This is a genomic window from Psychrobacter sp. CX21, from assembly GCF_057396255.1.
This window is the reverse complement of sequence record NZ_JBXYJG010000006.1, coordinates 57,672-141,504: the sequence shown is the minus strand read 5'-3', so window position 1 is coordinate 141,504 and position 83,833 is coordinate 57,672. Positions and strand designations below refer to the sequence as shown.

Here is an 83,833-nt window from a genome sequence, read left to right as displayed (position 1 = left end):
AAAAAAAGAGGACACACCCATGGCAAAGGCCAAGTTTGAAAGAAATAAGCCGCACGTTAACGTAGGAACCATTGGACACGTTGACCACGGTAAAACCACACTAACCGCAGCAATCGCAACCGTAGCAGCCAAAACATCAGGCGGCGACGCAAAAGACTACGCAGCGATTGACTCAGCACCAGAAGAAAAAGCACGTGGTATCACAATCAACACCTCACACATCGAATACGACACCGAAGCACGTCACTACGCACACGTAGACTGCCCAGGTCACGCAGACTATGTGAAAAACATGATTACTGGTGCCGCACAGATGGATGGCGCAATTCTAGTCGTATCAGCGACAGATGGCCCAATGCCACAAACACGTGAGCACATCCTACTATCACGTCAGGTAGGCGTACCATACATCATCGTATTCATGAACAAATGTGACATGGTAGATGACGAAGAACTACTAGAGCTCGTAGAAATGGAAGTACGTGAATTACTATCAGACTATGACTTCCCAGGTGATGACACCCCAATCATCAAAGGATCAGCGCTAGAAGCCCTAAACGGCAATGACGGTCCATATGGCGAACCTGCAGTAATCGAACTACTAGAAGTACTAGATACATATATCCCAGAGCCAGAGCGTGACATCGATAAAGCATTCCTAATGCCAATCGAAGACGTGTTCTCAATCTCAGGACGCGGTACCGTAGTAACAGGCCGTGTAGAATCAGGTATCATCAAAGTAGGCGATGAAATCGAAATCGTAGGTATTAGAGACACTCAAAAAACCACCTGTACAGGTGTAGAGATGTTCCGTAAGCTACTAGACGAAGGTCGTGCTGGTGAAAACTGTGGTGTACTACTACGTGGTACAAAGCGTGAAGACGTACAGCGTGGCCAAGTACTAGCAGCGCCTGGATCTATCACACCGCATACAGACTTTGATGCCGAAGTATATGTACTATCAAAAGAAGAAGGTGGCCGTCATACACCATTCCTAAATGGTTACCGTCCACAGTTCTACTTCCGTACTACAGACGTAACAGGTGAAATCATTCTACAAGACGGTACTGAAATGGTAATGCCTGGCGATAACGTTGAGATGAGCGTGAAGCTAATCTTTCCAATCGCAATGGATAAAGGCTTACGTTTCGCAATTCGCGAAGGTGGCCGTACTGTAGGTGCTGGTGTTGTTGCTAACGTTAAGGACTAATGATATTGGTTGAACGTTGCTAGGTCAGCTGCTGTTATTTAGTAGCAATAGTAATAGTAGTAGTAGCCAAGCACTAAGCTAAAAAGACTGTCTCTTTGAGATGGTCTTTTTTTTGTCTAAATTTTTCAATAGGTTGAGCTCCCTTTTATGAGTTAGTATATTAGTAATCACAAGTAGTCCAAACCGCTATAAATTTTGATATACAATGCTAAAAAGTGAAATTCTAATACAACTATTATGAGTTTGTTAGGCTTTGAAAGTTGACTTAATTACAAGGCTTGCATTCCCTAAAAAAGATTGTATAATAGGCAACCTTAACTAAAGGCGATTGGCTCAATTGGTAGAGCATCGGTTTCCAAAACCGAGGGTTGGGGGTTCGAGTCCCTCATCGCCTGCCACACTTAAAATACTGTCTGAGCTTTAAAAAGCACCTTTCTTTCACCTATACAATTAGACGGCTAGTATTATCCGTCTGCGTCGTAAGGCAAGTCAATTATGAGCAATCTACGAGATAATTTAAAAGACAAGTTATCTGACGCGAAGCGGGGCGCTCATAAAACGTTAGATGGTAAACTGCCAACTAACACCGTGAATAAAGCCAGTGCAGTGGAAGTTGCAAAGACCCGTTCGCCGAAAGATATGGCACTATGGACGCTTGCATTTATAGCATTAATCAGCGCAACTCTAGTTATTTATAAACTGCCTGGTATTTGGCAGCCTGCTAATGACATTTGGGTGCGGGTCGGTATAACGGCATCATTAATTGTATTCGCGTTTATCTGCCTAGCTTTGACTAACCAAGGTCGTAGTTTTAAGGTCTTATTAAAAGATGCAAGTATAGAATTACGCCGTGTTACGTGGCCAACTAAAAGTGAAACTATCCAATATACGTGGCAGACTTTACTTGTTATTGGCATAGTTGCCGTTATCGTTTGGTTATTAGATAACTTCTTTAATTGGCTGGTTGGTATTTTTATTGGCTAAATTAATTTAGACAGATGTATTACAAGTTATATCGTCAATAGGTATACAGCTAACATTAAATAGCAAATATAAACACACATTTTTGGCTGAGCTTATAAATAAACTTAAGTTACTCGGCTTGTTTTTATTCAGCAACGTCTGATTAACGTCAATGGAGAACTTTATGCGCTGGTATATCGTCCAAGCATTTTCAGGATATGAAAAGCAAGTCCAACGCTATTTGACGGATCGTATTAATCGTAGTGAGTTCGCTGATAAATTCGGTGAGGTATTAGTGCCTACCGAAGAAGTCGTTGAAATGAAAGACGGCAAAAAGCGTAAAAGTGAGCGCAAGTTCTTTCCAGGCTATGTATTAGTAGAAATGGAAATGAATGATGATACTTGGCATATTGTCAATGATTGTCCTCGCATAACTGGTTTTATCGGGGGTACACCTGAGAATCCAGCGCCAATCACTAAGGTTGAAGCGGATCGTATATTAAACCGCTTGAAGCAAACTGAAGAAGCACCGCGTCCGAAAACATTATTCGAGCCAGGTGAAGAAGTTCTGGTCATTGATGGTCCATTCACAGACTTCAAAGGTTTGGTAGAAAAAGTAGATTACGAAAAATCCAAATTACAGTTAACAGTAAACGTATTTAACAGACCAACTCAGGTCGAATTAGAGTTTAGTAAAGTTGAAAAAATAAGCTAATTTGCTAAAAGCATTCAACTAAACTAAATATAATACCCACCGGGGAGCTGAAAGCTTAGCGTTGATATTTTAATTCTGTAAATCTTTAGAACTTTAAAATAGCTTCGATAAGTAATAAGCGTTATCACCCGTAAAGGAGAAAACTCATGGCTAAGAAGATTGATGGTTACATCAAACTACAAGTGCCTGCTGGTAAAGCAAATCCTTCACCACCGATTGGTCCTGCACTGGGTCAAAAAGGTGTGAACATCATGGCATTTTGTAAAGAGTTCAATGCAGCGACAGCTAGCATGGAACCAGGTTTACCGATTCCTACAGAGATTACAGTTTACGCCGATAAATCTTTCACTTTTATCATGAAGTCACCACCTGCTGCATTCTTGCTGCGTAAAGCTGCTGGTATTGCCAAAGGTTCTGGTGTTCCAAACATGACCAAAGTAGGTAAAGTAACTCGCGCACAGCTTGAAGAAATTGTTCAAACTAAGAATGCTGATTTAACTGCCGCCGATATGGATGCTGCTGTACGTACTATTGCTGGTACTGCGCGTTCAATGGGTATCGAAGTGGAGGGTGTGTAAATGAGTAAGCTTACAAAACGTCAAAAACAAATCGCTGAGCGTGTTGAAAACGAAAAGTTATACACACTTGAAGAAGCGGTGACAATTTTAAATGAATTACCACCTTTGAAGTTTAAAGAGTCTGTAGATATTGCTATCAACTTAGGCGTAGATCCACGTAAATCTGATCAAGTTGTACGCGGTGCTACTAACTTACCTGCGGGTACTGGTAAAACTAAGCGTGTCGCTGTGTTTGCTCAGGGTGCTGCTGCAGAAGCTGCAAAAGAAGCTGGTGCGGACGTAGTTGGTATGGAAGATCTTGCAGAACAAGTTAAATCAGGCAATCTAGACTTTGATGTTGTTATTGCTGCGCCTGACGCAATGCGTGTGGTTGGTCAATTAGGTACAATTTTAGGTCCACGTGGCTTAATGCCTAACCCTAAAGTTGGAACTGTAACCCCTAATGTTGCAGAAGCCGTCACCAATGCTAAAGCAGGTCAGGCAACTTACCGTGTTGATAAAGCGGGTATTATCCATACCACTATCGGTCAGGTTGGTTTCACTGTTGATCAGATTGAACAAAACGTTAAAGCGTTGTTGTCTGATATTCGCCGTGCTAAACCAGCTACCTCTAAAGGTATATTTATTAAGAAGATTACGTTATCAAGCACTATGGGTCCTGGTATCACCTTAGATCCAGTACCATACCGTTTGATTAAATAAGTATTCTTCATAGTCACTAATTTAAGTAAGTTTTTTAGAGTACTAATTCAATTTACTTTATAAAGGTTACTTGATAGGTTTACTCTATAAAGATTGTTCAAAAAATTACTAACAAAATTTTAAAATTAGGTCAGCTTAGCCAAAGCTATGCTGTCTAAGACCGTAGGTAGGTTGTTCAATAGAATTCTTAATAATTATTGAACGCTGTTAATTGATATTTATGCTGTGTATTTATTGTACAGCTAGATATTGGCCTACGCAGACGGTGACCAATATTGATTGAAAATGGAAATTTAGAGGGTACTAACCTCTAGTTTCTCTTCATTCTGATAAAGGTGCCGTATTCGCGTTATTTAAGCGCTTATGTATAATTAAGCTTACTTAAATAACAGAAACGTCAATTCAGTATCGCTTGTCGATATTGATGAGATTAAGGAGTCAACTCATGGCATTAACGCTAGAACAGAAACAAAAAGTTGTGGCTGAAGTGTCTGAAGTTGCTGCAAATGCTTATTCAGCAGTTGCTGCCGATTATCATGGACTTGAAGTATCTCAGTTAACTGAGTTACGTAACCAAGCTCGTGAGAAAGGCGTTGTACTTAAAGTTGTTAAAAATACGCTTGCTAAGCGTGCTTTTGAAGGTACAGATTTTGAGTGCATGTCAGATAAGATGGTCGGCCCATTGTTACTGGCTTTTTCTACTGAAGATTTAGGTTCTGCTGCTCGTGTTATTAACGAGTTTGCAAAAGAAAATGACGCTTTAGAAGCTAAGCTTGTATCAGTCGGTGGCGAATTGTTTGGTCCTGAGGAGCTTGAGCGCGTAGCTAAGCTTCCAACACGTGACGAAGCACTATCTATTTTGATGGCAACGATGAAAGCACCAGTAACCAAACTTGCTCAAACTTTGAACGAAGTTCCAAGCAAATTTGTACGCACTGTTGCAGCAGTAAAAGACACGAAAGAAGCCGCTTAGCTTATATTAGTAAGTTAATAAGCTGTTTTCGGTCTACACAATATGATGATTATCGCTTATATGTGTAACACATATTGTTACGACCATAATTAATCAATTTAAAATTTATCAGAAACTGGAGAAATCCCATGGCACTATCTAAAGATGACGTGTTAAACGCAATCGCTGAAATGTCAGTAATGGATATCGTTGAGCTAATTAACGATATGGAAGAGAAATTTGGCGTAACTGCTGCTGCCGCTGTTGCTGCTGCACCAGCTGCTGCTGCTGAAGGTGGCGCTGCTGCTGCTGAAAAAGACGAGTTCGATGTAGTATTAGCAAGCTTTGGTGAGAAGAAAGTTGCTGTTATTAAAGCAGTTCGTGAAGCTACTGGCCTTGGTCTTAAAGAAGCTAAAGAACTAGTTGAAGGCGCTCCTGCTCCAATTAAAGAAGGCGCTAACAAAGTTGAAGCTGAAGAGCTTAAGAAAAAGCTTGAAGAAGCGGGTGCTTCTGTAGAACTTAAATAATAGATTTTAATCTATATTAAAGTTTGATTGAATAGGCTAATGGTCTAGTCAATCATAAAGCCAACAATGTGATAAGCATTGTTGGCTTTTTAGTTATGCATGACTTTTAGAAGGAATGAATTATATTGCAAAGCAATTATAAATGATGTATAATTCCGCACTTGACCTTTTGTATTAGCCTAAATGGTTGGCAAGCGTCACGCTAATTTTTATATCTATATCTGCTTAACAAACGTTTAGCGATTAATACATACTAAGGGACAGACAATTTGTATGTTTATGACATCTTTAGCTTCTATCCTTTTAACTTAACCTAGGTACGTCTGTACTTGGGATTTTTTTGCATCTATTGTATGTATCTTAAACCCTAAATTATGAATATAACTCCCTGATTTTACTTATAAATCAGACATCACTCTTAGCTATAAATTTTTTGTAATGGGTTTGGCAGCGTTGACACTTATATAACAAGTATGAACGTTATGATAGTAATGTACAACAGACATTTATCACAGGTCAATCCCACTGTTTCAATTTGATGATTGCGGTCCAAACTATTGATTTGATAAATCATTTCATAGTAATAGCTTGAACCCAATCGTATTTATTCTACTGTCTACTGTAAGGACTCTCGATGGCATATTCCTATACTGAAAAAAAACGTATTCGCAAAAGTTTTGCCGAGTTGCCACATGTCATGGATATTCCCTATCTATTGGCAATTCAAGTGGATTCCTATGAGCAATTTTTGCAGGAAAATAAAAAGCCAAAAGTGCGCGAAAATACAGGTTTACAAGCTGCATTTTCATCTATTTTCCCAATCGAAAGTAATTCCAACAACGCAGAACTACAATTTGTTGAATACTATCTAGGTGCCCCTGAGTTTGATGAGCGTGAGTGTATTTCTCGCGGCTCTACTTTTGCAGCACCTCTACGTGTAAAAATCCGTTTGGTTATTAAAGATAAAGATAGCAAAGACAAAAACAGTAAAGCGGCGATTAAAGACATTCGCGAACAAAATGTATACATGGGTGAAATCCCATTAATGACCAATAACGGTACTTTTATCATTAACGGTACTGAGCGTGTCATTGTATCTCAGCTACATCGTTCACCTGGTGTGTTCTTCGATCATGATAAAGGTAAATCACATTCAAGTGGTAAGGTGTTATATAACGCTCGTATCATTCCTTATCGTGGGTCTTGGTTAGACTTTGAATTTGACGCAAAAGACTTAGTATTCGCTCGTATTGACCGTCGCCGTAAGTTGTTGGGTACGATTATTCTTCGTGCTCTTGGCATGGAAACTAATGAGATCTTAGATACTTTCTTTGATAAAGTTTCTGTTTATAAAGGTGAGGAGCAGTTCGAAATTGATTTAGTGCCAGATCGTCTGCGTGGCGAAATGGCGCAATTTGATATTGTGTCGCCAGATGGTGAGGTATTGGTTGAGCAAGGTAAGCGCATCAACGCGCGCCGCATTCGCCAAATTGAAAAATCAGGCATGGAAAAGTTAGCGGTACCTGATGAGTATCTGTACGAACGCGTACTCGCTGAAGATATTGTTGTTAATGACGAGGTTATTGCTAAAGCCAATACGTTAATTGATCATGAATTATTGGTCAAATTAAGTGGTTTTGAAGCCAGTGATTCAATCAAAGAATTTAAGATTCTATTCACTAATGATATCGATCATGGAACCTACATCGCTGATACGCTTCGTGCAGATACGACAGGAAGTCGTGAAGAAGCGCTTATCGAAATCTATAAAGTGATGCGCCCAGGCGAGCCACCAACCATCGATACTGCTGAAAAATTATTTGAAAGCATGTTCTTTAATGCAGATCGTTATGATTTATCTAACGTTGGCCGCATGAAGTTTAACCGCCGTTTGGGTCGTGATTTTGAAAACACAGATGATTCAGATGTTAAACGTGAGCAAAGCGTTCTGACTAAAGAAGACATCATCGATGTTTTGAAAGAGCTTATTAATATTCGTAACGGTATTGGTGAAGTCGATGATATCGACCATTTAGGTAACCGCCGCATTCGTTCTGTGGGCGAAATGGCTGAAAACCAATTCCGTGTGGGTTTAGTACGTGTTGAACGTGCCGTCAAAGAGCGTTTAAGCTCAGCTGAGTCTGACAACTTGTCACCACAAGACTTAATTAACTCCAAACCTGTAGCAGCTGCGGTTAAAGAATTCTTTGGCTCGAGTCAGTTATCGCAGTTTATGGATCAAAATAACCCGTTATCAGAAGTGACGCACAAACGCCGTATTTCGGCTTTAGGCCCAGGCGGTTTAACCCGTGAGCGTGCAGGCTTTGAGGTTCGAGATGTTCACAATACTCACTACGGTCGTGTGTGCCCAATCGAAACACCAGAAGGTCCAAATATTGGTTTGATTAACTCGTTAGCGACATTCGCTAAGACCAACGAGTTTGGTTTCTTAGAAACGCCTTATCGTAAGGTTGTAGATGGTAAAGTAACCGACGACATCGAATATTTATCTGCAATTGAAGAAGCAGGTACGGTTATTGCACAGGCAGACTCTGAGCTTGATGACAATGGTGAGCTTGCCGAAGATATGGTCATGGTACGTAGTGGCGGTGAATCAGTTCGTATGCCAAGTGATAAAGTGACGCATATGGACGTATCACCAAGTCAAGTAGTGTCAGTTGCTGCAAGTTTGATTCCATTTCTTGAGCACGATGATGCTAACCGTGCATTGATGGGTTCAAACATGCAACGCCAAGCGGTACCTACTTTAAGTGCTGATAAGCCATTAGTCGGTACTGGTATGGAGCGTCATGTTGCCCGTGATTCGGGTGTATGTGTGATTGCCAAACGTGGTGGTGTTATTGAAGACGTTGATGCATCACGTATCGTTGTGCGTGTGAATGAAGACGAAATCCAAGCGGGTGAAGCGGGTATTGATATTTATAACCTAATCAAATACACACGTTCTAACCAGAATACATGTATTAACCAGCGTATCATTGTAAACCAAGGTGATGAAATTGCAGGTGGTGATATTTTAGCCGATGGTCCGTCAACGGATTTAGGCGAGTTGGCATTAGGTCAGAACATGCGTGTGGCGTTTATGCCATGGAATGGTTATAACTTCGAGGATTCGATTTTATTATCTGAACGTGTGGTCAAAGAAGACCGTTTCACAACTGTTCACATTCAAGAATTAACCTGTGTGGCGCGTGATACTAAGCTTGGTACTGAAGAAATTACTGCTGATATTCCAAACGTTGGCGAAGCTGCCTTATCTAGTTTAGATGAGTCTGGTATCGTCTATATCGGTGCCGAAGTTGATGCGGGTGATATCCTAGTGGGTAAAGTAACCCCAAAAGGTGAAACCCAGCTTACGCCAGAAGAGAAACTACTGAGAGCTATTTTTGGTGAGAAAGCGGCAGATGTGAAAGATACCTCTTTACGTGTGCCAACGTCCACCAAAGGTACCGTCATTGACGTGCAAGTCTTTACGCGCGATGGCGTTGATAAAGACGAGCGTGCCAAAGCGATTGAGAAGTCACAACTTGATAATTATCGTAAGGATTTAAAAGAAGAATTACGTATTTTTGAAGAAGCTGCGCGTAGTCGTATTGTCAATTTGTTAGATAATCAGTCTATCAGTGGTGGTGCTGGTCTAAAATCTGGTACTAATTTGTCTACTAAAGAGTTGTCAGACATGACGCTTGAGACTTTGCTTGATATACAGCCAGTAGAAGAAGAAATTGCTGAACGTATGACTCAAATCCAAGAGTTCTTGGTTGATAAGCAAAAAGACATCGATACTAAGTTTGCTGAGAAAAAGCGTAAGCTAACAGCAGGTGATGATCTACAGCATGGTGTTCAAAAAATCGTTAAAGTATATCTGGCAGTTAAGCGCCGTATCCAGCCTGGTGATAAAATGGCTGGTCGTCATGGTAACAAGGGTGTTGTGTCTCGTATTATGCCAGTTGAAGACATGCCTTACGATGAGAATGGTAACCCAGTTGATATCGTATTGAACCCGCTAGGTGTCCCATCGCGTATGAACATCGGTCAGGTACTTGAGACTCACTTGGGTATGGCGGCTAAAGGTCTTGGTGATAAGATAAATGGCATGGTAAAGGCTCAAGCAGCGGTTGCTGAACTACGTGATTTCTTAGATAAGATTTATAATAAAGTAGGCGGCGAGCAGGTTGATCTTGACAGCTTGACTGACGATGATGTTATGGCGCTTGCACAAAACTTACGCGGCGGTGTACCTATGGGTACCGCTGTATTTGATGGCGCTCGTGAAGTTCAAATTGATGAGCTGCTAGAGCTTGCAGGCTATTCAAAATCTGGTCAGCAAACTTTATATGATGGTCGCACAGGGGTTAAGTTTGACCGCCCTGTTACCGTTGGCTATATGTATATGTTGAAACTGAACCACTTAGTTGACGATAAGATGCATGCCCGTTCTACCGGCTCTTATTCTTTAGTAACCCAGCAGCCCCTAGGTGGTAAAGCTCAATTTGGTGGTCAGCGCTTCGGAGAGATGGAAGTGTGGGCGCTAGAAGCTTACGGCGCAACCTATACGTTGCAAGAGATGCTAACAGTGAAATCGGATGATGTTGAAGGTCGTACACGTATGTATAAGAACATCGTTGATGGTGAGCAGTACATGGATCCAGGTATGCCTGAATCGTTCAACGTACTGACCAAAGAGATTAAGTCACTGGGTATCAATATTGAGTTAAAAGAAAGTAACTAAAACCTTACTTTAAACCTTTAGCTCAATCAGATTCATTGCCTTCAAATGGTAGTTGGTGTCAGTAAATATACAAATACATATGACCCAACTATCATGAACACTTATAACGGAGAAGCAACTTGAAAGATTTACTCGATATTATGAAAAGCCCTGCCGACAATGGCAAACGTGAATTTGATAGCATTCAAATATCATTGGCTGCTCCTGAGACTGTCAAATCATGGTCACATGGTGAAGTTAAAAAGCCTGAAACCATCAACTATCGTACCTTCAAACCTGAGCGCGACGGTTTGTTCTGTGCTAAAATTTTTGGACCTGTAAAGGATTTCGAATGTTTATGTGGTAAATATAAGCGTCGTAAATTCCAAGGTGTCATTTGTGAAAAATGTGGCGTAGAAGTAACGACTGCCAAAGTACGCCGAGATCGTATGGGTCACATTGATTTAGCAAGCCCAGTTGCGCACATTTGGTTCTTAAAATCTTTACCAAGCCGTATTGGTTTGTTACTTGATATGACCTTGCGTGATATCGAGCGTGTATTGTATTTTGAAAGCTATGTCGTGACTGAACCTGGTATGACTTCTCTAGAGAAGTACCAATTACTAGATGATGAAGACTATTACAAAGCCCTAGAAGAATTTGGTGATGAATTTACCGCCAAAATGGGCGCAGAAGCGGTTCAAGATTTATTAAAAGATATCGATATTGATTTAGAAATTGATGATCTACGCGAAGAAATCCCAAATACGGGTTCTGAGACGAAGCTTAAAAAGATGTCTAAGCGCTTAAAATTATTAGAAGCTTTCCGTGATTCTAATAATAAGCCTGAGTGGATGGTAATGAGTATCTTACCGGTACTTCCACCAGATTTGCGTCCTCTAGTTCCCCTAGAAGGTGGCCGTTTTGCGACCTCAGATCTAAATGATTTATATCGCCGCGTTATTAACCGTAACAACCGTTTAAAGCGTCTCTTAGAGCTCAATGCGCCTGACATTATCGTACGTAATGAAAAACGTATGCTACAAGAGTCAGTTGATGCGCTATTAGATAACGGTCGTCGTGGCCGTGCTATCACAGGTAGTAATAAGCGTCCGTTGAAGTCACTTGCCGATATGATAAAAGGTAAGCAAGGTCGTTTCCGCCAAAACTTATTGGGTAAACGTGTTGACTACTCTGGCCGTTCGGTGATTGTTGTTGGTCCAACGCTACGTTTACATCAGTGTGGTTTACCTAAGAAAATGGCCCTTGAGTTATTTAAGCCATTTACTTACTCAAAATTGTTATCACATGGTATGGCGACAACCATCAAACAAGCTAAGAAGATGGTAGAGCGCGAAGAGCCGCAAGTTTGGGATATGCTGGCCATGGTTATTCGTGAGCATCCAGTTATGCTAAACCGTGCTCCAACACTGCACAGACTTGGTCTTCAGGCGTTTGAACCGGTATTGATTGAAGGTAAGGCCATTCAGCTTCACCCACTAGTTTGTACCGCATTTAACGCCGACTTTGATGGTGACCAAATGGCGGTTCATGTACCATTAACACTTGAAGCCCAGCTTGAGTGTCGTACGCTGATGATGTCGACGAATAACATTTTATCACCTGCTAACGGTGATCCTATTATCGTTCCGTCACAAGACGTGGTCTTAGGTCTTTACTATATTAGTCGTTCGTCTATTAATGCTAAAGGCGAGGGCATGATATTTGCCACCGTTAACGAAGCATTGCGTGCCATTGGTTCAAATGATCTACACGTTAATGCTAAAATTAAAGTACGTGTGACTGAGACGGTAATTGATGATGACGGTAACGAGACTGAAACCACGTCACTTAAAGACACGGTTGCAGGTCGTCTTTTAATTTGGAACATCATGCCTAAAGGTATGAAGTTTGAAGAATGTAATGTTGAGATGACCAAGAAAAACATCTCTAAACTGATGAACTCTTGCTATCGTACTCGCGGCGTAAAAAACAGTGTAATTTTCGCTGACCAATTGATGTACTTAGGTTTTGCACAAGCAACACTATCAGGTGTATCAATCGGTATCGAAGATATGGTTATTCCGCCTAAGAAGAAGGAATTAATCGACGCAGCAGATGCTGAAGTTCGTGAAATTGAACAACAGTTCGAGCAAGGTTTTGTTACCGCAGGTGAGCGTTATAACAAAGTCGTCGATATCTGGTCGCGTACCAATGATAAAGTCGCTAAAGCGATGATGGACAACCTAGCTACTGACAAAGTTATCAATGCCGAAGGTGATGAGGAAGAGCAAAAATCTTTCAACTCCATCTTTATCATGTCAGACTCTGGTGCTCGTGGTAGTGCGGCACAGATTCGTCAGTTAGCCGGTATGCGTGGTTTGATGGCTAAGCCAGATGGATCAATCATTGAGACACCTATTAAAGCCAACTTCCGTGAAGGTCTGTCAGTACTACAGTACTTTATTTCGACTCACGGTGCTCGTAAAGGTTTGGCCGATACCGCGCTTAAGACAGCAAACTCAGGTTACTTAACGCGTCGTCTGGTTGACGTTGCGCAAGATTTAGTAATTACTGGTGATGACTGTGGTACAGATAAAGGCGTACGTATGACGCCACATATCCAAGGCGGCGAAATCATTGAGAAACTAGGCGATCGTGTATTAGGTCGCGTCGTGGCTCAGGATGTGGTTAGCCGTGATGATGAAGTACTATTAGCAGCAGGTACGCTTATCGATGAGCATGGCGTTCAAGTTATTGATGGTAATGGTATCGATGTGGTATGGGTACGCTCTGTTATTACTTGTGATGTACCCCATGGCGTTTGTGCTCAGTGTTATGGCCGTGACCTTGCACGTGGTCACAAAGTGAATATTGGTGAGTCTGTGGGTGTTATGGCAGCGCAATCAATTGGTGAGCCAGGTACTCAGTTAACCATGCGTACGTTCCACGTTGGTGGAGCAGCAAGCTCGACATCTGTTGATAATAGTGTTTCTGTAAGAAACTCAGGTTCTGTTCGTTTCCATAACATGAAAACAGTTGAACATGCTGATGGTCACCTCGTTATTGTTTCTCGTTCAGCTGAAATTGGTGTTGCTGATGACGTAGGTCGTGAACGCGAGCGTTATAAAGTCCCGTACGGTTCAAGCGTATTAGTTAAAGATGGTGACGATGTTGAAAGTGGGCAGTCAATCGCTAAATGGGATCCACATACGCATCCGATTATCACTGAATTCGCTGGTAAAGCACGCTTTAGTGACATCATTGATGGGTCAACGGCTACCGTCAAAATCGATGATGCTACTGGTATGAGCTCGTTTGAAATTCTTGGTGCTAAAGATCGTCCGTCTAATGCTAAAGATTTACGTCCAGCAATTATTCTAGACACCACCGAAGGAAAAGAGGTGGTTTACTTCTTACCTTCTGAAACGATTATTCGTGTGTCTGATGGCGAAGATGTGACTGCCGGTTCTGTACTAGGCCGTGTACCTCAAGCGACGTCTGGTACTAAAGATATTACAGGTGGTCTGCCACGTGTTGCTGACTTGTTTGAAGCACGTCGTCCTAAAGATCATGCCATCATGGCAGAGATGTCAGGTGTAGTGAGCTTCGGTACGGCGACTAAAGGTAAGAACCGCTTTATTATCACCAATGAAGATGGTGAGGCTCATGAAGAGTTGATTCCTAAATGGCGTCAGATTAACGTCTTTGAAAATGAGACGGTTGAGCGTGGTGAAGTCATTGCAGATGGTCCATTAAATCCGCATGACATCTTACGTCTGCAAGGTGAAACGGCATTGGCTAACTATATTGTTGATGAAGTACAAGATGTATATCGTCTGCAAGGGGTTAAGATCAACGATAAGCACATCGAAGTTATTATCCGTCAGATGTTGCGTAAAGTTGAGATTACCGATGCAGGTGATTCTAGCTACTTCAAAGGTGATCAGGTCGAATATGCTGATGTGAAAGCCACAAATGAGAAGCTACTTGCTGAAGATAAGTTCCCAGTTAAATTCCAGCGTCAACTATTGGGTATTACTAAAGCAAGCTTAGCGACTGAAAGCTTTATCTCAGCGGCATCGTTCCAAGAAACAACCCGTGTCTTAACTGCTGCTGCGGTTGAAGGTAAGGTTGATGAGTTACGCGGCTTGAAAGAAAACGTCGTTGTTGGACGCCTGATTCCAGCGGGTACTGGTCTTGCTTATCATGCAGCACGCAAAAAAGCCAAAGAAGGCCAGCCTGCTTATGATGTTGAAAGTGCATTAGATGCTGCATTCGATATAGAAGCGACCAATCCTTCTCAAGACTTCAAGAGCTTTGATGAAGCCTTCGCTCAAGAGTTAAGTCAAGATAAATAATTATATCGGTTCAGCTTATAAAATTATTTTGTAATAGAAAAGCCAGCGTAATGCTGGCTTTTTTTATGGTACATTAATGGCATAAGGTGAGTTCTATAGTCAAAGAACTTTTAAGTAGTCACAAGGCAACTGAGTGCAAGTACTACTAGGGTTGACTTAACGAGGTTAACACCGTGACTCTTTATAAGTTCGCCGACTATATATTAAAACTATACTCTGCGAATTATTAAATGGCTAGAATTATAAAACGAAAAAATGAGGACATGGTATGGCAGATAAGGGTAGAGTCGCTCGTTATCAAGCAGATCGAACCAATCAGAAATTTTATTTTTGCCGAATTGCATGCAAACAAGCTGGAGAAACAACGGACAAACAGCATTATCAAGCGCATTGCGAAACGGCTATTTTTCATTTACAAGGCGCATTATTGGCTTTATTACAAGAGTTGGCTCATTTTTATAATCTAGATACCAGCCATCCTACGGTTGAGTATATAGAGAATGAACTTGCGAATAAAACGCTTGTTTCACCAGAATTAAAACGTATAAAGATATCTTTAGAGACGGGCGTACTTGCAAATATAAATAAAGCGTTTGAACGATGTCAGTACGCACCAGAGCCAGATAGTAAAAGTATGGAGACCACCAACCGTGATCTTATTGTTAATGTTGTCACGTTATCTAATCAATGGCTACCAGATGAACAAACGATCCGAGAATGGCGTGGTCAATTTATGACACTCGTTGATGAGATGCGCGGAGGAATGATAGAGTATTAATAAGACTTTTCTAACAACTATCAACGTTATTAAGTCTGTCATATACATGAATTGAATTACAGACCTTTTAATTATGAACTCAGTATCACGCCTATAATCTTAATGACGTGAGATTAAGATTATAGGCTTAAAGAGACTTTAAAGTTTAGACATTAGAGTTGTTATATTGGAGTTATGATATTAGAGTGAAAATAATAGAAGTGATAACATTTTTTAGTCAAAGTTTAAGACTTCGCTTCACCTTCACGGCGCTGTTTGAGCTCTGATTTTGGTATCCAAGCCCAAGTCATTTCTACCGTGATTGGATCGCGTTCACTGCTTGACTCGCGATCATCAATAACACAGGGAATGACCATCTCTCCTTTATGGTTGTCTAAAATATACTGACGTTGCTCATCGGTTAACGTCGAAATGGCAGCAATTTGTCCTTTTTGTAAGGGGCGATAGAAGTTGACTTCATAAGACTTGACCAATAATATGCGATCAGAAGGTAGATTGATACCTAAGATAAAGCCTGTGGCGGTTTCTGCTAAGAGCGTCACTGCCACTGCATGCACAGAGCCGATGTGATTTTGCACGTGTTTATCATTATCTAGGCTCACCACAAGTTTATTAGGCGTCACACTTTCATAAACAATGCCAGTTGTACCGACATACGGTACAATGCGACTAAATGCCTGAGTTAATACGAACGATTGCGCAGATTTAGGCAATACGTGCACCGCTTTTAATATGGTGGTAAATGGATTGTGAACGTTGGGAACGGAAGATTCAGCATCATTATTATGGTTAGATAACTTTGATAAATCGATGGGACTGATCTGGGAGACGGTAGAAAGAGCATTTTGAGCAACTTTGGTAACCTGATTAATTATCTGTCCTAACTGGCTCATATATATCCTTAAATGTGTAAAATCATAGATTTAGTAAATAATGAGACATTATATCACCGTCAGTAGAATAAGTGAGTGACGCGCGTACGCACAGATTGATTATCTTATACATAGTTTGATTTAAAAACTCTTGTGAACACTAGGGGCTGTATAGTTTTGATTCATGGAACTGGCAGTGGCTATTTTTTAGTCAATATGCAGGGAAATTTTCGCAGCTTAGTTGTTCTAAGTTAGATAATTTCACAATATATTGGCAAAAAATAGCCCTGACCTGTAAGGCTGATGCTAAAATTGCCCCAAACGTTGTTGTAAACCTAGCTAAGGTCTAGACATTATCAGCGGTTTACGCCTAGTTTGGAACAATTTTAGCTATCAGCAGTCCTAATTAATCAATTCTATACAACCCCTAGTATAAAGTAGCTTAAGCGATACTTATAGACAGATAAAAATGTGATGTTAGATCCACAATAGTTGTTATATATTATTAGAATAAGACCTTTATGACACAGCCAAACCAACCGACTAATACAATTTTTACTGGCGTAGCTGGTACAGGTAAAACGCATCGTTTGTTACAAATTCAGCAACGCTATGACCAAGTTATAGACCATTCATGGGACGACTGGCGGTTGCAGCTCGTGAAGTCTTATAGCTGGTGTGATGTGGTGTGTGCGGTACTATTATTAGAAAATCGTATGATGACCGTCCCTGAAATGATGCGTCATGCATTGATTAGAGACAAAGCCCAAGCCAATGAGCGACATGATAATATTAATCAAACGTTATGGGTTCAGTTGAATCAGCATGCGCATCCAGAGTCCACGACGGTTAACTCAAGCAAACGCTCTGCTAATTACTACTTTGATAAAACCGAATCAAGTCAATGGTATCTACTAGATGAGATGACACCTATTCTTCAAAGTCGCTTAGAAGAACTCATCTCTCTTTATAACTCTGATGCGATCAAGCACCATATTCAAGATCATGTTGTTAGTCGCAGTTGTTTGGTGAGCTTTCATCAATCTTATGGATACGATGAGTTTGTAGAAGGGATACGACCTAGAATTAATCCTCAAACAGGTCAAATGCAGTACACCGTACAAGACGGTGCTTTTTTAGCATTATGTGCCAAAGCTCAAGCCGATCCACAAAATCGCTATGCGATGCTGATTGATGAGATTAATCGTGCGAATACGGCACAAGTGTTCGGTGAACTCATGAGCGTTATTGAACCTAGCAAACGTGCCGGCAGCGATACGCCAATGAGTGTGCGTCTAGCGTATTCGGGGCGTCAATTCACGGTACCTAGTAACGTGGATATATATGCAACAATGAATACCCAAGATATGTCTTTAGCAACCTTAGATATGGCGTTTCGTCGTCGTTTTGATTTTATAGAATGTCCGCCAGATAATAGCGTTGTTGGCGAGGTAGCAGATCAGTGGGGACAGGAAGTTGATTTAGCTAAAATGATGCAGGCTATCAATCAGCGATTAGCCTCTTTGATTGGTGTAGAGGCACAATTAGGTCAGTCTTATTTTATGAATATTAATGATGTACAGGGCTTAGCTACGCGGCTATATCGCCAAATCATTCCACAAATTATGCAGCATCTGAACCAGTCTGTCGCTGCGCATCAAATTCACGAGGTTCTCGGGCAGATATTATACGGTTACGAGTACACTCCTGTTGAGCAAAATAAACCACCAAGCTTATTTGAGTCAAATGATGAGTTGGCAACCTCTAGAATACAGTTAGCTGTAGAATTTGTAGATATAGCAAATAAAGAGGTATCTAGAACCCAAGAAGACGTTAACAACAATGATAGTGAGGTGCGCACAAAAAAGGCTTCACCCTACTTGATGGCGAATACATATACACGGTTTTACGAGTCTAGTTAGTTTTAGTAACTTGAACTTAGCTTATGATTTAAGTTTATAAATCAAGCTTATGAACCTAGCTAAACCGCTATTGTAAATACACTTCTATATTTCCACTTTATTTATAAAGGTATATAGATAATATTCAATGGTATTGCACGTTATTTAGCGCTATTTGACGCGAAACCAAGCTCTGTCAAAGGAATACAAAAGTAGTGTCCCAGCATCAAACAAATCAATGGTCTGATCCAGCGACGGCGAATGTAATGAGCTGTTTAGAGCATCAACACTTAAGTATTCATGATTTTCTATTACCTGAAGATTTTAATTATCTTATCGAAGAAGATTTGCCATGCTTTAATATTCAGGTTAAGCGCGGCCAGATAGTTTTAAGGGTTAGTCATTATTTGGCTTCAATTGTACTACCTAGCGGTACTGTTTTAGAAATCCTACCTAAAATCAGTGATATAAAAACGAATACAGGGACTCAATCAAATGTAAGCACTGAGAACCTAGCAGCAGTTCGAGAATCCAGAGCTTGGGTAGCGCAGATGCTAAAAGATATCGCATCCGACGATCTTGACGCTTCGCTAAACTCAAAGTCGATATCCTCGGCATCGCTTGCCCAAACTTCGGTTAGTTCTAACCGCTATCCGAAGACGATCCTAGATAGCCTATCTATACCCGCTACTTTTAATAAAAGCTTCAATGCTAAAAATAAAAGATCAAATGCTAATCACAAAGTGGCTAATAGTAATACTACACATGGCGATAAGCAGCCATGGCATATCGGCTTATTAAAAACGGCGGAGTTGTATATAGAAAAAGCGGCAAACTTTCTACCCAATCAGTATCAAACTCAAGTACAAAATAATCCGAAAGCGCAAGGCCGAATCAACCTAAAATCTCAACTAAGATTAAATTGGCACCGCCCGCATTATTTATATAGTGAACATTCTATATTTGAAACAGACGCGTTACTGCTTCAATTTCTGGCGACGGGCTGGCAGCAATTGCAAAGATTGCAAGGCGCTAATCCCTTAATAGATAAAATCTCACTACAAAGTAAACAATTAAACCAGTCTACTCATCAATTACAAAGCGAACCTAAACTCGCCAAACGGCTTTCGATACAATCAGCGACGTCTAAGGTTGTAAAACATCGCAATTTAAAACACGGCTCTTTAAAACATAGCGCTTTAAAACATCAGGCTCTAAAACGTCACAATGTATTGCCACCAAAACAATGGCAGCCTACTTACAATAAGCTGCTTAAACAAGCGACGCAATGGCGTAGTCAATTTTCATCAAAACAATATCACGTACTACTAGATGCCATTGATTGGTGCTGGTGGATTCTAAATAATACCGCTAAGTCTAGGAGTGGTCATGGGGTAAGTGACACCGCGTATATGCCGCAGCCCACGTTAATGATAAATATGAATCACGCTTTTGAACGGTGGGTATTAGGTAAAGTTGCTAATGACGTTAAGAATAATATGCCAACGTCAGAATTAATTATTCAGCCAAGCTTCAATTGGCTGACCGACAATGCGCTTGCAGAATCTAATCAACGTTTGAGTTTAAAACCAACTCAGCATCTGCATACAAATACTCCTCCCAATAAAGACATTGAGTGTCAACACAGTGCTGTTATTCAAAAATTAATACCAGATGCTTGTATTATTGACGCCACGGGGAGTATAACTCACGTAATTGACATAAAATATAAAAAGCTTACGCGTGTGAATGAGATAAGCGGCAGTGATTGGCAGCAATTATGGACCTATCAGCAATATTTAAGATGTCAAAATGCATGGCTAATTTATCCTACTACGGGCGGATTAAAAAATAATATAAAGGTCACTGCAAACTTATATCAAGATAAATTAAACGAAGATAACTCATACGAAGATAACTCATATAAAGATAACTCATATAAAGGTAACTGTTCAAAACAGAATAATAGATGCGAAATGCATGTTATACCGTTCAAAGTTAAAGAGGGGAGGTTGGGCTAGTTGAATCCTCACGTATATGGACTACGTACAACTTATATAAGGTTCTGTGAATATTCAACCATTAGGACGATAACCTTGATAATAAGATTTTGCAAAATTTTATAACGATCTATATATTTATTTAAAAAAGGTGTTGACAGAATGTTCTATTAATCCTATTATATGCACCTCGATAGCGATGACGCTGATGATTTAAACATTTAACGTCTTGTATTCGAATAAAAAGTAAAGCATCGGAGTGTGGCGCAGTTTGGTAGCGCATCTGGTTTGGGACCAGAGGGTCGTAGGTTCGAATCCTATCACTCCGACCACTTTTTACTAGAGCCTTACAGGCTTTTTTTTATGCTTTAAATAAGACACTATTCGTTTATAGCCTATTTTATAGTTATAATGAATATGGTCAGTACTATGAGCGCCTGTAGCTCAGTTGGATAGAGCATCTGCCTTCTAAGCAGGTGGTCGCAGGTTCGAATCCTGCCAGGCGCACCATTTTTGCCTGATAACCTTATAAAGCAAGTAGCTATTGCATAAGTACTAAATAGACTATGTATCGCGCTTAACTTCTTTATAACAGCAATACATCTATTATGGCGGATGTAGCTCAGTTGGTAGAGCCCCGGGTTGTGATCTCGGTTGTCGCGGGTTCAAGTCCCGTCATTCGCCCCATATTTTAAATAGTATTTATCCTATATTTATTGACTTTTTTATACTAATCTAGCCTATGCTACGATTGGTTTTTTTTTGGTCTATTGTTTCTCAATATAAGTCTATATTAATGTATAGATAGTAACGATATAGCTATTAAAATACTGCTGACAATCCCTATAACCTCTATAATATTGTTAAACCTCAAACGCTCATATTAAATTCATTTATACAGCCCCTATATTAATCTCTGCTATTGGATAATAGATATCTGAGCTTCCCCACTGGTTCAATTTTTTATACACAACAAAAATATGATGAATTGCCATAAAAAGAGCCATAAAGCTTTCAACTTAGAATCACCTCTTTTAAACCTCTGTGTACCTGTTATCATTAATGGTATTATGAAATAGATTTTATGACGCAATTTATTAAATTTAAAGACGATATGTAAGAGCTAATATTATGGCACGACCTTCCGTTACCGTAACTGCTACCAATACAAAATTAGCGAACAAACAGTCAAATGATTCTGCTGGTGAAAATTCTATGGATGCTAAATCTCAAGGTGAAACCGAGCATGAAACAGACTCTGCGACCAAACAAACGCCTAGAAAGCCTAACACCAAAGAGCAGTTGATAGATTTGTATCGTACGGAGCCTTTAAAACTATATACGACAGCGAATAGTAAAGATCTTTTGGTTATTGCTGAGGAGCGAGCAGCATTATATCGACGACAACAGCAGCGCAATGAGTTTTTTTACACCGCGCATACGTCGATTAGACCCACGTACATGGTTCAAATTTTAAAACCGCAATTTGATGAATATGAGCAGTATCAGATGGTACGTGTTCTAGACCAGCGCGGTATCTTAGACTTAGATAAGCTTGAGCTGACTTGGCAGCAAATCCATGTTGTGGATGATTTTATTGTAGATATCGTTCGACATATGCCCGCGCAAAAACCAGTCGGATGGCAACTTACATCCGCCAGTAAGAATCATTTAAAGCTGCCTACTGTTGGCCGTTTGCGAGATACTCTTACCATAGCTGATCAGGGCAGTTTGACCAGTTATGTAATGGGACATTTTGGGGTAATGAGCTATACGTATGATCGAGCTTATTATATTGGTCACGTTATGGGGTATTTATTTTGCTGTTATTATTTAGCCCATTTATCTATTGCATACGGCGTGACGCCATTGCCTGAGAAGACAGTAGCAGATTATGATTACGTCTCTTTAGAAACCCCAAAAATGGTTCGATTATTACAAGGTGTAGACGTGCACTGTAAGCGACGTATATATCAGTTGGCCGTACTATGCGCGCGGTTAAGCAGTTACAAGATTGATAAATATGCTGAAAAGCTATTAATTGCAGAAGTGAATGAGTTTGATAAAAAGCAGCAAATAACACATTTAGACATGCTATTAAATAATGGACTCATGCCTGATATGCCAGATATGATCGAAGACAAAATCTTCCCGGGTACTACTGGTGATAAATAAACCGCCAAAAGCTTCTAAAAATTAATCATTTTGTAGGATGAACAGATTATGATGGGCGTTCTATAAGGCATTTTACAACCTCTATTTTATAACACCTGTTTTATAATACATGTTTTATGACTACCATTGTATATCGGCTATTTTATAACCGCTATTTTCATATTAATACATTTATCTTATAACTGCATAAGATTCAGTTAGATCCATAAAGAGCGCATTATGCCAGCATATCACTACAAAGCCCTAGACACTGCTGGAAAAATTAAGAAAGGGGTAATGCAAGGAGACTCCTCACGTCAAGTTCGCCAAGAGCTTAGAACGCAGTCACTATTGCCGATAGAAGTGGATGCGGTGCAGACAGTTACTAATGATAAAGTGCGTCATCAAAAAAAGCTTTCAGCGTATGAGCTTGCATTAGTAACTCGGCAGTTATCGGTTCTTTTAGCAGCTGCTATTCCCCTTGAAGAAGCGTTAGGATCAGTGGCGAAGCAATCAGAAAAGCCTCATGTGAAGTCTGTCATCTTGTCTGTTCGTTCTTTTGTGTTAGAAGGGTATGGGTTGGCTGAAGCATTGGAACGTGTGTCTAATTTTCCAACGCTATATGTCGCGACAGTAGCAGCTGGCGAGCGCTCAGGTCATTTGGATTTGATATTAAAGCAATTGGCCGAATACACCGAAAATCGTTTTGCCCTGCAAAATAAGATTAAAGTAGCTATGATTTATCCTTTAATATTAATGGTCATTTCACTTGTTGTGGTTATTGGGCTGATGAGCTTCGTGGTACCAAAGATTGTTAAAGTATTTGAACAATCTGAACAAGCACTGCCTTTGATTACGCAAGTGGTGATGGGGTTATCAAATACGATTACACAGTGGTGGTGGCTTATCGCCATCGTCGGTGCCGTAGTAGCGTTATTGATACTTCGTTTTGCTAGAACTGAGACAGGGCAGCGGGGTATTGACAGGCTTGTACTAAAGCTACCAGTATTAGCACGGTTGACAAAAAGTCTTAATGCGGCTCGATTTGGCAGCACCTTATCCATCCTTGTGCGATCGGGTGTGCCTTTGATTGAAGCCTTGCAAATCAGCGCGGCTGTCACCACTAATACTTATATTACAGATACGATAAATCTGGCAGCTATAAAAGTGACAGAAGGCGCAAGTCTTTCGAGTCAATTAGAGAAGTCGCCTTATTTCCCTCCCATGATGATTCAAATGATTAAAAGTGGAGAAAATTCGGGAGAGCTTGAAAACATGTTAGGTCGGGCTGCGGATATGCAAGAAGCGGAGGCTACTAATTATATTAGCACTTTGCTGGCTCTGATTACCCCATTAATGCTAGTGTTTATGGGGGTAGTCGTCCTAATAATTGTTATGGCAGTTATGTTGCCTATCGTTAATATGAATGATTTAGCTTAAGGTATTAAGCTGGATTGGTTTAGCTTGATTGATTAGGATAGATTGGTTTAAGCAATTGGTTAAGCCTGATTGATTTGATTAAATTGGTTTGGCTTAAAAAAGACTTTAAATGACTTTATTTAATCAATAAATTATTATATTTAACTTTATTAACACTATATATATTCTACATATTAAATCTAATACATATTTTAAAGAAGACATTATGAAGCGAAGCAATCAATACATGTTACCCACCAAGTCTCAATCTGGCTTTACCCTTATTGAAATTATGGTCGTCATTGTTATCTTAGTTATCCTCGCGGGCATTGTTGTCCCTAGAGTCGTGGGCCAAAGTGATAAAGCACGTATAGGGACTACTAAAACCATATTAGCTACCGTATCGAACTCTTTGGATTCATATCGAGTGGATAACTCAAAATATCCGACGACTGCTCAAGGTTTGGAGGCGCTCATCACGCCGCCTGAGGATGCTAAGAATTATCCTGAAGGTGGGTACATTAAAGGTGACTATCCAACCGATGCTTGGGACAATGATCTTCAATATGTCTCACCTGGTTCAGAAGGACGAGTTTATGATTTATTCTCGTTAGGGGCAGATGGTAAGCAAGGAGGGGAAGGGGTGAACGCGGACATTTATGCCAAGCCATAATGTTTATTGCCTTTAATCCTATAACTGTTAACCCCTGTTTTAGGCCCCTTTATATCGATGGTAGTGGCTATGCGTTTTTGGTACATTATTGATGATTTATTGTTAATTAGTTATCTATAATTCCCTATTGCTTATGACATAGCAGGTGTATTCAATATAATCGATACCTGCTATTCGATAACTTCTAATCGGGACCTTTTTAATAAGGTTCACGTCATTGATATCCAAATTTAATAATTGCCTAAATACAATAATATCCGTTTGTATAAATTTTAAGATAAGTTGATGTGATGAGAGATTTCAATAAGGTTTATCGCAAATCTGATAATAATAACTTTAATAGAGCATCAGACAATACAGATGCTGATAAATTCACGGTGAGTGATAATCGCCAGCTTGTAAAAAATCAAGGTACAGTATCGCGTTTACAGCGTACCGGTATTATAGCGTCCTGTGCTATTGCCTTATTTACAGCGCCTCATATTATCGATTCATCGCCTGCTCACGCTGCCAGCTTGGGCGATCTTTTTGGAAGTGATTCAGCACAATCTGCTCAAAGTGATTTTTTGAATGTAAAAGATGCCTTTGATGTGAGTGCAGTGCAGCAAGGTGATAAGGTTTTAGTTAATCTTAATATCACACCTGGACACTACGTATATAAAGACAAGCTTGCATTAAAGCTACCTGATGGTGTGACCGCATCTGCATTTAAGTTCTCACAGCCTTCAACGACCGTCGATGACCCTACGTTTGGCAAAGTTGCTGTATTTAAACAGCCTTTGGTGACTGCGACGGCCTCATTAACGAACAACACTTCCTCAGCTATAAAACAAAATATTACCTTGAAGTGGCAAGGCTGTGCGGATGCTGGGCTGTGTTATCCACCGCAAAACCAATCAGTAAAGATTAATTTAAAAGCTGCTGCACCTTCGAACCTGACATCAACTCCAGCATCAAACTCATCATCAATTCCAGCGTCAATTCCAGCATCGACCTCAGCGTCATCGTCGCAAACCTCCTCGACAACACTTGCTTCTGAGTCCACTAGTAACTCAAAATCAACTGCTCCAAGTTCAGCGTCTTCAAAGTCATCTTCTGCCACAGCGGCGTCTGCCCAAACTGCAGCAGATAATAAGGCCCAAGCAAACTTAACTCAAAATACCGATATTGTAGCTAGCGACCCGATCAATAAGTCATCTATACCATACAATAGCGTTGGCATTGAAGATGACTCTGCTGTTAATGAGTCATCTGTTGATACTGCGCAAGGTGAAAATATTGATAGTCCTTATAATTTTGATAACAGTACAGCTGACACTATTTTAGGGGATACGAATAATACGAACGTTGCAAATAATATCACGACCAATTCAACGGTTGACGCTCAAAGCAACAACCAAAGTGCCAAGCTTTCAACAACAAATGAAGGATCATTATTTGGCGGTGAAAACGTAGTCAATCAAGATCCTTTTGGTTTAGCTAAGCATCCTTGGTTGGCTTTACTCCTTTTGTTCTTAGCAGGCTTAGGATTGGCATTCACACCCTGTGTGTTACCCATGCTGCCTATTGTGAGCAATATTGTGGCGCGTCAGCACACCCCAACTCCAAAAAGAGGCCTGATATTAAGTGGTAGTTATGCGTTAGGCGTTTCAGTTGCTTATGGTATTTTGGGAGCGATTATCGCAGTATTTGGTGAGCAGTTAGGTATTATAGGCTGGTTGCAAAACCCGACTATCCTATTAGCTTTTGCTGCCATATTTGTTCTACTCGCCTTATATATGCTTGATGTCATTAAAGTACCCGTTCCTAATGCCATTCGTAAGCGGACTCATGCCATCAGCCAGACAGGTGACAAGTATTTAGGAAGCACCGCAGGTAGCTTTGTTGCAGGTTTGTTGTCAGCTTTAGTGGTATCTCCTTGTGTGTCTGCGCCTTTATTTGGCGCCTTGTTGGCTGTATCTACCATCGGCAATCCGCTATTGGGTTTTGCAGCGTTATTTATGCTTGGATTTGGATTATCTGCGCCTCTCATGGTGCTCGGTGCTAGTCAAAGTAAGTTAATGCCCAAAGCTGGCGCGTGGATGAACTGGGTAAAACAAGGGTTTGCACTTTTACTGTTCGCTGTGGCCTTATTGCTTATCGAGCGAGTATTAATGTCACCAGTTATGTTAATGCTATGGGCCGTGTGGTTTGTGGTGGTGGCCGTATGGGCCTGGTATTGGGTTGGCCGCGGTATTATTATTACAAGAACATTGGGAATATTGATGGGTATATGGGCAACGTTATTGATGGTCGGTGCTGCTGCAGGCAGTAGTGATGTCTGGCAACCTTTGCGGGTATTTACTGCAACTAATGTACAAACAGCTTATAAGCCATCAACTGTTTCAGGTGTATTTATTGAAGCAGCCCAGCCAGTAACAGAGTTTGACCAAAATACATCTACCCCTTCAAGTTCTACAGGAGCTCCTATTAATACCGCTATCAATCAAGCTTCAGTGAGTTCAGAAGTAGGATCTGTCCCAAGTGTAGAATTAAACTATAATTCGGATATTCATATCACTTCAATTGATGAACTCATCAAAGTTGTCGAACAATATCCCAAGGTGTTGGTTGATGTCACTGCTGATTGGTGTATAGAATGCCGGATCATGGACAAAACATTGTTTACGAATAGACCTGCATTGATGAAAGAGTGGCAGTTTGTCAGATTAGACATTACTGAAACCAATGACGAGTCTGCACGCGTGCTATCTGAGCTGCGTTTGTTTGGCCCCCCTGCTTTAATGTATATCGTTGATGGAGAGCTTAAAGAACAACAAGTGGCTGAGGTTGGGCGTGAGGAGTTTGAACAAACGCTACGCCGTTTATAGTTTAAGCGCTTTGGTAGAGTGTTTATTAAAATGTTTGTTGTTATTTAAGTAAAATATCCTCTATGACTTCATGACTTCTAAAAAAATGATTATTTATGAGACTAATTAATCTATAATAGAGTCTATTATCAAATACGATATTTAACATATCCTTAATTTTATAAATTTCATTAGGAATAGGCATGTCTTTAAAACAGCCCATGGCGTCTAATTCAGGCTTTGAGTCTTCAAAATTAAAGCCACTTACTAGGCTTATTACTAGATCTATAACTGGGCCGATTGCGGCGGTGTGTTTGTCACCAGTTATTTTTATGTCTTCAATCCAAGCTGCTGAAACCGAAGATACTCCAAAGATGACGCCACTTAGCACCGATGCGTTTTATCAATGTACTAACCTAAAGCTGGAAGCCGCTAGACTGGCATGTTATGACAAAGCAATCATGGGAGATGTGACCACACGAGGGCGAGGTAAGCAAGCTTTAGATTTGGCTGAATCTGTGAAAGCCAGTATCAGTGATTTAAAACCAACGGCTGTGTATGCTGACGATGCCCAGTATGCTGATAGTGCACAATATACGCAAGATGCAACATCGACAGATGCAGGTGCACCAACGGCTTCAGGCAATGAAGCACTTTCAGCTGTGGGCTTAACGATTGATGATTTGGAGCCGTATACGCCGCTGAGTTTGGCCTATGATTTAGACAAAAATAGTGAGCTTGGCAATTGGACGATTAGACCTTATAGACCTAATTATTTATTGCCTGCTTTTGTGCATTATGATCCAAATCGTACGCCTACGACGCCAACACAAAGCCCAACAGATGAAGAGTTTGAAGAATACGGCAAACAATATGATGATTCACTAGAGTTAAAAGCACAAATATCGCTAAAAACTAAAATTGCAGAAGATATATTTGATACCAGTGCAGATGTATGGTTTGGGTATACTCAGCAAATGTATTGGCAGGTTTACAATGAAGACAACTCTCGCCCGTTTCGCGCGACAGACTATATGCCAGAAGTATTTATAACACAGCCTGTCAAAGCCAATTTACCTTTCAACGGCCGCTTGCGTATGTTAGGTGCTGGTGTTATTCATCATTCTAATGGTCAGTCTGATCCATGGTCACGCTCATGGAACCGTGTATATCTCATGAGTGGTGCTGAATGGGGAAAACTCAGTGTGATACCCAAAGTCTGGGCGCATATAAAAAATGATTCAGACTCAGATCCAAGTGATAATCCAGATATTGTTGATTACTATGGACACGGTGAAATTAGCGCACTATACAATATAGGGGATGGTGAAACGATAACGGCAACAGGTCGTTATAACTTTGATGATGAGAATGGAGCCATTCAACTCGGCTATTCTCGTCCACTTGCCAATGATATTCATGGATTTGTACAAATATTTCATGGGTATGGTGAGTCCATCATTGACTACAATGAAGAGACAACCGCCGTGGGTATTGGTATTTCTTTGAATGACTGGAAAGGTCTATAATTTTTACTTCATTACGCCAAATGTTCACACCCGCCTACTATCATCTAGGATTATGGCGGGTAGAGTTCATACAAAAAAGATGCTGCGTTTGTTTAATTAACGATGCGGATGTCATCACTCCACATAGCATAAACTCACGTTTTTTAAACTCTATTACTTTAGCTTCAAAATCAAATATCTTAACCCCAAATGCTTTGAATACAAATAAAGCCGTTTCTAATGACATTGCTGATACTCATATCACCTCTAACAACCATACTCTGATAGACATTCCCCTCAATAACCATTTTTCTAATAAAACTGTCCTCAGCGACACTATCATCAAAGACACTACTTCAAAAATCTGGAGGCGCCCTGCAACTTTATTGTGTCAAAATTGTCATGATGACATAGCGTGGTTGCCAGATGTAGCAACGATACCGATTGACCTGCAAGACAGTCATCAATCGGTTACACGTGAGAATCTCAATCATAAACAAGAGATCAATCGCATTCCCAAGTCCGAGCGCAATGACAAATCCAATGACAATCTCAATGACGATCTTAAAGACGATCACAGCGACAATCTTTCAAACTTGTCTACTTCTGAAAGTTTTAACCCAGCCACATTAAGTATACAATCAGCTGCGTTGCACCGTGGCTTTGTGCGGGCTGCGATGATTGCGTTTAAATATAAAGAAGAGTTGAGTGCGTTACCTGTATTGGTACATGCGCTAAGACAATTGCCACGTCCCAAAGGATGTTACAACGAAAATAGCCTCATAATCTCGGTACCTACAACCCCTAGCCGATTGCGTGATCGCGGCTTTGATCCTACCCAAATCCTTGCCTATCATTTATCAAAACATTGGGGTATACCTTTGTGGGATGGTATGAGCCGGGTTGATGATACAGTGCGTCAGCAAGGGTTAGAAAGACAGGAACGTAAGCAAAATATTCATCATGCCTTTAGACTCAATGAAGAACCTCCAGTAAAAAACCTATTAATTTTTGACGATGTCACGACGACAGGCACCACATTGTCCGAGTTGGCGGCGACCCTAATGAGACATGATAATCGCTCAAATTTACAGGCATATACTTTGACCTGTTAAAATAAAAGTGTATTTATAGTATAAATTAGTTATTATTAAGTTATTAAATTAAACTTAATGTTTTATAATGGTAAATAAGAGTTAATCAATTAGCTTTTATTATTCTTAATCTGAGCTTGCTACCATGATTAAAGACTACTTTAAAAGCTTGATCGTTAATTAGTTAGTGATTTTTATTCAACAGGTCTATATTGATAATTTTTATTGCAAGTAAGATTTTTATTATTAGTTTTTTTGATTTATTTGAGTTTAGACATTATTTTTATAGGAACGTAGGGTCAATGCAGCAGCCGAATACTCATCGTGGATTTACACTTGTCGAAATGATGATTGTGGTTGCCATATTAGGTATATTGGCGTTAATTGCCTATCCAAATTATCAGAATTATGTCATTAAAACTCAGCGTACCGATATGATGGGTGAGCTACAGAATATAGCAGCCACTATTGAATCGAAAAAAATTGCATTAGGTCGATACCAAGAGTTAACCTTTACTACCGTCAATAACAATCGCACTACCTATCCTTATACAGACAAAGCTCAATATGACTTGTCCATTGATAATCTTGAAACGGGTGAATGGGTATTAACGGCTAAGCCCATAGCCGGAACAAGAATGGCAAATGATGGCGTTTTAAGCATCGATCATACGGGCAAAAAATGTCATAAAAATTCATGTGGGTTTAATGATGAATGGCGCTAAGTTTATGCATTTGCGTATTATAAACTTCGAGACTTAAGTAAGACGTACTAAGTGAGCGGTGATTTGTAATAAGTGTTTAGCAATAATTTAAAAGTAATAGTTGAAAAGTAAAAATTTAAAAGTAATAAGGGCTCACTCATTATTGTTCAGTCATCGATAAAAAGTACTCAGTGAGGGTTTAACGTCGTACTCTAAGAGGTAAAGATGTCAATTAAACCAGTCAAAATGGTATTAAATACTCAGATAGGGTTTACACTCATTGAACTGATGATTACCCTTGCTTTACTTGCCATCATCGCCTCAATAGCCATACCAAGTTTTAGTAATCAAATAGCGCAAAAAAGAACTCAAAAAGCGGGTATGCAGATTGTTTCGATATTTAATGAAGCTCGATCGAGCGCTGCATTAGCAAACCGTCCCATAACCTTAAAGATAGATAGTTCTAATCAAAGTTTTGAGGTAGTTGTAGGGAATAAAGTTACCGCGCAGCAACAGCTTGAAGACAGAGTAAAGATTACCAGCAGCGCTGATAGTGAATTGACGGTTTATCCTAATGGGTCGATTGAAGGTGGCGATAACTACTTTAGAGTCTGTGATGCACAAGGTAGTGAAGTAGGCGGTTATAGTGTTTGGATAAATGCTCGCGGTGTTGCTAAATATGGTTCTGGTAAGATGTCTTCATCGACTAATAATATATTAAACCTATCATGCGAGTAGCCGCTATGATATTCAATCCATTATTAAAGCGTATCTTCATTTGGAGCTTTTAAATTTATGGACTAAAAATGGCTATATTTTCGCCAAATTGAGTCTAATTTCAAGCTAATATATCTTTATTATCTGCGAAATTATCCTTGTTTGACAAGAAATTTATCTCATTTTTAGCCACATAATCCAATTGAAGACACGTTCTAGATTTAATATTTACAATAAGCTATGAGTATTGAGCATAGGGTGGCTATAAGCTTTATGAATATAAATAAGAAACTGAAAATAATAAACCGGTTAAAGTGGTTTTATTGTTAAAGATAAGGAAGTCTCACATGATGTCAGCTGTACAGGGCAATGCTCACATCAGTCAACAAGGCGTTGGTCTTGTTGAAGTACTGGTCGCCTTATTGTTATTAGCAGTTGCAGCGTTAGGGTATACTGCCCTTCAAGCACGCTCGGTCGAATCTACAGATGAATCTCTTACGCGTACAGAGGCACAATTGATCCTGGGTAATCTTACAGAGCGTATTAGAGTAAATAGTACGAATAGCACCGTACTAGAAGAATATCAAAAGCTCATTAACAATGTGGGATCAATATCAGCTGTCGAATGTACGGCATCAAGCCCTTGTGATGCGCTGCAAACGGCTAAAAACGATGTTGCCGTATTGCAAGAGCAAGCAGATGCAAATGGCATTAGGCTTGGAATGATTACTTGTCCAGGCACCGCATCTAAAGGTAGCACCAAGTGTTTTATTGCAGCATGGAATGGCACAAGCCCTATATTAGCTATCTCAAACGAGGATAGCGACACCGCAACAGACGAAGGTGCTCAAGCCTGTTTGGACGCGCAAGGAGTTTATTTACCTAAAGCCGATTGTATATACATGGAGGCTTATTGATGGGTACGCATCATACTTCTAATCACCATGGCTTAACTCAACCTGCATATAATATAAAGTCGCAACATGGGTTTACCCTTATTGAGCTTATTATTGCTTTGTTAATCGGCCTTATTGTCGTTGCCGCCGCCTTCCAATTATTTACAGGAAGTATTAATAATCAGCGCATTCAATCGTCGGCCTCTGATGTTCAAGAAGCGGCTATTTTCAATTTAAACTATATGAAAAAAGAGATCGCTAAGGCAAACCTTGGCGCGCCGACACCGATGATGCAAGAAACACCTTGGTCAGGCGTGGTACTCACAGGGTCGATAAACTCTAATGTAACAAACAAAAATAATGAAGCACTATTGACTGGTAATATGCGCGGCATAACTATTGATGACAGCTTATTGACCCAAAGTCCAAGTACCAAAGCTAATACAGGATATAGCAATGTATCCCCAGCGATAAATAGTGATCAGCTGACTATTCAATATCAGGCGCCTTACGATGGTGTCGATTGTGAAGGCAACGCATATGAACAAAACGAAATGGTGATTGAGCGGTTCTTTACGCGATTGGACAATCAGTTGAATCTAGGAGAAACCTCCACAAACAATTTGGCTATCGTCTTAGCGTGTGATGCAGGTCGTTACAGTATAAATGATGGTTTTAATCCTGAGAATATAACCACAGACTCTATAACGATTACCGGCTTTGGTGATGCAGGCACAATATTAGTCAATCGTGTCGATTATTTTGGTATCAGATTTGGCGTATTGTCCCCAGAGGGGCTTGTGTATATACCTGTGTCAGACTACATGAAAAAAACCAATAACAACTACGACGTCGATGCTGCCATAGTTGCTATTCAAATGGGGGTTATAACGCGCGGGAATAATACAGTGAGTGGTGATACAAAAAACACATTTATTGTTAATGGCAAAGGTTTCACTATTGAGAATGGACAAAACTATATTCGCCGAGTATACGAAAGCGTGATTAGTCTGCGTAATAGTAGGAGTGAGTTATGAGGCGTACGTCATCATTAAGGGCTTTATATAAAGCGCCATCTAAAATGCCATTGGACGGCTCAGCCAAAACGCATTCTAATGATTACTTGAATCAAACCCAGCAACAAGGTGTGGCTTTGGTTGTGGTGTTAATGATCGTGCTGCTATTAGCGATAGCGGCAACAATAATGATTACCAGCTCTAGAACGTCGCTTGGCTTAACCACGACTGCCCAAGTCAATCAGTTATTATTTCAATCCTCTGATGTGCCTTTAGTTAAATTAAAAAGAATCTCTGAGAATAAGGATGAGCTTGAGAAGCTTACTGCTGAGGATCTAGCACCGATAAGATTTATGCAGCTTGAAGGGGAACAAAAGCTGTCAGAGTATGTTTTGTGTTATGAACCCACAGAACGTAATGCATTATACGCGGGTACCAGTGAGCACCGTATTATGTTAGACGGTAGAACCATAAATACCGATAAATACTGTAATTTAAACAATTCTGAATCTTATACTAGCCAAAGAGAAACCGTAGCAACGCAAGTGTCGCTATATCGAAAGTCAGCCGAATCAGAGTTAGAAGATGGTGTTGAAATTCCTCCATTTAGCGGGGTGAAAGAGGGTGGTGATCCTGCTAGCTATAACGGAGCTAATAATATTCAAATTCGAGCTGCTGTAACTTCTGTATTACCTGCCATGGCCGATAGTAAGCTAGATGTTAACGATTGTCTTAAGCTTGCAGTAGGTAATCTGGCTGGTGACAGTGCTGAGAATAATCAAATTAAATGCTTAAATGATACAAATGTACCCAAAAATATACAGATTCAAGATTTTAGTTATCAAAACGGTTACGAATAATAATATTAAAATAGGTTAAATTAATATTTAATTAAAATATACAATTATTATTTCAACTATTAGAGTTTGGCGTGAATAATAGACTTCGGCGTAAACAATGACAGCGTTAATAAAAAGACTAGGTACCAAAAGGCCCAAGATACATGAATAATTTTAAAGTTCTGCCCTTAACACTTGCAGTAGCTGCATCGCTAGCTGCTGTACCTAGTGTTACGTCGCAAGCTGCTAGTCAAGGTGATTTGGAAATTTATAAAGGCGGGCTGCCGACAGGTGAAATCGGCTCAAATTCAGGTGAACAAAGCTTACCATCAGGGAATGCTGCATTATTAATGTTAGACATGAGTTCGGTCGATGGTCAAGTCACGGTTGGCGAGTTTAACAAACGTAAAGAAAAAATGATCGAAACCATCAAGCATCTCATGACGGATACCAGTGCAGATAGAATTGATGAAAATACCTTAATCGGTCTGGGCGTCTACCCAAGCTCGTCTATTCAAAATAAAGGCCTAAGCGGAGATGGTATTACGGCAGGTATCTTTGTACCTGTAGGTCGTATCGGCCCTATAGGATCTGCGCATCGTAATAAGATCATACAGTTTGTTGAGCAATTGGGCAGTACGCCAACCCTTAGCCCTATGGCACCTGCATATGCAGAAGCAGGGGCGTATATGATGGGCACTACCACCAGCAAACTGAGTCTAGATACTAGTGATTCTGATACGCTAGATGATTATCCTGATGTTCAAATTTTTACCCGAGAATTAAGAAAAGACGATGATGACTGGGAATATTGTCCTCCAGAAAACCGCCAGTTAAATATTTATGAGAACAAAGATGCATCGGGTAAAGTAAAAGTTGCCCATGCAAGATTGGAGTGCCCTGAAACGCTGAATAATGGTGAGTCAGGATGGGTAGAAATAGATGAAGATAATGTAGCGAGTTGGAACTGGGCTTCAGGATTAGAAGATGATAGCGATAATGCGGCATCCGCAGCTGAAATTCAAAAGTTAGCGGATGAAGGTAAGAATCTCTACGACATCATTTGGAGAGGGAGGAAGCCTTGGCCAATCGATACCGTATATGATAGAAGCAAAATAAGTCCGGTAACGCTTAATTTAAGAGACTATCATTTTAAAGAAGATAAAGCATTTATAAATAGAAAAACAGAGGACAGTACCCCAAATGATAGAAGTTGGGGCGCACCTGATGGTTTCACCTATTATTATGATGCAACGGTGGAGCCTAAGTCAGCTTTAGTGCCTGAATTATTGTATCGTAAATACCGTACCCGCTTTAATTGGCAAGCGTTCAAAACAGAATGGCAGTATTGTGCCTTTGATAAAGCCGAAATGGTGAATTACATTTATTCGTCATATCGCTTTATGTGTAATGAAGAAGATTGGGTAACGGTTAACAGAAATAACGCGCAAGAGTATCCAGAAGTGAATTGGGGCAATACCCGACCTGCTGGTATAGATGGTATCGATATTACGAGCGATGGTGTTGATGAGAATTATTTCTACGACGCTATTTTAAACCCTTATAATGGTTGGCGTTATTATTATAAAGCAGGATATCTTGGCAATTATTATGCCCTGCCGCCTACTTTAAATAATAACTTTTCAAGTTCGGGTATTCGTAACTTACCACCAGAGGTGAGAAGATTTCAAAGTTATAAATATGATCAGCCCAACTATCGAATATGTACCCCAAATTATAACGCCCCAACGGGCGTAAATCCCTATCAGTCTAATCCTGATAACCGAGCAACAGAAGAAGTTTCAATTGTTCAAAATGCTGGGATATTTTTTCTAACTGCGGGTATTCCAAGCTCAGCTGCATTACCGCCACGCAATGAGATGAATAAGTCTTTGGGCTTATACCCTGAGGAAGATAATGCCACTGAGCAAGACAAACTGATTCAGTATGGGGTGGTTGATAGGCTTACTGGCGATCCTCAGTACAAATATGCATGTCAGACCAGTGGTTTGGATAATGGCAGCTCTATTTCTTATTGGGGCTGTATGGGCGCGTATTCTAGGCGCTTAAACTCTTCAAACAATCCAAGCTCTCGCGCTATTCAAACAGGCGTTCATTTAATTACTCCCCTTGATGTTAGCGTTGATCCCGATACCTGTAATGTGAGTGGGTCTGCGGCCTTAATAACAGGTGGGCCTCTAGATAATAATCGCAAAAATAGCCTCAAAAACTCATGCAAATTAGGATCTAGTGATTACGGCGGCGGCGGCTTCAATCAGACCACTACCAATACGGATGCGGCTAGCATTAAGCAATTTGCCAATCAGATAAAGACACAAATTAATGCGTTAGGCGGGGATGAATCGACGCAGTTTGGACTCGTACCCAGTGCGCCCATCGCCGTTCCAGGCAACAGCTTACGTCCTGGCGAGCTAATGAGTTATGGGTATTTGCCACTGGTCGCGCCAAATCCAGGATCGGGTAAGTCACAGTGGATTGGAAATTTACGTAAGTATAAGTCCACGGCAACAGGATACCAAGGTCAGTCTGGTTCAGGTCCGTTTTCAAATGGCTCTGGGGTCGCGGCGGCTAATACCATTCTCGCAGCGACATCAATAGACTATTGGGCGAACGAATCATACCGGTCTACAGATCAGGCAGGCGGCGTGTATGAAAATATCAAACCTGCCAGTAGCCAAGACTCTGCAAGTGCTAGAACAATCTATCTAAGCCGTGCAGATAAAGGGCCGCTTAACAAAATTAGCCCGCTTCGCGATGTGGGTAGCGAAAGTATTAATAAGGTGAAGTTGTTCTCATCATTAAGTGAGGCGCTCGATAGTAGAGATGTCGTTACACAGCGCCTTTTATTAAACTATATGGGTTATCCAATTAAGGATTACGACCCCAATGCAACAAAGAATGTAGACATATTAAACAGCGCAGATGGTGAAACCGCTGAAAAAGTGATGGGCGCAGTCATTCATTCAACCCCAGTCTCGTTTGTATCTTCCGCCAGTATTGGTGAAGATGGCGTTTATACTCCAGAAAAAGAGTATGTATTATTTGGAGCGATGGACAATGCGCTGCATATCGTCGACAACTCTAATGGTGAAGAGGTATTCTCCTTCTTCCCAAGAGAAGTCCTGACCAATAAAGGTCAATACAAAGGCATTACCTCAGAGCTGACGGGTACATTAGAAGATAACACTCCAAGTTTTGGTGTAGATGGCCCTTGGGCAGTATACACCTCGTATAAAGCCAAAGACAAAAAATTAAAAGCAGATAAGATTTATGCGTATGGTGGTGCAAGGTTAGGTGCTCAAGCATACTACGGTTTGGATTTAACAGATATTGATCAAGATAAAGCCCCCGAACAGCTGTTTACGATTACCAATACATGCGACTTTAACCGTTTGGGTTATACGTGGGCGAAGCCAGTGGTTACCAAAATTCGCTGGCAGGGTGCTCCAAAGTTGGTAGTGGTATTATCAGGTGGCTATGATACCGAATACGACAAGACCGACCAACAAAGAATTGATGAGTCAGGCTCTGGTACCTTTACCAATCAGCAAACACTTGGTAATGCTATTTATATCGTTGATGCGACGACGGGCGATCTGTTGATATCGGCCAGCAATACAGGTGAGAATGCAGGGGATACAACCGCCAATAATGCGGATGATAAATTCGTTACGGGAACCAACACCATAGCGGCGTTAAATAGCCATATGAAATATAGTATTCCTGGTGGCGTCAAAGTATTGGATAGGGACGCGGATGAACTTACCGATCATATCTATTTTGCAGATTTAAATGGTCAGGTATTTAGAATGGACATTAACAATAAAGTGTCTGATGCCAAGACGGCTTCTCGAGTCAGAGTGCAGCGTATTGCAGATTTGAATGCTAATGCTAACCAGCCAGGCCTAAGATTTTATGAAGCACCGACGGTGACCATACAAACCAATCGTAAAGGGACTAAGTTTGCGACCGTTAGTGTGGCCTCGGGAGACAGAAGTAATCCATTGGCGCAAAACCTATCAAATCATGTAGATACGTTATATACGCTGTATGATAAAGATGTGGCTCAATCAGGCGTGTTTAAAGACAGCTATAGTTTGAGCAGTACCATTACGGCAAGTAAACCCAACTTAGCCTTAGGTGTCCAGTCACTAGATGGTCTGGTCTTAAACTATAAGCCTAACGGAGCTTATAACTCATCAAGTTCAACTGGCAGCGCGTATCAAGACCACGATGGTTGGATGTCGCCGCTTACTCAGTACGGAAGTGGCTCTAGCCAAAGTAATATTGGTATTACCACAGACAGTATCAAAGCCATGGGGCCATTAGCGGCTATCGCTAATAGATTGTATGTCTCTGCGTACAATCCAAATGACGGACTTAAAAACACTCAAAACGCGTGTCTACCTGAAGTATTAGGAACCACTGAAATTCATCAATACTGCTTACCTTACGGTATTTGTAATATTAGCGGCAGCAGTAGCAATCAGTACCAGCGCTTTAGAGCGGGTAAAGGGATTATGATTCCCTCATTTGGTACAGGCTTTGAAGTAGGAAGTGAGGACACCATGTCGCGCAGTTTAATCGGTCAAGATACGCAGACCAATGTGTTTACTGAACTAAATAGTGACGGGGCCCCTGAGGTAAAATCTAGCTTCTCGTTCAAAGGCTCACTTAAGCCCTTGGCTTGGTTTGATTTACAATCAAAAATCGAGCGTAAAAAAGAAGGCCCAACCGTCAATCAATAACACCTTAGAATCTATACCCTCATAACGTTTTGGCATTATGTGCCTTAACTTTATGCGGTGGTATAGTCAGCGAACTACGAAACGGTTACGGCGTTACCTTTACGCCTATATGAGTAGTAATTGCACTCGGTTGCCTTGTAACCATTTTAGACTTCTTTAACTAGAGATGGGATATAAATTATGAGTGCTTACAACAAACGTACCTCAAGAGAGTTTGGCTTTACGCTTGTTGAGCTTATGATCGTTGTGGCTATATTGACGATTATAATGAGCATTGCCATACCCAGTTATCGAAAATATGTGCGAAATAATGTTGAGTATCAAGCACGTCAGCAGATCATGTTTATCTCTGATCAACTCTCAAGATGGAAGGCAAAGCGGTTAAGTTACGCAGGATTTGAGCCACGTGAGACGGTGAACGCTGATGGCAACTTGTATCTACCTAAGGACAGTAGTCCATCAGACTATAAATATAGAGTCGTTTATACAGCCAGTAGTCAAGAATGGCAAATACTGGCAACGCCCAATCCAAATGATCAATTGGTAAAACACTCACCGATTTATTATGCCGATAGTCTCGGCGGTGAATGTGCTTTGGTTTCAAGTAGCAATTTAAACGTTACTCAACTCTATGCAGCGGGTAAATCTTGTGATGATAACGGCGCATCGACTTGGTGATAAATAAAATTTCGAAAATATAACTGTATTTCTGTTTCATAACCGCTTGATATTGAAGCCAAATATTCATCGAAATAATTGTATGAATATTACTGAACGTTATTTTTATATTTAATTTTGTAAACTTGTTATTTTTGTATTAAAATACTCTCAAGTAGGTTTAAATTTATTATTAAGTTTAAGCTTATTTTCTAAAACTCTATATATCAATTGAGCTATATTTATAGCTAGTTAAATGTATATATCAAATCTAGGTAGTTGGTATTAAACTATCTATTAATATTACTCAAAGGAAACACTATGCAAAACCAAAAAGGTTTTACGTTAATCGAACTAATGACTGTAATTGCAATTATTGCGATTTTGGCATTGATTGCTTTACCTGCGTATCAAGATTATACACAACGTTCTGCTAATACTGCATGTTTAGCTGAAGCTCGCTCATATGTAGGTATTTCTATTGCTGATAAAGCAACAGGTAATGATCTAAGTCAATATAAAAATTCTGCATGCAAGGATGTAGATATTGCTAGCTTAAAGAGTGATACCCCAACTTTTGATGATTTTAAGGATGATATTACATTCACTCCACCACAACGGGGTAGTGAAGATAAGTTACGTAAAACGATATGTAGTGCTGAAAGTGGTAACTGTAAATTAGAAGATTAAGTCGTCGTAAGTCCCAAATGATTAGATGATTCGAATACCTAATCAAATGGGACCCAATAATGGTTAAGGTGTTATTTCAATATATACTTTAAACTATAAATATATATTAAATTCTTGAATATTAAGTTTTAACGATATAAAAAGCGACCATTTAGGTCGCTTTTTTAATTTAACGCTACGCTTTAAACACTGCTAGTAAATTATTACCGCTCTAGATACTGGATCTTACCTTCTACACCATCCCACTTTTCAGCGTCAGGTAATTGGTCTTTCATTTCGGTAATATTAGGCCATTCGTCTGCAAGCTCTGCATTAATTTCAATAAATTCTTCTTGACCCTTAGGCACTTCATCTTCAGAAAAAATAGCATTTGCTGGGCATTCAGGCTCACACAGGGCGCAGTCAATACATTCGTCAGGATGAATGACCAAAAAGTTCGGCCCTTCATAAAAACAGTCTACAGGGCAGACTTCAACACAATCGGTGTATTTGCAGCGAATGCAGTTATCAGTGACAACAAATGTCATAGCGAGCTACCTTTGTATATTGTATCTTGATAGAATCAAACGACCACTTTGGCATGCCCTGTTGTCATATGCATTAATGACGTAACAAAAAGGATATTTGGCTAAATGGGCTAACTATCAAGATGAGTTGGAAGAAGTGAATACCAGATATCTACTAATATCTACTATCAGATATCTACTAAAATATAATTAGGTCGCTATTTTACCTTGTAACGCACTATTTCACAAATTATGATAAATCCGCTTTTACATCTTGTTTCAACTTATATATTAAATCCAGTGCTTGTTTAGGCGACAGCTCATCGGGCTCAATATCATTTAGAGTATTAAGTAATGCTTTAGCCTTTGCATTTAAAAGGGGCGGGGCAGTCTCATGGTTAGTCGCTTTATCAGCTTTATTGTCCGTCTTATTTAGCGATTCTATTGTATTTGAAAACGAATCAACGTGTTCATTGACATCAAAGTTAGGATTCTCATTACTGTTATTAGCTTCATTTGCATAAGCTTTATCTAATTTAGCATGAGAGTTAAGCTCAGTGTCGCCACGCTTAATGCCGTCACTACCACCACTACATAGGTTTGGCGAATTAGCCGATTGCTCAAGATGCTGGCTCTGCTCGACAAGATATTGCTCAGCCGCTTCTAACACCGTATTCGGAATACCTGCCATCTTGGCAACATGCAACCCAAAGCTTGAGCTTGCTGCGCCGTCTTGTATACGGTGTAATAGTAATAATTGACCATCGACCTCACTAGCTGCGACGTGTACATTACGAATTTTTTGATTTAATGCTTCTTGATTGACTAATTGGGTCAACTCAAAATAGTGCGTAGCAAATAAGGTTAGGCTACCCATGTCACAAAGCTCAATTGCACATGCATGTGCAATTGCCAGTCCATCTGTGGTAGAGGTGCCGCGACCAACCTCATCCATGAGGACCAACGAGCGATCTGTTGCTAGGTTTAATATTTGTGCCGTTTCAATCATCTCCACCATAAAAGTCGACTTACCACCCGCTAAATCATCAGCCGATCCAATTCGGGTAAATATTCGGTCGATATCACCTATAGTGGCGCTAGTTGCAGGCACAAAGCTGCCACAACATGCCAGCAATACAATCAAAGCAGTTTGGCGCATATAAGTGGATTTACCGCCCATGTTCGGTCCGGTAATCAAAAGTAATCGCTCAGCGTGCGGCGAGGTTCCCATTTCGCAATCGTTTGCCACAAAGTGCTGCGGTGCATTGACGATAGCGCTTGTACTGCCAGTAGAGTTGGGTTTACTCATGGCCTCAACGACCAAGTGACGCCCTTGCTGGATATCGATATAGCTCTTTTGAGCATCGAGCTTTGGACGCACCCAGTGATTGTCTTTTGCCAATACAGCCCAGTTCAGCAGCACATCTATTTGGGCAATGGCAGCACTAAGACGCTGAAGATGATGTAGCTGCTCGCTTAAATCATGCAATAGCTTTTGATATAGGGCTTTTTCACGAGCTAAAGCGTTGGTCTGGGCATCTAAATACTCAACCTCAAGGTTTTTGAGCGGTTCGGTGATAAAGCGCTCGCTATTTTTTAAGGTTTGACGACGTATGAATTGTTCAGGCGCCTGCGCAGCTTGACCTTTTGGTAATTCAAAATAAAAGCCGCTTACTTTATTAAATCCAACTTTTAAGCTAGGTAAGTTGTACGCGTCACGTGCTTGCGCTGCCATATCGTCTAAAGTGTCTTGAATATTGTCATGCAAACTGACCAGCCGATCGAAGTCCTCATCATATCCTGAGGCAATCATCCCGCCCTCTCTAATATGTGCAGGAGGCGCCTCAACAATGGCACGTTCTATCAAATCTGCAATGTCTTCAAGCTCGGTATGGGCAGTATGGGTTACATGAACATTAGGTAAGTGTGCAGCCAATAGCGGCAGCAAACCAAAGCCTTGCGGCTCTAACCCAAGCTCAATAAGTTGGTTCGCCAATTGGTGACTATAGCGAATACTTTGCGCCAATCGGCGTAAATCGCGGGGTTTGGCGCTACGTAGTCCTATACGACTGCTAATACGCTCAATATCAGCGATGTTTTGTAAAGTCTCTTGTAGAGCGGTTAAGGCTGATAGCGTAGGCTGATTGGTAAACCACTGCACCGCGTCTAATCGGTTGCTCAGCGTACTATGTGCCTGTGCTAAACGAAGCGGGCGCTTAAGCTGATTGGATAATAGACGCCTGCCCATAGGTGTGGGGCATTTATTGACCACCTTTAATAGGCTAGTGCCCGTACTGCTCACGGATTCAAATAATTCTAAGTTACGACTGCTTATATCATCGATAATTAAATAGTCTTCATCCCTCTCGATAATAAGCTCGGTCACTTGCGGGGTATGGCGCTGCTGAGTTTGCTGTGCATAGTGAATGAGCGCCGCACTACTGGTTTGAGACAACGGGCTATCAGCGATACCCACGCCCTCTAAGGTTTGAACCTTAAATTGACGGCACAACGTATCGTCTGCGTGCTCAGGGTTAAAGTCGCTTGCCGCCACACTAATGACTGGGCAATAAAGCGTATCTTGTAGCCAGTGACGCCAGTCATCTGACATCGTTTCGGGAATGATAACCTCGCTGGGTTCAAAGCGATTTAATACAGTAAGCAGGCGCTGTTTGATTAAAGCTTCATAATCAAGCGTCTCGTACTCAAGGTTCTGAACGTCATCGGCCTTAGCTGAGTCTGAGTCAGTGGCTAAGGATGTGTCAGGGACTGGGTTTGAGGCGTCCGAATTAACAACGAGCGTTTGCGTACGGATGGTGCCAGCATTGATATCTAGCTGACTGATTCCTGCAGCCAGTTTCGACTGTTTGTTTGCAGCTTTAGGATGATATAGATCAATGGCGACGACACTAGGGGTATGATTTGGCGCAATAAGCGCATCATCGGTTAGCGTACCTGCCGTAAGGGTCTTGACCACTTCACGGCGCATGATGCCCTTGCCGGCAGGCTTAGTTTCTTTTTCATTTTGTTTGTTAGAGGCCTCCGAGGCGCCAGACGCTTTATTGTCACCAGACTTTTCGTTCTCTAATAACTCATCATTTGGCTCATTGTCGTCGACTTGTTCACAAATAACCACAGTTTCACCAGCAGCTATCAGTCTTGCCATGTAGCTTTCTGCTGCATGAAAAGGTACGCCTGCCATCGCAATGTTGTTACCCGCTTTGTCATTGCCACGCCGTGTTAAGGTAATGTCCAATATATTGGCAGCACGCTCGGCATCTTCAAAAAATAATTCATAAAAATCGCCCATACGATATAGCAATAATGCCTGAGGATACTGTGCTTTTAGGGTTAAATACTGAACCATCATTGGGGTGTGGTTGTTCAGGTCGTACTCAGTACCAGCTATATTGATAATATGAGTATTGTGTAGCGTTTTTGACATAATAAGACTTATTAATTGTGCAGAGTATAGTGGAGCGGGTGAACATCAATTAACCATAGCATTAAACTATAGCATTAAATGGCAGCATTAAGCGTGTTGACAGATGCAAGGTTCTTGAAAACATAATGTTCTTTAAAACGCTATGTACTTAAATGTTAAATGTACTTAAATGTTAAATGTACTTAAATGTTAAATGTACTTAAATGCGAGATGATTTTAAAAACGCTATGATGATATATTATATCAAGTATTGTAGCTAAACCCCTATTTTAGCAGTAGATGTTTTATCGACAGCCTCTAATTGTAAAATTATTCATAATATTGTGTCTGAGTAAACATATACCCTTGTATCTATCGATGCTGTTACCATATATAATAAATAAAAATTTTTTTAGGTCGGCAGTTTAATATGCTCGACTATGTCGAATGTAGGTCTTTTATAATATGTTGTCAAAAATAATCGGAAGCGTTATTGGTACCAAAAACGATCGCGAACTCAAACGCATGCGCCAGATAGTCGCTAAGGTGAACGATCAAGAATCTAACGTGTCATCGCTCTCAGATGAGCAGCTTCGAGAAAAAACGGCAGAATTTAAACGCCGTTTCGATGAGGGCGCAAGCTTAGATTCTTTATTACCCGAAGCCTTTGCGGTGTGCCGTGAAGCCTCGATGCGTGTGCTAGGTATGCGTCACTACGATGTGCAGATTATCGGTGGTATTACCTTGCATGAGGGTAAGATTGCGGAGATGCGTACGGGTGAGGGTAAAACCCTAATGGCGACCTTAGCCATGTACCTAAATGCATTAAGCGGCAAAGGGGTGCACGTTGTTACTGTGAACGATTACTTGGCCGCGCGTGATGCGGACTTAAACCGTCCCTTGTTTAACTTTTTGGGATTGACCGTGGGCGTGATTTACTCTCAGCAGCCGCCCCAGGAAAAAGTAGATGCGTATCAAGCAGATATTACGTACGGTACCAACAACGAATATGGGTTTGATTACCTACGTGACAATATGGTATTTAGTTTAGCGGAGAAAAAACAGCGTGCGCTAAACTTTTGTATTATCGATGAGATTGACTCAATCTTAATTGATGAAGCGCGTACCCCGCTTATTATCTCAGGCCAAGCAGAAGACTCTTCGGCAACTTACGCATTAATTAATCAAATTATCCCTCGTCTGATTCGTTCTACCGATGAAGAAGCCAACAAAAATAACGAAGACGGCGACTTTTGGATTGATGAAAAGAACCGTTCGATTGAAATCAGTGAAAAAGGCTATGAGAAGATTGAATCGTTTTTAGTCGAAGTCGGAGAGCTTGGCGAAAACGAAAGTTTATATAGCCCAACACGTTTGCCATTATTGGCACACGTACAAGCGGCAATTCGTGCGCACCATATATTTGTAAAAAACGTGCATTACATTGTCGATGACGGCGAAGTTGTTATTGTTGATGAAAATACTGGCCGTACCATGCCTGGACGCCGCTGGTCCGATGGTCTGCATCAAGCAGTAGAGGCCAAAGAGGGCGTTGAGATTCAAGCTGAGAACCAAACGCTTGCGACTACTACTTTCCAAAACTATTTCCGTCTGTATGATAAGTTATCAGGCATGACCGGTACCGCCGATACCGAAGCGGCAGAATTTAAATCTACATATGATATGGATGTGGTGGTTATTCCAACACATATGCCTATCGCCCGTATTGATTTGGACGATCAGATATTCTTATCAAAATTAGGCAAATACAAAGGTATTATCCGAGAGATCAAAGAGATTCAGGCCAAAGGCGCTCCGGTACTTGTTGGTACGGCAACGATTGAGGCCAGTGAAGAGCTGTCTTATTTGATGGATCAAGAAGGTATCAAACATAACGTACTTAATGCCAAGCAGCATGAGCGTGAAGCTGAAATTATTGCGCAGGCGGGTAGTCCTAGAGCGGTAACCATCGCGACTAACATGGCGGGCCGTGGTACGGATATCATCTTGGGTGGTAACTGGCAGGCTTATATTATTGATCCTGAGAACGTGAGTCCTGAGGAGATGAAACGCCTTAAAGATGCGTGGCAGAAAAAGCATGATGAAGTCATTGCTGCAGGCGGATTACACATTATAGGCTCTGAGCGTCATGAGTCTCGACGCATTGATAACCAGTTACGAGGCCGTGCAGGCCGTCAAGGTGACCCTGGACAATCCCGTTTCTTTTTATCTTTAGAAGACGACTTAATGCGTATCTTCGCAGGCGATCGTGTGGTCAATATGATGCGCGCTATGGGTCTAAAAGAAGATGAAGCCATTGAGCACAAAATGGTATCGCGCTCCATTGAGAATGCTCAAGGTAAGGTTGAGAGTCGTGACTTTGATGCACGTAAAAGCTTGCTTAAGTATGACGATGTCGCAAATGAGCAACGTAAGGTTATCTACTCTCAGCGTGATGATTTACTAGCAGAAGCGGACTTAAAAGACGCGATTGAAGAGATGCACCGTGATGTTTATGATGCGCTCATAAGCCAATTCATACCCCCTGGATCTATTGATGATCAGTGGAATATCGATGGTCTTGAAGATGAGCTTGAAAGCGAATTCAAATACTATATTCCTATTAACGACTGGCTAGATGAAGATCGCCGTCTAGATGAAGAGGGTCTGCGCGAAAAAATCATTCAAACCGCTATCGATCGATATCGTTATCGCCGCGAACAAATGTCTCCTGAAAATGCGGCGCAGCTTGAGCGCCACTTTATGCTACAGAGCTTAGATCGCCACTGGAAAGAGCACTTAACGCAAATGGATCAGCTACGTAAAGGGATTCATCTACGCGGCTATGCTCAAAAAAATCCAGAACAAGAATATAAACGTGAATCTTTTGATTTGTTCCAAATGATGTTAGGTGCTATTAAATCAGATACGGTTCAAGATTTATCTCGTGTTCATATTCCGACCAAAGAAGAGCTAGAAGCTATGGAAGCTGAGCGTTTAGCGCAAGCTGAGCGACAGAAGATGATGTTTGAACATGCGGAGATCAATAGTTTAACGGGTGAAAGAGAAAATGCGCCTCAGCCAAATTCACAGAATCAGAATACGCAAAACGTCACTGCCAGTGTTCAATCAGGATCAAATCCTGCATCGGGTGCTAATGAAGGTGGTGAATACGCAAATCTTAATATTAGCCGTAATGCTCCATGCCCTTGCGGTTCTGGATTAAAGTATAAACAGTGTCATGGTAAGATTTAGTGAGAGTATTTACTGTGGCAGCATACTAAATAATTTACTAAATAATTTACTGAACAAAAGACTATTGCTTAAAATAGAATAGCCTAAGTATTATATATCTTTAATAACTGTTTTAATAACTGTGGCTTTATTAAATTATTAGTAGCATACTAAAGTAGAGGCCATAGTTAGCATTTGAGGTTTTAATTATCAGTAGAGGCTATACTTAGTAGTAAAGATAATAGATAGCATGGCTCAACAGACCCTATTGTCTTTAAAAAATTAACTTGTAAAAAAGCAACCTTTTATTAAACCTTGAAAGACTGTTAGACCCTATACTTATTTATTCAATGTCATTAATCAACTTTTAGGAAAATATAGAATGAAAACCAATCAAACTATAAAAACGTTATTGTTAACCTCTTCATTAACTGTATTACTGGGGTTAACGGCGTGTCAGAAGCAGGCAGAAGAGACACCAGAACCAGAAGTCAATACGGATGCCCCAATGTCAGCTGAACCTGCTGAAAATAGTGATTCAGCCATTGTAGCAGATGATATTGAGAACTTAGAAGAACAGCCTGAGTATGAAGGTGTCGAGGATAATGCAGACATCGATCCTTCAACCTCTCCTATACAAGATAGCAGTAGTATAGATGCTATTGCCAACGCACCAGTAACTGACTCTCAAATTGGTCCAGCAGAAGGGACTGTGCTTGAAGAGAATGCGCCTACTCAAAACGTACCTGCTGAATAAATAAGTTATTAGGGCGTGTCCCTAATTGGTACTCATAAGATTGATGGTCAAAAATGGCTATATTCTCTGCAAAATTTACTGTGACTAGGAAAACCTATCTCATTTTTAGCCTTACCAACCAAATAGGTACACGCCCTAGTTAAAACAAAAGGTTCTTATCAGTTATGTATAAGAACCTTTTTTTATGTTCTAACATTACTAGAGAATTGGAAGTTAGTAATTAACTATTTACGATTAGCTATAGTCAAAGAACTTTAAAGTAGTCACAAGGCAACCGAGTGCAAGTACTACTAAGGTAGGCTTAACGAGGTTAACACCGTGACTCTTTATAAGTTCGCCGACTATATAAAGAACTAGCGATTAAAACCGTTATCATTAACATAGTTTTCTTCTAAATAGCCTTCTTCGTGGACATCCAACTCTTCATGTTTTAACTCTACATTAAATTCGTCCGTATGCTTGTGTACCGTCTTTTTAATATCTACATTTTGAACCGCATAGGTATGTTTTTCAACGGTCGCAACTTCGCGAGATAAGACGATTTCGATAGGTTCATTACCAATGTCTAACTGTCTACCATCTACCGTAATATGTGGCGAATGCTCTAAGCTCGGCTCTAAATAACGAATTATATCTTCTTCATTAACTGAGTGAGCTAACTTAGATCTGCTTTCATCATCCGTATAATGCGCTTCAACAATTAATACTTCTTCGGTAAGTTCGATTGGGACCTGAACAGTCTTAGTACGGGTTTGCTTACTTACAATGACCTTACCAATGTTTAGACGCTCTTTACTAACTTCTGCACGTTCTTCTAAAAGCTCTAAATTGCCTACCAATTTAGGATTATTATCTTTTAGCTTATCTGTATTAGTATTTGTCAAGGTATTATCCGTTGTTAAGTGATTAGTAGCATCGATATCTGTATCATTTGGATTAGGGGTAATAGAGGTTTGGTTATGAAGGGTACTGTCGTTTGAATTCTGGCTATTCATTAAAATTTCCTTAAGTTAATATTTTAATATGCGCATGCTATAAGTTAGAATTTAAGGGAAATGGCTTGTAAATATTGATAGAAATTAATTTAAAATAAACCGTAATAAGGTCACATATAAATTCATAACATTAGATATTCAATAAAGAGGCTAAATAATGTTAGATAATAAAAAAGCCAGAGCGTGAACTCTGGCTTTTTCGTGCTTAACTCATAACCGCTGAGTTAACCTTGATAAATTAAGGTCAATAACCTATTATAGACCGCGAGCTGCACGTACATCATCAGCAGTGATATCATCACGATTTACAATGTTGCCTTCACGGTCAACAACATTACCATCACGGTCGATATCTAACTCTTCACGCTTGATGGTTTCGTGTATTGTTTCTGTATGACGTTCAGTAGTTTTGCCAACATTTACTTCTTCAGTAACATATGTTTCTTTATTTACACGAGCACGTTCTGCTTCAAGTTCAACTTGAATAGAGTCCGCACCAGCGTCATCACCAATTCTACGATCTGTAGGACGGTTTACATCGGTACGCTCAATATGTGCATGCTCTTCTTCAAGCTCAACCTCTACTTTACGATCTTCAGATACAACGTGTTTGCCCACGCTCACTAAACCTGCAACAATACGATCTTTATTTACTGTTAAACGTTCTTCAAGAAGCTCTAGTGTATTAGGTGCATCATAATAATCTTCTTTAAAATCTAGACGTTCTTCAGCAGGTACAGTGTCTGCTACAAATGCTTGACGATCTTTGTTAACTTGCTCTTCATAACTATACTGATAATCAGGATCATAAACATCCATTGCTTCAACTTGTGATTTAGTTAAGTTGTCAAAGAACACATCATCACCTGTAATACGAGCTAGACCAGCTGGTACTAATACTTGCTTAGAGCTAAACCAACCACCAGCATCTACGATTAAGTAGCGGATACGACCAGTAGCTTCTTCTACTAATGCACCATCAACTTTACCAATCTTTTCTTCGTTTACACCATAAGCTGTTTTACCAGTTGGATCATAATAGTCATCACCTAATAGATCATTACTAGTGCTTTGAATGTCATTTAAACGGAATAAGTTACTCATTATTTTATCCTTATATTATTGTGAATTTAAAACTAAAAATCTAAAATTAAGTCGAGTAAAAAATTCTCAAATTTATTGGTTATTGTAAATTTTTGAGAATTGTGACATATCTCTTAGCTAGCCATCACTGAATTCCTAATTGAAAAATTCTAACAAGAATTTATTATCAAAGAAGCTAATTATTAATAAGCATTCTAAATAAAGAAATTTGTTAGTAGTTCTTGTTTTAATATTACTTCTTAAAAGTATTAAAATTAATATGAATTTTTAAGAATTCTACTCTCGACGACTTGGTAATAGATTAACAAGTGGTAAGCACTACTTAAATAGTAAACACGTATCACAGTATTAAGTTACGTAATTCAGTGTTAAACGATGTAAATTCAATAACATGACCTTCATTCAGTTTTACATTTACTAACAGACATTGTTAAAATAAAAAAAGAGCCTCATAGGAGACTCTTATTATTTATTATATTTAGAGGTTTTAGCAGTAATTGTTGCTTACTCAAGAACTTCATTACCAGCTATTTTTTAATTATATTGTTTACAAAGAAATACTGGGTTTAAGTATTGATTTAAGGCAGTTCGATAGCCACTGCTACTGCTTCACCGCCACCAATACATAATGATGCGACACCTTTCTTGCCACCAGTACGTTTTAGTGAATTAATCAATGTGACTAGAATACGCGCACCCGAACAGCCTACAGGATGTCCTAAAGCACAAGCACCACCTTCAATGTTTACTTTGTCGTGTGAAATGTTCAATTCATCCATCGTTACCATGGTAACCATAGCAAACGCTTCATTAATCTCCCACAAATCAACCTCATCTACTGACCAGCCAGCTTTGTCTAAAACTTTTTCAATAGACCCAATAGGGGCAATAGTAAATTCAGATGGATGACGTGAGTTTGAAGCACTGGCGATAATACGAGCTTCAATGTTTAAGTTTTTTTCTTTGGCCGTACTCTCTGAGGTTACGACTACAGCAGCAGCACCATCTGAAATCGAGCTGGCATTCGCTGCGGTAATAGTCCCATCTTTAGCAAAGGCGGCACGCAACTTAGGGATACGTTCTGCATCCGCTTTTGCAGGCTGTTCATCGCTTTCAACAACTAACTCACCTTTACGGGTCTTAATTGTGACTGGGGTAACTTCATTATCAAAATGACCTTCATTGATGGCTGTTAACGCGCGGTTAAGAGACTCGATCGCAAAGTCATCCATCTGCTCACGGGTATACCCTTTTTCATTGGCCATCTCTTGAGCAAATTGTCCCATAAGCTTGCCGGTGTCCGCATCTTCTAAACCATCTAAAAACATATGGTCTTTAACTTCGCTATGACCCATACGGTAGCCTTGACGAGCTTTAGGCAATATATAAGGCGCATTGGTCATAGACTCCATACCACCAGCCACGATGATATCCGCATTACCTGCTTTAATAGAATCATTAGCTTGCATGACTGCTTTTAGACCTGAGCCGCACAGTTTGTTAATAGTCACGGCGCCTGTGCTGTCTGGAATGCCGGCATTACGCATTGCCTGACGTGCTGGGCCTTGACCCACTCCCGCTGTCAAAATACAGCCCATAATAACTTCGTCAATTTGTTGTGGATCTATACCCGCACGTTCAACCGATGCTTTGATAGCAGCAGCACCTAATTCAGGCGATGTCGCACTAGAAAGATCACCTTGAAATCCGCCCATAGGAGTACGGGCACCGCTGACAATAACTACTGAATCTGATGACATAATTCTATCCTTAATTATTCGTGTTGTATTAAAACAATTGATTCATACATTGAACCAAATATTAAATTTAAATCCTTGTCTTGAGTCTGGCTTACTTCTTATAGCTCAATCTGATAGCCCCTAGTCTAACTCATGCAAACGGATACGTACCACATCAGAGGTAATTTGTTCCAATGTTTCTATTTTATTAATGGCGACATTCATCTGGCTTTCAACGACAGGCAATGTCAATATAATAATCGGTACTTGACCCATTTGATGTGCAGGCTTTTGTAAAATGGCGTCAATATTTATACCTGCATCGCTCAGAATACGAGTAACATCCGCTAATACTCCTGGTGTGTCATCTGCTTGTAAGCGTAGATAGTATCCCGCTACCATGTCATCTGCACTTAAAACTGGCGTATCAGATAGCTCATTTGGCATAAACGCTAAGTGTGGCACGTGATGACCATTTTCGACAGTTAAGACACGGATGAGATCCATCACATCTGCCATGACCGCCGACGCAGTGGCTCCAGCACCAGCACCATCACCATAATAGAGGGTTTGGCCTAGTGGATGAGAATTGACTAAAACTGCATTTTTGACACCATTGACATTAGCAAGCAGTTTATCTTGTGGAATCAGCGTTGGATGTACTCGAAGCTCTATGCCATTAGCTGTATCGTCATCATTATAACGACGTACTGCGAAGCCTAAATGCTTAATGCGGTATCCAAGCTCTTCGGCATAAGTCACATCTTGCAAGGTAACGTTAGTGATGCCTTCACAATATACTTTATCAAACTGCAAGGGTATGCCAAAAGCAATGGATGCAAGTAGCGCTAATTTGTGCGCGGCATCAATTCCTTCAACATCGAAGGTTGGGTCAGCTTCGGCATAGCCTAATTCTTGTGCTTCTGCTAACACATCTTCAAAGCTACGACCTTTATCGCGCATCTCAGACATAATAAAGTTGCCAGTACCATTAATAATACCCGTCAACCAATCGACTTTGTTGGCGGCTAATGCTTCACGCATTACTTTAATAATCGGAATACCGCCTGCTACTGCCGCTTCATAAGCAACATGGACTTGGTATTGATCCGCCAAAGAGAAAATCTCATTACCATGTTCAGCAAGTAAGGCTTTGTTGGCCGTTACCACATGTTTGCCATGTTTAATAGCATGTAAAATAACTTCTTTGGCAATCGTTTGACCACCGATGACTTCGATAATAATATCAACATCATCACTCTCAGCAATAGCCATCAAGTCGCTTTCTTGTTTAATATTAGGATCAATATCATCACGTCGGCGACGGACGCCAACTTGAGTAATTACAATGTCATGACCACTGCGTCTTTTAAGTTCTGATAAGTTGTCGTTTAGCAGGTTAAGTACGCCAGTACCTACAGTACCCAGTCCTAGTATGGCAAGTTTTATAGATTTACTCACGATATCCTCAGTTGTTTTATAGTGTTATATTTAGAGTCGATATAAGTGTAATTGGTTTGAATAGAATTGGCTAGGTGGAACTTATCATTCATTCTAAAGCTTTCAATTCTAAATTGCATTATTTGACGCGCATACTCAATAGGTATAGTCAATGTAGTCTACAATAGTGACAAGACATCGAGTGCAATTACTACTACTGAATTACTACTTATGAAGGCTTAGCGATGTTAACGTTAACACAGTAACCGTTTAGCAGTTCACGGACTATATAAACCATGTTTTATTTGTTTGCAAGGGCCGCTTTAGCAAGTTGATTAGCGGGAAGGTACCCCCCAATTTGATGTCCCGATTCAGTGAATATAGCAGGCGTGCCGCTAACCCCAAGACGCATACCTAGTCGCATATGATCACGTACAGGACTATCGCAAGCGGGCGCCATCGGATTTTGTCCTGATTTCGCTTGGTTCATAGCAGCAATACGATCCTCGCTACACCATACAGATTCCATTTTTGGAACGCTACGCTCACTGCGAGGCCAAGCTAGATAATGTACCGCAATACCTAGGTTGTTAATATCATCCATTTCTTGATGTAACTTAGTGCAATAGGGACAATCAGCATCGGTAAAGACGTAAACGGACGCCTTTGTATTGCCTTTGGCAGGATAAGTAATCATCTCTTGCTTATCTACCTCAGCAAGCGTCGTTTTAACGTTTGCAGCAATCAGATCAGCGCTGATATCGATTGGACGGTCTTGACCGATTTGGACAATCTGACCTTGAATAATATAACGGCCATCTTTATCACTAAAAAATGAAGGTATGCCTTCACCAGTTACCCAATATATGTCATCCATTTTGGTAGGAATAGCAGATATAATATTTTGTTCAAATCCAGATGCCTTAAAATTTGCTTCAAGGGCATTTACCACGTCGGCATCTGAGTTCTGAAGCGGCGCTGAGGTATTATTAACTGCTGTAGAGCTATCCGTATTAGGCGTGTTCGCCTCAGTAGTATTGCTGTTGCACCCAGCAATTGCGACAGCAAGCGTGATAAGTCCTGCTTTAGACGCATAGAAGCTGTTTCTAAAAGATAACTTATTAATAAACGATGACATAAACTTATCTCTATATATTAGGGTATGTAGGTTTTGGTTATTTAGTCGCTCTTGGTGGCATGCCTGTATGCTGCGTCTGAAAGTTGCCTTTACTTACTTGTTTATTTCGCGCTTTATTCGCAGTCTTTATATTATTAGCCTTTTGGTTTTTAGGCCGCTGCGCCGTTGAAGACTTGCCTGCCGTTTTATTAGACCGCTTATTAGCTTGGTTATTGGCTTGATTGCTGTGTTGACGCTTCACAGAATCCGAACCAATTCGGCTGTTCTTCTTGCGTGCCGATTGATACGTCTCGCTATTTTTACCTTCAAGTCTTGAATTAAACGGGGGTATCAAACAATGCCGCGCCGTCCCAATAAGATCTTGCCGACCCAGACGTTTTAAAGCCGCACGTAGCATACCCCAGTTCATAGGATCATGATAACGTAAAAAGGCCTTATGTAGTTTACGCTGTTTACCTGATTTTACAATATCGACATCACCTTGGGTGCGAGTCACTTTGTGCAGCGGGTCTTTGTGCGTGTGATACATGGTTGTTGCAGTCGCCATAGGGCTTGGATAGAAGGCTTGCACCTGATCGGTTCTAAAGTCATGCCGCTTAAGCCACAGCGCCAAATTCATCATATCCTCATCCGTCGTACCCGGATGGGCAGCAATAAAGTAGGGGATAAGGTACTGCTCTTTACCTGCCTCAGCACTAAACTGTTCAAACATCTGTTTAAACTCATCATACGTACCCATGCCAGGCTTCATCATTTTAGACAGCACTCCTTCCTCAGAGTGCTCAGGCGCAATCTTAAGATAGCCCCCGACATGATGCGTCACCAGCTCTTTGACATATTCAGGGTCTTTAACCGCTAGATCATAACGCAGTCCAGACGCGATGAGGATTTTTTTGACCCCTTCAACTTCTCGAGCATTCCGATACAGCTGAGTCAAATGGCGATGATCGGTAATTAAGTTATCGCATATACCGGGGTAAACACAAGAGGGTTTACGACAGTTTTTCTCAATGGTTTCATCTTTACAGCTCAGGCGATACATGTTGGCTGTTGGTCCACCTAAGTCTGAAATAACCCCTGTGAAATTCGGCGCCGTATCACGAATTGCCTCAACTTCACGTAGGATAGACTCCTCAGAGCGATTTTGAATAATACGTCCCTCATGCTCGGTAATCGAACAGAAGGTACAACCACCAAAGCAGCCGCGCATGATATTGACCGAAAACTTAATCATGTCAAACGCGGGAATACGGGCATCACCGTAGCTAGGATGTGGCACACGCGCATAAGGTAAGTCGAACACATAATCCATTTCCTCCATCGATAACGGAAGCGGTGGCGGGTTTAACCACACATCGATGTCTGTTTTTGTGTTGCCGCCGTCCTTATTTTTACCTGAGCTATGACGCTGAACCAAAGCGCGCGCGTTACCCGGGTTGGTTTCCATATGCAAAATACGATTGGCGTGCGCGTATAACACAGGGTCAGATTTAACGTCATTATAATCAGGTAAGCGAATGACAGACTTATCACGCGGCGGTAGTTTTATTTTGTGTTTACGTGCAGTTTTCGGTTTTGTATCTGCATTCGTATCTTCAAGTCCCATCATCTTAACTGGCTGTACATCATCATTTACCTGATCCGCATTCAAGACCTTGTATTGAACCGGCTCTGCTTTAAAGCCTTGATATTGTTGTTCAAAAGCAGAAGGGCGCTCTATGCTAGATTTGCTGTCATTATAAGCCTGCTTGCTATTGCCTTTATCTTTCTCAATAGAGCAGCTGTCTAAATCCTCGGTCATCACATACGGATTAATAATCGGATCAACGCGGCCCACCGTATCGACATCGTTACTTTCAATCTCGATCATATCTGCCTTCCAGTGGCGGCGAGACGGCGTAATCAAATAAGCCGTACCTCTAAGATCGCTCATCTGCTCAAAGGTATAGCCCTTTGACAAGCCATGTACCACATCCACGATGGCACGCTCAGCGTTACCATACAAAAGAACATCGGCACGGCTATCTAATAATACGCTACGGCGCACTTTATCCGACCAATAATCATAGTGTGCAATACGGCGTAAGCTTCCCTCAATACCACCCAGTATAATTGGTACATCAGGATACGCCTCACGGCAACGCTGACTATAAACAATAGCGGCGCGATCAGGGCGTTTGTCTGGCGCATTATTGGGCGAATAAGCATCATCACTACGTATACGGCGATCGGCAGTATAGCGGTTAATCATGCTGTCCATGTTGCCAGCCGTCACACCATAAGCATAGACAGGTTTACCCAGTTCCATAAACGCATCTTTGCTCGTCCAATCAGGCTGAGCGATGATACCCACACGAAAGCCCTGCGCCTCAAGCAAACGGCCTATAATCGCCATCCCAAAGCTTGGATGGTCAACATAGGCGTCGCCTGAGACAATAATCACATCGCACGCATCCCAGCCCAGCTCATCCATCTCACGGCGACTCATAGGCAGAAACGGCGCTGGCTCGTAGCAGCTGGCCCAGTGTTTATCGTAGTCGTATAAGGGCGTAACACCTTGTTTAAAGGCAGTGCGGGCGATGGTTTCAGCAGACATGGGAATAACCTAGATAATGATTTGAAAATCTAAAGAGCAATTAAAATGATCAATAGTAAAACGAGAGTTAGTACAAGAGGGGTGATAAAAAAGAATGACGCTCATTTTAACATGAATAGGGTTTATGTTGAGCATTTTAAATAGATGATTGATATATAATTACTGTTTAACCATTCCTTTATTAGAATAATTTACGTATGAGTCTAATAATTAAAAGTACCTCATTCAAAATATGTTTCTTTCAAGTAATCTTTTTTGGGTAGACTAAAACATCCATAGAGTTTATTCTCCTCTGTTTGATTATCGTCGAAGTATTTTATGACTACAGTATGTTAAAAATAAAATGTCATCATGGTCATAATTAAATTTTTTTTGTCAAGAGGTATAGCAAGTCAGCGATGTCATAAAATTATATAACCATTATATAGCGCAATAGCTAATAGCTTGTTCATCGGAAAAAATACATGTTGTAAGGAGTAGATGGCGTTGAATGTTTAAGTGTATAGAAAAACGCTATTTAAAATAAATTAGGTAGGTTAATTAAGTATGTCATTTTTGAATTGTATCAACTTTAAATACTTAATGCATACTTCGTTGTATGTCATGGGTATCACAATGGTAATGATACTAGCATCTATGGCCAATGCTAAAGTCGACTTATCTCAGTACGAACATCTAAGGCCTGGATACTATAATATGATGTACAATAGATTGCTTATTGTATTGGTATTAATACATCTGATTTTAATTGTATATTTTATTAAAAAGAACAAATACCATTCAAAACAATTTGCTATAAGACATGCAAAAATTGCATTGATTTTCCCTATAATCGGTTTATTTATTATGCCATTTAATTACGGTATATCTTGCATAATACAACTTAATCGTTGCTACTATTTTGATGCATTTGTGATGGTAATTATGTTGTACGTTTATCTTATATATGTCTCCCTAATGCCATACTTTCTTAATCGTTTCCAGTAATACGCTTATATTTAGCCACTAACTCTTCTTCGGATTCAACGTGATTGGGGTCTTTAGGGATACAATCTACGGGACATATTTGTACGCATTGCGGTTCATCAAAATGCCCTACACATTCAGTGCATAAATCAGGGTTGATTTCATAAATCTCATCCCCCTCATAAATAGCTTCATTGGGGCATTCAGGTTCACAAACATCACAGTTAATACATTCATCAGTGATAAAAAGTGCCATTTCAGCTCCTTATTTAACATAGAGTCGACGCAATAATAAGTTTTAACGATTAAAGTATTAACCTTACTAAGCTAAATGAATAGCAAATGAATTAGATTTCTTTGGATTAAATTATCGCCTGTTAATCTTATTTGTAGACTCAATGATTTTAATAGGTCGTGTATATATGATCGAATATGTCATAACTAACACCTAGACTTTGATAAATCTCAAAGCGTTCTTCTACACTTATATTTTAACACTATTTCCACTCATTATTGCGTTTGTCATCAAAGGCTTTCTGAACACATGGGGGTACAAATTTGTCTACATCCCCACTTAGTTTTGCAATCTCTCTTATCATGGTAGAGGAGATGAATGAGAATTCGGGCGCTGGTGTTAAAAATACCGCTTCAAAGTTCTCATCAAGCTCACGGTTCATATTAGCGAGCTGAAACTCATATTCGAAATCTGACATAGCACGTAAACCGCGCAGTACAGCTGTGGCATTTTGTTCACGCATAAATTCAACCAAAAGCCCTTCAAACCCAACTACCGAAACTTGGGGCAAATCATCAAAAACGGTCTCAACCAATTCAACTCGTTCCTCAAAGCTAAACATAGGTTTTTTATGATGACCTAAAGCGACAGCAATCACGACTTCATCAAACAGCTTAACAGCCCTTTGAACTAAATCGCGATGTCCATTAGTGATAGGATCGAATGTGCCTGGGTAGACGACTTTGGTGTGCAGTGACGAAGGTTTGTTCATGATGGTTTTTTAAGGATAGTTGAATGAGGGGTTATCGTAGCAAATTTTACGCATTGACGTAAGTGATAACTGCTTACAAAGCTATGAAAAAGTATTGGTCTTAAATTTGGTATAATTGAGGCTCGACCTATCTTCATAGCACAATATAATGTGAGATATATTTTGTGCTGCAAGCTTAGAGGTTTATGTTAATGTATGAGCTAAATCATTATCTGAATCAAACCATTAGTTAAGTTATTATCTATGCTCAAACGACAACTCAGCATAAACGTTATATCCACTTAAATATTATAAAGATAGGGACACGCTCTAGTAATTTAAGAGACTAATTTATATGGCTAAAAAATCTAGAAAACCATCGAATCAAATTGCCGCTAATAAAAAAGCGCGGCACGAGTATTTTATTGAAGAAACCTTTGAAGCAGGCATAGAGCTGCAAGGTTGGGAAGTTAAAGCGATTCGGGCAGGCAAGATGAGTATCACCGAAGCTTATGTGGTGTTTAGGGGTAATGAAGCGTTTTTATTTGGCGCTCATATTCAGCCTTTATTATCCAGCTCAACGCATATAGATCCAGACAGTATTCGTACTCGTAAACTGCTCCTGCACCGCAAAGAAATCGACACCTTGTTTGGCGCTGTTAATCAAAAAGGCTATGCCTGCGTGCCGCTAGAAGTGTATTGGAAGAATTCACTGGTAAAATGCAAAATTGGTTTAGCCAAAGGTAAGAAACTGCACGATAAGCGTAAAACTATTAAGGAAAGAGACTGGGAGCGAGACCAACAGCGCGGGTTTAAGCAGCATTTGAATTAATCGTTAATTATCACTTTTTTTAATAGTGAATCGTTAGCTTAATAAAAAAAAATGGCAGTTATTTACTGCCTTTTTTTATTTCTGTCAGTTCCATGAATCAATTCTATACAGCCCCTAATTGAAAAAGATTTTTTCTTTTAATACTTTGATGGTATAAAAAATTAATGAATATCAAAAATAGAAATAAAAACCTAAATGAACAACCCTCATTAGTGATTCGGTTATTGCAAAAGATATTGTTTCCGAGTAGAAGAATGTCATTAACACAAAAGCAAAAGCTAGCGAAAATTGTATCTGGTAAGACCATTTTAATCACTGGTGCCAGTTTCGGTATTGGCGAGTCCCTTGCCTATCTTCTGGCATCTGTTTTGACAGACTCACACTCAAGCTTTAAAAGCCCTCCTAAGCTATTATTAATAGGAAGAACTACTGATAAATTAAAACAAGTACAGTCTCAAGTTTTGAAGTTGGGAGGACGGGCGCAGATTTATTCATTAGATCTAAGAGACAAAGAGCAATTGCAGCAGTTTATAAACTACTTGCAAGCTGAGAATGTGGATATATTCATTAATAATGCAGGTCAATCTATTAAGCGGTCCATCATGCAATCACTGGACCGCAGCCATGATTTTCAGCGCACCATCAGTCTAAATTATTTAGCGCCCGTGAAGCTGCGTCATTATAACTACTACCGCCAATATCAAATTAAAAAATTATTGCACAAAAACTAAAGCCTATTAATAAGATCGTCGCCACACCTAAAACAAAGCCTTCCCAAAATTTTGATTTATCTTTTGGAGCACTATTTATGGCGCTTTTTTTTACTGTAGTGTTAGGCTTACTTGTAGCGTTATCAGTAGTAGAGTCTGACTGATTGTCTTCATTTTTAGACGGTTTATTATTCATCAGCTAATCTTAATTTAGGTTATAAGTTAGTAGGATATATAGACTCTTTAGATTAACATAATCTAAAGGTAATAATTTTTTTAGAATATAAACGATTAAGACAATAAATAAAAAAAAGGTAGTAGGGTCTGTTGAACATTCAAATATGGAACTGGCGGCGGTTATTTTTTAGGCAATATGCAGGGAAATTTTAGATACTTAGTTATTCTAAGTTAGAACCACTAATTATTGAAAGTCACAATATATTGACAAAAAATAGACCCGCCTCTGAGAACGGATTAAGCAAAGCACTGCTTTGCCCGTTCGCAAGGCGAGAGCTGTGCTCGAGTTAGACTGATGCTAAAATTGCCCCAAACGTTGTTATAAACCTAGCTAAGGTCCAATACGCTTCGGGCATTATCGTCGGTTTATGCCTAGTTTGGAACAATTTTAGCTATCAGCAGTCCTAATATTTGAATGTTCAACAGACCCTAATATAAACAATTACTACCTTTATCATTTACAAATTTTGAAGAACTTAGTTATAAGAAGAACTAGTTATAAAATTATATCGCCATCAATGGTTTTTATAAATTTGGTTGCCATAAATACAATTTAAGGGTTAAGCGAATCAAATGATAATGCATCAAGTGCAAGCACATAAATAACACCCGAACTTAGAGCATTCATTCACTTAACGCATCGTCACATACTCTTCAGAGCCAGTAGGATGAATAGCAACCGTATTGTCAAAGTCCGCTTTGGTTGCGCCCATTTTGATAGCAACAGCAAAACCTTGAATCATTTCATCGACACCATAACCGATGCCATGTAAACCGATGATTTTTTCTTCTTCACCTAAGCATACCAGTTTCATAAAGCACTTTTGACGATGCTGGGTGACGGCACTGTACATAGGGGTAAAGGTCGAAGTATAGCATTTGATATCTTCTTCCCCATACTGCTCAATGGCTTGCATTTCAGACAGGCCGATAGTACCAATAGGGGGGTGGGTAAAGATAACCGTTGGAATCAAATTATAGTCTAAATGCTCATCAGGTTTGTTATTAAATAAGCGCTCAGACAACCTGCGGCCGGCAGCGACAGCAACTGGAGTCAAGTCGATACTATTTTTAATGATATCACCCACTGAATAAATACCTTCGATATTGGTGTTTTGATATTTATCGACTTTTATTTTGCCGATTGAGTTGGTTTCGACCCCAGTCACTTCAAGATTGATAGTATCAGTATTTGGTTTACGACCAATCGCCCAAATTAAGCAGTCTACTGTGTTGCTGCGCTCATCTTCCAAGTTAATCGTCAGGCTACCGTCATCGTTTTTAACGACTTCTTTTAAAGTGCTATGAGTGTGAATATCGATACCGTCTTTCGCCATCTCTTCTAACAAAACATTAACCACACTATGATCGAATGAGCGTAGTGGGGAATGTTTACGCACGTATAGACTGACTTCTGAGCCTAAGCTGCGTAATACGCCTGCGATTTCAACCGATACGTAGCCGGCACCAACGATAGCTACTCGTTTTGGTAATTCGTCTAATGCAAAAAAACCATCAGAGTCAATGCCATATTCAGCACCTTTGATATCAGGGAAGATAGGACGACCGCCAGTAGCAATGAGTATATGGTCAGCAGTAATATGTTCGCCATTTACTTCAACCGTTTTTGCATCTACGAATTTGGCAAAGCCATTAATCACTTCGACGTTGTTTTTACCCAGATTTCTCTCGTAAGCGGCGTGGATATTGCTAATATATTTTTCACGGGTTTCGATCAGCTTACTAAAGTCAAAGCCTTTTACATCAACGTCAAAACCATAATCAGGGGCGTACTTATGCATGGCTTCGGCAACTTGGGCGCCATACCACATAACTTTTTTGGGCACGCAGCCTAAATTAACGCAAGTGCCTCCTAAATGGTTGGCCTCAATAATTGCGCACTTTTTACCATACATAGCCGCACGGTTAATTGAAGCGATACCGCCACTGCCACCGCCAATAGAAATATAGTCATAATGTTTAGTCATATTTAAACCTTATATTTATTATGTGAAATTTTAGATGTTTGATAATAGCTATATTGATTAATAACCGATTAAATAGAAGCTTTTTAAATAAGAGCCTTATAAATTTTGGTATAAAGCCTAGTTTGAAAATTCAGATCTAATGTTACCTTATATTTGTTTTTGACTCTATTTGAGTCACGTATAAGATATGCTAATCTGCTACTGTAGGTCTGGATTAAGGTATTTAAAAGTATGGATGGTATTAAATTAGCTTTGATAGCTTTAACCCTTAATTTCATCTCATTAATAACAGGATTGACATGCACATTGCTATTATGACGATAACCTTCACTCTGCCAAGTTGTAGCTCTTTAAAAGAAAAGCGGCAGCGAATCGGTGGAATACACCACCGCTTTGGTCGCAATCCTGCTGTTGCTGTTTCTGAAAGTGGTGAGCGAGAACGACATGATGCCAGTGAATGGACATTTTAATATTTGGCGCGTCTAAAGGTGATGTAGATGCTTTATGCAGTCAACTTGAACTAAAGATTGAACAAAGCGTAGATGCCCGTATGATGGAGGTTATACGTGAATTTATATAATCTAATTACATACTGGCTATGCACATTTGATTAAAGCAAACGTTATGTATCTTTAATCACCCTTTTTGAGTCCCCACCAAGATAATGCAGTAACTAATATGGCACCCAATAGCATAAGCCCAATAGTAACCAACCACTGAGCACCTTCAGGATAGTGCCAAGGGGCTACATTAATTATCGCATCACCAGCCAAAGTGCCTAACTCATCCACCTTCCAAGGCCAGACCTTCATCAAAGATCCAGCAATAAAGCCAGTTAATAACGCTAACGTCCCTTGATAGTAACGTGATAACAACCATTTAAGGGCTTTAGTGAACAATAACAGTCCAGTGACCATACCAGCCATTAGGGTAATGATGATAGATAAATTGAAGTTATGAACCGCCTCCAATACCCGATCATAAACCCCTAGCAACAATAGGATAAAAGAGCCTGAAATACCTGGTAACACCATGGCGCAAATGGCAATCGCCCCTGAAAAGAAGATATAGATCAGGCTTGGTTCTGTGGTGACCAAAGGCATGCTACTAATACCAACAGCAGCAATAATACCAATTAAAAATAAGCTAACTCTGGCTAAATTCCAGCGTTTGATTTCACCTAATAATATAAACACAGTGGCAACAACCAAACCAAAGAAGAAAGACCAAATTAACAACGGTTGATTGTCTAATAGGTTTTTAATAATCCCGGCTAAGGTTGCAAAACTAGTAACAATACCTAAAAGCAAAACCAATAAAAAAGTGGCATCTACTTCGCGCCAGATAGCGAGCAATCCTTTTAGACCGCCTTTTTGACGATAAACCTGCCATAAGTTTGGACCAATACGACTAATTGCACCAATCAAACGCTCGTAGATACCTGAAATAAGCGCGATGGTACCACCCGATACACCAGGTACAATATCCGCTGCACCCATCGCCATGCCTTTGATATAAACAGCTACAAGATTTTTCGGATTGTTTTTTGGACTGTGGCTTGCGTTATCTACAAGGTTCGAAGGATTATTGGGCTGAGCTGCTTTTAATGAAGAAGACGACGCTTTTGATTCAGGTCGTTGAGAATTAGGGGTCGTCATCGACATTCCTTACTGGATAAGTAAATAAGACAATAATAAGTAAGTTGACTGATTAGGTTTAAGGTATTCTAGAATTGAATGCATTTTAACATGAGTATGGGTTTTGCATATTGAGAATAACAGACCGATTTAAGAAAATATACTTCATAGTAATCATTTACAATAATGTAATAAGCTTAATTACTTATTTTAAATCGGCCACTTGACTGCACAAACTCTTTAATAGCTTTTTATATATATTTATAAGGTTTTATCAATATCATAAGGCCAAATTAATGGCCTACAGAACTGGAAAATATATTTAGGACGACAACCCCAGCAACGATAAGAGAAATACCAATCATGGCTGGTAGGTCAATGTGTTGTTTAAATACAATCACTCCCATTCCAGCGGTCAAGATAATACCTATGCCGCCCCACAAAGCATAAGCAATACCTAATGGAATGACTTTGATGGATTTTGCGAGCATGTAGAAAGACAGCCCATATAAAACCACCATTAGGGCAGTTGGTAATAGGCGAGTAAACTCTTCTGACTTTGCTAAAAAGGTAGTACCTGCTACTTCGCAAATGATAGCAGTGGCTAGGTATATATAAGCCATAGTGTGTGTAGATACGGTGAAGGGCATAAGCGTTAACCAGAATAAGCTAGAAATATCTATGAATACTAAATATTGAATTTTAACGCCATTGTAATGTGAAGATAAATAAGGTCAATACGATATTTATTAAATAGGTGACATTGGTGTCAAAATTTTTAGTGTAAAAAGTGTTGAGTTAAATTTGACTATAGCGTGCAGTGGATTGGATTGGTTTAGAGTAGTGAAGATAATAATCGTGTATCTAAAGACCATAGACGTCTAGTAACGTTTAGTAAACAAGGTGCAGCACTTAAAGCAGAAAAGACTTTCATATTGAAAGTCTTTTCTTTAATTAGACAATAAAGGTTAATATGACAGATGAGTGTCATCGGCTGTTATGACATTTTTGTGTGAATACTCACTGCGGTCTGGACGCTGCAACGTACCTACTTTTTCAGCATAGTCAATAAAGGATTGAGTGTATAAAAGTTTGGTGTCGACCACCTTGCTTTTATCAGCGAAAACAGTACCTAATGTAGTATAGCCATCGCGCCCTTCAGCTATATAGTCGTTAGTGACTACTGTATAGGTCTTGGCGGTGTCATTTAAATCAAACATTGACCATATGCCTGTATCACGATCACGAACTTCGATATTGTAAACGCGCTGACCACGAGGTTGAGTCAAATCTAAGTCCCAACGCAGTCCATCGGCATAGGGATGTGAACCTGATGAACCATTCAAGTCCATATGGTTGGCAATGGCATCTTCAAGCGTATCCTTAACTTGTTGAGCGGTCATTTTAAGATTCACCAAAGTATTACCAAATGGCAATACCGTGTAAGCATTGTCATAGCTCACATCACCCTGCATAATGGTCTCGCGCACCCCGCCTGCATTTTGTATAGCAAAATCTGCTTCTAATGCACCGTCCAAAAAGGCTTTGGCGACCACTTGGGCGGCATCACTACCGCGAGACTGCGTGGCTGTATCTTCACACCCAGTGATATCAGCTGAACGTGTGGTGCCGGGTACCCGAACCAAACATAAAGGCTCACTTGAGGTTGCGATAATTTGTTGCAATTTATCATCAATTTGAACAGTGTAACTTTCTAATATAGAAGCAGCTTGAGAGTTTGGCGCATAAGGTAGAATTAAATCCTTATCAAGTAAAAACTGTGACTGGCTTAACAGGCTGTCCAAGATAGCCTGATTGGTTGTAGAATCAGTCGCCATAAATTCAGCACTATTCACATCATAACGCTCGAAAGTTTCACCGACAGGAATAATTGCTGACCCATTACAGCTATCTACACTACCTTTATCATTAAAGGCAACCTGCATAACACCTACCGCCTTGGTATATTCCCAAGCTTGACCGACGCACACGGTATCGCCATCTTTGTTAGTTAATACAGTAGGATAGGCTCCTTGAGCACCAAAATTATCTTCAGCGGACTGGCCGTAGCGGGTAAAGTCACCCAATAAGGTATGTGAATCGCCTCCTATGATAACGTCCACATCGGTGAGTGCGGCTGCTAAGTCGATATCATTAACATAAGTATAGTGAGTTAATAAAACGATATGCTCGATACCTTGAGCTTTTAATTCATCTATATAAGTTTGAGCAGTCGTGGTTTCATCCAAAAAATCTGTACTGGCTAAGGGGCGTGATGAAAGTCTCGTTTTACCTTCGATGTCGATTCCTATGATACCTATTTTAACGCCTTCACGCGTCGTGGTAATGGTATAAGGCTTGATATAATCATCGACATTACTGGGTGCAAGAGGCGTACCCAAAGCTGGTTTCACATTTGCGCCTAATACAGGAGTTTGACAATCATTGGGATTGTTGTCACTACCATGTAGGCGGTCTATAAAGCGTTTTAAACCTGCATCGCCTTCATCGAACTCATGATTACCCAGTGCAAATGCATCAAAGCAGATAGTATTCATCATATCGGCGTCCGCTTCACCTTGAAAAAAACTATAATAGCTTGACCCCGTTAAGGCATCGCCTGCTTCAAGTTTTAAAAAATTATCATTACCATAACGGGCTTCTAATTCATCAAATACACTTTTCAAACGTGCAAATCCACCACGCTCACTGCGATAAGTCGTACCATCTATGACAAATGTTTGTCTGCCTTCTGATTCCAAATGTGAATGGTGATCATTAATATGAGCGATGGTAAGCTTGGTTGGTACATAGGTTGGGGTAGGTGACGATGAACCCCCATCTTTATTTATATCTTCAAAAGCAGTGTCGAGATTATCGTTGTCGTCTCCGCATGCAACCAAAGTTGTACAACTTACGGCCAATAGAGCAGACAATAGACCCACTTTGATAGGTTGTTTTGGTTTATAAGAGTGTGTAGTAGTTGAAGACAGAGATGATGAGGGAGGGAGAAGATTTTTAACTATTTTCATGAGAACTATACCTTTATAACAGCACCAGTGAAATAACGTAGACTTAACAACAGTTATGTAAGAGTAGCTGACATTGATGACAAAGATATGAAACACATTTATTAATAAGGACTATAAATAGCCCTAAATTATGGGGTGTCCTACTACAGATTATTGGTGATTTACTTCGCAAGATTTTCTAAACTACATAAAAAGGGATGCTGCATCTAAAGATACAAGAGCGCTGGTTAATTAGAAAGATAGAGGCCACTATTATCGTTATTATTCAGCTTTAGTTGCTTGTAAAGTCAGAGCTTCTCGATTTTTGAAAAACTCAGGGTTCTGGATGGGCTTAGTAGCCGCTTCTTTATAAGCTGATGAATCAAACAGCATTTTGGAAGTCAGTATTTTAGGTGTGTATTGGGAAAAATGATTAGAAACCTCAACCTTATTATAATCGGGTGCAACTGGTCGACTAAATGAGTAATTTTGATGGGTGTGAATGGCAAAGAAATAATCGCCTCTTTCAAGCATATAAATATAAAAGTTGGGTTTAGCATCTGGTACATATTGCGGGTCATAACGCTCATCAATAGAGTAACCAAGACCTGATTCTAAGGTATCAACGAATTGCTTTATATCGGCATATTCAGATCCGGGTAATTGATAGGTAAATTGCTTTTGGTTAGGTGTGGCAATGAAGACTGTTATGGTCTGATTATCAGGGGTTTGTAGAGGGTAGTGTCCAGTCTTATCGTGATAGGTTTCAATTAAGTCGACCCAGTACTTTAGCTGCCTAAGCCGGATAATATCCGCATCTGCTTGAAAACCCTTATAGGCAGCTAACATATCAGGCGTGTAAATATCAGCTGCGGTGGGTCTGTCCTTGTCAGAACTTGATGACAAGTTGGTGTTATTTAAATTTGCATGGCTGGGTGCATTGATGCCAATTATTCCAGTTAGGAGCAGTGCTACACTTTTTGAGGCGAGTTTAAGCCCTTGTTTATAAGTTAAGTTGGTCATGGTTAAGTCTTTTCTCAGTGTTGTATGTAGGAATTTAACTTAACCTTAACACTAAAATACGAATGCTGTCTTTGTTACATTGCTCATTGCTATAATTTTAAGGACAAAGTTAGGGTTTTAAGGTTCGTAGAGGTAATGCAATAGTAGAACTTGGTTTGATATCTGTTTACTTAGCTTGGTTTACATAAATAAGTTTGTGGGTGATATTAACCCAATCTACGGATATTCCATAAATTGGGTAATGGTTCGGAGATTGGCTTTGGGGTACGAAACCCAACATTTTATTAATATAATAACTAACCATCATAACCCATCTCACAAATTTCTTTACCGCTAAAAGACACGTCCAATATATGACTTTGATCAAAGGTATCTCCACCGGATACATCAATAAATACCTTTTCATCGTGCTGTACAAATATCGATAAACTATAGATTTCTAAACAATAATACCAATCTTCATCAGCGTACTGTCCAGTATATTGACTCATGTTAGCATTATAAAACTCAATGAGGTTTGTCTTGCAGTCAGCTAACCAATAAATTAATACGATTAAATTGTTTATCACTAACTTGAGGTCTAATGGTTTCTCTATAGAAATACTAACTTCATTTCCGCTTAGCTTTTTATTGAATATTATAATGTCTGAATTTAAAAAATATCTTTTAAAACTTTCTGTACTTCCTCCTACATCTAAATAAAAATCATCGTTTTTTAGCTGTAAAATATTTAGAGTTTGACTTAATTCTCTGACGTCTTTTACAATAAAATTATTACCATGCGATCTTGCTTTAGATTCATATTTATAAAGTTTGCTAATCGCTTTAACATCGTTTGTATCTATAAGAGTTCTAAATAACTCATATGCTGTATGATGGAAACCTAATAACGTATAAACATTTACCAATATTTGGTTATCTTCAGTGTTTCTATCAAACTTTTGGAGTTTATAAAGAAGATCATAAAGCCGAGCTATACTATGTTTGTCACGCGACTCTTTAAAAGCTCTAGATGCGGTAATAAAATCTGATAAAAATTCGCTTTGCATGATAATTCACCTAGTTTCTGTTGTTTAAGTATATTATTTTTATATAGACAATCAAATTACAAGGTAGGTTACACTATTACGATTTATCATGAATCTAACAAAAAAAGCCACTCACTAAAGAGTAGCCTTTAAAAAATAAACAACAACCAAACTTTAACCCACAAGCTTCGGCTTCAAAAGCTGTCCCGTAAATGATACCTTACTCTCAGACACTTTCTCTAGCGTACCCTCAGCGATAATCGTGCCACTATTCTTACCACCTTTAGGATCCAAATCAATAATTCAATCGGCGGTTTTAATAATGTCCAAATTATGCTCAATCACCTCAATAGTATTGTCCTTATCACGCAAGGTATGCAAAATATTTAAAAGTAGGTTGGCATTGAGGTATGAGACCCTACAAATTATGAGTCTGGATTATGTTTATTCGTTAGGTGTCGTTACCACCACCCAACCTTGGTGCTTGGCATATCTAAAGAGATGATATGATTAGTTAAATTAAAACTACAAAAACATAAAATTTTAGAGTTCTTCAATAATATTAATTCTGGAGCAAAACGTATGAAAAATATGCTATTAATAACTTTTATTATATTAATATCAGGTTGCGCTACAACGCAAGTAGAAGAAAAACCACCTGCTTATTATAATAATACACTAGATCTAAACATTGACAGCCGAGTTCGGGACCTGAAAATAGCAACAAGAAATGAGCGTAATGCTGCAGCGGTAGGTCAAGTTTTAAACTTTTTTGTAGGCACTGGTGCGAGTACTTTTAATAGAGATGACTTAATCGGTAAAGAAATTACAGATACTACTGATAAAGAGATACTGAAAAATCCTACCTACGACATCTACTCGTTGCTAAAAAAGCAATTGCAATCAACCGAAACTAAATCAGAAGAATACCTCTCCCCAATTGAATTATCAGAACAAAAACCTTTGTGGAAGATTAGTTATGTTAATGAAAATCAAAACTATCAGTTATTATATGGTTCTTCGCTAGCTAGAGATATGCACACAACGAGACAAAATTTATTTGGCAAGCAAAAATCGGTTGCTAGTGATGTCGTAAGCTGTGAATATCAGTCAAAGCAGTTTCCACTAGAAGCATGGAAAGAGAATAATTACCAAAAAGTGGTGGAGTTAAAACCAATCATTATCCAAACTTGTATGGCTAAATTTTTACCAGCTTTAAGTAAATTTACTGGTGAAGAATATAAAAAAGGTAGTGATTAACACTCTAATAAAAAAAAGCTATGTTTAAAAAATCAAGCTAGAGTGAACTAAACCTCAAATCTTGGACGGTTTAGTTCACTAAGAGTAGCCTTCCAATAAAAATAATCAACAGCTAAAAATTCTAACCCCCAAGCATCGGCTTTAAGAATTGCCCCGTATACGGCACTTTACTCTCAGCCACTTTCTCTAGCGTACCCTCAGCGATAATCGTGCCACCATTCTTACCACCTTTAGGACCCAAATCAATAATTCAATCGGCGGTTTAATCACGTTCAAATTGTGCTCAATGACTACAATTGTATTGCCCTTATCACGTAATGTATGCAAAATATTTAAAAGTAGGTTGGCGTCGAGGTACGAGACACAACATGTTATTAATTGAATTAAACTGCTTAATTTTGGTTGTCATAAACTCAAATCAAACTACGGGCTATTTTCGAAAAATTTCAAAAAAGATTTTCTGTTAACTCATTAGTATCTTGCAACCACATTTTTATAGGAACCTTACTTTCTGGAATTTCATCCATCCTTTCATTCAGCACCTCTATCATCCAACTCCTTAACTCTTCCCTCTTTCCTTCGATTTCGTTAATTACTGGATGCAGTAGTATTGAATGAATAAACTGCCTACGATACCTCTCATCTTCAATTTCCGTCCACATTATTTCTTTTAAATTATCTTTATTTATTGTTTTTAAGAAAATTGCATCGTCAGTGTTCCAGCCGTTACGACCGTTCTTATCAAAAGCTATAAATATAGAGGATAAATCACTAGATTGAATACTATTAGGTAAAAAGTTCTCTATTGTCTCTTCAATATAATTATGGAAGCGTTCATAGGGTTTTCTTCCGAAAGGGTACCAGTCATCTACATATGGCTTAGATGTAGATGATGTTATTTCTCTTAGAATATATTTTTTAACGTGGCTTTCTAAATTTTGAGACAAATCTAATCTATTACAGTTTTCAAAAATGTCGCAATAAAAGCTAAGGTTGTTCAACTCGGACTTTTTAATTTGAGTACATGCTATGTAATATAGACGTTCGCAGAAAAGAGGTTGTAGTTCGAGCCTATAAAATTCCGACATTACTTGATTGTATAGCACTTCCTGCTGAATTTTACTTTCAGTTAAGACGTCTTTTTGGATTAAATCGGTTATAGAATCTTTTGATATTTCGTGGTTTACGAGCATATTTACAATATGCATAGCCCAATCATCAAATAAGAATAAAGGGTAAAAAGATGATACATGTTTTCTAAAAGCTTTAAACTCATCATCTTGTCTAAGGAAGTCATCATCAGACATGTTTATAAAGTTGTTGCTATCCTTATAAAATAAATCTAATGTTAGTTTAAGAGGAGTCTTACCGTCTTTTAAAAGAATATCTGGTTGAAAACTATCTATCCACTGGATTATTAAGAGGTTTCTTAATATGTGTTCTTTGCTAGTTATACTTAAGGATTTAATTGACTCAGTAATATATAGATAAGTATTATAAACTTTATTATAAAACCTTAAGTTCATAACTCCCATTTTTTTGTTAAATTCTTGCATAATGCAAAGTGCAACTTCATCTTTGATAATGCTTTGTAGTATGTCTAAATTATCGTCTAAAATTAAGACTTCATCGAAAACTTTCTCTTTGTATTCTTGAAATTGTTCATTTGCTTTAGCTTCATGCAGGATTACAATTACTTGGCAATTTTTTTCCAGTTTTAACTCATTTATTAATCCCATCACATCTTTAACATCTAATTTATCTGAAACCCTCTCGATATCATCGATGCAGATTACAGTATCATTAACCATACTGGATAAAGTACTACTAATGACTCCTTTACTTACAGAAAGAGTAACCCCTGAGCCTTCTAAATCAGAAAAGTTAACATTTTCTAAAATTTTTTTAAAACCAATTTTTAAATAAGATAAATTATCTTTTTCTTGTCCGGTGCTGTAAGTTTTTAAAGCTATTTCAAACTTTAGGGACTATAATGAATCAATACCAAATAGGGAAACATATGCGTATTTTTTTGTTTTAAAAGATAAATGATTTTCCTTATAGAACTCATTCCAGAAATGCGTCTTACCGATGCCCCATTCACCTACTAAGGCGATAGCAAAATTATCTTCATTATTTATAAGTTCTAAAAGTCGTTTGCTGAGATTAAACACATTTGCCATCATCAATACCTTTGAAGTGCTTATATTTTGAGATTTATACTAACATTCATTGCATCTAAATATTAAACATCAAAAAAGGCCATCCCAAACAGGACAGCCTTTCACATTAAAACTAACACTAAATCTACGACGCTTGTTCAAGCATCGGCTTTAAAAACTGCCCCGTAAACGACACCTTACTCTCAGCCACATCCTCAGGCGTACCTTCAGCGATAATAATGCCGCCATTCTTACCCCCTTCAGGACCCAAATCGATAATCCAATCGGCGGTTTTAATTACATCCAAATTGTGCTCAATGACTACAATGGTGTTGCCCTTATCACGTAAGGCGTGCAGGATGTTAAGCAGTTTGTAAATGTCATGGAAATGTAGACCTGTGGTCGGCTCATCCAGGATATATAAGGTCTGACCCGTATCACGTTTGGCAAGCTCACGAGCCAGCTTGACACGCTGTGCTTCACCCCCAGATAGGGTAGGCGCAGATTGACCCAAGCGAATATAGCTCAAGCCCACATCCATTAATGCTTGCAAGCGACGATGAATCGGCGGAATGGCAGAGAAGAACTCAGTCGCATCCTCTACCGTCATGTCCAACACCTCGGCAATACTTTTGCCTTTGTAATGTATTTCAAGCGTCTCGCGATTATAGCGTTTGCCATGACAGCTATCACAAGGCACGTACATATCAGGCAAGAAATGCATCTCAACTTTAATCAAACCATCACCCTGACAGGTCTCACAGCGTCCACCTTTCACATTAAAGCTAAAGCGACCGGCTTTATAACCCCGTGCTTTGGCCTCTTGCGTTTGCGAGAATAAATCACGTATTGGGGTAAACACACCCGTATACGTGGCAGGGTTGGAACGTGGTGTACGCCCAATCGGGCTTTGGTCAATATCAACCATTTTATCCAGATACTCAAGCCCCGTGATACTTTCATAATGATCAGGCACTAAGGTTGATGCATTGTTTAATTGAGTTGCTGCGAGTGGCATCAAGGTACGGTTAATTAAGGTTGATTTACCAGACCCGGACACCCCAGTGATACATGTAAAAGTACCAATGGGTAGCGTCAAATCAACGTCTTGTAAGTTGTTGCCTGTGGCGCCTTTTAGCTCAATTTGCATCGGTACAATCTTTTTGGGCTTTGGCTTTTTGTTCTTAGCGGCCTTTTTTGCGGCAGCAGCTTTGGCTTTACCCATTGGCATAATACGCGCTTTTTCAGGCGGATTATTAAGATCAATGGTTTTAGCTTTATGACGAGTTTTAGGAATCTCAATCTTTTTCTCACCAGACAAGTACTGCCCAGTTAACGACTCTTCAACATCCATAATGTCTTGCATGGTGCCCTCAGCAATCACATGACCGCCATGCACGCCAGCGCCCACACCGATATCAATCACATGATCGGCTTGACGAATAGCATCTTCATCATGCTCAACAACCAAGACCGTATTGCCCAGATCACGTAAGCGAACCAAGGTTTGTAGCAGTCGATCATTATCACGTTGATGCAAACCGATAGACGGCTCATCAAGCACATACATCACGCCCATAAGGCCCGCACCAATTTGACTGGCAAGACGGATACGCTGTGCTTCACCGCCTGATAAAGTCTCAGCAGAGCGAGCGAGGTTTAAGTAATCGAGACCAACACTGACCAAGAAGTTTAGGCGCTCATTAATCTCTTTGAAGATTTTTTCACTCACTTCACCTTTAGCACCGCCCATGTGCAAATCGCTATAATAGTTTGCTGCATCCCCAATCGATAACTGAACTATTTCGGCAATACCACGGCCATCTACTCGAACGTTGCGTGCGATTTCATTCAAACGAGCACCGTCGCAGACGTTACAGGTGGTGTCAGCTAAATATTTAGCCAATTCATCACGAACAAAGTTACTTTGCGTTTTTGCATAGCGACGCTCAAGGTAGGGAAGTACCCCTTCAAATGGCGTTGTCTTTTTGGTTTTGCGGCCACGCTCATCGGTAAAGTTAAATTGGATTTTCTCTTTACCAGACCCTTTAAGAATGATATTACGATGCTCTTTAGATAGCTCCTGCCACGGGGTATCCATATCTATATTAAAGTGTCTGGTAACCGTGTTTAATAAGCCAAAATAATAGGCATGACGCTTGTCCCACCCACTTATTGCGCCTTGATTTAAGGTTTTTTCAGGATTATTGACTAATTTTTCAGCCGCAAAGTACTGACGTTTGCCGAGTCCATCACAAGCAGGACACGCACCATACGGGTTGTTAAAACTAAACAAACGCGGTTCTAATTCACCCACCGCTCGATCACACACAGGGCAGGAATGTTTGGCCGACAGCACTTGATCATCACTGTTTCCAGTGGCAGAATTGATTGACGCGTCAGGATTGGGGTTGCCATCCATATAGTGCAAGATGGCTAAATCACCACCCAAGCGCAGCGCCGTCTCTAAACTTTCAGCAACACGATTGCCTAAGTCTTCACGAACTTTAAAGCGATCAACCACCACTTCAATGGTGTGTTTTTTATTTTTTTCTAAATCGGGTAATTCGTCCATATCATAGACATGACCATCGACACGAACACGCACAAAACCCTGACCGACCAATTGCTCTAACAGCACAACGTGCTCACCCTTACGATCACGAATTACAGGCGCTAATATCATAAGCTTGGTGCCTTCTGGCAACGCCATAATGTCATCAACCATTTCAGTAATGGTTTGTGCTACCATCGGCTCGTCATGCACTGGGCAATAGGGCGTTCCAACGCGAGCATACAATAAACGCAGGTAATCATATATCTCAGTAATCGTACCCACAGTCGAGCGCGGATTGTGGTTGGTGGATTTTTGTTCAATGGCAATGGCAGGTGATAAGCCTTCAATACTATCTACTTCAGGTTTGTCCATTTGCGATAAGAACTGACGCGCATAAGCTGATAAGCTCTCCACATATCGACGCTGACCTTCAGCATATAGCGTATCAAAAGCCAGTGAAGATTTACCTGATCCCGATAAACCAGTAATTACAACAAATTTATCACGTGGTATATCTATGTTAACGTCTTTAAGATTATGGGTGCGAGCGCCGCGAATTTTAATATGTTCGTGTGCCATATAGAACCTTGTGTTATTGAATTATTTAGTATTAGGGCAGTTCTGTTTAGAGGTTTAAAAGTAGTTAGCTTGCTATAGAAAACGAATAAATAGCTGGCTTTGTTTTAAAGCATAACTGAGTTTTTTGATAAGTTAAATTAGCCGTGAGTTAAATATATGTATAAGTTAGTATGGCTATTAATGGGTCTCAATTGACTGTATTTCAAGTTGTCATAAGTACTAATAAATGAATGTGCAGGTCAAAAAAAAGTAAGCGATAACCACAAAAAATGAATGTTAAGCTTTAGAGTCTATCAATAGCAGCTATCAAAATTAGATAAAGGTTAGTGCGCATGGTGTAGATTAATCCATTATAATGACGCACTAACAAGGCAATATTGTGAAAACTGGTCAGATAAAAGTAATAAATTTAAAAAATGACATGAACGTGGGAGCCGTATGAATAGTATTGAGAAACGCGCGATTGCGGGTATTGGCGGTATTTTTGCGCTACGTATGATTGGTCTTTTTATGATAGTACCTGTTTTCTCAGTATATGGCGGCGACTATGCCTATTCCACGCCTTTATTAATTGGGTTGGCCGTAGGTATTTATGGCTTAGGTCAAGCGGTGTTTCAAATACCCATGAGCCTTGCTGCCGATAAGTTCCCTCGTAAGCCGATGATATTCTTAGGTTTGTTATTGTTCGCTTTAGGCGGTGTTGTGGCGGCAACTGCTGACACCATATATCAAGTTATTATCGGTCGCGCACTGGCAGGTAGTGGCGCAGTGTCTGCCATACTGATGGCGCTACTTGCGGATGTCACCCGCGAGCAAGTACGCACTAAGGCAATGGCGACGATGGGGCTGACCATAGCTACCTCTATTATGTTGTCCTTTGCACTAGGGCCAATGATGGTGGCCAGTGTGGGTATGTCAGGGCTGTTTTGGATGACCTCCTTGTTTGCAGTTTTGGCCATGTTATTGCTGTTTGTCGTTCCCACGCCTATGCGTGTTCTTAAGCACAATTTAGCAGATAAAACCATCGGTCAACAATTACGTGAAGTGCTAAATATTGGTGATTTAAACCGATTACATGTGAGTATTTTCGCGCTTCATCTGACCATGACGGCTATATTTGTCATTATCCCGCATCAATTGTCAGAGGTATTGGACCTTAGTGTGCGTCAGCAAGGCTTGGTGTATTTACCATTATTATTTATCGGCTTTGCTATTGCTATTCCTTTTATTATCGTTGCTGAAAAAAAACGCAAGATGCGTCAGGTATTTCTAGCGGCGGTGGCCCTAATGGTGTTAGCATTTATCGCATTAGCGCTCGGCAGCCAATTGAGTATTGTCTTATTGTTCGGGTTAGGTCTGTACTTTATAGGCTTTAACTTATTAGAAGCGACAATCCCCTCTTGGATATCTAAGCGTGCCCCTGTCAGTAATAAAGCCACGGCAATGGGTATTAACTCTTCAAGCCAGTTTTTTGGGGCATTTGTTGGCGGTGCGATTGGTGGATGGCTATTGACTCAGCCTAATTGGATGGGGTGGGGGTTATTGGGCTGCGTGATGGCAACTGCATTACTTTTACTTATTCCTATTCGTCAGCCCCCTTATCTAACCAGCACGACATTAGCGATACCGAAGGCGGATGATGTACAAGCATGGTCAAATCAAATGATGGCGATAGACGGTGTGGACGATATTGTGGTTATGGCTTCAGAAGGTGTCGCTTATCTTAAACTAGACAAACAAAAGCTTGATGATACTTCACGACACCAGTTGTCACAATTAACTGAAACTCAGCTAGATATTTAAAGCAAATTTGGGTAAAGTGAAACGCAACAAACTGTGGTTATATTAATATCAAATTTAAAAGTTATATTAATTATCAAATTTAACGTTTATAAACAAAAGGAAATTTTATGCGCGGAGTTAACAAAGTAATTATTGTCGGTAATTTAGGCGCCGATCCAGAATCACGTCAGTTTAGTAATGGCGGCAGCGTGACTAATATATCGGTTGCGACCTCAGAACAATGGACAGACAAGCAAACAGGTGAAAAACGCGAAGCAACTGAATGGCACCGTATTTCTTTGTTTAATCGTTTAGGCGAGATTGCTGCACAATATCTGCGTAAAGGTAGCCAGGTTTATATTGAAGGCAGTTTGCGCACTCGCAAATGGCAGGATCAAAATGGACAAGACCGTTATACGACCGAAATACGTGCAGACCAAATGCAGATGCTAGGCGGTGGTAGTGGCGGCGGTATGGGTCAACAAGGTGGCAGCTTTGGGGGTCAAAACGAAGGCAATTATAATCAAGGCAACCAGCCACAGCAGGGTAACTATCCACAAGTTGGCAATCAAGGTGGCGGTAATCAAAACACCTTTAATCAAGGCAACCAAGGCAATCAAAGCCCAGCAAACAATCAGGGCGCTCAGCAAGCTCCTGAATTTAATAATCAAACCACAAATCCTGCAGGTGGGATGACTGATACGCCAAAAGATGATGATATCCCATTCTAGGATATAATAATTAAATATTGTATTTATAACTCATTAGCTCATTGAAATTTCAATGAGCTATTTTTTGTTGATAGTGTCCTAATTTATTTGTTTCAGATAGTAATATATGTTCAACAGGCCCTAAATAATTAAGCTTGCTTCGGTTATAGTCCTTGTTGAGCTTCCTAATAGTTATTCGTAGATTCAATTGATTGCTACGAATAGGTATAATATTTTATAAATATTAGGTATGCTTAGCAGATAATGTTCTAATATCCCTAATTTTTAATTGATAAGATGTGTTTGAGCATTAAACTATGTGAATATTTAGAAACGCTTAATAAAATGTTTTATTCATGGCAAACGTCTGGGCTTAATTTTGCAATCTACAGTACTGACCCCTTCGAAATCTAACGAGTCCAAAGCGGCTCGTCCAAGCGCCTTATGGTGGCTACTTGGTATCCTATTGCTATGCTTGTGTATTATTATTCAAATGCCAGCTGCATGGCTGATTAATCAATTTATGCCAAATTCATCGTACTTACAGCAAGTATCAGGCAATATATGGCAAGGGTCGGCAGTCACACAGGTACCCGTTCAGTATTTAAATGCCAAATCCAATCAACCCATGTTGGCAACGGTGACATGGAAGCTAAAACCATTATCTTTATTTTTAGGTAAGCTAAGTGCAGATGTGGATATTAATTCAGGGCAGACTCGGCTTGACGGGCAGTTAAGCCGTAGTTTAAATAGTGTCGCTGTCTCTGATTTATCTGGTAAAGTTGATAAGCAGACATTGGCTTCTATTGTAAGCTGGAATCTACCTGATGCACCGATTCAAGTTAATGCATTATCTGGAACTTTGCATGAATCTAAAGGTTTAATAGATGTTGATGGACAGCTTACTTGGGCAGGAGGTGAGCTTGGCTACCCAAATGGTGGACAAGTATATCGAATTAATCTACCTGCAATGCGTGCTGACTTGACACAAGAAACTAGAAACGATGCTCAAGTCATTCATGCCAATCTGGTTGATGTTAATAGTAAGCGACTTGGTGATATTTATTTAGATGCTAAAGGTATGATTGATGTCGGGCTGACCCAAAGACTGCTGGAAAACATGCCAAATTATAAAGGTAATGCTGCTGCTGATACGACTGTTGTTAATGTCCGTGAACCCTTATTAGGTGGATTGAATAATAAGGACGCTAACTGATGGCGAATGCATTGACTTCTATTGCTAAACCTTTGATAAATAGTTTAAATAAACTGTCTGGTTGGTTGCTTCTGCTCGCTATTATTTGGTTATGTTGGGGAATAGCGAGAATCGTATGGTTATTACTTGCACCGCATCATGCGCCGAATCTACCAGTTTTACAAATTCAAACCCCGCAAGTTGAACGCGTTGATGCTAGCCGAGCTTTGGCTATATTTGAAGCACCCACACCACAAACACAACAAGCACAGCCTCCACCCAATATGATATTAACTGGCGTTATGACCTCATCAAAACGCTCATTATCATCCGCATTATTAAGTGTAAATGGTCAAATAGCTAACTATAGGGTGGGCGAACAGCTTACAGGTACAAACTATACATTGGTTGATGTAATGTGGGATAGTGTCCTCGTTGAAGACAATCGAGGACGACAGTCGGTTATAAAAATGCCTGAGCGAATGTCTTTGGATCAAGGGTCACAACCTGGCGCGCAAAATAATGCCACGAACGCCGCGAACAATGCTGCAAACGCCGCCAATAATAGATTGCCCCAAGCACAAGCTAATAATACACCTGATGATGCGAGACGTAATATTCGTCAGCCAATAAGACGACTTGGCGTTAATCAGTCTGTTGATCCTAACAATACTCAGACTTCCGATACGCCTGCACAGAATTTAGATACTGCAATCAATGAGCTGCGACAAAATCCTGCAGATTATCTTAGTAACATGGGGGTAATGGCAACAGGAGAGGGCTATCAAGTAACTAAGGCAATGCCTGAAAATCTGCGTAAAAAAATAGGTCTTGAACCTGGCGATCGCGTCATGTCGGTTAACGGACAGACTGTCGGTAATAATCCGGCTAGCGATGCTGATTTACTAAACGAGGTTAAACAATCTGGACAGGCGACTATTGAGATTAGACGAGGTGATCAGACCTTGACCGTACGCCAAAATTTTGATTAATTTTTGCCTAGATGCTGTCTTTTACTATAGTTTAATCTTTTACTATAGTGTTATTTTTTAAGATCGTGTCGTTTTATACTATAGTATTACCTATGACGATAGTGTCACCGATTAAGCAGCCCTAATATTTTAATATTCAATACACCTTATTTTATAAACTTTAAGTCTTTAAAAGAATTACATTGCATAAATCTGAAATGTTAAGTATATACAATGTTTAGACGTCACAACCTAGGTACGATATTGCATGTTTAATTTGAGTTACTCAAAAACCATTAAGCCCATAGCCAGTAAGCTCTCGCAGGCTATGCTATGCTTAAGAATTTCAACTAAGCGAATGACGGATACTTCGCTTTATGGATCATTGCCTTCGGGTCCATTTATGCGTCCAATAAGCGCTGTTATTATTCCAGTAGCAGTAAGTTTCGCCATGCCCGCACATGCTGAGAGCTGGAAGGTAAACCTTCAAGATGCCAATATCAAAGCCTTTATCAATGAAGTGGCGACCATAACGAATAAAAACTTCGTTCTTGATCCGCGTATTAATGGCAACGTTACTGTCATTTCTAACCGTGCCTTATCAGAAGCTGAAGTGTATCAGCTGTTTTTAAGTGTGATGCAAGTAAATGGTATAGCGGCGATTGACACCGGTACCACCACAAAGCTTGTCCCAGATAATGTGGCCAAACAATCTGGTATTTCTGTTGATTTAAGAGGCACCAGCCAAGGAGAGGCACTGCACACAAGGGTTGTTTATCTTGAAAACGCTCAAGCTGCTCAAATCTTAACGGTGATACGTCCGCTGATGCCGCAGTCTGCACATGCCGCCGCTGTGCCCGATGTGAATGCGCTGGTATTATCGGACAGAGCCGATAGCTTGAATCAGATCACTACCTTAATACGCGATTTAGATAGTAATAATAACAATGCGTTAAGCGTCATCCCATTACGTTATGTCGATGCTGAACGCATGCTTGAGCTAATTGACGGACTTACGGCCAGTGCTACAAGTGGCTCAGGTAGCAGGGGGCATCTAAAAGTCATTGCCGACTCCGCCAGTGATCGTCTATTGATAAAAGGCACACCTGAGATGATTGCCAAAGTGCGTGCCATGGTAAATCAGCTAGATGTGGCCTCCTCTAAGCGATTAAGTGGACTGCGTGTTTTTCGTTTAAAATACGCCAGTGCAGCACATGTAGCAAGCATGCTGCGCGGGTTGTTATCTAACCAATCAATCGACAGCACAGGAGCCATATCAACCCTCGAGTCTGCCTCATTAACAGATACAGCGGCTCAAGGTGCATCGAGCTCAAATACAGGAACTCGTGCCAGTTCATCAACTGCTGGTAGCCTATCAGGTAGTTCATCGCGTTCAGGCGGTAGTGCAGGCAAGCCATTTAGTATTATTGCGGATGAAACTCAAAATGCAATTATCGTAAATGGTGATCCGGTTTTGATGAGTGAAGTAGAAGAGGCGATTACTCAGCTAGATACGCGCCGTGCTCAAGTATTGATTCAGGCGGCAATTATTGAGGTATCAGGAAATGATGCCAAGCAATTGGGTGTTCAGTGGGCACTTGGCAATGCCAATAGTGGCTACGGCGTGGTTAACTTCAATAATGTCGGCGCCAGTGCGACTGCGCTAGCCTCAGCTGCCTTAAGTGGCTCAGGTGTTAGTAGTGCCGCAAGTGCGATAGCGGGAGCATTTTTGGGTATTGGCGATAGCCGTAAAGACAGCAATGGTAATACAGAATTTTACGGTGCAATCCTACAGGCGCTCGATCAAACCAATAGTGCCAATCTATTATCAATGCCGTCTATCATGACGCTAGATAATGAGAAGGCCAGTATATTAGTGGGTCAAAATGTACCCTTTGTGACGGGCTCATATACCACCAGTGGCAACTCTTCAACCAATCCTTTTCAGACAATCGAACGCCAAGATATTGGTATTAATCTCAATGTCATTCCTCACATTGGTGAAAATGGTACGGTTCGTTTAGAGGTATCACAAGAAGTCTCCTCTGTGGTAAATGGTACTACCAATAATGCTAATGGGCTTATCACCAATAAAAGCTTAATTAACACAACAATATTAGCAGATGACAAGCAGACCATAGCCTTAGGTGGATTGATGCGCGATAACACCACATCAGGCGTTCAAAAAGTTCCTGGGCTTGGCAATGTGCCTATCGTCGGCCGATTATTCCGCTCTGATAACAGCAACACGGACAAAAGTAATTTGATTATATTTTTACAACCTACTATCTTAAGAGATGGTGGCGCTGTTGCTAGTGTGACCGAAAAAAGATACAACCAAATGCGCGTTATGCAGCTTGTCATTGATCAAAACGGCACCATCAAAAAGATACCGATGTCAGGGGCGAGTGACTGGGATGATCCCAATACTCAAACCCCAAATTATCAGCTTGCCCCTTTGCATCCTGTATCTAACTATAACCGTCCCGCACCGCTACCGCCATCATCCACATCGCCTGTTTATGGTCAGCCGGCATATAGCCAACCTACACAGTCAGAACCAAACGTAAGCTACCCTGTAAATAGCAACCCGTTAGGTAATAGTCAGCAGGATGGTTTTATAGATATCACAACACAGTAGGGACAAATAAAATTCAATTTTTATGATTTAATGTTTTTTATGCTGCAATATTTGAGCAATACATGAGGTGTTTGTGCGTTATTCTAAATGGATAAAACTTGGCGCTGTTGGTTTGGGTTTGTTATTGATTCCACGTCGTAGTAGCCATCAAGCAGATGGGAGCACTAAAAAAGACGATCGTAAATGTCCCCAATTTAAAGGTGACGATGCCGAGTGCGATAATATCGGGCATGACGATTACAATGGCAACGACAAAGACAAAGACAGACTCAAAGTTGATGGTAATAACAATCACGATCAGTATGATTCTAGTGAGCAGGATTTTAAATAAGTAACACTTTCAATAAGC

The 83,833-nt window shown here is 40.1% G+C and carries 60 protein-coding genes, 4 tRNA genes and 2 pseudogenes; 43 read left to right on the top strand and 23 right to left on the bottom strand.

Annotated elements, in window-relative coordinates:
- The first annotated feature begins 19 nt into the window (after positions 1–19).
- The 11 genes from tuf (at position 20) to AC2SLP_RS05500 (ending at position 15,518) form a co-directional block, all read left to right on the top strand.
- Entirely contained in the window at positions 20–1,210 is a 1,191-nt protein-coding gene (gene tuf / locus AC2SLP_RS05550) for an elongation factor Tu (protein WP_486535648.1), read from the top strand.
- 322 nt (positions 1,211–1,532) lie between these two features.
- Positions 1,533–1,608, top strand: a tRNA-Trp gene (locus AC2SLP_RS05545).
- A gap of 97 nt (positions 1,609–1,705) precedes the next feature.
- Entirely contained in the window at positions 1,706–2,194 is a 489-nt protein-coding gene (secE, locus tag AC2SLP_RS05540) for a preprotein translocase subunit SecE (protein WP_486535643.1), read from the top strand.
- A 163-nt stretch (positions 2,195–2,357) separates the two neighbouring features.
- Positions 2,358–2,888: a transcription termination/antitermination protein NusG gene (gene nusG, locus AC2SLP_RS05535; RefSeq protein WP_486535642.1), complete on the top strand. Its 531-nt coding sequence runs from the start codon at positions 2,358–2,360 to the stop codon at positions 2,886–2,888.
- 146 nt (positions 2,889–3,034) lie between these two features.
- Positions 3,035–3,466, top strand: coding sequence for a 50S ribosomal protein L11 (gene rplK, locus AC2SLP_RS05530; protein ID WP_486535641.1), 432 nt, complete (start codon positions 3,035–3,037; stop codon positions 3,464–3,466).
- Positions 3,467–4,168, top strand: coding sequence for a 50S ribosomal protein L1 (rplA, locus tag AC2SLP_RS05525; protein ID WP_486535640.1), 702 nt, complete (start codon positions 3,467–3,469; stop codon positions 4,166–4,168). It abuts the gene before it with no gap.
- A 445-nt stretch (positions 4,169–4,613) separates the two neighbouring features.
- Entirely contained in the window at positions 4,614–5,141 is a 528-nt protein-coding gene (gene rplJ, locus AC2SLP_RS05520; protein WP_486535639.1) for a 50S ribosomal protein L10, read from the top strand.
- A gap of 128 nt (positions 5,142–5,269) precedes the next feature.
- A complete protein-coding gene (rplL, locus tag AC2SLP_RS05515; RefSeq protein WP_486535638.1) occupies positions 5,270–5,647 on the top strand; it encodes a 50S ribosomal protein L7/L12 in 378 nt (125 codons plus the stop codon).
- A gap of 634 nt (positions 5,648–6,281) precedes the next feature.
- The gene (rpoB, locus tag AC2SLP_RS05510; RefSeq protein ID WP_486535637.1) at positions 6,282–10,400 is read left to right on the top strand and encodes a DNA-directed RNA polymerase subunit beta; all 4,119 of its coding nucleotides are present in this window, start codon (positions 6,282–6,284) and stop codon (positions 10,398–10,400) included.
- A gap of 119 nt (positions 10,401–10,519) precedes the next feature.
- Positions 10,520–14,740, top strand: coding sequence for a DNA-directed RNA polymerase subunit beta' (gene rpoC / locus AC2SLP_RS05505; protein WP_486535636.1), 4,221 nt, complete (start codon positions 10,520–10,522; stop codon positions 14,738–14,740).
- A 268-nt stretch (positions 14,741–15,008) separates the two neighbouring features.
- A complete protein-coding gene (locus AC2SLP_RS05500; RefSeq protein WP_486535635.1) occupies positions 15,009–15,518 on the top strand; it encodes a DUF6586 family protein in 510 nt (169 codons plus the stop codon).
- A gap of 224 nt (positions 15,519–15,742) precedes the next feature.
- Here AC2SLP_RS05500 and AC2SLP_RS05495 read toward each other — a convergent pair whose 3' ends face one another.
- Positions 15,743–16,411, bottom strand: a complete 669-nt coding sequence (locus AC2SLP_RS05495; RefSeq protein WP_486535634.1) for a DUF4442 domain-containing protein — start codon at positions 16,409–16,411, stop codon at positions 15,743–15,745.
- 500 nt (positions 16,412–16,911) lie between these two features.
- Here AC2SLP_RS05495 and AC2SLP_RS05490 point away from each other — a divergent pair, with 500 nt between their 5' ends.
- The 19 genes from AC2SLP_RS05490 (at position 16,912) to AC2SLP_RS05400 (ending at position 40,276) form a co-directional block, all read left to right on the top strand.
- Positions 16,912–18,312, top strand: a complete 1,401-nt coding sequence (locus AC2SLP_RS05490) for an McrB family protein (protein ID WP_486535633.1) — start codon at positions 16,912–16,914, stop codon at positions 18,310–18,312.
- Positions 18,313–18,506: 194 nt separating this feature from the next.
- On the top strand, positions 18,507–20,312 hold the full coding sequence (locus tag AC2SLP_RS05485) for a 5-methylcytosine restriction system specificity protein McrC (RefSeq protein ID WP_486535632.1): 1,806 nt from the start codon (positions 18,507–18,509) through the stop codon (positions 20,310–20,312).
- A gap of 234 nt (positions 20,313–20,546) precedes the next feature.
- Positions 20,547–20,623 (top strand) — tRNA-Pro (locus AC2SLP_RS05480).
- Between the two features lie 101 nt (positions 20,624–20,724).
- Positions 20,725–20,801, top strand: a tRNA-Arg gene (locus AC2SLP_RS05475).
- Between the two features lie 101 nt (positions 20,802–20,902).
- A tRNA-His gene (locus AC2SLP_RS05470) sits at positions 20,903–20,978 on the top strand.
- Between the two features lie 444 nt (positions 20,979–21,422).
- Positions 21,423–22,466 (top strand): hypothetical protein, encoded by a 1,044-nt coding sequence (locus tag AC2SLP_RS05465; protein WP_486535631.1) that lies wholly within the window; start codon positions 21,423–21,425, stop codon positions 22,464–22,466.
- 219 nt (positions 22,467–22,685) lie between these two features.
- Positions 22,686–23,885, top strand: coding sequence for a type II secretion system inner membrane protein GspF (gene gspF / locus AC2SLP_RS05460; protein WP_486535630.1), 1,200 nt, complete (start codon positions 22,686–22,688; stop codon positions 23,883–23,885).
- Between the two features lie 205 nt (positions 23,886–24,090).
- Positions 24,091–24,537, top strand: a complete 447-nt coding sequence (gene gspG, locus AC2SLP_RS05455) for a type II secretion system major pseudopilin GspG (protein WP_486535629.1) — start codon at positions 24,091–24,093, stop codon at positions 24,535–24,537.
- Between the two features lie 290 nt (positions 24,538–24,827).
- Positions 24,828–27,407, top strand: coding sequence for a protein-disulfide reductase DsbD family protein (locus AC2SLP_RS05450; protein WP_486535628.1), 2,580 nt, complete (start codon positions 24,828–24,830; stop codon positions 27,405–27,407).
- 182 nt (positions 27,408–27,589) lie between these two features.
- The gene (locus AC2SLP_RS05445) at positions 27,590–28,915 is read left to right on the top strand and encodes a phospholipase A (RefSeq protein ID WP_486535627.1); all 1,326 of its coding nucleotides are present in this window, start codon (positions 27,590–27,592) and stop codon (positions 28,913–28,915) included.
- A gap of 20 nt (positions 28,916–28,935) precedes the next feature.
- Positions 28,936–30,009 (top strand): ComF family protein, encoded by a 1,074-nt coding sequence (locus tag AC2SLP_RS05440; protein ID WP_486535626.1) that lies wholly within the window; start codon positions 28,936–28,938, stop codon positions 30,007–30,009.
- A 281-nt stretch (positions 30,010–30,290) separates the two neighbouring features.
- Complete coding sequence (locus AC2SLP_RS05435) at positions 30,291–30,713, top strand: type IV pilin protein (protein ID WP_486535625.1); 423 nt, start codon at positions 30,291–30,293, stop codon at positions 30,711–30,713.
- Between the two features lie 204 nt (positions 30,714–30,917).
- Complete coding sequence (locus AC2SLP_RS05430; RefSeq protein ID WP_486535624.1) at positions 30,918–31,430, top strand: pilus assembly FimT family protein; 513 nt, start codon at positions 30,918–30,920, stop codon at positions 31,428–31,430.
- A gap of 326 nt (positions 31,431–31,756) precedes the next feature.
- Positions 31,757–32,326 (top strand): type IV pilus modification protein PilV, encoded by a 570-nt coding sequence (gene pilV, locus AC2SLP_RS05425; protein ID WP_486535622.1) that lies wholly within the window; start codon positions 31,757–31,759, stop codon positions 32,324–32,326.
- Complete coding sequence (locus AC2SLP_RS05420; RefSeq protein WP_486535621.1) at positions 32,326–33,342, top strand: PilW family protein; 1,017 nt, start codon at positions 32,326–32,328, stop codon at positions 33,340–33,342. Before pilV ends, AC2SLP_RS05420 begins: the two co-directional genes overlap by 1 nt.
- Positions 33,339–34,181, top strand: a complete 843-nt coding sequence (locus AC2SLP_RS05415) for a hypothetical protein (RefSeq protein WP_486535620.1) — start codon at positions 33,339–33,341, stop codon at positions 34,179–34,181. The genes AC2SLP_RS05420 and AC2SLP_RS05415 overlap by 4 nt, the downstream gene beginning before the upstream one ends.
- 143 nt (positions 34,182–34,324) lie before the next feature.
- Complete coding sequence (locus tag AC2SLP_RS05410; protein ID WP_486535619.1) at positions 34,325–38,929, top strand: pilus assembly protein; 4,605 nt, start codon at positions 34,325–34,327, stop codon at positions 38,927–38,929.
- Between the two features lie 180 nt (positions 38,930–39,109).
- A complete protein-coding gene (locus AC2SLP_RS05405; RefSeq protein WP_486535618.1) occupies positions 39,110–39,607 on the top strand; it encodes a type IV pilin protein in 498 nt (165 codons plus the stop codon).
- Positions 39,608–39,907: 300 nt separating this feature from the next.
- Entirely contained in the window at positions 39,908–40,276 is a 369-nt protein-coding gene (locus AC2SLP_RS05400) for a prepilin-type N-terminal cleavage/methylation domain-containing protein (RefSeq protein WP_486535617.1), read from the top strand.
- A gap of 203 nt (positions 40,277–40,479) precedes the next feature.
- Here the strand turns inward: AC2SLP_RS05400 and fdxA are convergent, their stop codons facing one another.
- A complete protein-coding gene (gene fdxA, locus AC2SLP_RS05395; RefSeq protein ID WP_486535616.1) occupies positions 40,480–40,803 on the bottom strand; it encodes a ferredoxin FdxA in 324 nt (107 codons plus the stop codon).
- Between the two features lie 229 nt (positions 40,804–41,032).
- Positions 41,033–44,227 (bottom strand): DNA mismatch repair protein MutS, encoded by a 3,195-nt coding sequence (gene mutS / locus AC2SLP_RS05390; protein WP_486535615.1) that lies wholly within the window; start codon positions 44,225–44,227, stop codon positions 41,033–41,035.
- 444 nt (positions 44,228–44,671) lie between these two features.
- Between mutS and secA the strand changes: the two genes are divergently transcribed.
- Both secA and AC2SLP_RS05380 read left to right on the top strand, forming a co-directional pair.
- Positions 44,672–47,461 carry a preprotein translocase subunit SecA gene (secA, locus tag AC2SLP_RS05385; RefSeq protein ID WP_486535614.1) on the top strand — a complete coding sequence of 930 codons (2,790 nt, stop codon included), beginning with the start codon at positions 44,672–44,674 and terminating at the stop codon, positions 47,459–47,461.
- A gap of 361 nt (positions 47,462–47,822) precedes the next feature.
- The gene (locus AC2SLP_RS05380; protein ID WP_486535613.1) at positions 47,823–48,197 is read left to right on the top strand and encodes a hypothetical protein; all 375 of its coding nucleotides are present in this window, start codon (positions 47,823–47,825) and stop codon (positions 48,195–48,197) included.
- A 353-nt stretch (positions 48,198–48,550) separates the two neighbouring features.
- On the opposite strand, the gene AC2SLP_RS05375 is transcribed toward AC2SLP_RS05380, so the two are convergent.
- The 8 genes from AC2SLP_RS05375 to coaD all read right to left on the bottom strand — a co-directional run bounded on the left by AC2SLP_RS05375 (position 48,551) and on the right by coaD (position 59,182).
- Positions 48,551–49,192: a YsnF/AvaK domain-containing protein gene (locus AC2SLP_RS05375; RefSeq protein WP_486535612.1), complete on the bottom strand. Its 642-nt coding sequence runs from the start codon at positions 49,190–49,192 to the stop codon at positions 48,551–48,553.
- Positions 49,193–49,447: 255 nt separating this feature from the next.
- A complete protein-coding gene (locus AC2SLP_RS05370; protein WP_486535611.1) occupies positions 49,448–50,296 on the bottom strand; it encodes a DUF2382 domain-containing protein in 849 nt (282 codons plus the stop codon).
- Between the two features lie 578 nt (positions 50,297–50,874).
- On the bottom strand, positions 50,875–52,056 hold the full coding sequence (locus AC2SLP_RS05365) for a thiolase family protein (RefSeq protein WP_486535610.1): 1,182 nt from the start codon (positions 52,054–52,056) through the stop codon (positions 50,875–50,877).
- 120 nt (positions 52,057–52,176) lie between these two features.
- Positions 52,177–53,496 (bottom strand): homoserine dehydrogenase, encoded by a 1,320-nt coding sequence (locus AC2SLP_RS05360; protein WP_486535609.1) that lies wholly within the window; start codon positions 53,494–53,496, stop codon positions 52,177–52,179.
- Positions 53,497–53,776: 280 nt separating this feature from the next.
- Complete coding sequence (locus AC2SLP_RS05355; RefSeq protein WP_486535608.1) at positions 53,777–54,613, bottom strand: DsbC family protein; 837 nt, start codon at positions 54,611–54,613, stop codon at positions 53,777–53,779.
- A gap of 37 nt (positions 54,614–54,650) precedes the next feature.
- Complete coding sequence (locus tag AC2SLP_RS05350) at positions 54,651–57,209, bottom strand: YgiQ family radical SAM protein (protein WP_486535607.1); 2,559 nt, start codon at positions 57,207–57,209, stop codon at positions 54,651–54,653.
- Between the two features lie 970 nt (positions 57,210–58,179).
- Positions 58,180–58,431: a YfhL family 4Fe-4S dicluster ferredoxin gene (locus tag AC2SLP_RS05345; RefSeq protein ID WP_486535606.1), complete on the bottom strand. Its 252-nt coding sequence runs from the start codon at positions 58,429–58,431 to the stop codon at positions 58,180–58,182.
- Between the two features lie 241 nt (positions 58,432–58,672).
- Positions 58,673–59,182 (bottom strand): pantetheine-phosphate adenylyltransferase, encoded by a 510-nt coding sequence (gene coaD, locus AC2SLP_RS05340; RefSeq protein ID WP_486535605.1) that lies wholly within the window; start codon positions 59,180–59,182, stop codon positions 58,673–58,675.
- Positions 59,183–59,516: 334 nt separating this feature from the next.
- Here coaD and smpB point away from each other — a divergent pair, with 334 nt between their 5' ends.
- Both smpB and AC2SLP_RS05330 read left to right on the top strand, forming a co-directional pair.
- Entirely contained in the window at positions 59,517–59,993 is a 477-nt protein-coding gene (gene smpB, locus AC2SLP_RS05335; RefSeq protein WP_486535604.1) for an SsrA-binding protein SmpB, read from the top strand.
- A 164-nt stretch (positions 59,994–60,157) separates the two neighbouring features.
- The gene (locus AC2SLP_RS05330; RefSeq protein ID WP_486535603.1) at positions 60,158–60,724 is read left to right on the top strand and encodes an SDR family NAD(P)-dependent oxidoreductase; all 567 of its coding nucleotides are present in this window, start codon (positions 60,158–60,160) and stop codon (positions 60,722–60,724) included.
- Here AC2SLP_RS05330 and AC2SLP_RS05325 read toward each other — a convergent pair.
- Together AC2SLP_RS05325 and gorA are read right to left on the bottom strand one after the other, a co-directional pair.
- On the bottom strand, positions 60,699–60,899 hold the full coding sequence (locus tag AC2SLP_RS05325) for a hypothetical protein (RefSeq protein WP_486535602.1): 201 nt from the start codon (positions 60,897–60,899) through the stop codon (positions 60,699–60,701). The two genes, AC2SLP_RS05330 and AC2SLP_RS05325, sit on opposite strands and share 26 nt — an antisense overlap.
- 673 nt (positions 60,900–61,572) lie before the next feature.
- Positions 61,573–62,928, bottom strand: a complete 1,356-nt coding sequence (gorA, locus tag AC2SLP_RS05320; RefSeq protein WP_486535601.1) for a glutathione-disulfide reductase — start codon at positions 62,926–62,928, stop codon at positions 61,573–61,575.
- 299 nt (positions 62,929–63,227) lie between these two features.
- On the opposite strand from gorA, the gene AC2SLP_RS05315 reads away from it, so the two are divergent.
- On the top strand, positions 63,228–63,398 hold the full coding sequence (locus tag AC2SLP_RS05315; RefSeq protein WP_486535600.1) for a DUF503 family protein: 171 nt from the start codon (positions 63,228–63,230) through the stop codon (positions 63,396–63,398).
- A complete protein-coding gene (locus AC2SLP_RS05310; protein ID WP_486535599.1) occupies positions 63,386–63,508 on the top strand; it encodes a hypothetical protein in 123 nt (40 codons plus the stop codon). The genes AC2SLP_RS05315 and AC2SLP_RS05310 overlap by 13 nt, the downstream gene beginning before the upstream one ends.
- Before the next feature lie 52 nt (positions 63,509–63,560).
- On the opposite strand, the gene AC2SLP_RS05305 is transcribed toward AC2SLP_RS05310, so the two are convergent.
- The 6 genes and pseudogenes from AC2SLP_RS05305 to AC2SLP_RS05280 form a co-directional block, all read right to left on the bottom strand.
- Entirely contained in the window at positions 63,561–64,586 is a 1,026-nt protein-coding gene (locus AC2SLP_RS05305; RefSeq protein WP_486535598.1) for a DUF368 domain-containing protein, read from the bottom strand.
- A 272-nt stretch (positions 64,587–64,858) separates the two neighbouring features.
- Positions 64,859–65,215: a DMT family transporter gene (locus AC2SLP_RS05300; RefSeq protein ID WP_486535597.1), complete on the bottom strand. Its 357-nt coding sequence runs from the start codon at positions 65,213–65,215 to the stop codon at positions 64,859–64,861.
- A gap of 318 nt (positions 65,216–65,533) precedes the next feature.
- On the bottom strand, positions 65,534–67,597 hold the full coding sequence (locus AC2SLP_RS05295; RefSeq protein ID WP_486535596.1) for a bifunctional metallophosphatase/5'-nucleotidase: 2,064 nt from the start codon (positions 67,595–67,597) through the stop codon (positions 65,534–65,536).
- Between the two features lie 261 nt (positions 67,598–67,858).
- Positions 67,859–68,599 carry a hypothetical protein gene (locus AC2SLP_RS05290; protein ID WP_486535595.1) on the bottom strand — a complete coding sequence of 247 codons (741 nt, stop codon included), beginning with the start codon at positions 68,597–68,599 and terminating at the stop codon, positions 67,859–67,861.
- Between the two features lie 296 nt (positions 68,600–68,895).
- Positions 68,896–69,648: a hypothetical protein gene (locus tag AC2SLP_RS05285; RefSeq protein ID WP_486535594.1), complete on the bottom strand. Its 753-nt coding sequence runs from the start codon at positions 69,646–69,648 to the stop codon at positions 68,896–68,898.
- A 153-nt stretch (positions 69,649–69,801) separates the two neighbouring features.
- Positions 69,802–70,020: pseudogene (locus AC2SLP_RS05280) on the bottom strand (hypothetical protein); the annotation flags it as partial.
- 189 nt (positions 70,021–70,209) lie between these two features.
- On the opposite strand from AC2SLP_RS05280, the gene AC2SLP_RS05275 reads away from it, so the two are divergent.
- Positions 70,210–70,887: a hypothetical protein gene (locus AC2SLP_RS05275; RefSeq protein ID WP_486535593.1), complete on the top strand. Its 678-nt coding sequence runs from the start codon at positions 70,210–70,212 to the stop codon at positions 70,885–70,887.
- A 121-nt stretch (positions 70,888–71,008) separates the two neighbouring features.
- Here AC2SLP_RS05275 and AC2SLP_RS05270 read toward each other — a convergent pair.
- From AC2SLP_RS05270 to uvrA, 4 genes and pseudogenes are all read right to left on the bottom strand, one after another.
- A pseudogene (locus AC2SLP_RS05270) lies at positions 71,009–71,232 on the bottom strand (hypothetical protein); the annotation flags it as partial.
- A gap of 101 nt (positions 71,233–71,333) precedes the next feature.
- Positions 71,334–72,698 carry a hypothetical protein gene (locus tag AC2SLP_RS05265; protein WP_486535592.1) on the bottom strand — a complete coding sequence of 455 codons (1,365 nt, stop codon included), beginning with the start codon at positions 72,696–72,698 and terminating at the stop codon, positions 71,334–71,336.
- Between the two features lie 177 nt (positions 72,699–72,875).
- Positions 72,876–73,070: a P-loop NTPase fold protein gene (locus AC2SLP_RS05260; RefSeq protein WP_486535591.1), complete on the bottom strand. Its 195-nt coding sequence runs from the start codon at positions 73,068–73,070 to the stop codon at positions 72,876–72,878.
- A gap of 124 nt (positions 73,071–73,194) precedes the next feature.
- Positions 73,195–76,185 (bottom strand): excinuclease ABC subunit UvrA, encoded by a 2,991-nt coding sequence (gene uvrA, locus AC2SLP_RS05255; RefSeq protein ID WP_486535590.1) that lies wholly within the window; start codon positions 76,183–76,185, stop codon positions 73,195–73,197.
- Between the two features lie 438 nt (positions 76,186–76,623).
- On the opposite strand from uvrA, the gene AC2SLP_RS05250 reads away from it, so the two are divergent.
- The 6 genes from AC2SLP_RS05250 to AC2SLP_RS05225 all read left to right on the top strand — a co-directional run bounded on the left by AC2SLP_RS05250 (position 76,624) and on the right by AC2SLP_RS05225 (position 83,815).
- Positions 76,624–77,988, top strand: a complete 1,365-nt coding sequence (locus AC2SLP_RS05250) for an MFS transporter (RefSeq protein ID WP_486535589.1) — start codon at positions 76,624–76,626, stop codon at positions 77,986–77,988.
- 107 nt (positions 77,989–78,095) lie between these two features.
- Positions 78,096–78,698 (top strand): single-stranded DNA-binding protein, encoded by a 603-nt coding sequence (gene ssb / locus AC2SLP_RS05245; protein ID WP_486535588.1) that lies wholly within the window; start codon positions 78,096–78,098, stop codon positions 78,696–78,698.
- Positions 78,699–79,056: 358 nt separating this feature from the next.
- Complete coding sequence (gspN, locus tag AC2SLP_RS05240) at positions 79,057–79,893, top strand: type II secretion system protein N (RefSeq protein ID WP_486535587.1); 837 nt, start codon at positions 79,057–79,059, stop codon at positions 79,891–79,893.
- Positions 79,893–80,864, top strand: coding sequence for a type II secretion system protein N (locus AC2SLP_RS05235; protein WP_486535586.1), 972 nt, complete (start codon positions 79,893–79,895; stop codon positions 80,862–80,864). Before gspN ends, AC2SLP_RS05235 begins: the two co-directional genes overlap by 1 nt.
- 247 nt (positions 80,865–81,111) lie before the next feature.
- Positions 81,112–83,484, top strand: a complete 2,373-nt coding sequence (gene gspD / locus AC2SLP_RS05230) for a type II secretion system secretin GspD (protein WP_486535585.1) — start codon at positions 81,112–81,114, stop codon at positions 83,482–83,484.
- 73 nt (positions 83,485–83,557) lie between these two features.
- The gene (locus tag AC2SLP_RS05225) at positions 83,558–83,815 is read left to right on the top strand and encodes a hypothetical protein (protein ID WP_486535584.1); all 258 of its coding nucleotides are present in this window, start codon (positions 83,558–83,560) and stop codon (positions 83,813–83,815) included.
- The last annotated feature ends 18 nt before the right edge of the window (positions 83,816–83,833 follow it).

Bases quoted from the DNA above. Each gene is read 5' to 3' on its own strand.
- AC2SLP_RS05500 (WP_486535635.1), top strand. From the start codon at position 15,009: ATGGCAGATAAGGGTAGAGTCGCTCGTTATCAAGCAGATCGAACCAAT.
- gspG (WP_486535629.1), top strand. From the start codon at position 24,091: ATGAAGCGAAGCAATCAATACATGTTACCCACCAAGTCTCAATCTGGC.
- coaD (WP_486535605.1), bottom strand. From the start codon at position 59,182: ATGAACAAACCTTCGTCACTGCACACCAAAGTCGTCTACCCAGGCACA.
- AC2SLP_RS05325 (WP_486535602.1), bottom strand. From the start codon at position 60,899: ATGAATAATAAACCGTCTAAAAATGAAGACAATCAGTCAGACTCTACT.
- AC2SLP_RS05445 (WP_486535627.1), top strand. From the start codon at position 27,590: ATGTCTTTAAAACAGCCCATGGCGTCTAATTCAGGCTTTGAGTCTTCA.
- gspF (WP_486535630.1), top strand. From the start codon at position 22,686: ATGCCAGCATATCACTACAAAGCCCTAGACACTGCTGGAAAAATTAAG.
- mutS (WP_486535615.1), bottom strand. From the start codon at position 44,227: ATGTCAAAAACGCTACACAATACTCATATTATCAATATAGCTGGTACT.
- ssb (WP_486535588.1), top strand. From the start codon at position 78,096: ATGCGCGGAGTTAACAAAGTAATTATTGTCGGTAATTTAGGCGCCGAT.
- fdxA (WP_486535616.1), bottom strand. From the start codon at position 40,803: ATGACATTTGTTGTCACTGATAACTGCATTCGCTGCAAATACACCGAT.
- AC2SLP_RS05410 (WP_486535619.1), top strand. From the start codon at position 34,325: ATGAATAATTTTAAAGTTCTGCCCTTAACACTTGCAGTAGCTGCATCG.
- AC2SLP_RS05295 (WP_486535596.1), bottom strand. From the start codon at position 67,597: ATGAAAATAGTTAAAAATCTTCTCCCTCCCTCATCATCTCTGTCTTCA.
- AC2SLP_RS05490 (WP_486535633.1), top strand. From the start codon at position 16,912: ATGACACAGCCAAACCAACCGACTAATACAATTTTTACTGGCGTAGCT.
- rpoB (WP_486535637.1), top strand. From the start codon at position 6,282: ATGGCATATTCCTATACTGAAAAAAAACGTATTCGCAAAAGTTTTGCC.
- AC2SLP_RS05315 (WP_486535600.1), top strand. From the start codon at position 63,228: ATGCACATTGCTATTATGACGATAACCTTCACTCTGCCAAGTTGTAGC.
- AC2SLP_RS05330 (WP_486535603.1), top strand. From the start codon at position 60,158: ATGAATATCAAAAATAGAAATAAAAACCTAAATGAACAACCCTCATTA.
- AC2SLP_RS05345 (WP_486535606.1), bottom strand. From the start codon at position 58,431: ATGGCACTTTTTATCACTGATGAATGTATTAACTGTGATGTTTGTGAA.
- AC2SLP_RS05260 (WP_486535591.1), bottom strand. From the start codon at position 73,070: ATGGCAAATGTGTTTAATCTCAGCAAACGACTTTTAGAACTTATAAAT.
- AC2SLP_RS05400 (WP_486535617.1), top strand. From the start codon at position 39,908: ATGCAAAACCAAAAAGGTTTTACGTTAATCGAACTAATGACTGTAATT.
- AC2SLP_RS05370 (WP_486535611.1), bottom strand. From the start codon at position 50,296: ATGAGTAACTTATTCCGTTTAAATGACATTCAAAGCACTAGTAATGAT.
- AC2SLP_RS05290 (WP_486535595.1), bottom strand. From the start codon at position 68,599: ATGACCAACTTAACTTATAAACAAGGGCTTAAACTCGCCTCAAAAAGT.
- AC2SLP_RS05415 (WP_486535620.1), top strand. From the start codon at position 33,339: ATGAGGCGTACGTCATCATTAAGGGCTTTATATAAAGCGCCATCTAAA.
- AC2SLP_RS05355 (WP_486535608.1), bottom strand. From the start codon at position 54,613: ATGTCATCGTTTATTAATAAGTTATCTTTTAGAAACAGCTTCTATGCG.
- AC2SLP_RS05380 (WP_486535613.1), top strand. From the start codon at position 47,823: ATGAAAACCAATCAAACTATAAAAACGTTATTGTTAACCTCTTCATTA.
- rplA (WP_486535640.1), top strand. From the start codon at position 3,467: ATGAGTAAGCTTACAAAACGTCAAAAACAAATCGCTGAGCGTGTTGAA.
- pilV (WP_486535622.1), top strand. From the start codon at position 31,757: ATGATGTCAGCTGTACAGGGCAATGCTCACATCAGTCAACAAGGCGTT.
- rplJ (WP_486535639.1), top strand. From the start codon at position 4,614: ATGGCATTAACGCTAGAACAGAAACAAAAAGTTGTGGCTGAAGTGTCT.
- gspD (WP_486535585.1), top strand. From the start codon at position 81,112: ATGTTTAATTTGAGTTACTCAAAAACCATTAAGCCCATAGCCAGTAAG.
- rplL (WP_486535638.1), top strand. From the start codon at position 5,270: ATGGCACTATCTAAAGATGACGTGTTAAACGCAATCGCTGAAATGTCA.
- smpB (WP_486535604.1), top strand. From the start codon at position 59,517: ATGGCTAAAAAATCTAGAAAACCATCGAATCAAATTGCCGCTAATAAA.
- AC2SLP_RS05305 (WP_486535598.1), bottom strand. From the start codon at position 64,586: ATGACGACCCCTAATTCTCAACGACCTGAATCAAAAGCGTCGTCTTCT.
- nusG (WP_486535642.1), top strand. From the start codon at position 2,358: ATGCGCTGGTATATCGTCCAAGCATTTTCAGGATATGAAAAGCAAGTC.
- AC2SLP_RS05495 (WP_486535634.1), bottom strand. From the start codon at position 16,411: ATGAGCCAGTTAGGACAGATAATTAATCAGGTTACCAAAGTTGCTCAA.
- AC2SLP_RS05350 (WP_486535607.1), bottom strand. From the start codon at position 57,209: ATGTCTGCTGAAACCATCGCCCGCACTGCCTTTAAACAAGGTGTTACG.
- AC2SLP_RS05300 (WP_486535597.1), bottom strand. From the start codon at position 65,215: ATGCCCTTCACCGTATCTACACACACTATGGCTTATATATACCTAGCC.
- AC2SLP_RS05275 (WP_486535593.1), top strand. From the start codon at position 70,210: ATGAAAAATATGCTATTAATAACTTTTATTATATTAATATCAGGTTGC.
- AC2SLP_RS05430 (WP_486535624.1), top strand. From the start codon at position 30,918: ATGTCAATTAAACCAGTCAAAATGGTATTAAATACTCAGATAGGGTTT.
- AC2SLP_RS05235 (WP_486535586.1), top strand. From the start codon at position 79,893: ATGGCGAATGCATTGACTTCTATTGCTAAACCTTTGATAAATAGTTTA.
- AC2SLP_RS05450 (WP_486535628.1), top strand. From the start codon at position 24,828: ATGAGAGATTTCAATAAGGTTTATCGCAAATCTGATAATAATAACTTT.
- AC2SLP_RS05465 (WP_486535631.1), top strand. From the start codon at position 21,423: ATGGCACGACCTTCCGTTACCGTAACTGCTACCAATACAAAATTAGCG.
- AC2SLP_RS05265 (WP_486535592.1), bottom strand. From the start codon at position 72,698: ATGGTTAATGATACTGTAATCTGCATCGATGATATCGAGAGGGTTTCA.
- AC2SLP_RS05365 (WP_486535610.1), bottom strand. From the start codon at position 52,056: ATGTCATCAGATTCAGTAGTTATTGTCAGCGGTGCCCGTACTCCTATG.
- AC2SLP_RS05405 (WP_486535618.1), top strand. From the start codon at position 39,110: ATGAGTGCTTACAACAAACGTACCTCAAGAGAGTTTGGCTTTACGCTT.
- AC2SLP_RS05435 (WP_486535625.1), top strand. From the start codon at position 30,291: ATGCAGCAGCCGAATACTCATCGTGGATTTACACTTGTCGAAATGATG.
- secA (WP_486535614.1), top strand. From the start codon at position 44,672: ATGTTGTCAAAAATAATCGGAAGCGTTATTGGTACCAAAAACGATCGC.
- rplK (WP_486535641.1), top strand. From the start codon at position 3,035: ATGGCTAAGAAGATTGATGGTTACATCAAACTACAAGTGCCTGCTGGT.
- uvrA (WP_486535590.1), bottom strand. From the start codon at position 76,185: ATGGCACACGAACATATTAAAATTCGCGGCGCTCGCACCCATAATCTT.
- secE (WP_486535643.1), top strand. From the start codon at position 1,706: ATGAGCAATCTACGAGATAATTTAAAAGACAAGTTATCTGACGCGAAG.
- tuf (WP_486535648.1), top strand. From the start codon at position 20: ATGGCAAAGGCCAAGTTTGAAAGAAATAAGCCGCACGTTAACGTAGGA.
- AC2SLP_RS05285 (WP_486535594.1), bottom strand. From the start codon at position 69,648: ATGCAAAGCGAATTTTTATCAGATTTTATTACCGCATCTAGAGCTTTT.
- AC2SLP_RS05250 (WP_486535589.1), top strand. From the start codon at position 76,624: ATGAATAGTATTGAGAAACGCGCGATTGCGGGTATTGGCGGTATTTTT.
- AC2SLP_RS05440 (WP_486535626.1), top strand. From the start codon at position 28,936: ATGTTCACACCCGCCTACTATCATCTAGGATTATGGCGGGTAGAGTTC.
- AC2SLP_RS05420 (WP_486535621.1), top strand. From the start codon at position 32,326: ATGGGTACGCATCATACTTCTAATCACCATGGCTTAACTCAACCTGCA.
- AC2SLP_RS05310 (WP_486535599.1), top strand. From the start codon at position 63,386: ATGGACATTTTAATATTTGGCGCGTCTAAAGGTGATGTAGATGCTTTA.
- gorA (WP_486535601.1), bottom strand. From the start codon at position 62,928: ATGACTAAACATTATGACTATATTTCTATTGGCGGTGGCAGTGGCGGT.
- AC2SLP_RS05375 (WP_486535612.1), bottom strand. From the start codon at position 49,192: ATGAATAGCCAGAATTCAAACGACAGTACCCTTCATAACCAAACCTCT.